Here is a 115,343-nt window from a genome sequence, read left to right as displayed (position 1 = left end):
TGTTTTCAAGCATATAATTATATTGTCACTATATAGTGACAATATAATTATTTTATTCTTTAGGAAATTATATCTCAATTATATCAGTGGATAATTATGAGAACAGACTTAAGACATAGTATAAGTTAAAGAATAAAAAAAATAATATGTCGCCTGCCAGAATTTCTTCACATACGTTCAGAAAAGGCAGATGCGCAAAAAAAATTTACTAAAGAAAATCGCTTTAGCGAATTTTTTATTATGTTATAAAATTGAAAATTTCATATGAAAAAATGCAAGCAAATTGGGGGTAGAACATGGGCACGTATAAGTTTGCAATTAAGATGCTAAAGACTGATTTAAGGCAGACTATTTCCTATTTATTATCAATAGCTTTTTCTTCATCAGCGTTATTTTATGCCTATAATTTAATGGATGATAGTAAGAATGTACCGGCTGGAAGTACAATTTGGGAAACATTTCAGATGTTGTTATTCTTTTTGACTCTTCTGTTGATGTTTGTAGTATTTTTTACTAATTCTTATTTTATGACTGAAAAATCTAAGGAACTTGCTATCGCAGAATTAAATGGGGTTTGTTCTTATAAGATGATAGGGTTAATAAGTTTTCAAAATATTTTAATTGGACTAGTTGGTAGTGTACTTGGAATAGCTTTTGGAATAGCTACAATGCCAATCTTGTCAGAAGTGTTATTTAAACTTTTAGGAATGAATGTCAGTTCATATCATTATTCTAAAGATAGTTTGGTACTTACTATAATAATAATTGCGTTCATAGTATGTCCGTACTTAATTATTGGAGATTACGCTTTTGTATTCAATAAAGAGATAAAAGATCTAATTTATGGAAAAAGACAGCTTTATACACCAAAAACGAAGAACTTTGGAAATATCGAGGTTCCAGATAATTTGAAAAATATTTTTGGGGGGGATTCTAAGAAAAGAGAAGGTAAGAGATTTCACCTTACTTCTACAATATTATACTTTATTCCATTAACGGCCATATTCTTAAATTCGAAGGCTTTTCATTCACTGTTATTTTTATATATGTTTATTTCAGTGGCAGGAATACAGAGATTATTGCGTTATTATTTTCCAGAAAAGATTATGGAGCTAAAGAGGAATAAGTATTCCAATGATAAAATTAAAATGATTTCTCTTAGCAATCTTCATTACTCATTAAGAAAAGTAAATTTTTTAATTGTGACTTTAGCGGTTTCTACAGTTGTTCTAATATATATGATAGGGATGAATGAAAAAATATATCAAATAAAAGCTGCAGGAATATTTGTGTATATTTGTGCTTTAGTGTCTTTAGGTGTTAGTATTCTATATAAATTTATAATAGAAGCTTCCTATAGAAAACATATATATAGGCAGTTAGGGTTGATTGGATATTATAAAAAGCTTATAAAAAGGATTATAAAAGAAGAAATAATGATGCTTTATGGTATCGCAATAATAATACCATTAGTACATATAATTGTTTACCTATTTAAGTTCGCAACCTTTGGAATTGTAACTGTTCAGCTTGCTATGATTTTATTAGGTTTATTCTTAGGAATATTTCTTCTGATGACTTTGGTTTCTTATTTAATTTATAAGAAATTAGTAATGTAAATTTAAATAGTAAATTTGGAGGTATTGAGATGAAAGAGATAATCACTGTAAAAGATTTAGTTAAGATTTATGGAGGAGAAAGTCAAGTAAAGGCACTAAATGGAGTTAGCTTAACAGTAAATGAAGGAGATTTTATATGTATAATGGGTCCCTCTGGTTCGGGAAAATCAACCTTCTTAAATATATTAGCTAATATAGATAATCCAACAAAAGGGGCAGTGCTTTTCAATGGAGAAAGCATCTATAAGATGTCTGAAAGAAAAGTTGGCGAGTTTAGAAGAGATAATATAGGATATATTTTTCAGGATTTTAACTTAATCGATACGTTGACAATAAGAGAAAATATAAATGTACCATTGGTTTTAGCAAATAAATCAAAAGCTGAGATAAAGGAAAGAGTTGAAAATATAGCAAAGAAACTTAATATTTTTGAGTTTTTAGACAAGTTCCCTGTAGAATGTTCAGGTGGGCAGAGGCAAAGAGCAGCTGCAGCGAGAGCCTTAGTTTCAGAGCCTAAAATGATAGTTGCAGACGAACCAACAGGAAATTTGGATACTAAGAATTCTCATGATATGCTTAAGCTGTTAAAAGAGCGTAATGTTAATGATGGAATTGCTATTGTTATGGTTACTCATGACTCGATGGTGGCAAGCTATGCAAAAAGACTTTTATTTTTAAGAGATGGAAAAATAGATGATTCTATTGATAGAGGGGAATTGACTCAGAAGGAATTTTTCTATAAAATTGTTGATGTTACATCAAAAGAATCACAAGGTTTATTTGATGTAATAGAAGACTAGTAGAAATCTTTTAAAAAATTATTAGCTGCAAATCTAACTTTATAAAGTAAAACTAGTGAAGGTTGTACTTTAATAGGATATAGTTGATTTTTATTATACAGCTAGCTTTTTCATAAGATTCGCGGAAGGAAGATGTTATGAGTGGTATTAGTATCATTACAATAGAAAATAGAAGGCTTTATCCAGTTAAGGCTTATGATACTGAAGAAAATAACGAAATAACACCAATTATAGATGTTGATAGTGTTTATGATTTATTAAATAAAAGGAAAAAAATATTTTTTATATCAAATCAATATGATCAATATGGACGTGAATTAGATAATTTTTATGGTTATATAGGTACAGAAGATATAAAAGCGTTGTTTTATATAAATGAAGAAGAGCTTAATAATAATCTAAGTGCTGTGATGACCTTATCTGAAGCTGCAAAGAAGTGGGGATTTTCTGATGGCTCTACTATTAGAAAAGCTATTGAAAGAGGTAAGTTTGATAAACACGAAATAAAACAAGCTGGAGATATATGGATTACTACCTATGATGCCATGGAAAGAGTATTTGGAAAGATTAAAAATGAAGAAAATGAATTAATCATTTATGATGATTTTGAAAGTAATTTATATAGACTTTTTCTTAAGGATGTGCAAAGAGATTATATAAGAGAAAAGGTACGAGAAAGACATTTGAAAGAAAACGAGCTTTTATACAATGATATTAAAGCAATTTTAAAAAGCGCTTTAGTTACCATAAGAAAAGGCAACAAAGTAATAATAAAGAACAAGCGTAGTAATAAAACCAAGCAAGTCATAAATACGGAAAGAGAGCTTTTTGTATTTATTGAATTGTTCAGTCGAAGAAATTTTATGACAGAACAGCGAAATAATCGGCTTTTAGAAGAGCTTAGGAAAGTATAATATTTAATATTTGAGAAAGGTAGATAATTTAATTATCTACCTTTTTTTTGACTATTAAATGTATCTTACTTGATTTATAGATCATATTTAAATGGTATATCTATAACTCTAGATGAACAACTGTATATGTAAATTTGTATTTTTAAACTCTCCTTTTAATGTTTAACAGGATAAATACAAAATTTTTTAATGGAGTATGTTTATAATAAGTTTTGTAATATAATGGATATATTGAAAAACAACAAGAAATTAAATGATACTTTTATTATCTATTAATTAAATAATACGGGTACAAGGGGTATTAAAATGAAAGGAAATGAGAGCAGAAAAAAATCAAAAAAGAAATACATAATTTTATTATTAGTTATATTAATTCTAGTACTTTCTCCATTTGTACCTAAGATAACTTATAGTATAGATTCAAGGTTAGTTTCTATGGATATGAGACCTATATTTGCAATTAGTAAAGGCGTGGTTAAAGATGGTGGAACCACTGAATATAGAGGACTTGGATATCAAGTTATTAGGTGGAATAGATATGTGGCAGAAGGAACTGAGTATGGGTATGAAATATATAAAGCACCTAATTACAGGGATTTAAATGACGGACCATCTAAAAAGTTGACTATTATTAAAGAAGTAAATAGATGATAGGTTATTTTGTTATCTTTTTTAATGGCGCTCCCAGGTAGTATAATATTCCGTGCTGACAGTGCCATCTGAGTTAGTAATATTACGAATATGTTGACTTCCCCAATAAGAATATACTTTATCGCCATAGGTCATTCTTATAAATACTTGTTCATTAGCTTTAGATAGTTGATTCTTTATATCTTCATCTGTTGTGATAAATTCATTAGTTGAATTAAAAATGTCGCTTAGCTCTTCAGGTTTTGGAGAGCTTTTTAGTTTATAATCAATATTTAGACTGGCGTTTTGATTGTAAATATCAACTTTTTTTATAATAGTATTAGATACTTTAATTTGATCCTTGAACTCAACTGTACTTTTATTATTGATATGGTCTGGTCTATTTGACAATAAACCTATGAATATAAAAGTACATGAAAAGAAGGCAAAAATCAGGCATAATATTATTACAACTAGCAATGATTTTTCAAAAACAAACCAAGTATATTTTCCTAGTTTATTCATTTGAACCTCCTAAGAAATTGTTATTCAAATTTCTAAAACTTGATATAAATATGAAACATTTCAATTTAAAAACTATTCTAGTTACTGTGAGAAGAATTTGAAAATTATTAACAGTAAGCGGGCTATTTGTAAGATATTGTATTTATAGGATATATCATAAAGTAGTGTATATCAAGTTATATGGCGAAAGAAAAAGTTTACAAAAATTATTTATAATCCTTGTTTTTTATTTTTTTATGTACTATAATTAAGTTAACAAAATAAAGAACGGGACATGTGACTGGTAATGCAGGCAGGATCCATAAAGATGATAGCTTTTTTGTCGTCTTTAGGGGTCTTTTTTTGTTAGTTATTGTTTTGGCCAAAATGTAAACTATTAAAAATTTTAGAGAAGGAGAATTTAAAATGGATTACAAACAAACAGCAACTGACATTTTAAAACTTGTTGGTGGTGAGAATAATGTGTCTCACTTAGAGCATTGCTCAACAAGATTACGTTTTACACTTGCAGACGACAGTAAGGTAAATACAGAAGAACTTAATAAGGTTCGTGGAGTTTTAGGAGTAGTAATGGCTGCTCAGTGCCAAGTAATTATAGGAAATAATGTTATTGAGGTTTATGATGAATTAGTTAAGCTTGGCAAGTTCGGAGGGCAGGGTAGCAGTATAGTACCAAAAGGTAAGAAAAAAATTGGAGCTGTAGTTTTAGATTTTATAGTTAGTGTATTTCAGCCACTAATACCGGCAATAGCAGGTGCTGGTATATTAAAATCCTTATTGCTTTTATTAAATATGTTTAAGCTTATAGATAAAACAGGGCAGACTTACCTTATTTTAAGTTATATCGGAGATGCAGTATTTTACTTCTTGCCAATAATGGTTGCAATAACTACAGCAACAAAATTAAATGTGAATAAATTAGTTGCTGTTGCAGCAATGGGAACTTTATTATTTCCAAATATGACTACACTTTTAGGTAAGGGAGCATCATTTTTATCTTTGCCTATAACTAATGTTGCATATGCATCACAGGTATTCCCAGCAATACTTGGTATCTTGTTCTATGCCTATATGGAAAGGTTGTTTACCAAGATTTCACCAAAACCTATTCGTATTTTCTTTGTACCAATGATGTCTCTGCTTTTAACAGTTCCGATGACCTTATTACTTTTAGGACCAATTGGATTTAAGGTTGGAACAGTTTTAACAGCTGTTATCTTATTCATATTTAACAAATTTGGTTGGATTGCTGTAGGGCTTGTTGCAGCTATACTTCCATTCATGATTGCAACTGGCATGCATAAAGCTTTAGTTCCATATGCAATATCTTCTATAACAGGAATGGGAAAAGAACTATTATACTTACCAGCATCTTTAGCTCACAATATTTCTGAAAGCGGAGCTAGTTTTGCAGTAGCAATTCGTACTAAGGACAGTGAGCTTAAATCCACTGCTGTATCTGCAGGTATATCTGCTTTGTTTGGTATCACAGAACCAGCGCTTTACGGTGTGACGCTTCAAAGAAAACGTGTACTAGCAAGTGTAGTAATCTCAAGTTTAATAGGTGGTTTATTTGTAGGTATATTTGGAGTTGCTGCATTTGTAGCTGTAGGTCCTGGACTTGCAAGTATGCCAATGTATATTGATGAAAATAATAGCAAGAATCTTATATTTGCAATTGCTGGTTTTGCAGTTTCTTTCGTATCATCTTTTGTGATAACGTTTATTTCATGGAAGGAAGACAAAAACGAAGCTGATGATTCTAACGTTTCAGAAGTGAAGGTTGATAATAAAAGAACATTTCAAAATGCTAACTCAAACGAAAATATAAGTAGTACAATTAATATAAAACAACCAATCATGGGAGAGGTTGTATCTCTTACAGAAGTTAAAGACGACGTTTTTTCTAAGAAGATTTTAGGTGAGGGTATTGCAATTGACCCTACAGAAGGAAACTTATATGCTCCTTGTGATGGGGAAGTTGTAATGCTATTTGACACAAAGCACACCTTGGCTTTAAGAGCTGATAATGGTGCAGAGGTTCTTCTCCATATTGGAATTGATACAGTTCAACTTAATGGTAAGTTTTTTGAACCAAAAGTTAAAGTTGGAGATAGAGTAAGCACAGGCGATTTGCTAATGAAGTTCGAACTTAAAGAAATAAAGTCAGCAGGATATGACACTGTAATTCCAGTTATTATAACTAACAGTGATAAGTATCTAGTGGATAAAGATTTAGATTCAAAAGAAAAGAATGAAAATACTATTTTGAAAGTATCAAAATTGGAGGTATAGACATGAGAGATTTATTTCCTAAGGATTTTTACTGGGGGGGGGCCGTGGCAGCAAATCAATGTGAAGGTGCGTATTTAGAAGATGGTAAAGGTGAAAGTACTCAAGATCATGTAAGCGCAGCGGCTTTTAATAAAACAAGACAGGTATACAAGAATATTGAAAAGGGTGTATATTTTCCTTCTCATGAAGGCATAGATTTTTATCATAATTATAAGGAAGATATTAAACTGTTCGCTGAAATGGGCTTTAAGATGTTTCGTTTCTCTATAGCTTGGTCAAGGATATTTCCAACAGGCATAGAAGATAGTCCTAATGAAGCAGGTTTAAAGTTTTACGATGATGTATTTGCGGAATTAAAGAAATATAATATTGAACCACTTGTAACAATTTCTCACTATGAATCCCCATTCTATTTAACTAAGAAGTATAATGGATGGTATGGAAGAGAAGTGATTGAGCATTTCGTAAGATATTGTGAAGTTCTATTTAATAGATATAAGAATGATGTTAAGTATTGGATTACCTTTAATGAAATCAATTGTTTAACCTTGGATATAAAAGCTTTCCAAGGTGGCGCAATACTATACAATGAAAAAGGTGAAGATGTACAACCAAAGGAAATTCCTGAATATATGAGATACCAAGCTCTTCATCATCAATTTGTAGCTAGTGCTAAGGTTGTAAAACTGGCTCATGAAATAAACCCAGATTTTAAAGTAGGTTGTATGCTTGCATATATATGCCAATATCCATTGACTTGTAAGCCAGAAGATATGATGCTTGCAAATGAAGCAATGCAGCTAAGAAATTACTTATGTGGAGATGTACATGTAAGAGGATATTATCCATCCTTCGCTAAAGCTTATTATAAAAAACATGGTATTAATATAAGTATGGAAGAGGGCGACGAGAAAGTTCTAAGAGAAGGAACAGTGGATTTTTGTGCCTTCAGTTATTACCAAAGCATTTGCGTAAGTACAAATCCAGATGAAGAAAGAATTCAAGGAAATATCTTAGATGGGATAAAGAATCCGTATGTTGAAGCTAGTGATTGGGGATGGCAAATTGACCCAGTAGGATTAAGATGGAGCTTGCATCAGTTATATGATAGATATCAAATACCACTAATAATCGCGGAAAATGGACTAGGTGCAAATGATATTTTAGAAGAAGACGGCACAATAAAAGATCCATATCGTATAGATTATTTACGTTCTCATATCAAAGAAATGGGAAAAGCAATCTCTGAAGGTGTTGATATAATAGCCTACACTTGGTGGGGACCTATAGATGTAGTTTCTCTAGGTACTGGTGAGATGAAAAAGCGTTATGGATTTATATATGTAGATCGTGACAATGAGGGAAAGGGAACTTTAAAGAGATATAAGAAACAATCCTTTGAATGGTACAAAAAAGTCATTGCAAGTAACGGAAATGATTTAGATTAAAAAGTATTGGGGGAGTTGCGTTGTATACAATCGAGAAAGTATTAAATTCAAGTATAGTTCTTGCACAGGATGAGAAAGGTAAAAACTTTATTCTGCTTGGAAAAGGTATAGGTTACGGCAAAAAAACTGGAATGATAATTGAAAAGCAGAACGTTGAGCAGATTTTTATACCTGTGGACAACAATGAACTGGAGAAAGTCAGCTACTTGATGAACGCAGTTCCTCCAGAACTTATAGAAGTAACACAGGACATAATAACTTACGCTAAGAATGTATTAAATGTTAAATTCAAAGACAGCCTTTACTTTATATTAGCAGATCATTTGAATTTTTCTATAAAAAGATTCATTGAAAATATAAACATAACAAACAGAGTATTTTGGGAAATTAAAAACTTCTATTCTAAGGAGTTTGCAGTGGGACTTTATGCTGTTAAGCTTATGAATACAAAGTTTGGAATATCTCTTGCAGAAGAAGAGGCTGCAAATATAGCTTTTCACCTTGTGAATGCTCAAGATGAAAAGGATGAATCCATGGACACCATGAAAGCGGCTAAATTAGTTGGAATTATAGTTAATATAGTGAGATATTCAATTAAAGGTGAATTTGATACAGAAAGTATTCATTATTCAAGATTTATCACTCATATCAAATACTTTGTTGAGAGATATTTTGCAAATAGACTTCTAAATGAAACAGATGATATCTTATATAATCAAGTAAGCAGCAAATATAAAGAAGCCTTTGAGTGTTCACTTAAGATTGATGATTATTTTTATGAAAAATATCAAACTCATCTTCCTCATGAAGAATTGGCTTACTTAATTGTTCATATTCAGAGGCTTATAATGAAAGCTTAAAAGGCAGTAGAATTCAACTTAAAAAAGATATGGATTAAATATAGATCACACATAAATATGTATTATAAAATGTTATTGATTAAGTGGCGTTTTATAAATACCTATATATGTGTGATTTTTTTACGTATAAAAAAATAAGGTTATTTTCGAGTCTGCTAGGATTATTTTTAAACTTTTTGTTAATTCACATTCTTTTGAAAAGGTTCAGGTAATTATGGGTATAATTTGAAATAGTGAAGATTATTTTGTATAATGATTTTGAAAATAGATTGATAAAAAATTAGGCTATATGTATATCGAAAAAGATAGCATTGTTTTAATATACAAAATCATGGAGATATATAATCATAACCCTTAAAGAACTGGAATGCAAAAGGAGAATGAAATGAGAAAAAAAGTAATTTTAATAAGTGGAACTTTAATACTTCTAATTAGTATTTTTGTAGGATACAGGTTAGTTAAATACTATTCCACTGATAACTATACAATTTCAGAGGATGGCAATACCATAATCAGTAAGAGTGGGCAGAAATATGTACACGATAATAGCGAGTTATGGCTAGAGGCTATAGCAACGGACAAACAGATAGGTAAAGTAAATGATTCAGGATCAGTATATTCACTAAAAGATCAGCCTAATTTAGATTGGATTGCAGTGAACATAACCGATGAAATGTCAATAACTCAGATTTATCATAAGAAAGAGATTAATGATTTTTCTATAGGTAATAAGAATATTAAGCAGATTAGATTAATTGAAAATAAAGGCTTAAAGCAAGCGATTGGAAGATCAGTAGCTACCACAGAAGATAAAAATATACTTCAGGAACTTAGTGACAGCTTCAGCAAAGCTAAAACTAAACAACAGATTACTTCTAAGAATATAATGTCTCTGCAACTGCTTTTTGATGATTATAAAGGAATCTCCTATGATATAAATGTAGCAATTTCTGATGATAAGCAGGTGTATTTATCAGATATAAATGAAGACAATGTGGTTAAAGCAGGTCCTTTAGTGACTAATTGGGTTTTAGAGAAATCCTCTAATTAAGTTTTTTATGTGATAGAATTCATTAAAACCTGAATTTTAGGCGTAACTTTTTAAATTGTTATAAATTTTTCTAGTTAAAATTATCTATATATGAATTAAATTTTTTACTTGCAAGATTTTCTTAGTGTACATTAAGAAAGGATGATATGTAAAATATTGCCAATAGGATCGCTTAGGCGATTTTTTTTTTCTTATAAAACTAAAACCGTTTTGCCGATTTTATAGTCTAATTGATGTAAAATATAAATTACGCGTAGTTTAAGATTTAAGGAGCATAAATATGATTACAGAAGAACAGGTCAAATCAGCAATAAATGGCAATGAGAAAGCCTTTGAAGACCTTATGAATTTATGTAAGGAAAGTCTCTATAGGACATCCTTTGCATATACAAAAAATGAGCATGATGCATTAGATGTACTTCAAGATACTGTATACAAGGCTTATATATCTATAGATAAATTAAAAAATCCTAAATATTTTAAGACTTGGATTACAAAGATACTTATAAATAATGCTATTGATTTTATAAATAAAGAAAAGAAAATCATATCCATAGTTGATAATATTAAAGTTAGTTCAAGTAATAGTGAAGCTAATAGAATAGATGAAAAGTTAGATATTTTAAGTTCAATAGACAGGCTTGAAGAGAAGCATAAAAGAGTAATAATATTAAAATATTTTCAGGACCTAACCATAACTGAAATTGCAGAGGTTATGAGCTGTCCTGTAGGTACTGTAAAGACTTATCTAAATAAAGCCCTAGGAAAACTTAGAATATCTATGGGGAAGGAGATAATATAGTATGGAAAACTTAGATGATATAAAAGATTATATTGACATTCCAAAAGATATAGATTTAGCTATTAAAAAAGGTATTGAAATAGGAAGAGAAGAAAAGAAGAAAAATGGTAGTAAGATAAATTTAAATAAGGATAGAAAGAAATTTAAGAAAACAGCGATAATTGCAGCGGCAGGGATAATTGGGATTATCTCAGTAGTGGGGGTAATTAACCCAAATGTAGTAAAAGCAATACCAGGGGTTCAGTCAATTTTTAAACTTATAGATTATAATCAAAATGGAGAAACGCTGAGTAAATATGAAAAATTTTCAACTAGTGTAAATAAGACTGTAGAGAAAAATGGGATCAAGGTAACTATAAATGAAATTACTATAGATGATAATTCTTTAGCTATAACTTCAACAGTTGATGGCAAGAATCTTAGTGAGAATACAACAGAAATGGGAGAAATAAATTTAAATGGACAAATGGTTAAAAGCTGGGGAAGCAAGAATAAGAAGATAAATGAGAATCAGATAGCGGTTGTAACTTACGCCAATGTATCCGATATTAATTTGTCTGATAGCATTGAGGTAGAAATGAATACCGTATGGATTTCAGATGTAAAAGGTCCTTGGAATTTTAAGTTTACTGTTCCTAAGGCTGATAAACAAAGTAATTCGAAGATTATAACTCTAGATAAAAACATTAAAATACCTAATAGTACTTTAAAGCTTGATAAACTTGTGATAAGTCCACTGGGAAATACAATAAATTATTCAGGTATTTACGATAAAGAAAATCCAAGTATGCGTGATGGAATATATAGTTTTTTAGTTTTGGACGATAAGGGAAGGACTCTTCAGTCTAAAAGCTCAGGTTCCAGTTCTAATAAGATTAAATACGAAGGTAAAATACAAATAGATGATGATTTATATAACGTTAAATCAATAACTGTAGTACCAATATTCAAATACTGGGGCACTAACTATAAGAAAATTGAAGATTTGAATTGTGAAATACTTCAAACTACAATAAATAGCGAAAACTTTGATCTGCCTCAAGAAGAAGTAACAAAGACTAGGCCTGTAACTGCAGAAGAAAAATCAAAAGGCTATGCTTTAGATGATGTAATTCATACCTATAATATGGACAAAGCAAGAGGGTTTGTATATTTAGATAAATTAATTAATCAAAAAATAAAAGTTGGGAAAAATATCACAGCTACTATTAAAAATATTGAAGCTACAGATAAATATACAAAGCTTACCTTTAAGTTTGATGGTAATGGATTATATAGTCCTCAAAACATCGATATGGCAGTGATTTTAGATGAGAACTATAATGATATTGAGAGAGCAGAAGATGGTGAATTAGCTGTGCAGGAAGATATAAAGGATAGAATTGTATCTATAAAGCTTCATCCTATTGATAAAACTAAGAAATATAAGATAGCTCTTCCTACAGTTAATGAACCTGAAATTCTGGATCAGTATAAAATTAAAATTGATTTGGCAAATTAGCTTGATTATTTATAGGGGATATTTTTAGTTTAAGGAATTTAAATGATTTAAAATAGCTAATTGAAAGTAAGGTGGAAATTTTCTGCCTTATTGAAAAACCTTAAAATAGAAACAAAGCAAAGAGCCGCCACAAATTAAACTAAGTTTCAGTTGTGCAATTAAATCATAGTAGGATTTGAATTAATTAGAAAAAAGTAATTTATAAAAGTGAAAACCCAGTGAGGAGGGTACTCCTTCACTGGGTTTTCGTTTTTGTTGAGAGATTTATATTAAAAAATTTGGGGCTTTTAAATAGTACATAACTTTCTTAAAGATTGTAGTCATGTATATATAGGAAACATTTCATATTTAAACATTCTATTGTAATTAAAAACTATTTAGTAGTTTTTATCTTAGTTTCTACAGACATTCCAGGGATAACAGTTTTTCCGTTAGAATCTAAAGAAATTTTTACTGGAACTCTTTGGCTAACCTTTGTAAAGTTACCTGATGCATTTTCAGTGCTGAAAAGGCTAAATGTAGAAGAAGTTGCTAGACCAGTTTCTTTAACAGTACCAGTAAATGTAACTCCTGGGTAAGCATCAACTGTCATAGTTACTTTTTCATTAGCGCTTATACGTTCTAAATCACTTTCTAATACATTAGCAGTAACTTGAAGTTTTCCTAAATCAACTACTGATATTGCAGCTTGACCAGCAGCTATCATATCACCTTCATGGATATTAACTTGAACAACTGTACCGTCTTGTGCAGCTTTAACTTCAGAATTTTCGAAGTTTAATTTAGCTAAATCATAGGAAGCTTGTGCAGCTCTAACTTGAGCTTCAACTATAGCAACATCTTTATCAGAAGCCCCTGAGTTTGTAAGGCTTAACTTACTGTTTGCACCTTCTAGTCCTGCTTTAGCAGCAGAAATTTGAGCATCTATAGCTTTAATTTGTCCTTGAAGCTGGCTTATTTGATTTTCAAGTTGAGTTTTGCTTGAGAATAATTGTTCAACTGCTTGAGCTTTTACTGTGTATTGAGCTTCAGTTAATGTGTTCTTTGCTCTTGCGGCATCTAATTGCTTCATTGCATATCCTGCATCGTAAGCTCCAGTAGATGGATCTTTGAAGCTATCCATTTGAGATACTAACTTATTGTACTCTGATTGAAGAGTATTTAATGTACTTTGTAAGTTTGACTTTGATGTATTAGCTCCATTTAATGATGCAGAAGCTTGGTCAACCATTGATTGAGCACCAGCAACTTCTTGAGCTCTTGCTCCACTTTCAACCTTTGTAAGTTGTGCCTTTGCGACATCAAGAGCAGCTTGAGCTTGATTTAATTGATATTGAAGTTGATCAGCTTCAATTGTAAATAATACATCACCTTTTTTAACAGTAGCTCCAACTGAGGTATTTATCTTTAATACTTTACCAGGAAGTTTTGAACCTACATTTAGTATATCTCCAGTTATTTTAGCATCGTCTGTGCTAACATAGTTCTTTTGGTCAACATAATATTTTACTCCGAAACCGCCAAGTGCAACTACAAGTACTGCTCCAACTGCTATGATTATTTTACCTTTAGATTTATTTGATTTTACTGACTTTTCCATAGTTATCCTCCTTATAATTAAGTACTACATTTCCATGCTTAATTGTTGTTCATTTATAGTGTCTTTTTTAGGACTTTTCTTTTTTATTAAAAATGCAATTAATACTCCAACTACACATATTGAAGTTGCTACAATAAATGTATCGTTCATTGCAGTTACAGTGGCGGATTTTACAACGCTACCGTATATCTGCATGAATAATAAACCTTGTCCAGCAGTAGGACTGATACCTTTTACTGTAACAGCGCCTTGAATTAAAGCTTGAGCTTTAGTAAATGCAGGAGAGCTTGTATTTAGTGACTGTGCAAATATACCATTGTGGAATGCCTGTCTGCTTTGCAATATTGTAGTTAAGATAGCAATACCAAGAGAACCAGACACCTGACGAAGAGTTGTGTTAAGCGCTGTAGCTCTTGCTGTCATATGCTGAGGTACTGAATTCATACCTTCAGTTTGCATTGGCATCATTGCAAGTCCATTACCAAAACCTCTTACTGCCATAATTAGCATTACAGTATTATATGGAGTATCTAAGGTTAATCTACTAAGCATAAAGGTGCAACCTGTTACAATGGTTAAACCAATTATAGTAAGCCACTTTGCACCGTATCTATCAAATAACTTACCACTAACTGGCATCATTATACCGGTTATAATAGCCTGTGGAAGCATCATCATACCACTTTGCATCGCACTATAACCCCTTAAGCTTTGCATGTAAATAGGCATTAAGAAGATTGCTCCAAACATAGCTATAGTTGTTACAGTATTAATTATTAAACTTAAAGTAAAAGGAAAGTTTTTTGTTACCCTTAAGTCTAATAAAGGTTCAGGGTGATTAAGTTCTATAAACACAAAGGCAGTTAATGAAAATAAAGCTATTGCCAAAAGTGTAATAGTATAAGGTGACATCCATCCATTTTCAGAAACTTTATCTAGCCCTAATAGTAAAGTATAAAGTCCTAAAGCAGAAGTAATTGCTCCCCCTATATCGAATTTTTTACCGTAGTGCTTTGGAGAATCCTTTAAAAGTAAAATAGCTAAAGTAACACCGATGATTCCTACGGGGATGTTAATTGTAAAAATCAATCTCCAATCCATATATTGAACTATGTAACCACTTAAAGTAGGGCCAATTGCTGGTGCTGCCATTGCAGCGATACCCCAGAAACCTAAAGCTACACCACGTTTTTCAAGTGGCACTGTTTGAAATAACATAGTCATACCAACGGGCATTATCATACCTCCGCCAATTGCTTGAACTACTCTTGCTGCAATCATGGTGTTTGTACTTGTAGCAAGACCGCAAAGGGCAGATCCAATAGTAAATACAACTAATGCAAAGACATAAATATTTTTACCACCAAACCTATCAGTCAAATACCCTGTAAGTGGTATAACAATACTCATTGTTAGCATGTAGCCAGTGAGAACCCATTGTATTTGTGTTTCTGCCGCACCGAAAATAGTCATCATCTTAGGAATTGCAACATTAACTATACTGGAGTCAAGTATAGCCATGAAAGTTCCAACTACTATTACCGATAAGCAAAGCCACATATAACGTTCATCATGTTTATCCATTTCGCACTTCCTTTCTAAGTTGATTATTTAAAGATGTATCGTTCTAAACTAAAGTCATTTTCAAAGCTCTTGTTAAATTACAATGAGAGAATTTGAAAATAACTTCAAATGTAGAGAAGAACATCTAAAATGGCATAACTAACTATTTAGTTAATTAAAATTAAAAATTTTTATCCTGTAAAGGATGATTAAAATACATTGCTAAATTAATATACTTTTATTTCATTAAGATTATTACTTATACATGTATAAGTAACTATTTATTAGCAAAAAAATTATAATATCAATTCTTTAGGAAATTGTTATGCTAAAACATATAAAAATATAAATTTTAGATACAAGATACTATTTATTTTTTTTTGCATAACTAACTATTTAGTTAACAAGTGACAAAAAATAAAAAGCTCAAATATGCTCTCTTAATAGTAACATTATAATACTTTAGAATTAAAAGTCACTAACAAAATATTTCCATTTAATTAATAACTAACTATTTGGTTAACATAATGTAAAATATAAAGCAAATATATATTAATATTTGCTATGTACATTCATATGGCTTGTTTTGAACAAATTCTTTTCTAATACGTTTATAGCTTTCTAAAAACTTCTTCTTTACATCATCTTCATTAAATCCATAAAAATCGCCCCATTTTTCCCCCATAACTATAAAAGCTGCGGCTGGTACCATCATATAGAAAAACGAGTTGATCATAAGAGTTACAGGATCTTCTACCGCTACACCCTTATTTTTTAGATTTGATACTTTAATTTCTAAGGATGGTAGAGCAGAACTAAAAATAGTCTCAGTACTTGAAGTTGCTTTAATTGATTCAATCATCATGACTCTAAGTACATCTTTCTTTTTTACCATAAAGTTATATAGTAGTTGGAATAGAGATTCTATCTTACTATCATCATCGATATCAACATTATCAATGAAGCTATCCTTTATTTCTTTAAAGTCCTTTTTATATTGAAGGATTATTTCTTCAAATAGTTTTTCTTTACTACTGAAATAATAGTAGAGCATTGCCTTATTTACTTTCGCTCTACCTGCAATTTCATCTACTCTGGCGCCATCGAATCCTTTTTCAGAAAAAACCTCGATAGCAGAATCTAAAAGCTTTTGTTTAGTATCTTGCGATTTATTCTTTTCCAAATTGACACCGCCTCTCATAAAGCTGTTGTTAAAAATAATATTTTACTTCAATTAATAACTTATATAAATTGTCTAGTAAGAAATAGAGCGGTAAAACAATTTTTATAAGTTATTTACAGTTAAAGAAAAAATCATAACTAACTACTTAGTTAATATAGCATAATTAAAATTTAAATTCAAGTTAGGCAGTCCTCATTTATTGTAAAAGGAAACAAGTCGTAAAATTTTCATTGTAGCATTTTTCCAAGTACTATAATAAGTTGTTGTATTGCGTGGTAATATGGGGGAGATAGGTAAGAATTAATGTTTATAAATACATTTCCATAGTGGATTTAAAAGGTATATAATATAGACAATAATAAAGGCTTAACATGAATGTAAGCTTGATTAATAAATTACCAAAAAGATAGGAGTAGATTGTTTTGTTAAATGAGATTTTAAGTCGTAGAAGTATTAGGAAATATAAAAATGAAATAGTAGAAGATGAAAAGATAATTGAGATTATAGAAAGTGGAAGGCTTGCGCCATCTGGCAGCAACACGCAACCATGGCATTTTATAGTTATAAAATCACAGGAAATGAGAGAAAAACTTGCATACACGTCTCATAACCAAAAATGGATGATGACGGCTCCGGTTTTTATAGCCTGTGTTGCAGATATAAGATCAAGAATTGATGATTCTGTAGAAATAAAAATAGATGAAGAAAGCTCTCAAGAAGAGGTTAAACAGATTATTAGAGATACCTCTATTTCAGTTGGTCATATGCTTCTTCAAGCTAAAAATCTAGGACTAGGCACATGTTGGGTAGCTTGGTTTACACAAAAAGAAATAAGACCAATACTTAATTTACCTGAAGATAAATATTTATTAGGAATAATCACTTTAGGATATGCTGATGAAGAACCAAAACCGCGTCCAAGAAAAAATATAGAAGAAATAATCCATTATGAAAGTTGGTAAAAGGTGAAGAATTTTAGAAGTTTGTAATTAGATTACAAATAAGGTGGTTTATATGATTACATATGTAGCTTTATTAAGAGGGATTAATGTTGGTACAAAAAATAGGATAAAGATGGCGGATTTGAAACAGTTTTTTGAGTCATTGGCTTATGTTGATGTTAAGACATATATTCAAAGTGGAAATGTGATTTTTAAAACAGATGAAGATAAAGAGGAAGCAATAATAAATAAAATTGAAGCTGCCTTTGAAGAGCAATTTGGATTTAACAGTGATATAATTTTGAGATCAGGGGAAGAACTGAGGGCTATAATAAGAAACTGCCCATTTTTAGAAGATGAAATAGCAGAAGCGAAAGCAACGGCTGAAGGGGAGTGTTTCTATGTATCTCTCATGAAGACCGTACCTTTAGAGAATAAAATTATGCTTCTAGATAATTATAAAGATGAGGCTAACAAATATAAAATCATTGGTAGAGATGTATATTTACTATTTAGTAAAAGCATAAGAAATTCTAAACTCGCTAACAATCTTGGTAAATTAGAGGTATCCAGTACAGTTAGAAATTGGAATACAATAAATAAGCTAGTATCAATGTTTGATGAGAAATAAGTTAATTCTAATAGCTGGCTCATATAGCATCTCCTTTATAAACACTTAATTTCAAAAATACTCTTAAACACAGCCTATAATTAAAGTTTATTGAAATCTGTTGATAAGCTAAATAGCAAAATAAATAATATAAATAAATAAAGCTAGAACGAAGGTATTTCGTTCTAGCTTTATTTTTGTTAAAAGTTGAAATACCTGTAAATTAGTATTGAAAAAAATGGATATCTGCACTATAATGCAATTAAGTAAACCAATAGTTTACTTAATTGCATTTAGATTTTTTATACTTATTAAACTTAAAGATTTGGAGAATTGGAATTATGGGAGCAGAAGAACGTAAAGAAAAGGAAAAAGAATTGAGGAGAAAAGATATTATAGATGCTGCAGAAAGAGTATTTTTTTCTAAGGGCTATGACATGGCAACTATGGACGATGTAGCAAGAACTGCAGAATTCAGTAAGAGGACAGTATATGTATATTTTAATAGCAAGGAACAGATTTATTTTGAAATAATGATTAGAGGCTATAAGATCCTAATAAAAATGATAGAGGATTATGACAAAAAAGTAAGTGATGATACTGGAATATACAAGATAAGAAAACTTGGACTAATTCTATTTGAATTCAGCAAACAATATGCTGAATATTTTAGTGCAATAATGAATTATGAAAATGGTGAGATGGATTTTTCAAATGGGGTAACAGATAGTGCTAAACAAGAATGTTATGAACTTGGAGAAAAGATATTTGATTATCTTACTTGTTCATTAAAACAGGGAATTGAAGATGGAACTATTGATAGCAGTATAGACATTACAAACACTGCTTTAGTATTATGGTCGTGCACCTTAGGAATATTTAATACTTTAAGGACAAAGAAGCGTTATATTATGGAGTATCACAAGAAAAATCCTGAGGAGCTTTTGGAAGAGGCTTTTGAAATGCTTACAAAAGCTATTAGGAAATGATGGCATAAAATAGTTCATTTCATATCAGAAAAAGTTTAATTTTGGATTCTTAGGATTAATGAAGAAAAGCTATTGAAACTCTTTATATAAGTGATATCTATAATAATGTTTAAAAAACAGATAATAAAAAGGGGGAGCTGTAATGAAACATTTGAGTATGAAAAATCTTAAAAAGGTATTGTTAGGAATGTTTTTAGTATTAATTACGTTATTATTAGTAGTATTTACTGCTGGTGGGGCATTTGTAAAAGAGAAATATTTGGAGCCATGGGATAAGAGTTATTCAGATAAATTTGAAGATAAAAGAATAAAACTGATATCAAATGGTATTTTAGCTGCAAGCGGACATAATATGCAGCCATGGATTATAAAGTTAGACCCAAATAAAGATATTTTTTATTTGTATGCAAACAGTGATTTACTAACCAAAGAAGTAGATCCTTTTGCAAGGCAAACGATGATTACACAAGGAACATTTTTAGAATATATTGTAGTTTCAGGAGAGCATTTTGGGTATAAGGTAAACATAGATTTTTTCCCAAAAGGTCAGTATGATGAACAAAACTTAGCTAGCAGTATGAAAGAAAAACCAGTGGCTAAAGTAAGTATTTCAGAGGATAAAAATGAAGATAGTAAGTTATATGATTTTATGTTTTTACCTGACACAAATAGAGAGAGTTACGAAAAAGCAAGCTTAACAAAAGAGCAGCTAGATACTTTGCTAAACTTAAGTAATGAAGATGTCAAAATAAAAACATTTGATGATAAAAATAGCTTGAAACAGTTAGGTGCATATGCAATGAAGGGTGCTGAAATTGAAGCAAATATCCATAGAATGAATGAAGAATCAGCCAAGGTATTTCGTGTAAATGAATATGAGAAAAATAAATATAGATATGGGTATTCTTTTGAAGGGCAAAACATTACAGGTTTGAAAAAGTACTTGATGCAAGGGCTTATAACTCTTATTCCTTCAATAAATAGTGAAAAAGCTTCAAGTGATATATATATTAATTCTACTAAAACAGCAGTAGAAAATACCCCTGCATACGGTATGGTTATCACAAAGAATAACAGCCGAATTGAACAAGTAAAAAGCGGCATGGTATATAGCAGTTTAGTGCTAAATGGGCATGCTTTAGGAATAGCTATGCAACCTTTAAGTCAGGTATTAGAAGAATATACTGAGATGAAAGAGCAATATGAGAATTTTCATAAAGATTACGCTGACAAAGGCGATACAATTCAAATGTTTTTTAGAGTTGGGAAGCCAACAAAAGAGGTTCCTGTAAGTATGAGAAGAGATGTTATGGATTTTATAAATAAGTGATTTATCAAGAAAACACCACCAGTAGTCGCAACGGTTATTGGAGTATTTTTAAGTCAAATAAATTGGATAACTTTATAATTTTGAAAGCAAAATAAAAGAGAGTTAAGTTAGAGAGCTTGGCTCAAGAGATAAAATAGTTTTAAGTTTAATAATCAAAAGGAATGATGACATGAAAAACTTAATTATAACTACATTAACTACTTCAATTTTAATTGCAGGGAATACAAATATTGAACATAAAATAGTTTATGATATTGATCAATTTAGTAGAATAGGAGAATTTTTATATAATATCGACGGTTTAAATAGTGAAATTGATGGGAAAATGATTTTTATAAATAAATTAGAAGAGGTATTAAATAATAAAACTATGACGCTAGAAAAAGCTATAAATAGTGGTTATATTGTTGAGGTTCCAGATCAAGATTTTAATGTAAATATTAATGATAATCACCTACTTATATACAACATCAATAGATTAGATGTTTTTATGGATAATATAAAGCATAAAATTAGTGATAGAGTTCGTATTGTGAAATATGCAAGAGAAAACAAAAAGATATGGGTCAATAAGCTATATGATTTAGAATATAACGGTGAAGTAATTAAACTTGAAGTATATGATACTTATAGTGATCCAATTAAATTTATAAAATCACCAGCTTCTTACGAAGACAAAATAGTTAAGCGAGATTATAAGGACTATTTATGGTATGGCATATGTTCTAATAATAGTGAAAATGATGACTGTGCAACATTAATAAGTTTAAAGAAAGTTGAGATTGTTAAGTGAATTCATATAAAGTTTAATAATAGCTAAATTAAATGATGTCCTTTATAAAAAAGTCTATAGTGCACTATACTACATATATTGTAAGCTTATTAGCATAAAAAACCATGCATATTTGTTAAGAAACCTCCTTATGCACGGTTTTCGTTAATACTAAGTATTTATTTGCTCTTTATTAAGGAGCTTTTTTTAATTCCTACGAGATTTCTAAGTTTATATTTTATTATGGTAGTTGGAATATTTTCATTTTCTTTATGAGCTGAAGTTTTAGTCCAAAAGTAAAAATCCCTAGGACTTACTTCTAATTTTGCAATTGGTTTTACTGGTGTTTCACAAATCCACTCATCAAATTGTATTGAGCCATTACTGACTTTATGAAAGCTGTCAGATGGAAGCAGATATATCATTCCAGATGTCCAAGGCTTCTTTCTTAAATCATCTTTAGAAAGAGAAAAAAAGTAAAATTTAGGGCCAGTTCTTATTTGGACACATCCATTTCTTATACTATGTTCAAGCTTAGTTCTATCCAATACTGCATAAAACACTGGCCATATCCCATCCTTAGAGGCAAATACAGCTTCAGTGATTTTTCCATTAAAAAGTGTTTGTATCCTAGGTTCAAATTCATCAATGTTTTTATTGTTAGTACCGTGAAGTATGAAATTCTCTTTCAAAGAAAGATAGTGAATAAATCGATATTTAGGGAATCTACTATTATATCTTATAAGAAAGCTCTTAGGTTCAGAAATAATACTTTCATACTCTTTTATCTCTTCTTCTGAGAAGTCTATATTAGGTTTTGAATAAAGGACTAGTTTTAGAAATAATTTAGAAAAATAATCTACTAACAATTAAGATTCTCCTTATCAAATGTATTGAATTCTTTTCAAAAGCTTCTATTAATTATATATCCTTTTATAAGTATGGTATTTTACAAGTAGATGTATTCAAGAATATATGAAAATCAATGAAAAAAGTATATAGATAAACTACCTCGCAATAAAACGTATACCTTTAAATAGCTTATTTTTACACATAATGGCAGCTGATGGTATAATAAATGATGGAATGCTTATCATAGCTAAATTAAGAAGTGAATAAAAAAAACATATAAAGAAAGTGAATCTTTATGATAACTAATAAATTTAGAAGATGAGGGGGAAGTGGATTATGAATATAAGAAAATACTTATTGATATTAGTATCAGTAATAGTACTTTCAGTTATAGCTGCAACTGGAGGGATTGGGCAAGCTTTTATAGTTGGTGGATTATTAAGTATTATACATGAAGTCCTTATGCTTAAAAGTAAAAAATACGAGCATTTAGTATATAGTAAATTAGGTAAACCAGTTGAATTAGGATTTTCAGACAAAGAAAAGTTTTATAAAGATCAAGGTGTTAACATCAATAGTAAAATTAATAAATATTTTAATACCCAAGTGCTTTTTGGGCTTATTATTATAATACAGGCTGTTATAAATTATAAATCACTTGGAATAAAATTATCGGCTTTAAATGCAACATTAGTTGGGGCAGGACTATTTTCCTTGGCTATTTTCATTGATGTTATAAATCATGCATTAGCAAAAAAAAGTAAAGACTATTCAGATTTTTATTTGAAGGTTGTATGTGTTTCTATTTTTATTACGATTCCAGTCATGTTTTTCGGATTAATATGGGTGTTGGGAAAACAATATTAAAAAATATACTAAATTATAGATAAATGAAATACTGATATTTTAAAGTCATGTCATCATGAATTATTATAGTTTTGCATCAAACTTGTGTATTTTTAGAGAAAAATAATTAATAATTGGGTGTATAAGAGTTATATAAATAACGATAATAAAAGAGAGGTTAGAAATTTATGGTTGAAAGAAGCTTATATGAAAGGTTGACTAAACTATTTGAAAATGAACCAAATTTAATACTTTCTAAATCCATTGTTGGTACAACAGATGCTTTGAGTTTAACAGAGTTTGTGGATGAGTTTTGTAAGACTTATCTTAAAAGTGAAGTTGATGAATGCTTATATGCAGGTCTTAGTGTAGGAGTGTCCTTTGGCTTAAAATTGAAGAATGGACGAGAAATATTTCTAAAGATTAATAAGCCAAATAATGATGATTCCATAGCACAATGCTCTTTTGAGGGAATGAAGGCTATTTCTAAAGTACAGGAGAAGTTATCAGAATTCAAATTTCCGTGTCCTAAAGTTATTATGCCGCCTGTTGAATATAGAGATGTTATTGTAACTGTTAATAGCTATGAAGATATTGGAGTACAAAAAGATGCCCATAATCCAAGTATCAGAAAAGCTATAGCAGAACAGTATGCAATGTTAATTAAAGCTACAGATGCATACAAAAGCATGGATGGATTTGAATACTTTAATTTCTATAAAAATGAAAAGCTTTTTCCAGCTCCTCATAATGCGTTATTTGATTTTAACAAGGCAGGAACAGCTGCTACCTGGATTGATGAGCTTGCTGCAAAATCAAAGAAAATCATAAATTCAATTCCAGATAATTTAGTATTAGGACACTGTGATTGGTCTTTGAAGCATTTTCGCTTTGTTAATGATGAAATAGTAATGATTTATGATTGGGATAGTTTGTGTCTACAGGACGAATTTCATTTACTTGGTATAGCTGCAAGTACTTTTACTACTACTTGGGATATTCCAGTTAAGATAACTCCATCACAACATGAAGCTTATGAATTTGTAAGAGAATATGAAAAATCCCGTGGTAAAAAGTTTACTAAAGAGGAGCTTATGAAAATATCTGCATGTTCAACTTATATAATTTCATATACAGCTCGTTGTGAACTTGCTGTAGATCCAGATAATAAGAGCTTTGAGGGCTCGTTTAGGCAAGCACTAAGCGAAATGTCAGGAGACAATTATCTTGGGATTTAGTTTTTGGATAGATTCTATAAATAGATCAGTTCCAAATAAAATGCATTAATTAAACTAATTACACAGAAAAAGAAGGCAGGAGAGCATATGAAGAAAATTATTTATGTAATGGTTATTTTATCACTATTTTTAGTTGGTTGTAAGAGTAAAGAAAGTATGGTGAGCAACACTATAATCAACTATGAAGGGAAAAGCCAGAATTGGGAAGTAACTTACAAGATAGAAGGAAACGAAAAGAAACATGATAGTTATTATACATTTAAATATATTGGAACAGATGCAAAACCAAAAGATGAAGTTCAATATTTAATTGATGGACCTAAAGAAGGAGAAAGCAATCAATTTATACTTAAAGATAGCAATGAGTACAGTGACAAAATGAAAAATACTGGTGGAATGCCTAGTGATACTGATAGAGGCATAAATGTCAAAGTTGAATGGGATGGGAAAACGGAACTTTTGGTGTTAAGTAAATTAAAATAAATTCATATCTAAAAGATTATATATTTGTAATTTTATATTTTCTTAAAGCTAAAAAGCACTTCTGAATGGCAGAAGTGCTTTTTTTTGAATATTTTTATATCTCAATAAGTAAAAATTAAACTATTACGGTATTAAGTATAGCTTGTGAAAATATATCTATGGGATTTATAACTTTAATAAGCTAAGCTTTTTTATTCTTTTTAAACATAAGAGCGAATGTATCAACTATAGATATACCAGCTGATATGGCAACTGCTTTAATTGCATTTATTTGAAGCCATGGAATAAAATTACCTAATAAGAAAAGTACAATGAAAACAAGTATGAATTTTATTATAATTTCTTTTAATGATGAACTCATGTCACTACCTCCAATGATTATATGTATTGATTATATAATATTATGTAAAGATTTTATCATGTAAAAAAGAAACATAGGTTACAGTGGGGTTTCATTATTTTTACATAAACAGAAAATTAATGATATAATTTAAAGTGGATATTCCAATAGATATGAAATGGAGGGTGGTTAGTGCTTTAAGGTGAAATTTTAAGTTAAGCATTAAGTAAGTTTATGAATAGATTAGAAAAAGTTCATGATGCAGTAGATAGTATTTTAATAAAGCAGTCTAATGCAGAAGTAAGGCGTCATGGGTATGTTCACTTATATGGAGTATCTTCTTACTGTAGCATTCTTTCATTAAGAAGGGGAGCAAACGCAGAGTTAAGTGCGATTTCAGGAATATTGCATGATATTTATACTTATAAAACAGGAGATAGCTATGAACACGCAAAATTAGGGTCTATAGAGGCAAGGAAAATTTTAAATGAACTTAAGTTGTTTACTGAAGAAGAAATAAATATTATTTGCAAAGCTATTTATAACCATAGCAATAAAAATGATGTAGGCGGTATCTATGAGGAAATTCTTAAGGATGCTGATGTGCTGCAACATTTTTCATATAATATAGGATTTTCTGTGATTGAACATGAAAAAGAAAGATTAGCTAAACTATTTAAGGAATTAGATATTGATAAGGAACATTAGAAAAGGAGTGTTATTATGAACTATGAATGGTTAGATGAATATTGCCTTTCAAAACAAGGCGCTATAAAAGACTTTAAGGAAGAGTGGAATGCAACTAGATACTTAATTGGAGAAAAGATTTTTCTTATGATAGGAGGGGATAAGTATGATAAGCCTATTATTACAATTAAGTGTGAGCCATTCTTTGGACAGATGCTGAGAGATGAATATGAACATATAATTCCAGGTTATCACATGAATAAACTACATTGGAATTCAGTATATTTTGATGGAAATGTACCTGACAACGTGGTAAAGCAGATGATAGATATGTCATATAGAATAGTACTTAACTCTTTAAGCAAGAAGCTTCAAAAAGAAATTCTTGAAGATGCACAAGGCTAATAGATTTGCACTAAAAAGCAGGATTAGCTACCAGTGAATAAACGAATATAAGATAAGTATAGATAACAAATTCTTAGTAGAGATTATTGCGATGCTGCTACAAGTAAGCTGGGTTATAATTATCTAAATTAATAGAATATTATGGTGATGAATAAAACATTAATTGTTTAGTTAATAGGAGGACTATTTTGAGATATAGATATGTGATATTTACAGTATTATTTACTATGTTATATGTAATTTCCATTACTAGTAGCAGTTTTAGTACTATATTTTATAATGCAACATCGAAATCTGAAGAAGGTGTATTTCTTTTTAAAACTGGGAAGTACTACGCAAAAACGAAATTTGTAGGAAACGGTGGTAAACGTGATACTAGCTGGGATATCTCAATATCTGATAAGCAAACAAGGAAGAATATCATCGAAAACGAAGAAAATAGTGGAAGACTTCAAAACTTTAAAGATATGATTGTGGCACTAAGAAAGATGAAAAGTGAAGTTTTCAATTTAATAATTAGTGTATGTTTATTCTTGGCTTTTTCTATAATGTCCTTATTGGATAAAAGTATTAAAATTAATATAATTTTTAAAATATTGTTAGTATTACCTCTTTTATTCATAAGTTTTTTCCTTATCTCAGGTATGAATGAAAGTTTAAGTAATTTGAAGAGTTTAGACAAAAGCATAAGCGAGGTTTATAGCTTAATACCTTAGAAGTGGGGGAAGTGATTAATAATAAAGTCTTTTAACTAAATTATACCTATCTAAATAAACTCAAATGTTAATATAAATCTGAGAAGGTGATGATAGAATGAATGATTCTAATAATGAAGAAGAAAATAACCTTAACTTAAGAGTAGAGGCAGAGCATTTTACAGTCTATTTTAGAGAAAATGATAGAAAGTGTATAGGTAAAGTTATAGATGTGCTAGAAGATAATTATAGTAGAATAACAATTAATTTAGAGCAGAAGTTAGATAGTAAACTTATTTTAGAAATTTATTCTAACCTTAAATCACTTCATTTAGCTTTAGGGCTACAAGATGCTCCTGATTGGATAAGAGGAGGGCTTGGTGCTGGCAAGATTATAATAGCATCACCTCTAAATCCGCCACCAGGATCTAATTTTGATAATGTACTAAATACTGCAATTCATGAATTTGTACATATTTTAATTAATAAAATAAATAGTAATACTCCAAGGTGGTTAAATGAAGGGATTGCTTGCTATGAAGCCAAGGATAATAGTGAAAAATGGATAAGAGAAACTATTATTGAAGGGCTTAGTAATGGAAATATTCCTACTTTCAAAGACTTAGACACTGGAGAAGATTTTGAGAAATTTTTTGCTCTCAATGGCTATCAATACTCATATACTATGGTTGAAGCTATAGTGAATTTGTTTGGCTATGATAAACTAAGAAAGTTAATAAAGGCACCGAATAAATTTGATGAGGTTCTTAATGTAAGTGAGACTGCTCTTTATAATAAATATGTTGATTTCATAAAAGCAAATTATAGAGGTATCACTTCTTAATAAACCTTAGATTTTAATAGAGAGGAGAAAGTTTTATGGATTTCAAGGAAGTAAAAATTGAAATATATATTCCAGAAGAATATGTGGTGACTTTGAGAAATGAGCTAAATAAGGTTAACGCATGCACTGTGGGGAATTATGATAACGTTATGTCTTTAACTGATGTAAGAGGGTACTGGAGACCTTTAGAAGGCTCCAATCCTTTTAACGGTGAGTTAGGAAAGATTTGCAAAGGCGAAGAATGTAAGATGGAGCTTAGATGTAAGAGGGAATACGTAAAGGATGCTTTAAAAATTATAAGAAAAATTCATCCATACGAAGAGCCATTGATTAATGTAATTCCGGTAGTGAATGATTTGTTTGAATAAAGAAAACTATAAAATCATATGAATATAAAAATTAGAAAAGTTTACTTGTGGGGAATTATTATGAGAATTTTAATTGGACAACCAATACATGAAAAACAAATTGAACATATGAAAAATGCTATAAAAGCTAACAATAAAATTGATTTAGTACTATATCCTGAAGGATATTTATCAGATGAAAAAGTATTAGAAGAAGCATGTAAAGTAGCTAAAGACTATAAAGTTACAATAGTATCTTCTTACCGAAAGGATAACAAAGATAGAGCTGTAATAATAAGCAGTGAGGGTAAGCAGATCTTAGAAAGACCTAAAACTATACCGGATGAAAATGTAGAATTATACGATCCCTTAACTGTTGCTTATAATAATAATACAATTGGATACATATTATGTATGGAAATCCTAAAGGCTAATAGAGATTTAAAAAGAGTAGAAGAAAAAATTGATTTTATTGCACATCCAATTGGAGTAGGTATGTTTAGTGAGGAACAGTTTGAGCAATGGGTGGGGGAGGCAAAGGCTATTGCAAAAACTTATAAAACCATAGTTATTGGAACAAGTCACGCAGATGGGTCTTATAGAAATTGCGGGGTATCAATTCCTATTTCATATTGTATTGATAGTAATGGAGAGCCAATATTCATTTCAAAGTCAGATCCTAGAGCTAGAATTGTAGATTTAAATACAAGAAAGGTTGAGATAATTGAATAGCTTACCTAACTACCTTTATCATTATTATGAAGATGAAGTTGGTCCTTTTAAAACTTTATCTGATTTATCAGAGGAACAGTCTGAAAAGGAATTAGAAAAGATACGTAGAAATGAAGAAACCTTTGCTAGTAAGAGATCGAAAGATTACATGACTATTAGAAGGGAATTAGAGCAAATGGTTAGAACGCTTTTTATTGAAAAAGGTGGTAAGCCATTAAGAGAGACACCTATTTCTATGACTTTAGGTCCATGCCAATGGATTAAAGAATGGTATAAAGATGGACAAGAACTCAAAATTCCAATAGAATTTTTTGATCATAATACTATAAGTTTTACTTATGGAGATATTTTTCCAGCTATGAGATATAATGATCAAAAACCTTATCGTAAAAAGGTTTATACCTTAGAAGAGATAAAAGAAGTTGTATCAATATATGGACTTCCTCAAGAATGGAACAAAAATGGTGAAAAGGGACCAGATAGATATATAGAGGTTCAAGTTTGGTGTGATGTAGATATTAATAATAGTTCTATATTTAAATAAAGCATTACTATAATAGAAATTAGTATATTAGATTATTAGGAGGAGTATGATGAAGCAAAGAATAATAAGTTCAGTCATCGGCTTGCCAATTTTAATCGGAATACTGGTTAGCAAAAATTCAATACTTTTAAATGTTACTCTTCTTATAATTATAATGATTGGACTTAATGAATTTTATAAATCATTTAAAAATTTTAATGCCAATTATTCAATGATAGGAATAGGTTTTTCTTTTTTATATTACGTATTTGTATTACCTAATCTCAGTTCAAATCTAGGATTGTTCATCATTTTATTCTCTATTTTTTTAGTGTTTTACTCAGTGTTTTTTTATAGTAAACAAAACGCAAAAAACATATCTATAACATTTATAGGATTTTTCTATATTACTTTCATGTTTTCATTTGTACGTCAAATAATTAGCATGAATGCCTATGGAAGCATATTTGTTTGGTTTGTATTTATAATAGCCTGGAGTGCTGATACCTTTGCATATGCAGTTGGTAAGACCTTTGGTAAGAATAAATTAACTCCAGAGTTAAGCCCAAATAAATCTATTGAGGGATTTGTAGGTGGAGTAATTGGCGCAACATTGATGGCTTTTTTATATGGAATAATAATTTTAAATTTCTCAGAATTTCATGCAAATAACTTCTTGTATTTTTCCTTAATTATGGGAGTTATAGGGGCAGTGATATCACAATGTGGTGATTTAGTAGCTTCCTTAATAAAAAGATTCAATGGAATTAAGGATTTTGGAAATATAATTCCTGGACATGGGGGAATCTTAGATAGATTTGATAGTATCCTATTAGCAGCGCCGTTTGTTTATTATTTCATAAAAATTATGTTAAAGATATAGAGCTAAGTCCTGTTTGATTTAGCTTTACAATTATTGAAGCTAAATATATAAATCCTCAAAGTGTTATAAGGTTATAGTAATATCATAAAATATTACATGCTAAGAAGGTAATAAATACAATTTTAGGAGCGAGAGCAATGAAATTCAAGAAAAAAGCTAAAAATATAATGTGTATTTCTGCAATTCCAATATTTATTATAGGGCTAATAGTTCCTTTTATAATGGAATCATCTAAAAATTTCAAAATAGTATTTTTAGGGCATATTATTGGTATTAGTTTTTTTACAATATTAATATTTGGAGTAGGTATTTCTAATTTAATTATTTTTAAAGATAAACAAGAAAATCCTAGTGTAAAAATAAAAGCAAAAGTTCTCGGCACATTTTTGATAATATTATCAATCGTTTTTGCATCTATGGCAGCTCCTTATTATAAAGATTTACCTAACATGATTAACTCACAATATGAAGCCTATGATGGACAATTAAAAGACTTTAAGGTAATAAAAGGTAGAACAACTATCACAAAACTTACAGTAGGAGATAAAGACTTTGAGTTTAATGGACAATATTCTAAAAGCTTCCTTACAAAGGGGAAGAAATATCATGTAGAGGTTCTACCTAATACTAACTATGTAGTAAGCGTTTATAGATATTAGAAGCTTAAATTATAGATAAAAGTTGCACTGTTCCATATTTGAAAATATACTCAATAATATACTACCTAACTATTACTAATAACTCTTTTGGATTTTTTAAAATATAAGCTGCGTTTATACCATCTTGAGATTTACAGCCCCAAGATGCTAAGGCAAAATCTATATGAGAGTCCTGTGCACATCTAAAATCATATATTGTATCTCCTACATATATTGCGTTTGATGTATCTGAGCCTGAAAGCTCGATGAATTTTAGGATTGGTTCAGGATCAGGTTTATGCTTTTCGGTGTCATCTGCACAAACAACTATATTAAAGAAATTAGATAGTCCAAAGGGTATAAAGTCAGCGTCATATTCTATTTTTGTTTTAGAGGTAACTATCCCAATAGAAATGTTCATTTCATGAAGTTTTGATAAAGTTTCTTCCATATCATCAAAAACTTTTACATGATGAAAATAATCCCTTAAGTATTCATTCCACTTGACGCAGCCTTTCTTAGGATCTTTTATTCCAAGCTGTGTAAGCGCAGCTTCACCTGTGATTCCAAAAGAGAAGATTAAATCTTCAAAGCTTAGTCTTTTGTCAGTTTCTTCATATACTAATTTCTGTAGAGAAGAAAGTACTGCAAATTCTGTATCTAAAATAGTTCCATCAATATCAAAAATAACAGTGTTATACATAAGTAAACCTCCAATGGTTATTAGGTTATCATAACATTAAAAAATAGGTATTCAAATTTAGTGTATGTAATATATGTGAAAATAACATGAAGTGAAACTTTAAATTTGCAATTTGCTTAAAAAATATTTAATTGAAGGAAGCGAAGTATGAAAATAAAAAGCTTTATTATTGGTCTTATTATAATTGTTTTTGCAATCCTTATTTTAGACTACTATTATATGCATTATATAGCTAAGAATGTATCAATACAATTAACAGAAGTAGATTCATCTAAAAGCATATTTGAAAATGAGGACTTAGAAGGTCTAGTTAAAGATGAAACATTGAAGCCAGGTGTGAATTTACTAAGATCAAGTAACACAAAGATTTTATATCTTTGCTTTAATGGAATTGGAAATGAATACGAAGATCTAAAACTTCAAGTTAGAGGATATAAAATAATAGCTAGTTTTACTAAGACTCCAAGAGAAAATACTTATCAATGCAGAAAAATATATAGGCTTGATTATGATGGGAAAATGGAAGATTTTAAACTGATAGAAAATGGCAATGAGATAGGGTTTGTAGAAAAATTCTTAAGCAATAAGTTTTAATATATAAATCTAAAATTCAATATTTAGTTGAGATTTGAAAGGAGAAAGATGTTAGTGAAAAAACTATTAAAGTTTGCTAAAGTTATTGTAAAAAAGGCAATGCCTTTTGCGTTAATTATTGCAATTTTATATATTATAACTGTAAATGATCTAAGGAAGCAGGATCAAAAGGAGATCGATGATTCATTTACAAATCAGTTAGTTTTAGCTAACGGCATGCTAAATAGTGATTACAATAAGAACGATGATGAAGGAAAAGCTTATTTAAGAACGACAGCTGCTGGAAGTTTATATTCGAGTTTAAATTTAATGAGGTATAGTTCTTATAACAATAATGAAAATAGGAACGATTTGTTTGATGCGATAAATAATCTTTATTTATGTATGAAATTTTAAATACAAAACTAATTTGTAAAGGCAATAAATATTTATTACAATAGAATAGTAGCTATTTGTAGTTTTAGCATAAAGTAGAGTAAATGAAAATTAGTTAATAAGTTAGTTGGTAATTTAATTTGATAACTAATCTAATAAAGCTGTTTTTATAATTAGATAACAAAAGAAACATAATATATTAATTTGGAGGAAAGCATGAAGATAGATAGCATTATTTTTGATTTAGATGGAACACTATGGGATTCAACACAAGGAGTAACAGATTCTTTTAATGAAATCATAAGTAATACAAAGATTACAAGTGCAATAACAGTAGAAGATATAAAAGCAGTAATGGGATTATCGGTACTTGAAATACCATTAAGATTATTTCCACATCTAGAAGATGAACAGAGAACAACCTTAATAACTGCATGCTGGGCTAATGAGTGTAAGTACTTAGAAGAACATGGTGGTAGTTTGTTTGATAAATTAGAAGATACCATTAAGAAATTAGCTCGAAAGTACAAATTGTTTATAGTAAGTAACTGCCAAATTGGTTATATTGAAGCTTTTCTTAAAGCGCATAATCTAAGTGAGTACTTTATTGATTATGAAAATGCAGAAAGAACAGGACTTACTAAAGGGGAAAATATAAAGCTTGTAGTAGAAAGAAATAACTTGAAAAGTCCAGTGTACGTAGGAGATACTCAGTGGGATATGGAAGCAACAAGATTTGCTGGCATTCCTTTTGTATTTGCAAGTTATGGCTTTGGACAAGTAGATGATTTTGATTATAAAATTGATACCATAGATCAGTTAATAGATTTAGATAATAACTAGAAAACTGATATATATAGTTTTGAGGTATATAAAGATATATATTATTTTTATATACCTTTTTCTATATTATGTAATCAAGCTGATAGTAAGTTTATCAATTAATAATACATCAAAATAAAATTGTATAATAAAAATTAGCTATGAAATATTATATTTTTAATATAATATTAGGATATAATTGTAAATGGATTCTATTATTTAAATAACAAAAATAAGTGGCCATGTAATGAGAAGATTTTATAAATGTATAGGAGAGATGTTGTATGCAAAATAATCGGACTATTCAATGTATTGATAAAAGCTTTTTTGACGTGTTTCCAGATTTAGAATCACAAAGATTGATATTTAGAAAAATAAAAGCCAGTGATGTTGAGGAGATTTTTGCTATATTTAGTGACCCGGAAGTAGCTAAATATGATTTTTTTAATCCTATAAATACAAAAGAAAAGGCTTTGTCAATAATAGATAATTATCAAAATGAATTTATATCTAAGGAAGAAATAACATGGGGAATTGTTAGAAAAGATGATTACAAATTAATTGGATATTTTAGTTTGGGAAACCTTGATGAAGAAGCTAATAAATGTGAAATCGGATATGGTCTAAATAGGACGTTTTGGAATAGAGGTTATGGTACTGAAGCTATAAAAACTTTAATAAAGTTTTCTTTTGAAAAGGTTAAAGTTAATAGAATAGAAGCTACGGTAACCTTTGGTAATGATGCTTCAGTGAAGGCTTTAATAAAGTCAGGATTTTTACAAGAAGGGATTTTAAGAGAAAGAACCCTGATTAAAGGTGTGTTAGTTGATGACGTAATACTTGCATTATTAAGAAGAGATTACATAAATTGATTGTAATATTTTAATTTATAAGATATACATTCGTATATAGAATAGTAGGGGGAATGAGGAGGGTTTTATAAAGGAACTAGAGAAAGGTAAAGTTAATTGCAACTAGGATATTATAGTAGTATGTGACGAGTTAGAATTAATGTATAAATAAATCATATTCTGTGCCTAAATAAGATAATATAAAAGTTCGTTGTTTCTAGCAAAGGTTCTAAGCGAGGTGACAATTTTCTTTTTTAGTTATTGGTCACAAAGAAAATTTGTTTTTGCAAGGTAAATTGTAATAAAGCATATAATCTTAAGTATTGAAGTATCTTTAATTTATTGGAAAAGTAATATATAAAATCTTAAGTTATAAAATCAGAGATTTAAAAAGATTAATTTCATATAAATTATTATGCACGATTAAATTTAAAACTCAGCTTAGTTTTTATGAAAGAGAAATAACTCTAGAATTAAGTATTATATTTTACAAAAAAAATTTGGTTAAGAATATGAGCAAATAGTACTTTAATTGTTAATAATAAACAAAAATAAGCAGTTATACTTAAGTATAACTGCTTTTTGGTTGCGGGGGCAGGACTTGAACCTACGACCTTCGGGTTATGAGCCCGACGAGCTGCCAACTGCTCCACCCCGCGATATTGTGTTTGTAACTTGCCTACTTGATAACTATACACTAATTAATATAGAATGTAAAGGAAATAATAAATTTAATTTTAGAAAACAGAAAATATGTGATTAATAATAGCTTAAGTTAATGGAGTATAGCTTTTATAATTAAGAGTAAGCCAACAATATAGTTAGTATTAAAATAGTAATTTGCATATATGATAATTTTGATAAATTAAAAACAAAAGATAAATAAGAAATAAGCAGCTATACTTTAAGTATAACTGCTCTTTGGTTGCGGGGGCAGGACTTGAACCTACGACCTTCGGGTTATGAGCCCGACGAGCTGCCAACTGCTCCACCCCGCGATATTATGTTTTAAACTTGCCTACTCAAACAATATACAGTAAAGGAATTATAAAGTCAAGAAGTTTTGAGAAAAAGTTTAGAAAAATTATATTGGATTTCAAAAAAACTTACAAAAAAAGCAAATAGCTGGTATTAAAAAATTAAATGGTATATTTATGTGAAATTATGTTTACAAATCATGCTAAAGAGAATATGATATAAAAGGTAATAAAATTAAATATCTCGTTAGGTGAGGTTCCTACAAGGATACACGCTACTGCCCAGAAATGTCGAGAGACGCCAATGGGTCAGCAGGTACTGCCGAATTAAGGTTTTACTTAATGTAGCTGACAACATTCATAAATATGAATGCTTATGCTCAAAGCCTTGTAGTGCTAAAGCTCAACGGATGGAGAAAATAAGTGTTTTTTTGTCGAGCATATAACTCTTCATTCGTTGGAATGAAGAGTTTTTTACTGTATAAAAAAATATAAAATTTTTATGTCGGTTAAACCTATATTTTTTAATGATTTTAGAAGTTTTTATGGCTATACAGTAAAAAAATAAAACTTATTCGCCTGCCAAATTTTCCTCATATGCATTCGGAAAGGCAGATGCGTTAAAAAAGTTCACTGAAGAAGGTCACTTCAGCGACTTTTTTACTTATTTTCTACGTGAATCTTAAAATAGGAGGTGGTTACTTATGGAAGACGACCCTGAGGATAAGACGAATACAATTAAATATAGAATTTGGATCGTTATTTACACGGGTAACTGCCGTTTGAGTGACGATGACTTTGGAGGTTATTGTTATGAAACTAAAAACAGGTATTCACGGTTTTAATGTAAATTATCTAACGAACTCCTCTAATAATTAAAAACTTTATTTTTGCATGTATTGCAATTTAAAACATTGTAAGAATAAGTTATGAGCATCATGAAATATTTGTGATGCCGTAAATAGAAGGGGTGAAACAAATGGATAAAGCAACTAGTTTTTTCTTTAGCAAGATCTTAAAGAAAGAAATTCACAATAAATCAGGGCAATTAATCGGTAAACTTAGCGATTTCGTACTTGATTTTAGTCAGGAAAAACCTACAGCAACTTATGTTCAAATTAAAAATGGACCAAAGTCTTTCTATGTTTCATTAGAAAAGCTTGATATTTTTAAAGATAGCAAAGAAAGATATTATATAGAAATAAATACGAAGAGTTTATTAATAAGTTTGCCAGATGGCAAGGGTATATATTTAGCAAAAGATTTTTTAGATAAGCAAATAGTAGATACTAACGGAAAAAGAGTAGAGAGAGTAAATGATGTAAGACTAGGAAATATAAATGGAAAATGGCAGCTTATTGCAGTTGATATAGGAACTAGAGGTCTTTTAAGGCGTCTAGGAGTAGAATATCCATTTATATTATTGACAGGGGCTCTTAATTTTCAGCTAAGAAACAAACTTATTATTTGGGATAATGTACAGCCACTATCAACTGGTAGCAATAATTTGCAGCTTTATTCGCCAGCCAATAAGATTGAGACTCTCCATGCAGCTGAAATAGCAGATATAATTGAGGAACTTGATAATAAAAGTCGTCACATTCTTTTTAATAGTCTTAATAACCAAAAAGCTGCTGAAGTTCTTGAAGAGATAGAGACAGAGGTTCAGGTTAATCTGCTTAATTCTATGTCTGATAAGAAGGCTTCTGATATTTTTGAGATAATGCCATCAGATGAAGTAGCTGATATCCTCGAAGAAATAGAAGATGATAGAGTTGAAAAACTTCTTACTCAAATGGATGAAGAAAGTCAAGAAGAAATCAGAGAACTTATGGAATATGAAAGAGATACAGTTGGAAGTATTATGTCTAAAGACTTTATTACTTTTCTTCCAGATATAACTGTTTCAGAAGTGGCAGAGTGGATGAAAATAAATGTTCCTGATGAAGAGGAAACTTACTATATATACGTTATAAATAATAAAAGTAATCTTCTTGGAGTTATTCCAATACTTAGGCTTATAACTTCAGATAGGGACACAAAGCTTTATAATATTATGACAACACAGCCAAAGATATTGAGGGATGAAGATACGATTGAAGAAGCAATAGAAACAATGGAAAAATACAGCGTAATTTCTTTACCAGTTATAGATGAAACTAATGAGTTAGTAGGGATTATATCATTAAATGACAGTGTTAAAGAGTATGCTCCAATGAGGAGGGTGGCACTATGAGTGAAGTTAAGACTAGCCGATTCAAAAAAATACTCTTTATAATGACAATTATTGGTCCAGGACTCATAACAGTAAATGCAGGAAATGATGCAGGTGGAATAGCAACGTACGCTTCTGTAGGAGCAACTTATGGTTATAAAATGCTTTGGGGACTTCTTCTCATTACTTTCAGTTTAGCCGTAATTCAGGAAATGAATGCACGTATGGCTATAGTAACAGGAAAAGGACTAGCAGATTTAATAAGAGAAAAGTTTGGTGTAAAGCTTGCGCTTTTTGCAATGCTTACCCTATTTATAGCTAACTTTGGTGTATGTATTGGTGATTTTGCGGGGATTGCAGCAAGTATGGAGTTGTTTGGCGTGACTAAATATATATCAGTGCCTGTAATGGCTTTTGCAGTTTGGTTTTTAATTACGAAAGGGTCGTATTCAAAAACAGAGAAGTTATTTTTAGCTTTCACTTTTGTTTTCTTTTCGTATATAATAACTTGCTTTATAGTAAAGCCAAACTGGCATGAAGTTTTAACAGCAACAGTTACACCTACGCTTAAATTTGATAAAGCCTTTATATTGACCTTTATAGGTATGATAGGAACTACAATTACTCCATATATGCAATTTTATCTTCAGTCTTCTGTAGTTGACAAAGGGATAAAGCTGAAAGATTACAAGTATGAAAAATTAGATGTTTATTTAGGAGCTATCTGGGGCGATTTAGTATCCTTCTTTATTATAGTGTGTACTGCTGTTACTTTATATAAAGCTGGAATACAAATAGATAGTGCAGAGCAGGCTGCTTCAGCTCTTAAGCCTTTAGCTGGAAATTATGCTTCAATTCTATTTGGAGCAGGACTTTTTGGAGCATCGGTTCTTGCAACAATGATAATTCCACTCTCAACATCTTATGCTATTTGTGAGTCCTTTGGCTTTGAAAGTGGATTAAATCATAAATACAAGGAAGCACCTACTTTTTATGGTATATTTACTTTTATGATAATATTCAGTTCAGCACTAGTACTGATACCACATATATCTTTGGTGGGAATTATGCTTGCAACACAAGAGATAGCAGGTATGTTAAGCCCAGTTATATTAATATTTATGGTAGTGCTAGTCAACAAGAAGGAGCTTATGGGTGAGTATGTAAATAACAAAGTACAAAATATAGTAATTTGGATTACAGTAATATTTATAGTAATTCTTTCAATAATACTTTTTGTTTCACCTTTAATAGACCTTATTTTTAAATAACAAAGAAGAATATAAATGAATTTTTTATAGAAATTAAGTTGTGTATGTTCGAAAATATTCGCTTTTGAAAATTTTCGTAGCATGCATAACTTTTTTATTTTATAGAAATTTATAGTATAGATAAAATTAATCATTACAAGGCTCAAGAGTAATTAATTGAAATGGGATTTATATTTTATAGATTTAGACTAGCTTTTATTGTATAGTTAAGATATGGTTTGCATAATAATATTTTTATGGGTATGTTAAGAAAAATAAAAGGGATGATATTATGAGTGAAAATGGAGAGGATCAAAGAAATACCTGCTATATCAAAGTGATTAACGGAAATAAAGGACCTAATGAATTAATTAAGATAAAAAAGAATCGTTTCTTTATTTATTATCCAAGTAAAGTTGAAAAATGGATTGAAGAGATGGAAGAAAAGGGATTTCTCTTAAATGAAATAAATAGAAGGGGAAATATTTTTTCTTTCACAAGAGGCGAAAAGAGAAAAGCAAAATGTTTTGTTGATTTGCCTGATATAATTGATAAAGATTATTTTAGAACCTATATAAAGCTTGGGTGGAAACCCATTTATAACACAAGAATGCTAGGTGGTAAAATGGTTTTATGGATGAAATCAGAAAACCAAGGTGATGTTTGTAGTGAAGTAGACTTTTTAAATAGCAATAAAAGACTTACTAAAAATATGTTAAAGGTTATAACTTCTAACCTAGTAAACTTCTTGATTGCACTTTACTTTTTTGTAAATATGTTAGCTACGGTTTGTAAAAGTCCATATCTTGTTGATATGTTTTATATAGGGCTTAACACTTTTAGTGCATTACTTGCGTTTTCAGCTTTTTGTTTTTTACATGGATCAATTGCGTATTTTGTAAAGCTAAAAAGTTTATAAAAATTTAAAGACAAAAAAATTCTAAGTAAGCTATTTTTAATACTTGTACAAGTTTAGCGTTAAAGGCTACCATTTAAATAATGATAGAGTTGTAGTGTTAATGTTTATACTTTAAATAAATTAAGACCGTACATATAAAGGATATCGTTCTCTTTTATGCACGGTCTTTAAATTTATGTAATTTTTTCATTGATTTTACAACTTTTTTTTGAAATATTTTTGATTTTCAAAAAAAGAAAATCAGGAAAAATTAACTTTAAATGACATGATAATTATTTTAAATGTACATATTTACAGTATTTCTGATAAATTGTACTTTTAATGGCCATAAAATGGCAATTCATAAAATGTTCGTTACTTTGTTTTAGTTTGGTACAACTAAATTTAACTTAAAGGAGATATACAAGTTTGAATGATAAATTAAGCTCAAGTATGAAATTAGTGTACTATAATTTCCTTTTCATTAAGGAACATATTTGGTATTTAAAGGATAAAACTAAGCCGATATACTATAAATGTAGAGATTATCTGAATCTAATTTAGGAGGTATTGTGAGTGACTATTTTAACATCAAGACAGATTGAATTCGTACGATTGTTGATGCTGGAGAACGAATATAGGCCTATAAGATATTTTACAACTCCATTAAAGACATCAGACAAGACCTTGCAGAAAGATTTGAAAATAATTGAAAAGTATCTTGAAAAATTTGAAATAGAGCTTGATGCTAAGCCAGGCAGCGGTATCTTACTAAATAAATCTACAAAAAATCATAGACTTCTATTAAATGATTTGCAGTTTAAAGAAAGTGATGTTAAAAAATTCTCTATAAATGAGCGCAGATTTGAAATTATAAAGATTTTGCTCAGTGTTTCTAATATGGAGACATCAATTCAAAAACTTTCAGACAAGTATTATGTAAGCAAAGCAAGTATTGCAAACGATTTGAAATATGTAGAAGACTGGATAAATAAATTTGAGCTAACTTTGTGTAAAACCATATCTGGTACAAAGGTTGTAGGACAAGAAGTGAATATTAGAAAAGCAATTGCAGCATTGGTTCAAGACTATAGTAATACTGAAGATAAGAAAATCCAAATGCAGAAATTATCTTTCCGGCTGGACATTTCAACACTTAAGGGATTACAGGAATTATTTGATAATGAAAAAATTTTATATGTAAGTTCACTAATTGAGAACTTAGAAAAACAATATTCTTATCAGATGGGAGATCCATATTATATTAATTTGCTGTCGCATATTCTGATATCTCTAAAAAGAGGGGCAGAAGGTAAATTAATTGAAAATTTTACAATTGATAATTACCAACTAATTAAATCAGATAAATCCTACGAGGCAGCTCGATGGTTAGTTAGCCAGATAAATCAGTTTTATAACATCGAATTGCCAGAATCAGAAGTTTATTACGTATATCAATATTTTATAACCTCTGGATTTCAAGAGAAATTAGCAGAGTTTCAAATAGTAGATAAAGGCTTGTATAACAATAGCGCTAGTGATATTACCAAAAGCTTAATAAGCTATATGTGTTCGATTATAAATAAAGATTTGCTTATAGATGAAACAATTCTTGATGGATTAGTTCTTCATATAAGGCCGATGCTCAATCGCTTAAATTATAACATACAGATACGCAATCCACTTCTTTCAGAAATAATTGAACAATATAATGAATCTTTAAATATTTGTAAGGCAGCTGTGTTATTACTAGTCAATGAACGTAAGCTTAAGAATATAAGTTTAGACGAGATTGGGTATCTAACAATGTACTTTCAAGCAGCATTAGAGAGGACAACTCTAAAAAGAAGAATTATAGTTGTATGTCAAAGCGGATATGGAACATCTCAACTTCTTGTAACCAAGTTGAAAAAGGCCTTTCCTCAATGGGAAATTGTAGACGTGCTGTCAGCTCGAAAGCTAAAAGAAAGAGATATGAAAGATATAGACCTTGTTATATCTACTGTTCACTTAGATATCAGCGAAAAACCATATATATTAGTATCAGCATTCTTAAGTGAGAAGGATATAGATAATATCTCAAGGCTAATGAAAGAGGATACATTTATCAAAACTAACGATGATATAAGAATACATTTTATAAATGATATTCTCCAGGAAGGCTGTATTTTCTTTAATTATTCATCACAGAAAGTAATGAGTAGTTTATCAGATGGCAATACAACAAATTATAAATTTGAAGAGATTTGTTTTGGAGCTAATGTAAAGGTTTATATATGTTTTTGCTCTAATGAGAAAAGCATGATTCTATCATTGAATGATAAGGAAGATAACAAAAGGGAAATTTCCTTCTATCTGACTATGAATGATTCAAATCTCATACTAAATATTTTAACTGAAATCTATCATCTATACCAAAATGAACACAGTATGTATTATTTAAAAAGATGCAATAAAGTGCGAGATGTGAAAAATTATTTTGCTCTTAATAAAGGAGAAAGGGACGTGAAGACAATGGATTTAGCAGCAGTTATTAGAAGTGAGACTATTAAACTTGAGATGAATGCAAGAAACAAGGATGAAGCCATACGTGAACTAACTCAAATGTTATATGATGCTGATAAAATAGCAAACATGGAGGACTTCATTGAAGATGTTTATTATAGAGAAAAAATAGGGGTAACAGGCATTGGTAATGGATTTGCTATACCACATGGTAAATCAAAATTTGTAAAGAAAACTTGTTTAGCTATCGGCAGAACAAAATGTCCAATAGAATGGGATTCTCTTGATGACCAGCCAGTAAATTTCATTATTTTGTTCGCAGTGACTGATGAAGATAAAACTAGTAATCATATTAGATTACTTTCGCAGGTAGCAACAAAATTAGGTGACGATGAGATTTGCGAAAGATTAAAATTAGCTAATACATCAAATGAAATATACAATATTTTCGCAGGTAATGGCAATTAAAAGTTAACAAATTGAAATTAATTGGTTAATCATCTAACGCTTTAATGAGCTTACGCAAAGAATTAAAAATATAAATTTGGTATGGCTAAATAGAAAGGAGAAAAAATATGAAAATTGTTGGAATTGCAGCTTGTACTTCAGGAATAGCACACACATATATAGCAAAAGAAAAACTAGTTCGTGCAGCAACTGAGCTAGGACATAAGGCTCATATTGAAACACAAGGAACAATAGGAACAGAAGATGAATTAACTGAGGCCGAAATAAAAGAGGCTGATGTGGTGATAATAGCAGCCGACATAAAAGTCAGTGGTAGAGAAAGATTTGCTGGTAAAAAAATATATGATGTGCCTACTACTGTAGTAATTAAATCACCAAAGGGATTAATTAATAAAATTCAAAAAGACCTAGGACTGTAAATATTATTCAAATAAAACGTAATTCTATAATATTTTGTTAGGGGGAAAATCAATATGTTAAAGAATCTTCAACTAAAAAAACATGCATTAACTGGTATTTCTTTTATGCTTCCTTTAGTTGTGGCATCAGGTCTTTTAATCGCAATTGGTAACTTGGCTGGTGGAAATCCTTCTGTTATTTCCGATTACTCAGCATCCTACAGTGTTTGGCAGGCAGCAGTAAGCCTTGGTGTGTTTGGTATGCAGCTTCTACCTGGTGTTATGGGTGCTGCAATAGCTTATTCAATAGCTGACAGGCCTGGTATTGCACCTGGTTTATTGATGGGTATGATCGCTAACGCTATGCATGCTGGTTTCTTAGGTGGTATGCTAGGAGGTTATCTTGCAGGTTATTTTGTAAGTTATCTAAAGAAAAACCTTAAAGTGCCTAAATGGGCGCAAGGCCTTATGCCTATGATGATAATTCCTTTACTTTCTTCAATTGTTATTGGTCTAATAATGTTTTTCGTAATCGGTGCACCAATAGCTTCAGCTTCAAGAGCACTTGAAAGTTTACTTGTAAATATGAGTGGTGGATCAAAGGTTGTATTCGGAATGGTTATGGGTGCAATGGCAGCCTTTGACTTCGGAGGTCCAGTAAACAAAGTTGCATCATTATTTGCTGATGGCTTACTTGTAAATAAAATATATGGACCAGAAGCTATAAAGGTATGTGCTTCTATGATACCTCCATTTGGAGTAACATTATCATGGCTTATAAAGAGATCAAGATATAATAAGAGTGAATCTGACAATATAAAGATAGCTTTCCCAATGGGAATATGTATGATAACTGAGGGGGTAATTCCAATCGCAGCAGTTGATCCAATAAGAGTAATAGCTTCATGTTCTATAGGGGCAGCAGTTGGTGGAGCACTTATAATGTTGTTAAATGTAGGATCGCCTGTACCTTCTGGAGGAATGTTCATAGTACCTGCAATGCAAAATCCAATTGGTTTTCTAATAGCACTTGGAGTAGGATCTCTTGTGACAGCATTGTTGCTTGTATTCTTAAAGAAGGATGCAAAAGAAGATGCAATTGTTGTTGAAGAGGAAGAAGAGCTTGATCTAGATAGCATTAAAACTAATTAGGATACTTTGATATTGAACTAAAAGAGGTGAGTTAGCATGTATGTTTCTATGAAAGAAATGTTAGATAAAGCCAATAAAGAAAACTATGCGGTGATGGCGATAAATTGCTTTAATGTTGAGACAGCCAGAACTGTAATAGCAGCAGCAGAACTCGAGCAAGCACCAATTATAGTTAATCTTTATCAGGAGCATTTGATTAATCATTGCGATAGTGAGTTAATAACACCAATAGTAAAGACTTTAGCGGATAGAGCAAGTGTGAATGTTGCTTTAAATTTTGATCATGGTCAAGAGAAAGAATATTTAATAAAGGCACTGAATGATGGTTTTTCATCTGTAATGGTAGATGCTTCTAGATTTGATTTAGAAGGAAATATAAAAATGACCAAAGAAATAGCAGATTATGCGCATGCATTAGGCGCTAGTGTTGAAGGTGAGATAGGGTGTCTAGGTGCTACAGAAGGTGGAGAATTCTCTTCAGATGATATGTATACAAATCCACTTGAAGCAAAGAGATTTGTGGAAGAGACAGGGATAGATGCTTTAGCTATATCTGTAGGTACTTCCCATGGAAATTATCCTGACGGGATGGTTCCAAAATTTGATTTTGATAGATTGAAAACAATAAAGAAACTAACTAATATGCCACTTGTACTTCATGGTGGATCAGGTTCTGGTGAAGAAAATATAAAAGGTGCTGTAAAATACGGAATTAACAAGATAAATGTAGGTTGCGATTTTATGAATGCATGCCGTGATAGTGTAAAGTCGCAGCTAGAAGCAAATCCTGATATAAACTTTTATTCTTTAATTCACAGCATAGAAAAGGATAGCGTAAATCTAGTTAGGTATTATATAAGGTTAGCAGGATCTACAGGTAAAAATAAATAAAGGTGTACAAGTCTCATAAATAGAGATTTTTTTAACTATTAGGTAAAGCAAAAAAATTTCAAAATATAAAAGTTATTTAAAGGAGAGTATCAGTATGTTAATGAATATGAAAGAATTATTAGTAGTAGCACAAGAAAATGGTTTTGCTGTTCCAGCATTTAATACAAGCAGTTGCATGATTTTAAAGGGTGTAATGGAAGCATGTCATGAAAAGCAAGCACCTGTTATAATAGCGATACATCCAGATGAGTTATCTTTTGTAGAAGATAGTTTTGTTGCTAGTGTTGTTGAAGAAGCGAACAAGGCTGATTTCCCAGTAGTAATTCATCTTGATCACGGTGCAACCTTCGAGCAAGTAATGAGAGCTATAAGATGTGGTTTTACATCAGTAATGATTGATGCATCCCATATGTCTTTTGAAGAAAATATTGCAATCACAAGGAAAGTAATAGAAGCAGCACATCCAGTAAATGTATCTGTAGAAGCTGAACTTGGTACTATAGGTACTACTGGAAATGGAGGAGAGTATGGAGCTAGTAAGATAATATATACAGATCCAGAAATGGCAAAGGAGTTTGTTCAGAGGACTGGGGTTGATACTCTTGCAATAGCCATCGGAACAGCACATGGAATCTATCCTAAGAATATGAAACCAGAACTTAAATTAGATTTATTAAAGGTTTTAAGAGATACAGTAAATATACCACTAGTACTACATGGGGGATCATCAAACCCAGATGAAGAAATAGCTCAGTCTGTAAAGCTTGGGGTATCCAAGATAAATATATCAAGTGATATAAAAGAAGCATTTTATAGAAAATGCAGAGAAGTTTTAGAGGATGAAGGTATTCGTGAGCCAAATGCAATATATCCACCATGCATTGCTGCAATGAAGGAAGTTATTTATCATAAGATTGATTTGTTTAATGATGTAGATAAGGTTAGATGTTATCAATAACATAATATAATACTGTGTATGCTGGCGCCATCTGAATTAATATGAACCACTTAATACTTAAATTTATATTTTCAAAAACTCCTCTCAGAACCCAGAGGAGTTTTGAAAATAGATTTTGGATTGAAGTGGTTCATTGTTATATTGATGTACCACTTCGTAATAAAACTTATTATTTTTAAATTCTCTCACCAGAAGCCGTGAGAGTTTTAAAAATAAATTTCGGTTAGAAGTGATACATCTATACATATACTACGTCTTGTTTATAGCTACATGCTCAAATGAAATAGAAATAAAATCTTTTAAAGCATCAGAACTTTTTTTATTACTATCTACTATAAACTTAATATTAACTTTATCGAAGCCCTCTTCAAGATTATATACATGAAAGTTATGGGTATCTGGAAGAGAACTTTGGGGTAAAAGGCTTACTCCTAGTCCAGAAGATACTCCTCTAAGAATAGCTTCTAAGGTATCAAATGCAATAATGCTTGAAGGTTTTGCATGGTTATGTACAAACCACTTTATTAGAAGCTTATGATAGGGACAGAAGTTATCAGTATTTACTATTATTGGAGTTCTTATATTTTTAATGTCATCAATAGCAGAAGCAGATATTAGAACTATTTCTTCTGTAAAGTTAACTATTTCTTTAACTTGCTTAATTACACAGTTATCATATATAAATATGCCCTCAATATCCCCTTTTGTTAGCATATCTAAAAGAACCTCTTGCCTTTCTGTCTTTAAAGATAAAGCTACTGTAGGATTTTTTTTATGAAATAAATAAAACAAATTTGGTATTAAAAATGAAGAAATGGTCTGAGTAGCTCCAATGGTAAGCTTAGTATTTAAATTATTAGGCTTCTTAAAATCTTCGGTAGCTTCATCCACTAAATTAAGAATTTTATCAGCATACCGAAGAAGCTTCTCACCATCTAAAGTAAGAAGTGTGCCTTTATTGTTTCTTACAAATAATGAAGTATTCAATTCATTTTCAAGTACTTTAATTCTCATTGTAATATTGGATTGTGCGTATCCGAGCTTAAAGGCTGCTTTTGAAATAGATTTTTCGTTGGCGACCATTTGAAATATTCTTAAATCATTAATCTCCATGTTAGTGACCTTTCAAAGTTATCATAATATGTATTTAAATCTCTATATATTATCATTATTTTAAATAAATATAATAAATTTTATATTCATTTTATCATAACATTGATGTTTAATAATGTCATGTTCTAAAGATTATCGCTAAAAAACTGTATATCACTAAAAGTGATATCGGATATTATTAATAAGTATTATACTACTTATAAATCTGGAGTTAAACTAAAAGTGGAATAAGTAACGTATTTAGCTTTAGTCATTCGTTAAAACTAGAAATACTTATTTTAAAATATGGATAAACGATAAGGTGGGACTATAGATGATTGGAATGCAGTATAAGATTATATTACCAAGTGACTATGATATGGACATAATAAAAAATAGAGTAAAGAATAATGGTCATAAAACTGATGGCTTTGAAAGTTTAAAGTTTAAGCTATACCTAATAACAGAAAAAGGCACTAACAATAATTTCAGTAACAGCTATTGTCCGTTGTACCTTTGGAAGGATAGCAAAGGGATGAATAAGTTTTTATTTGACGGCTTTTACGATAATATCATTTCTTCCTTCGGATGGCAGCATGTAAATATTGGAATACCACTAACTGATACAACAAGTGACAATATAAAAGAAATTAAATATTTATTTGAAGTGGAAAGAGAAATAGAGGTTCGAGAAAGCTTGAAAGGTTTAAGCGATATAATAAAAGAAAATATGCCTAAAATTAATGGTGCAGAATACATTGTTATCTATAGTCCTGAAAAATGGAGATACAACATATTTTATTTTATAGATGATTTGAGTAAGGTAGAAGCAATAGATGGAGTAGTTTATAGCATACTTCATGTATCTCAAGGGAAATAAAATATTCATTTTTAAAGGAAGTCGTTTTGACTTCCTTTAATTTGTACTCTATTTAGAAGGTTAAATGTGTCTTAAGATTTTATATAGTTTTCTTAACTCCATTAAATCCATAACCCATAAAAGCAGTTATAATACATCCAATGCCCAATATAAGAATTAACAACCATATCCATTTAGGAGTTTTATTGCTTTTTTGAAACTTATTGTTCTTTAAAAAAGAATAATAATCAGTACAGGCAGCCCATAAACCATTAAAAACACACCATATGCCCAAGATTATTCGAGCAACTATACCAACATAATATACATCAGTAATTCTATCAATTACGGAAAGTGGTGCAATTAATATTATAGAAAATAGCAGTATCATAGGAATATTAATAAGAAGATATAATTTTCTAAACTTTGATTGTTCCATTACAAACCCTCCACCCATTTTAAATTATATGACATGTTAATAGTTATTATAATATTATTTCAATGTACGCTATAGAGCTAATCAAATATGTACCTTTAATAATATTTATAAGGTTAAATTATAAGATCATGTTTTAGAATATTGTTGAAATTAATTGGTTATGCAGGAGATGCTATATGAGCGAGCAACTAGAATTAAATGATTTTTTCAGATGGAATGGCGTTAAAAAACTGTACTGTTCGAACATAGTGAGTTTACAGTTTTAGCCATGAAATATGAAAAAATCATATTAATTCTTTGCGTAAGCTCATTTAAGCATCGGATGAATAACCAATTAATTTCAACACGGTTCTTTAACAGTACCAGTTTAATTATAATAAACCTTGGTTGTGGAATATACAGGTAAATGTTATAATTATTTGGATTATATATAAGGAGTGATACTATGATAATTTGGGGATGGGGTAAGGTAACCAGAAAGTTTATTGGTGGCGTTTTTGAACGTACCTGCAATTATTGTAACCAGACCAACGTTTGGAGACTATGCATTGCAACAACATGGTTTACCTTGTTTTTTATACCTATAATACCATATAAGAAAAAATATCAAATTGCTTGTCCGAGTTGTGGAAGTTATGTGGAGCTAACAAGAGAGCAATTTGAAAAATTAAAGGTTGAAATGCAGGATGCTGTTAGTGGTAAAGCTGCAATTGAGACCATTGATGAAGGTTTAAAATATTCAGGTAAAACTGAAACTCAGATAAATTACCTAAAGCAAATGGAAGAATACAATAAGATGAAAACTGATAGTGAGTAATTTTTGTGGCTGTCATACAGTGAATTAGTTTAATTCATGTATGACAGCTACTTTAAGTTTTCTACTAGATACATAAAATTCATTTATTAATAACCTTATGCTTTATGATAATAGAAATTAGGGTGTTTCTACAGTAGACACTATATGAGTGAGCTATTAGAATTAAATGATTTTTTGAAATGGAGTAGCATTTAAAAATCACTAATGCGTTCCTCATTAGTGATTTTTTGTGCATCTGCCTTTTCTGAACGTATGTGAAGAAATTCTGGCAGGCAATATAATTTTTCACTCTTTACTCTTTGAATCGACACAATATTAGATTGCTTTTATTTAAATTAAGATATAAAAAATTTATTAAAAGTATAATAACTAAAGAGTAAAACTGTATTGTCCGAACGTAGTGAGTTATACAGTTTTAGCTATGTAATTGAAGAAAATCATATTAATTCTTTGCGAAACTCATTGAAGTGTCGGATGGAGAGACACCCTAATTTTTACACGTACTAAATACATCTATTAATAATTATTAATATTTAATATATTTTTATTTTATATTTACCAATTATTATAAATATATAGGCTGCAGATAATAGAGTACCGATAAGTAGGTGGTGTATTCATATGTCTGCTAAATAGTATGAAATAAAAAAGGGGATAGAGAGTATGTGGATCAAAAACTTTAGACATAAAAAGCTGCAGGCATCACTTATGTTTCTGATAATGATGTTATGTTCTTTGCTAATGAGTGCTTCAATTAGCATACTAATATCATTAAATACACCCTTTAAGGAGTTTGCAAAAGAGTGTAATTCTGCCACGGCTATAGTGTATCCATATTCTAAAACGGATAAGGAAGTCACTGCTTTAGGAGAACAATTTACTAAGCTTTCAAAGCTTGAAAGAGTTGAATATTCCAGAGTTCATTATATTACTGAGGAGTTAACTTTTAACGATAAAAAGATAGAAGGTTTTTTAAAACTTACTGAGTATAAGGAGTCAGTTTTTGGAAATGTTCACTTCCTTCAAGGAGATAAAAACACAGTAAGTGAGTTAAAGGATGATGAATGTATAATTCCAGCCTGTGTAAGTAATCAAGATAATATCAAGGTTGGGGATAAGATAAAAATAAAGCTTCCTACTGGAGATGTTTTTTATAAGGTAAAGGGGATATACTCAGAAATCTATGAAATGTTAACCTCCTATGATAGTGATATATTGATCAAAAAATTGCCGGAAGGAATGAACAATTATCTGAACCTTAAGCTTTATGGAAGAGCTGGAGTTACTGGAGCAGAACTTGAAGAGGAGTATAGGGATAAAAATGATGGGCAAATGAGTGGAATGATGGTAACTTTAGAAGACACTATTAATAATAATCAAATAGCAGGTAATGTAATTGGAGCAGTTTTTCTTGCAATAGGTGTTATCATGCTAGTTGTTAGTTGTATAATTATTAATTTTATGATACAAAATCTGATGATTACGGACGCTAAAGTAATTGCTATATATAAGACTATGGGGTATAACTCTAGCGATATTTTGAGTATGTATCTAAAGTTTTATTTTTTAATAACTTCTGTAGCTTGTATATTAGGAGGTGTAGCTTCTGCTAGCATATCAAATATTATCTTAAGTTCAGTATTTAAGAATATGGGAAAAGTGGTCACTAATAGTGTAGTTATCCCTGGAGCTATTTGTTATGCAATAATAGTAACTCTAGTAATAAGTATAATATATAGAATCTTAAGCAAGACAAAGAAGGTTAAGCCGGTTTATGCCTTAAATGGGATGACAAATTCCAGTACAAAAAAGAAAAAATCTTATAAAGGCAATTTAAAACTTCAGTTCTCAGCTATAGGAATTGCCTTACGAGGGGTAATAAGAAATAGAAAAAACGCCATTGTAATACTAATAACTTCTATTGTGACAATATTTGGTATAAATTTTGGAGTAATATCTCTGGATGTGGCAAATACCATGAAGGATAACAATGACTATTGGCTTGGTGTAGACAAATGCGATGTTATGATTAACATAACAGATAGTAGTAATAATGGAAAAGTTGAAGATATTATAAAAAATGATTCAAGAGTAGACTATTATTTAAATAGCAATATTGCTACTGAGGTAACTATGAAATGGAGGAAGGGAATGAAGTCTACAGCTATGAAAACCTTTGTTTATGATGATTATTCACAAACAAAGTTACCTGTAATAGAAGGACGAAATCCTGAAACTTCAGAAGAGATTGCTATTGGAAGCAAAGTAGCAAAAGATCTTAATAAGACTGTAGGAGATTATATTGAGATATTTTTAGGTGGAGAAAAAAGAGTAAATTTACTTATAACAGGGATATTTCAAACTTATTATGGTATGGGAGATAGCTGTAGAGTAACCACATCACTATATAAGGACAATATGTATGATTTCCATTACAACTACTTTTCAATCTATTTAAAGGATAAAAAGCAAAGGGACTATTTTATAGAGGATATGAAGAAGAAGGTAGGCGGAAATGGAAATATAACTGCTAGGACAGAAGCCTTCAGTAGTATTATGGACATGATTGTAACTCCTCAACAGGGAGCTATTCCTCCTGTAGTTGCGCTGGTGCTTTTAGTAGGTGGTATTAATATTTTTAGCATAGTAATTTTAAGAAATACAAGTAATGAAAAAACAAATGGTATTTACAAGTGCATTGGATATTCAACTTGGCATCTAATATGCTCAAATCTATTTTATGTGGGGATGCTTGCGATAATTTCTATAATAATTGCAGTGCCTATGATTATTATCCTTTATCCAAATATTATGAAACTATGTTTGTCTATGTTTGGCTTTATAAAATATCCTGTAACCTATAACTATTTTCATATAGCCTTGGCAAATATAGCAGTGCTTATAGCTTTTATAATAAGTACACTTATATCTTCACGTTCTCTTAAAAAGGTAAACGTCAGGGATTTGGTACAGGAGTAAAGGTGGTAATCAATTTTAGATATGATCAATAACTTGGTTTAAATTAAGTGGTTGTACCGGAGATACTAAACACTTAATTTAAACACAATACTTGAACTAGTAAAGGAGTTGTGAGTTTATGAAAGATGTTATTATAAAAACAGAGCTATTGTGTAAGAGTTTTATAAGTGATGGTGAAGTAAATAACGTAATTAAAAATTTGGATTTAGAGATTTATGAAGGTGATTTTACTGTAATTATGGGAAGCTCTGGTTCAGGAAAATCTACGCTACTTTATAATTTGAGTGGAATGGATGACGTGACCACTGGGAAGGTTTATTTTGAAGGAACAGATATTACAAGAATGAAAGAAAAAGAAATCTCAAAGCTTCGAAAAGAGAGATTAGGTTTTGTATTTCAAGGAATTAATTTAATTCCTAATCTTAATGTATACGAAAATATTTTAAGTCCAACCTATAAGACAAAAGCTGAACGTAGAGAAATAGAGGGGAAGATAGATTCCTTATTAGAAAAAATGGAACTTACTTCTCATCGAAAGAAATTTCCAAATCAGATGTCTGGTGGACAAAAACAAAGAGCGGCTATATGTAGAGCTTTGATTAATAATCCTAAAATACTTTTTGCAGATGAACCAACTGGAGCTCTTAATTCTTCTCAGGGAGAAAATGTTCTAGATATATTTACAAATATTAACAATGAAGGGCAGTCTGTAGTAATGGTGACTCACGATCTAAAGGCTGCTTTAAGAGGCAATCGTATTATTTATCTTAAGGATGGGCGTATAGATGGTGAACTAAACTTAGAACAGTATGATAAAAGGGCAACTTCAGAAAGAGAAGAGGTATTATATAAGTTCCTGAAAGAAAAAGGCTGGTAGAACTTGTAAGAGTAGTTAATCTAAGATATAATTTTCGTAGACATAGCAATACAGATTAAAATTTATATAGTTTTAAATTCTTATGATTTTATAATTTAATATTTATATAAATATATAGTGATAATGCGGATTTAAAAGAAGCTGTATATTGTTAAGTTAATTTAGATTATCAAGTTTAGTTCGTTAATATACTGTAATCACATAAATTATTGTTTTAAAATGGGGTGCAAAATGGGGCATAAGATACTGATAGTAGAGGATGAAAAAGAATTAGCTGATATTTTAGGTGCATATTTGGAAGTGGAAGGCTTTGAACCTGTAGTGACTCATGATGGACAAGAGGGGTTAAAAGAATTTTATGAAAAAATGCCAAGCCTCGTACTTTTAGATATAATGCTGCCAAAGGTAGATGGAATAAGTGTATGTAAAGAGATAAGAGAAAAATCAGAAGTGCCTATTATAATGATTTCTGCTAAAAGTGGAGAAATGGATAAAGTAATAGCCCTTGGAATTGGCGCTGACGACTATGTAACAAAGCCTTTTAGTCCATTGGAGTTAGTAGCAAGAGTAAAGGCACAGCTTAGAAGATATGAGAAAATAAAAGTTGTTCACCCTATTCATAATAATGAAGTGAGGATAGGGGAATTAATACTCAATAAATCCTCTTATTCAGCAATGGTTAAAGGAGAACAATTGAATCTAACAACTAAAGAATTTGATATGCTATTCTTTTTTGCTAAAAACCCCAATCAGGTTTTTTCAAAGGAGCAAATATATGAAGGAGTATGGGGCTATAACGGTATTTGTGATGATAATAGTATAACCGTATATGTAAATAGAATTAGAGAGAAATTAGGAAAATATGATTTAGAATATATAAAAACAGTATGGGGAGCAGGATATAAATTCATTGCATAAAAGATAGGCTCAGTTAAAGTACTGTGTTGAAACTTAGCAAGGGGAGTTTTCTATGAATAATATTCTTTATAAAAGAAATATCATAACGACTGCTATTATAGTAGTCGTTCTTTTTGCATCACTTATCTTAAGCATCTATAGATTTTTAAATATGGATTTTAAGATATATGATAATGATATAAGGATGACAGTTTCAAAGCAGAAAAGTGAAATAGAAAAAGAAATATACAATAATGGTAGTTATCCGTATATTGTTTTTGGACTAGATGGAAGGGTGCTATATAATGGTGGTGCTTTTGAATATAAGGTTGGAGAACTGCTAAATACTCAAGAGATGCTTCAAACTGATAAGAGCTTTAGTATTAAAAATAAACATGAGATAAAAGAAAGTTTTGTACTAGAGCAGCAGGGAAAAGTAAATGGATTTGTAGTTTTCTTAATACCTGAAAATGATGTTTTAATCGAATCAAATTTAGCTAGAGTAATAAATGTATTTCTTCCAGTTATCCTTGGTATTTTTATAAGCACTGCAATAGTAGTAGTTAGGAGTTTGTACTTTAGTAGAAGAATTTTAACTCCCTTAAAAGAAATTAGTAGTTCTACTAAAGGAATCATTGCTGGTAATTATGATTTAGAAGTTATTAGAACCTATGAAAAGCAAATAGGAGAAAATGAAGTAGGCGATCTTACCTATTCTTTTGAACTTATGAGAGATGAATTAAAAGCAAAACAGATAAGGGAAGAAGTTCTTAAGAAATCCCAACAAGAGCTTATCTCCTGTATTTCTCATGATCTTAAGACTCCAATATCTACAATTAAAGCTTACAGCGAAGGATTAAGGGATGGTATAGCTAGAACCCCTAAGGCTCAAGAGGATTATGTAAATATAATCATAGGTAAGACGGATTTACTTATTGAAATGATAAATGAGCTACTAGAGTACTCAAATGCTGAGCTCAATCAGCTTGACATAAACATGAAAGAGGTTTATTTCTATGACTATTTCATTCCTGTAATGAAAGAGTTTGAGATTTACGTAAAGCAGAAGAATATTGATTTTTCCTTCGAAGTAAACATTATGGACATGTTAGTAAGTATCGATAAGAGACGGATTACAGAGGTTCTATATAATCTAGTGGAAAACAGTATAAAGTATATGAGAGATGGTAGTGGAAGCATCGTTATTGAGGCAGAGAGACAGAATGAAAAAGTGCTTATAAAGGTGAAGGATAACGGTATTGGCATAAGTCCGGATGATATACCTTATGTTTTTGATAAATTTTATAGAGCGGAAAAATCAAGGAGCTCAAGTATACCAGGTTCAGGTCTAGGGTTATCTATATGCAAATACATAATTGAGGAGCATGGTGGTGAGATATATTGTATAAGTAGGCATAACAAAGGATGCGAAATAGGATTTACACTAAAATGAAGATGTGCATTTATAAAATCTAAAGTGAATTAATAATAAAGTTATACAGATAATAGACTATATAAATAATATTTGTTGGAGTAAAAGGAGTATAAATTAACATGGAATACTTATTAGATACAAATGTTATAATAGGACTTTGGAAGCAGTATCCTTTTGTTATTGATAAACTCATAGAGGAAAAAAAGCTTAGAATCTCAAGAGAAGTAAGTGAGGAACTTGTTGTAAAAGAGATGCGTTTATATAAAGGTCAACAGGTATTATCAGATAGATTTTGCAAACTAATATTTTTTATTATAGAAACAGATATTACTGAGATTAATAAATTCTACTCAACCTTAGACATAAAGAATACTAAGAAGGGTAATACCTATGTTGATAATAAAAACAAATTATCACAAAATGATCTATCACTATTATATACCTGTTATTTAAATAGTAATTTGATCTTAGTAACTGAGGATAAGTATTTGTTCAATGCCGCAATAGGAATTATAGGAGAAGATAGAGTGATTACATTAAATAAATTAGTTGAACAAATTGCTATCGTTTTGTAATTGAAAAATTTTCCTGGAAGTGTTATGGTAATATTGACATATTTCCAACAAAAGGAGAATTATTATGAATGATAATATTACAGTTGAACTAAAAAACCTTTGTATGAGCTATGGCTACAAAGAGGTTTTAAAAGGAATAAATTTAGAGGTACATAAGGGTGAGATTATAGGTTATATAGGAACCAATGGAGCTGGAAAGAGTACTACAATAAAAATAATCTTAGGCATCGTTGAAGGTTATACAGGAGAGGTAAAAGTATTAGGACAAGATATTTCAAAAGATAGGCTTGAATATAAAAGAAAAATAGGGTATGTTCCTGAAATAGCTGAAATATATGACAATCTTACCGCAAGAGAGTATCTTACTTTTATCGGGGAGTTATACGGAATGTCCTATGAAAAGGCTGATAGTAAAGCTGAAAGATTGATGGACATATTTGGTATAAGAGATTCTTATGATTCTAGAGTGAACTCTTATTCTAAAGGAATGAAGCAGAAGGTGTTACTGATTTCAAGTATGCTTCACAATCCAGAAATATTATTTTTAGACGAGCCACTTAGTGGTTTAGATGCAAACAGTGTGATGGTTGTGAAGGAAATTCTATCTCATCTTGCAAAGCAAGGAAAAACTATCTTTTATTCTTCTCATATAATGGATGTTGTTGAGAAGATAAGTAATAGAATAATACTTCTTAATAATGGTCAGATTGTTGCTGATGGTAGCTTTGAACAGCTAAAGGAAAATTCTAAAGAGGGTTCCTTAGAACAAATCTTTAATCAGATTACTGGGTTCAATGGTTATGAGGCTATTGCAGAAGAATTTGTATCAATAGTTGAAGAGGTGTAGTCCTATGAAAGATTTTAAATTTTTAAAGTTTTTGGATAGATTTAAAGCTTTATTTGAGAAATTAGGCGTAGATTATAAAGCTATGAGGAAAATTCTACAGATCAAATTGATAATGGATGGAAGAAGAGTGCCTACTGTTTTTTCGAATAATAATAAGAAAGATGATGAAACTAGCAGTAATAAATTCTTTAAATCTTTAGGAATTTATCTTTTAATGGGACTCATACTGATACCTTTTGTAATAATGGACACTAATTACATCTATCAAATGAGTTTTGTATTTGTCATAATTACCTTCTTTATAATGACTTCTTTGATTTCTGATTTTTCTTCAGTGCTTTTGGATATTAAAGATAAGAGCATAGTGGGCACAAAGCCTGTTAATCTTAAAACCTTAAGGTTAGCAAAAACCATTCATGTTTCACTTTATATGTTCTATATAACTGCTGCTTTGGTTGGACCGGCGCTTTTAATTAGCTTATATAAACAGGGAATTATATTCTTTCTTATATTCTTAAGTTTAATAATTCTAATTGATATGCTCATAATTGTTTTGACTTCTTTGGTTTATTTCTTAGTTTTAAGGTTTTTTGACGGAGAAAAATTAAAAGATATAATAAACTATATCCAAATAGCCTTAACCATGGTGCTTATGATAGGCTATCAACTGCTTGGAAGATTATTTAGTATAGTGGATTTGAAGATTCAATTTGTGCCAAAGTGGTGGCAATATTTTATAATACCAATTTGGTTCTCAGCGCCTTTTCAGATGCTGAAAAAATCAGAAATAAATAACACATTTATAATATTTACTATTATGGCAATAGTAATTCCAATCATTGCTATGGCAATATATATAATGACTATGCCTGCTTTTGAAAAGAACCTTCAAAAACTAAATAATAATTCTGAGAATGGTAAAAGAAAGAATAAAAAACAACATCAGCTACTTTCGCTACTTCTTTGTAGAAGTAAAGAAGAGAGGGTATTTTTTAGATTTGCTTCTGATATGATGAAAAATGAAAGAGAATTTAAGCTAAAAGTATATCCTACTTTAGGATTCTCTATAATATTTCCATTCATATTCTTATTCCAACAGATAGGTTTTTCAAGCTTTAAGGAAGTGGCGGAAGGAAGATCTTATTTTTATATATACTTTTGTGGAATGATGCTTCCAACTGTGATGATGATGATAAAGTATTCTGAAAGATATAAAGGAGCGTGGATTTATAAAGCCGTGCCTATAAATAGTTTTGTACCGGTATTTAAAGGGGCAATAAAGGCATATATAGCAAAATTATTTTTACCTTTATTCTTGCTGGATACTATAATTTTTGTGCTTATTTTTGGAATAAGAATATTGCCTGATATGCTCATAGTGCTTTTAAATACAATGATTTTTAACATATTATGCTTTGCTGCAAATAAAAAGACACTGCCTTTTTCTGAAGCTTTTGGAAGTACTAAAGAAAATGGTATGTTAAATTTAGTGTTAGCTTTAGGATTGGCAGTTTTAGCAGGAATTCATTTTCTGAGTACCAATATAAATTACGGTGTGTATGTATATATTGTTTTGGCAGCTATAGCTAACTTATTACTTTGGAAATATGCTTTTAAGATCGCACCTGATAAAATTAACCAAAACTAAAGGCATTCTAATCTGATACAATCAAAACCCCAAAGAAAAATAACTCTATAGCATAAGAGAAAATTCTTTGGGGTTTTTAGGGAAATAAATAATTAGATTAGATAACTTAAATAGAACTGAGTATGAATATAATCAGAAATAAAGCCATATACATAGAGTTGGTAAAAGACTTGCTGATATTACTGAAGCTTTTGCATTAAGCAGTCTATGTCTTACATTAAAATTATATAAAATAATGGAGGAAGAGATAGAAAATGTTTAAATTGATGATAGCAGATGATGAGGCAAGAATAAGAAGAGGAATTAGAAAGGCAATTGCATGGGAACAACTTGATATAGAAGTTGTTGGAGAGGCAGAAGATGGAGAAATGGCTTTAAGTTTAGCACAAAAGATATGTCCAGATATAATCCTTTTAGATATATGCATGCCTTTCTTAAATGGTTTAGAGCTCATTACTAAATTAAAAGCTTCTGATAAAGAATGTATGATTATAATTATTACAGGACATGATGAGTTTGAGTATATGCAGAAGGCTATAAAGCTTAAGATCTTTGATTATATTTTGAAACCTGTAAATAAAGAAAGTCTTAAAGATGCTATCATTAGAGCAATTGAAGAGTTAAATAAAGTAAGAGATAAGAAAAATTATTTAGACTGGGTTAACAAACAGTTTGATAGCAATATAAATGCTTTAAGACATAGCTTTGTAAATAGCTGGTTAAGTGGAAATATGCCCTTCGAAGCTGTAGTTAATGAATTGAAATTTCTTAAGATAAATATAGATAATAATGTTGGAATAGTGATAATAAAGGTTTTGGATAGATTTAATACTGAAATAGTATCAAAAAAGTGGGATAATAGACTTCTGAGCTTTGCAATATTAAATATATGCTATGAGATTCTAGGAGATTTTGAACCTATATTTAATTATGTTGATAATGCTGACAATATTATGATAGTTTTCAAAATAGACAATCCTTACGAATGGGTAAGCATTGGTACAATCATAGAAGAAAAAATATTAAAGTACCTTAAGGTTAATATTCTTCTGGAACAGAGGAAGATTTCAAACGGTATTGTTGGAATTAAACAAGCCTATAAATCTGTAGTAAACGTTGTCAACGAAAAGGCAATGCTTAAGCCTGTAGTGCTTTTAGCTATAAAATATATAGAAGGTAATTATTTTTCTAATGATCTAAGTCTGGAAGTTGTTGCAGAGCAATTTAATGCAAATCCATCCTATTTAAGCAGAATTATAAAACAAGAAACTGGGGCTTCATTCATTGATTATTTAACCAATTTAAGAATCAAAAAAGCAATATTTATAATGGATGACCCAACTATAAAGATTTATCAAGTAGCTGAGATGGTAGGCTATAGTAATCAGCATTATTTTTGCAAAGCTTTTAAGAAGGTAATGGGAATCTCTCCAACTGAATATAGGGGAGGAAGTGGAATTGGAATTGGATAGAAAAATAGTAATACCTAAAAAAATAATCATGATATTAATTTTTATAATTATATTATGTTTTATTTCTGTTTTAGTAGGAAGAACAAAGAAATCTGAAGGGGTAGAGTTTGTAATAGGGATGTCTCAAGCAAATTTAACTGAACCTTGGAGAATATCAATGAATGAGGAAATAATAAATGAAGCTAAAAAATACAGTAATTTAAAGATAATTTATAAGGATGCTGGAGGCGATTCAGAAAGACAGAAAAAAGATATAAAAGAGCTTTCAGATTATGGGGTTGATTTATTAATAGTTGCAATAGATGATTCAAAAAAGCTTACACCTTTAGTATCAGAAACTTACAAACGAATCCCTGTTATTGTTTTAGATAGGCCTTTGGAGAGTGCAGACTATACTTTATATATTGGACCAGACAATGAATCAATAGGTATACAAGCTGGTAAACTTGTTGCAGATCTAATTGGTAATAAACAAGGTAAAGTTATAGAGGTACAAGGTATGCTTAATTCACCTCCTGTGATTGAAAGAAATAAGGGGTTCAAAGAAGTATTAAAAGATCATAAAAATATAGAAATTTCCAGGACTGTAATAGGTGAATGGCAAAGAGATGAAACTGAAGATAAGGTTTCTGAAATACTTTCAGAAGAAAAAGATATTGATGTTATATTTGCTCACAATGATTACATGGCACTTGGTGCGTATAGAGCAGCTTATAAATTAGGGCTTAAAAATATTAAAGTTATCGGTGTAGATGGACTGCTAGGGGCCAATGGTGGTCTTGACTTAGTGGATAAAGGGATCCTTCAGGGTACCTTTACTTGTGAGACTGGAGGTAAAGATGCTGTAAAATACGCTATTGAGATATTGAACAAAAAACAAAATATCCCCAAAGAAATTATACTCGGCAGTGATAAGATAACAAAAGAAAACTTAGATAAATATCTTAGTAATATGGAGTTTTTGAATTAAGAAAGCACTAAGTCCCATCTGAAAAAATCATTTAATTCTAATAGCTCGCTCATATAGCATCTCCTGCATAACCACTTAATTTCAATAATATTTTAAACATGATTATATCATAAAGACCAAGCATTTATGAGAAAAGTTCTCTATTTATGCAGGGTCTTTGATTTTATGGAGTTTTTTACTTCTTAATAAAATATATGATTTCAAAGTAGGCTAAATCTAGATATTTCAATTACTTCGCTAGATTTTTATGCTTACAGCAATAACAAACTTGTTCACCAGTAAGCTTCCTCATATGCATACAGAAAGTCAGATGCGTAAAAAATTCACTAAAGAAAGTCGCTACATAAACTTCTTTATTCAGTACAAATAGTATACAAAATTACTGATTAATGCAAATACAAAAAATGGGAGACGTTATATAATTAGCTTGTAAATGATTACAAAGTAATGGGGGAATAGTTATGAAATTAAAAAAATTAGTAGCACTAGCATTAACTTTAGCTTTGACAGCAACAGTAGCAATTGGTTGTGGAAGCTCAAGTACAAATAATTCAGGTGGAGACAAAAGTGCAAATACAACTAGCAAAAAATTAGTTTTGGGATTTTCACAAATAGGTGCAGAAAGTGGATGGAGAACTGCTGAAACCAATTCAATAAAGGAAATACCTAATCTTGACTCAAATGTTGAACTTAAATTTTCAGATGCTCAGCAAAAGCAAGAGAACCAGATAAAGGCTTTAAGATCCTTTATAGCTCAAAAAGTTGACGTAATTGCTTTAGCACCAGTAGTTGAAACAGGTTGGGATACTGTTTTTAAAGAAGCAAAAGATGCAAAGATTCCAATTATATTGGTTGATAGAGGTGTTAAGGTTAGTGATGATTCCTTATATTCAACTTTTATAGGTTCAGACTTCATTACAGAAGGTAAGAGTGCAGGTAAAATATTGACTGACAAGTATGGTAAGGATGCAAAGTTAAATATAGTTGAGCTTCAAGGAACTGTAGGAGCAAGTGCTGCAAATGACAGACAAAAAGGTTTTGCAGATTACATTAAGGACTACCCAGGATATAAGGTTATAAAATCTCAATCTGGTGATTTTAGCCGTGCTAAAGGTAAAGAAGTAATGGAAGCTTTCTTAAAGTCAGAAGGTAAAAATATTCAAGCTGTTTATGCACACAATGATGATATGGCAATGGGAGCTATTCAAGCTATAGAAGAATATGGACTTAAACCAGGCGTAGACATTGCAATAGTTTCTATAGATGGTATTAAGGATGCTTTCCAAGCAGTAGCAGATGGAAAGAGTACAGGAGTTGTTGAGTGTAATCCGCTTCTAGGGCCTCAAATATTACAAGCTGCAAAAGACTTAGCTGCAGGTAAGACAGTAGATAAATGGATAAAATCCAATGAAGGTGTTTTTGTAGGCGATCAAGCAAAGAAAGAACTTCCAAATAGAAAGTATTAAGTAAGAAGTAGATAAAAATGCCCCCCTTGAAATTGAGGGTAGTTCCAGAGGATACTTTGGTGAATTAAGAGGAATTAACAATATTTACAGCAATTTAAAGTGTAGTTAATTCTAATTGATAAGCTGGCTAGTATTGTGATGTGAACACCTCAATTTCAATAATATATAGATAATTACAGCGTTTTGTATAAGTGGACTGATATACTTTGAAAAATTGTAAGTTAATAAATTTAATTTTATATCCTGGTATCTTTCGTAGATATATGAAAAAGATTCTATATTAACTATTTTAAAGGAGGGGAGACATATGGCAGAAGATGGTGTAGTTCTAAGTATGAAGGGAATAAGTAAATCCTTTCCTGGAGTTAAAGCTCTTTCAGAGGTTGATTTTCAGCTTAGGAAGGGCGAGATTCATGCACTGATGGGTGAAAATGGTGCTGGTAAATCTACACTAATTAAGGTTCTTACAGGAGTTTATGAGATAGATGAAGGAAGTATAAATTTAAATGGTAATGATATTAAGATTACATCAACTTATGATGCACAGCAGCAGGGAATAAGTACTGTTTATCAGGAAATCAATCTCTGTCCTAATCTAACTGTAGAAGAAAATATTTATATTGGTAGGCAGCCTATGAAGGCAGGTAGTATTAATTGGAAGGAAATAAATAAAAATGCAGAAAAGTTGTTAAGCGAAAGACTTAACCTAAATATAGATGTTAAAAGAATACTCTCATCTTATTCGGTGGCAGTTCAACAAATGATTGCAATAGCCAGGGCGGTGGATATATCAAGGGGAATTCTTATACTTGATGAACCTACCTCGAGCCTTGACAACAGTGAAGTTGAGAGACTATTTAGTATTATGAGAAAGTTAAAGAATGAAGGAATGTCTATTATATTTGTTACACATTTTTTAGACCAGGTATATGGTATATCAGATAGAATAACTGTACTTAGAAACGGTCACATGGTGGGAAGTTATGATGCGGATAAGCTTTCTAGACTTGAGCTTGTATCTAAAATGATCGGCAAAAATATAGATGAAGTTAAGGCGCTGAATAGTTCAAATAGAAAGGAAGAGAAAAAGTTTGCTGATGGTAATTTAATTAGTACCTCTGCCTTTGGACGTGTTGGAAGCATAGAACCTTTTAATATTGAGATTAAAAGGGGAGAAGTTCTAGGACTTGCTGGACTTTTAGGAGCAGGTAGAAGTGAATGTGCAAGGTTAATATTTGGAATAGACAAGGCTGATCATGGAAACATAAAAATAAGAGGAAAGGACTATTCCTATATATATCCTCAAAGAGCTATTGAAGAAGGTTTTGGTTTTTGTCCAGAGGACAGAAAGGTTGAAGGAATAGTTGCTCAGCTCACTATACGGGAAAATATAATTTTAGCCCTTCAATCAAAACGTGGAGTTTTCAAATACATTCCAATGAAACAGCAGCAGGAAATTGCACAGAAATATATTGACATGTTAGGCATAAAGACACCAAGTATGGAACAAAGGATTGATAATCTTAGTGGCGGAAATCAGCAAAAGGTTATTTTAGCTAGGTGGCTTGCAACAAATCCAGAGTTATTAATACTAGATGAACCAACAAGAGGAATTGATGTTGGTGCTAAGAGTGAAATAATGAAGCTTGTGCTTGATTTAGCTAATGAGGGAGTAACTATAATATTTATATCTTCAGAGCTTTCTGAAATAATAAAATGCTGTGATAGAATATTGATTTTAAGAGACAGAAATATTATAGGGGAACTAAAAGGAGAAGAATTAGAAGAAGCCAATATAATGACAACCATAGCAAGAGGAGGAATAAGCGGTGGAGAAGTTTAAATATAGTATTCTATTGAAAAAGATCTATCATTCTTCTATTTTTTGGCCATTAGTATGCCTTATAGGAATTCTTCTTTTTAATTTAATAATGAGACCTGGATTTCTTGGCTTAGAAGTAAAAGATGGACATCTGTTTGGAAGTCTTGTTGATATATTGAATAGAGCTACACCATTAATTCTCTTGTCTCTTGGAATGACAATAGTTATTGCAACACAAGGCATAGACATCTCTGTAGGATCTATAATTGCAATAAGCGGAGCAGTTGCAGCTACAATAATAGTTTATAGTGGCAATACTTTTCTTGCTATTGTAGTAGGAATTGCCGCTGGTTTAATTTGCGGAATGTGGAATGGATTACTTGTTTCCTATATAGGGGTTCAGCCAATGGTAGGTACCCTTATACTATATATCGTAGGAAGAGGTATTGCTCAATTAATAACTAAGGGACAGATACTAACCTTTACGAACAAGTCTTTTACTTTTATAGGTACAGGGTATTTGTTCATTCCCGTGTCAGTTTATATTACCATAGCAGTGATTTTAATTATATATCTGCTTATGAGAAGAACTGCCTTAGGTCTATTTGTAGAAGCTGTAGGTGTTAATAGCACCTCTAGCAGGTATTCAGGTATAAATGCTAAAAAAGTAAAGTTTATTCTTTATGTAATCACAGGAGTACTAGCAGGTCTTGCAGGGATAATTATATGTTCAAATATAAAGAGTGCTGATGCCAATAATGCAGGACTTTGGATGGAACTTGACGCTATATTAGCTACGGTTATTGGAGGCACTTCAATGAATGGTGGAAGATTTTATCTAGGTGGAACTGTAGTTGGAGCACTTTTTATACAGACTTTGACTACTACAATCTACAGTATGGGAGTGCCACCTGAAACAACTCTTGTTGTGAAGGCAATAGTAGTTATAGTAGTATGTCTTATTCAAAATGAAGAGTTTAGAAAGCTAATTTTGAAATTTACTGGCAGTAAGGGAAGGAGGCTAAAGACATATGAAAATGAAAGCTGTTAATTTAGCAAGGTTAAAACCAAACCAAGGAAATGCCCCTATTTATGCAACCATAGCATTGTTTATCTTGCTTTTTGTAGTTGGTGGTATAAAGTATGATAATTTCTTTAGTGTCCAAGTATTTTCAAATCTTTTGATTGATAATTCATATTTAATTGCACTAACCATTGGAGAGACCTTTACAATCTTGACAGGAGGAATAGATCTTTCTGTAGGTGCAATGGTTGCCTTTGTAAGCATGATCACTGGGTCTCTGCTTCAAAAGGGAGTTAATCCAATTATAGTAATGATATTTGTCTTATTTGTTGGAATAGTTATAGGAACTACTCAAGGATATTTAATTCAGAGGTTTAAGCTTCATCCTTGGATCATAACTTTAGCTGGTATGTTCTTTGCCAGAGGTGCAGCTTATCTAATAAGTGTAGATTCAATAAGCATAAACAATCCTATGTTTTCTAATATCGCTTCATTTAGAATACATCTTGGACAAAATGCTTTCGTTTCTATAAATGTTATTGTGAGTTTACTTTTGGTGGTTGCTGCAATATATATATTAAAGTACACCAAGTTTGGAAGAAATATATATGCTATAGGAGGAAGTGAAAATTCTGCTATTCTTATGGGACTTCCTGTAGCTAAAACAAAGATTCTAGTATACACTTTCTCAGGTTTTTGCTCGGCTCTTGGTGGTTTATTGTATACTATTTACACTTCTTCAGGCTATGGACTCAATTGCAATGGAACTGAGATGGATGCAATTGCTGCCAGTGTTATTGGAGGTGTAATCTTAACTGGAGGCTTTGGTTCTGCCATAGGTCCACTGTTTGGGGTTTTGACCACTGGAGTAATTCAAAATCTTATAATTTTTGATGGTACCTTAAATTCTTGGTGGACTAAAATAGCTGTTGGAATGCTGCTATTCATATTTATAGCACTTCAAAGGTTTATAGTGTTAAGGAACGAGAAAAGAAAAACAGTTGTTACGTGAAAATAGTAATCGGGCTTATTTTAAAGAGTAGGCCTGATTTTTTTGGTTATAGATAAGCATAGGATTTTAAAACTAGGGTTGTTAATGCACTATGTTGAAATTAAATGGTTAGTCATATGATGCTTTAATGAGCTTACGCAAAGAATTAATATGATATCTAAAATATTATGATAAAAGTATTTCTTGGGAAATATTGTAAGTGAATAGAAAATTAGATATGATTATAGTAGACCTGAACAATTGTTGTTAATTTGAAAATGAGATTCATATTATTTTGAATTGGGTGATTTATGTTGAAAAATTCGTTATCTACATTTTTTAATAGCAGCATAAGAAATAAGCTTATGCTTTATTTTCTTTTAGTTATTTTATTGCCAGTTATAACAATAACTACTGTAAGTAATTTGATATATAATAACTCAATAAGTGATGTTCAAAATGTTAATACTGATCAGATGCTTCAGCAAATAAGCACCAACGTAGATTTCTATATGAAAAACATGGAAAATATCATCAATACTTTATCTTTAGACCCGAGAGTAGTAAGTTTTTTAAATAGTAAGGAATTAAGTAATGGTAAAAATACTGAAGCAATGGAATATGATGTAACAAAGGCAATAATGGGATTTACACCTTTTCACCCTGAAATCGTAGGTATTATAGTCGTAAATAAAAATGATCTTTATGTAAGTGACATAATGTACAGAATATCTAGAGACCCACTTATAAATGAAAGGTGGTATATAGAAGCAGCAGATCATCCAAATAAAATTCAACTTTTCAGCAAGCCCATAGGAAGAAATGTAAATAATGTATTTCAGTATTGTGCTGATGATGTAGTATCTATGAGCAAAGCCATTATTGATGATAAAACAGGGAAATGTCTAGGTGTTATATTAATTGATATTAAGCTTGATATAATCAAAAGTGTAATTGAAAGTGTTAAACCTGGTAAAACAGGTTTTGTATATATAGTAGATTCTAATAATGAGATAGTATATACGCCAGTTAACGAAGTTGTATATAGAATAAAGGATCAATGGGTAAGAAATTTAAAAAATAGTGTGATTGTCAAGAACATAAATAATAAAGACTATAAGATTATGTGCAAGGGATCTGAATACACTGAGTGGAAGACTGTAGGAGTATTTCCCTTAGATGAGAGCACAAAAACCTTAAGGTATATTAAATATTATTCTTTAGCAGTGGCTATACTCACCATTGTATTTGCGGCAATACTTGCAATGATATTTACTCGTTCTATAGTTAATCCTATTAATAAATTAAGAAGACTTATGAAAAGGACAGAAGAGGGGGACCTTAATGTATTTTTTAGAAGTAAATACGGTGATGAAATAGGTGAACTTGGAAATTCTTTTAATAATATGATTGATGAGATAAAGAATTTAATACACTTGGTGCAAGCAGAAGAAAAGAGTAAAAGAAAAGCTGAAATAAGCATACTCCAAGCCCAGATAAAACCACATTTCTTATATAATACTTTAGATACAATTCAATGGATGGCAGAGGAACATGATGCTCAGGATATTATAGATGTAGTAAATGCTCTTACTACGCTTTTAAGAATAGGTCTTAGTAAGGGAAATGAAATTGTTACAGTTAGGGATGAAATAATGCACATAGAAAGTTACCTTATTATACAGAAGGTTAGATATGAGGATAAACTAGACTATGAAATAAAAATACAAGAAGAGATGATGAATTTCGAAGTAACCAAGCTTATATTACAGCCAATAGTAGAAAATGCAATATATCATGGTATAAAAGAAAAAAGGGGAAAGGGAAAAATAATAATTGAAGGTGAGATTGTTGACAAAAAGCTTTGTTTCACTATAACTGATAATGGAGCAGGCATGAGCGAGGAGAGATTAAAAAAGCTGAATAAAGTACTTCACGGTAAAAATCCTGGAGAAATTAAACTAGGCTTTGGAGTTTATAATGTTAACGAAAGAATAAGATTATCATATGGAGAGGAATTTGGACTTGAGTTTCAAAGCACTGAGAATGTTGGAACTATAGTGAAGGTATGGCATCCTCTAATAGAAGGCATATAAATTTTTTGAAGAATTCATGGTGAAATTCTATTGACTTATAGTGTACTCTATGGAGTATAGTTTTTATATGGATGTAAAGCTTTAGATCTTTTACTGTATAAGGAAAATATAAAATTTTTAAATATATAAATTAGTAAGGTGTTGGAGGTTGTCAATTTATGATTAAGAGGAAGTTTGGTAATACAGGTTTTGAAATTACCCCAGTTATATACGGTGGTATAGTGTCGATGAGAGATGGGCAAGAAGCTTCTGATAATTATGTATCATGGGCTATAGATAGAGGAATTAACTATTTTGATGTAGCTCCATCCTATGAGGATGCACAAGAAAAGCTGGGTAAATCCCTTATACCATATCGTAAAAATATATATCTTGCTTGTAAAACCACATGCAGAATGAAAGTAGATGCGCAAAAAGAATTTGAAGAATCTTTTCGTATGCTACACACAGACTATCTTGATGTTTATCAAATGCATGCTTTAAGTAAGGAAGAGGATGTGGAAAAAGCATTTGGAGCTCATGGAGTTATGGAAATGATGGTGAAGGCCAAGGAACAAGGGTTGGTTAGAAAATTAGGCATAACCTGTCATAATGAAGCTGTTGCTTTAAAAGCCATGTCACTTTATGATTTTGATACAATATTATTTCCTTTGAACTGGCATATGAACCTAGGACACAGTATGGGAACAAAGTTATGCAAGACAGCGAAAGAAAAAGGGATGGGACTAATTGGTATGAAGCAGCTAATAGAACGGGCATGGTTTAATGGGGATGAAAGAGAAAAATCACCTTTTCAAAAGTCTTGGTGCAAACCAATAGACCTTGAAGACAAAAAACTACGACTTGCTGCAATGAAATATACACTTTCACTTGGAGTTGATGCCTTAGTTCCACCAGGAGATTTTGTGAATTTTTCATTTGTGGTTGAAAATATTGATGAATGTTTAAAAAATCCTTTAACGGATGAGGATTTAGAATTCTTAAGACAAAATTATGAAAAGGTACAGGATTATCCATTTTTTAAGGTACAAATTTAAAATTATGATATGTTAAAGCTCAGTGTTGAAATTAAGTAATTGATCAACCGATATAAGATATATAATTTGAATAAAAAAGTCTCTGAAGTCAAAAAAGGGGACCTCGATATGAAAAATCGAGGTCCGCTTATATTTATTCCCAAGTTTTATAACAGCATACCTAATATATATCTATGTTTTCCAATCAGTAAATCATTTTTAAGCTTCATATAAATGAAAATAACTTAATTATTTTTTTCCACCATAGCTTTGATAAGTTGCATAAACTGCATTTGCATATTGGTCTGCCAAGATTGGACGACCATAAGAATCTGTTGCACCTGGATACCAGTTTGGTCCTCCATTATAATGTAATAAACCACTATATACACTACCAAATTGAACTATATTAGCATTTAAGATTAATGCTCCTAAGTATACTTGATCTTGGTAACTGCCATGATTGTAAGCATGGCCAAATTTTGCTTGGAATTGGGATGCATATGCGTTTCTAGTGTTAGGCTCTACTTGCATTAAGCCGTCACCAGCAGATGGACTTCCACCTAAGCCAGCTCCAAAAGCACTCTCCTTTTTAATAACAGCACATAGTAATAAAGCAAAATCGCCAGTATTACCATATACTTTGTCAGCATTAATTGTGTATGTCCATATGTCACTTGGAACTTCACCTGGTTTTGTTACAGTTGGAGAAGTGCCGCCTCCAACTTGAACTATATTCCATTTTTGAGCTGCAGTTCCGTTGTCTGTAAAGATATCAACATTAGTGTAATCAGCAGTTCCAGCAGCATAAACATCAAGAGCCTTATTGCTATTAGCATTGATTATTTTGTAAGAACCATCACTGTTTGATACAAGTCTCCACTTTTGAGCTGCAGTACCATTGTCATCATAGATATCTACATTGGTATAATCTGCTGTGCCAGCAGCATAAACATCAAGTGCTTTCCAACTATTGTTGTTAATTATCTTATATGTTCCATCTGAATTAGCTACGATGTTCCATTGTTGAGCTGCGGTTCCATTATCAGAGTAAATATCAACATTAGTATAATTAGCAGTTCCAGCAGCATAAACATCAAGCGCCTTACCGCTACCAACATTAATAATTTTATATGTTTGTCCAGAAACAACTGCAGCTGATGCTTTTAATGGCTGAGCTACTGCTAGAGTAGTAACAGTTACTGCAGCCATAGCTATGAAGGTTGCAGCCTTTTTTATAAAGGTTTTTTTAATCATTTTTAACACATCCTTATTATTTTATTAATATTAGATTTGTGAATCATTTTCTTAACTAAGGGTAGGTAATGCCTGATTTTTAAAAATGGATTTTACTGAAGAGAAAATATTCATAGATATTAGGTAATGTTATAAATATTGGAATGTAAACTATAGAATTGAAACTGCTACTTTTTTATATATGCTTATTTATATGGAACAAAATAAATTAATGATTATATTATCAACTTATTATTAGTTGATAAAAAGTTAAGATGTATTTTAGTGGAACTAGCTTTAGATGGATTTTATTATTGAAATATATAAGTAGTTAAGAGAAAACGATTTATATAATAGCTAAGAATATGAAATAAGATTTGCAACTTAAGTGATTTATTTAAGCTAAATCCTTTTAATGAAATGTTTTTGAAGAATTTAATACTTTTCCAAATTAACTAAGTACTTTCTTCTAAGTTGTTATAGGGTTTAAATTATTGATTATATGCATTATTGTAACAAAAGTATTAATATATGTCAATTTATTTAATATTAAACAATGTTAAAATATCATTTTTATATATTATTATGTATACAAAATAAAGTACTGATGTACTCATAGGTAAACTATTGGTGTTAATATTATTAATATCAACTTGCTATAGTTTAAGTGCGGTAAAGCAATAACTTATAATAACTATAGAGAATAACTGTGTAGAAAAGGAGAGTTATACATGGCTGTATGAAATGTATTGAAGAAATATATTAACGAATATAAATAGTTAATTAGCATAAAAAATATATGATATAATGTTAGGATAAGGAAATTAAGGTTATTAATAGTTTTATAATAATGAAGAAAATTTCGTTATGTTGAAATTAAGCGGTTATCCATCCAATGCTCTTAAGATGGACAACTCTAAATTAAACTTATATTTTAAGGATTAGAGTTGTTGATCTTTAATGAGCTTAGGCAAAGAATAAATATAAAAGGGTGATGTTATGGAAAAGGTTGCTTTATTAAAATGTACTGAATATAATGTTGACACAATTGAAAAGAAACTAAGAGAAGGCTTTGAATTTTTAGGTGGAAGTTCTTTTTTGAGAAAGTTAATACCTAAAAACAGCAAGGTTTTATTGAAACCTAATTTTCTAAGTGTGGTTGAAAAAGGTTCTATTGTAATAACTCATTATGCCATGTTTGAGGCGGTTATAAGAATTGTTAAGGAATATAGTGATGATATAAGTTTTGGAGATTCACCAGCTTCTGATAATACTAGGAAGGCTGCTGAGCAATCTGGACTTATGGAAGTTGCTGAAAGATATGGGGTTAAGTTTGTTGATTTTAGTGATGAAGTTCATGTAGAACTTAGTAATCCTATAATGTATAAGTTTTGGAACATTGCTAGGGCACCTTATGAGGCTGATGTAGTTATAACTCTTCCAAAACTAAAGACTCATGCTATGATGTATTATACAGGAGCTGTAAAAAATCAATTTGGCTGTGTTCCTGGTTCTAAGAAGGCTCAATGGCATACAAAATCACCTGATGCTATTAATTTTAGTAAAATGCTTTTAGATTTAAATTCCGTTGTAAAGACAAGCTTTGCTATACTTGATGGTATAGTTGCAATGGAAGGCAATGGCCCTAGAAATGGAACTGCTAAAAAGATGGACACAATTATAATGGGGAAATGTCTAACAGCAGTTGATTCAACAGCTGTTAGGCTGATTGGTTATGATAATGTACTAGCTGTGCCGTTTTTAAAGGTTGCCCATGAGACAAAGTGGGGGGCTGTACTTCCAGAAGAAATAGAGGTTTTTGGAGAAAAAATAGAGGATATGAAGTGTAAAGACTTTAAACTATCACGTAGTGCAAAAGTAGTTAATTTTATTACTCCATCTGTAAATAAATTAGCTGTATCTTTAGCAGCTCCTGATCCAGTTGTAGTTGCAGACAAATGTGTAGGTTGTAAAAAATGTGCTGAGGTTTGTCCTGAAAAACCAAATGTTATAACTTTTAAAAAGCATAATGATAAATTAATTCCAAAGTGGAACTATAGTAAATGTATTCGCTGCTTCTGTTGTCAAGAACTATGTCCAATGGGAGCAATTGAAACAAGAGAAAAGCAATTAAGTAAGATGTTAGGGTTGAGATAGTTAGTAGTATAAATTAAGGTGTCCATACATCCGATACTCCAATGAACTTCGCAAAGAATTAATATGATTTTCGAAGATTACATAGCTAAAACTGTATAACTCACTACGTTCGGACAATACAGTTTTTTACGCTATTCCATCTCCAAAAATCATTTAATTCTAGTAGCTAGTTCATATAGTATCTATTGTATTGACACCTTAATTTTATAAAATTATAAAAATGAAGAAATCCTACGCAAACTTATATTATATAATAGTATCTTTTACAAAAACTCCTATTATAAGATAGCTAATAGTGTTACACTTAATTAGTTTTCACAGTACTTAATACGTTTTTTTTATCTTTACAACACTGATTTCTTATAAACAAAATAGGATATAGGAATCATGATAACAAAAATAACTATAAAAATAGATAAAAGAATTAAAGACAACTGTAGGGTTATAATACCTAAGTTTATGAACTTTGCAAGATAAATTACAATGTGAACTAAAGGTATTAGTATAGCTACACCATATAGTAATATTATTTCTTGCTTTATAATTTTTTTAATTTGCTTAGTGTGATACCCTAGTAATTGCAACTGCATGAATATATGCTTTCTGTAGGAAGCTTCTATTATAAACTTATACAAAATGCTAATTCCAAGTGATACAATAGCACAAATATATACGAAAATCCCCATAACCTTAACTTGATAGGATTCACCATAGGATCCAATTATAAAGACAAGAGAAACTGTAGATATTGCTAAGGTTACAATAAGAAAATTCATCTTTCTTAAAGAGTAGTGAAGATTGCTTAGTGAAATTAATTTAATTTCATCACCAGCAAATACATTCTTTTTAAGACTTAATATTTTATCTGGAAAATTAACTGTTAATAATTTGTGTATTCCTATAACTGAAAAAAGCAAATAAAAAACCATTAAACCATAAAAGTTTTTTGAATTTAAAAAAAGTACAGTTAAAGGAAGAAAATAAAGTATTATTGATAATATATTCTGTGGTGATATTGATTTTGTTTTGCGAGGTGTTTCTGATTTAGATTTTTCCAAAAAGGGGAATAATTTTTTTATATTTTCGATTTCTGGAATTCTGATTTTTTTTGGATGGGGTGAATAAAGTTGTCTTTGTCCATAAATCAAATCTTTTATTTCTCGATGAAAAAGATACCCATAGTCGCCACCAATTATATAAGGGCACATTATAAGCATAACTATTATAAGAGTAAGTATTATACTATCTGACGTAGTTGAGTATACATTTTGCTGTGCACCTAATAATTTATACATAACAGCAGATACTACAGGCAATGAAACCATTCCTAGTAATATACCAAATATGCTTCCAACAATTCCAAGTAAAAAAGTTTGAAAACTTAAAAGTCCCATGAGTTTAGTAGAGCATACTCCATTTAACTCTGCAATTGCAAACTCTTTTGTCTTTCCAGTAATAAAGTAGGAGTTAGCGAAGAACACCATGAATAGTAAAAGTATAGTTAGACCAAATAAAAGCACTTGGCAAAGCTCAGATGTGCTCCCCTTAAGTGAAGTGTAATTATTATCATCCATCATAGCGTAGCCAATAAATAAAGTGGCTACTGAAAAGATTACAAATAAAAGATAAAGTAAGGTTTGTTTTAAATCGGTTTTAAGCATCTTTAAAGCGAGTTTGTAAGTTCCCATATTACCCTCCTGCAATAATTTAATTAATTATAAGGTTTGTTTACGTATACATTTAGCTGAAAGCCATAGGGCAATACTTTTAGAAAAAAGCTACAGCTAAAACTTTAACCATGTAATAAGCAATGTACAAAATATAATTGTCACTATATAGTGACAATATAATTATACATCTAAGTAGAAGTAGATACAAATATGGAATTTACTGAATATTTGACTTGTTATCCATTTTGTAGCTGTTTTTCTTCTTTTTATTCTTGGGATTTGAAATAATTTAGATAAAATTTTTTTATTATCCTATAGTTTAGTTATACGCAGATTAAGCCGGGAAATAGATTTGATTTCTTAAATGTATATCCATTAAAAGCTTGTAAAGCTATCTCAATATTTAAGGGTAGACACACTAAAATTTTATATGTACCTACAAAGTAAAAAACTCTCCCACTAGATAGGAGAGTTCTATGTTGTGACATCATATTAGAAAGTAAAGTTATGCAAATAAATATCTTTTATACCAAGAGGGTATATTTTTGCAACCTTATCTAACTTCCACTCCAATTAATGCAGCAAGAGTTATTGTTTGAGCTGTTGATACAATCATTCCTTCTAAATCTGGAATTCTAGCTGCAATGCCATCAATTTCTGAACTTCTAAAATCCATTCCTTTTAGTTTAGTGTTGAAAAATTGGCTTTCAGTAAGATCTGAATCTTTAAAGTCTAATTTAGTAAACTTACTTTCTTGGAAGTCGGAGTAGCGTAAGTGACAATGATCAAATATCACTGAATTACAATCTACAAATCTGAAAAGAGAATATTGTCCATTACATTCTTTGAAAAACACATTTTTTAAAGTTGATTCAGTAAAATTAATGCCCACCACTTTACAATTTATAAACTCAACTCTATGAAAAGAGGATTCTGAAAAATCTACATTACATAAATCACAATTTTCGAATCTAACATCCACTAAATCAGATTTTTGGAATGAAACATTGTTAATAGTAGTATTTTCAAACACAACTTCATTAAATGAAACTTTATTTGCTTCGTGATATTTTAAGGAACATTCTTTTATGTATGATTCTGATATTGAATCATAGTCAGTTATAGTATCCTCAGAAAGCTCGAAAGGTGATAAAGCATTAGGTAATTTAGGTTTTATTATTTTTATTAAGTTTTTTTTATCCATAATAAATTCATCCTTATCTTCTATATTTGTATATTTAAATTTTAGGCTAAGTTTAAGAATATTGTTGAAATTAATTTTAACACAGTGCTTTAACAGCGACGAATTTTAAAGAGATTTTAAAAAAGTATTCTTAGATAGCTCTTTTAATTCAGTCCTATCTAGGATATAAACAGTTTTATTATCTAATCTTATAATATTTTTCGCTTCTAATTCTTTAAAGGTTCTCCCTAAATGTCTAGTGGTGGTTCCTAAAAATTGAGCAATTTCTTTAAAGCTTGAATCTAAAAGTATATTATCCTCATCTATTAAATGTTCTACCAAATAACTAGCTAATCTATTGCCAAGAGGATATACAAAATTATAAGAGCTATTATTAATTGTCGAGTCAAGTTTTTCACTTAAAGAATCTATAAGATAATGAAGAAACTTAGTATTATTTATATAATGTTTTCTAATTATATTGGCTGGCACTGCAATAAGATAAGTATCTTCAACTGCCTCCACATTGCAGCGAATTGGTTTGTTTTTCAAGATTTCTATATCACCTATAAAGATAAAATCCTTATAAAATTTTAAAAGCATTGATTTCCCGTTTTCAAAAAGATAAAAAATTTTTAATTTCCCATCCACAAGCATATATAAATATTCTAATTCTGATTCTGAATGTAATACAAATTCATCTTTTTTGTAAAAGTGCAGCTCGCAGTGGTCTACTATGTCTTTATCAAATATATCATCAATATGATTTTTAGTAAAAAAATCATTTAATAGCTCTTTATTTAAGACTCTTTTCATAAATCCTCCTATGCAGGACAAATGTCCTGTTTGAATTTATATAAATGTTATAAATTATTTATAAAGCATTTATGAAGTATTGTAAAGTTTAGGGGGATATAGTTATGTATAAAAATTTAGCACTTATTAATGGTATTTTGCTGGCTATTATGGTGTTCTTTAATGGGATGGTCACTAAGGAAACAGGGCCGTTTATGAGCACCTTGATATTTCATACAATCGGTTTAATAACCATTGTTCTCATAGCCATTGTTAGAAAAAATAAATTTCCGAAGCTTGTAGGAATGAAGTTGATATTTCTATTGCCTGGAGTTCTTGGTGTTATAACCATACTTTTAAATAATTTATGTATACCAGTGATAGGTGTAACCTTGACAAGTAGTATAAGCTTATATGGACAACTTGTAATGTCAATCATAGTTGAACACTTTGGGCTTTTTGGAATGCCAGTAAATAAGTTCAGAAAAGAGAAACTACTTGGGTTTTCAATAATTTCTCTTGGAGCAATTGTTATGATTGTTATATAAAGATATTTTATTTAGTCTATTATTAAAAATATTGTTGAAATTAAAAATAGTAACTTTATTATATATTGGAGGATTAAAATGATTTTATATATTTTCTTAGCTTTTTTTATAGGTGTAAATATAGTTGTTAATATGATGATCAATGGAAAGCTTTCGCAAAAAGAAGGGATGATTAATGGGGTTATTATAAATTATTTAATGGCAACCTTGTCTTCAGTTATTCTCTGTGCAGCTATGATAAATTCAATTCCTTCATATGAGATAATACGATCAGTTCCATTACCATATTTTATAGGTGGTTTTATAGGAGTTTTGACAACTTATATTTTTAACGTTTTAGTTCCCAAAGTGCCAGCGGTTTATGTTGTTATACTTCGGTTTATAGGGCAGATGTTTGCAAGTGCCATCATTGATTATATATATTTAGATGTCTTTTCAAAAGGAAAAGTAATTGGTGGGGTATTGTTTCTTATAGGCTTGATTTTAAATGCAAGAGCGGATAATAAACTAAAGAAGCAACTAGAAGGCTTAAACGAAGATATTACTACTAATGTTAGATAGGTTAAAAAAAGAGAGACGATATTTTCTAAATTATATGTTATATTGGGATTAATAGTATAAAGATATAGTAGTTCAATTTCAAATATACTTAGAAACTCTCACTGTCATTGGTGCTGAAATTTAAAAATAGACTATAGGAAAGTTTATTATAATAATTATTATTAATAAAAGAAGGAGAATGAGATATGTTTATAGATAATACACTAAAAATCACTCCAAAAATGGTCATAGATGCACAGGTAAATGAAAAGAAAGCCTTAGTAGAGGGGGATTAATATGAAATACGAAGTTATAATTTTTGATGCAGATGAAACTCTTTTTGATTTTAGAAAATCTGAAAGAGAAGCTTTTAAAAACGCTATGGTTGAATTTGATATTGAATATGATGAAAACCATCATTTAAAAATATATAGTGAGATAAATACAGCTATATGGAAAGAGTTTGAAGAAGGTCTTATTACTCAAGAAAAATTAAAGGTAGAAAGATTTAAAAGATTAGCAGATAAACTAGAAGTAGTCTTTGATGAAGTTGAATTTGCGAAGACGTATATGAAACATCTAGCTAATGCTTCCTTCTTATTTGAAGATAGTGAGGCACTTGTAGAAAGTTTATATAAAGATTATAAATTGACAATAGTGACAAATGGACTAACAGATGTTCAGAATGGAAGAATAAAAAAATCTACCATAGCAAAATATTTTCAAGATGTGGTAATATCAGAAGAAGTTAAGGTAGCTAAACCAGATCCAAGGATATTTGAGATGGCTTTAAATAATCTAAAGCATACTGATAAAAGCAAGGTTCTTATGGTTGGAGATAGTTTAAGTTCTGATATAAAGGGTGGTGCAAATGCTGGAATCGATACTTGTTGGTATAATCCAAGTAAAACTCTGAATACGTCAGATATAAAGCCAACATATGAAATAAGTAGTCTAAACGAGCTTAGAGATATAATAAACGGATAGAGTGAAGATAACAAGAAAATTGTAAATTTCTTGTTATCTTTATTTTTTTGTAATAATTATTACCTAACTATAAATATATTATACAGATGCTGAATTACAATATATTGGAAGTTTTGATCTGTATACTTATCTGGGCACTTTGTATACAGGGAGCTAGTAGTGCAACCGGCCAATCTTTTAAAATTGGTCGGTTTTATTTTTTTGGCAAATTTACAAAAAAGGAGTGGAAAAATGAAAAAAAGAAAATTACCGACCATTGCACTGATGCTTGTATTCTTTATAGTGCAAATTTTTTCTCAGGCGCTACAAACAAAAGTGGTTAAGGCAGAGGAGGTAGCAGACTTTCCTTTTATAACAGGGGTAAGTTTAACTGACTTAAAGGATCAACCACTAAAGGATGGTATTGATAAAAGTTCTGAGGTACGTGTAAAGTATACTTTTGCTATTCCTAATACTGGCGATGTTAAGGCAGGAGATACTTATAAAATGAAGATGCCTAAACAAATTTCCATTCAATATCCTTTTTCTTTAGATATTAAGGATAGTAAAAATGGAGTTCTAGGAAAGGTTTCTTTCAGTACAAATGGAGACATAATCATAACTTTTTCAGACTATGCTAGTACTCATTCAAATGTAAGTGGATATTTCTATGTAGATACTGTATTTGATAAGAGTAATATAGGAACTACCAATCCTCAGAAGATAGTGTTTGATCTTGGGGGAAATTCAGTCCCTGTAACTGTAAATATAAACTTTGAACAGCCAGTAGCTGTTCCAACTTCAATTGAGAAGAGTGGAAGTTACGATCCAAGTACAAATCAGATTACTTGGACAGTTAAAGTTAATAAAGAGAAGGTTACAGTCAAAAATGGCCAGGTCATAGATAACATTCCTATAGGTCAAGAATATGTAAAGAATTCAGCAGCTATAGACAATGGCGGCGATTCAAGTAAATTCAGCTATCAACCAGCAGAACCAGGTGACAATGCAAAGACAGGAACCTTAAAGTACACTTTTCCAGAAACAATAAATGATGTGTACAAAATAACCTTTAACACAAAGGTAACAGATCCAAAGGTTTTTGAAAAGGAAGGGGCTAGTACTAAGGAATATAACACAGTTGTACTTAATCATGATGGTACAACCATTTCTAATACTGCATCAGTAACTGTTACTACAAATTATATTGATAAGAGTGGAAAGTATGTAGAGTTAACTAGTCAGAGTGGAAGTATTGCAGGCAGAATTGACTGGACGATAAAGGTTAACAATAATGCTCAGGTTTTGACTAATGCAAAAATTACAGATAATATTCCTGAAGGCTTAACCTTGACCACAGGCAGCTTTAAGGTCAATGGTAGTGTGGAAACAGGCTATACTTACAAAAACAATACTTTAGAATATACCTTCCAAGGAACTATAGATAAGCCTCAAATCATAACTTTCTCAACAGATGTGACTGACCCCAATGTTTATAATTCAAATGCAGGCAAAACTTACACTAATACAGTTACATTAAGTGGTGAAGGAGTTAATGGGACGCCGACAGCAACCAGTAATGGAGTAGGAGTACCATCAAATGTTATTAGAAAAACAGGAGTATCCTATGATCCTTCGACTCATTATATTACTTGGAAGATCATAGTTAATAACAACAAGATAAACATCGATAAAGCAGTGGTTACAGATAATATTCCAATAGGACAAAAGTATGTTGAAGATTCGGCAACTATTGATCAAGGTGCTGATATAAAAGACTTTGAATATGTGGCGGCTTCAGGTAACGACACTTCTAAGACTGGAACCTTAACTTATAAATTTGCTGGAACCATTAACAAAACTTATACTATAACCTTTAAGACTGAGATTATGGATAATAACGTTTTTGGTGTTAATAAGACTACTACGATGTATAATACCGCAGTATTAACAGGAGAAAATATACCACAATCTTCTTCAACGGGTAGTATAAATGTCACAAGTGAAGTTATTAATAAATCTAATATAGGCTATGATTACACTACAAGAGAATTAACTTGGAAGGTTGTAGTTAATAAAAACGCTATGCCTATAAAGAATGGAGTAGTAACTGATAACATTTCTTTAGGACAAGAATATGTTGAAAACTCTGCAACTATTGATAATGGTGGGGATGTAAGCAAATTTTCGTATGTAAAAGCAGCAAGTGATGATAAAGAGAAAACTGGAACTTTAACTTATACCTTCCCTGATACTATAGATAAAACTTATACTATAACCTTTAAAACTAAAATCATTGATCTAACTATTTTCAAGGAAAATGGGGATAAGACCTTAAAAAATAAAGCAACTTTAACAGGAGATGTAATTCCTCAAGGTGTAAGTAGTGAAGGGTCTAAGACTATTGGCAATACTGTCATAGCAAAATCTGCTGATTATAAACAAGGGAATAACTATATAGATTGGAATATAATAGTTAATTCTAATGCAATACCTCTTGATAATGCAACTATTGAAGATAACTTACAGGAGGGGTTAGCACTTGATACAATTTCGGTAACCTTATACAAAGAAACCTTGAACCATGATGGGACTTTAACAAAAGGTGATGTTGTGCAGTTAAATGAAAATAGTGTTAAGTATGATATGACAACAAGGAAATTTACATTCACCTTCCCAGAGGCTCTAAACGGACCTTATCTATTAAGTTTTAGAACTAATGTTACTGATAAGAGTAAAGCTACATTTAAGAATTCTGCTTCCTTTAAGGGAAGTAAAACTGAAGAGGAGTCTACTTCTGGTAATGTAAATGTAGTCTATCAAGGTGGAGGCAGTGGTGGTACTGGTGAAACAGGGAGTATCACTGTAATAAAAGTAGACAGTAAGGATAATACAAAGAAACTGAAAGGTGCAACATTCAATCTTATAGATAGATATAAAAATGTAATAAAATCTGGAACAACTGATAGTGATGGAACTTTAAAATTTGACGGAATAAGGTACGATATTCCTTACTATGTTCAAGAAGTAACTCCTCCAACTGGCTATAATTTAACTAATCCAAAAGATTCTCAAGATGGTCTATATAGTTTTACTATTGATAGCAACAATGAAGTAAAGAATATCAGTTATACTTGGAAGGATGAAAAGATCACTGGTGGCATACGCATTTCTAAGACTGATATATCAACTTCTGAACCATTAACAGGAGCTACTATATCAATATATAGAAGTGATGACACCTTTGTTGACAGCAAGGGAACTGAGATGGGTATGGTACAATTTTATAACCTTGAATACGGAGACTATTACTTTTTAGAAACTGATGCACCAGAAGGTTATATACTAAATACTGATAAACATCCATTCAGTATTAGAGAAAATGGAGTTATCATAAGAGACAGTTTAACTAATACAAAGATAACTGGAGGTATTCAGATTTCTAAAACTGATATATCAACCTCAGATGCAATACCTGGGGCTACAATCTCAGTCTATACAGAAAATGATGAATTGGTAGATAGTAAAGTTACTAATTCTGATGGAATAGTGCTATTTGATAATTTAGTATATGGAAAGTACTATTTCACAGAAACAAATGCACCAGAAGGATATCAGCTAAACAAAGAAAAGCATCTTTTTGAAATTAAAGAAAATGGAGTTATCTTAACAGATAAACTTACCAATACAAAAATAGTTGGTGGAATAAAAATATCAAAGACTGATATATCAACTTCTGCCCCAGTTCCAAAAGCAACTATTTCAATATACACTGTAGACAATATATTGGTGGCTAGTAAAGAAACAGCAATTGATGGTACTGCTTTATTTGATAACTTAACTTATGGAGATTATTATTTCCTGGAAACAAAGGCACCAGAAGGATATTTGTTGAATCCTGATAAGCATACTTTTAGAATTAGAGATAATGGAGTTATTTTGAAGGATACTTTAACAAATACAAAAATTACTGGAGGAATAAAGATTTCTAAAACAGATATTTCAACCTCAGCACCAGTGCCTGGAGCAACTATATCAATTTATAGTAGTGACGATAAGCTTGTGCTTAGTAAGGTTACTGGGATTGAAGGAACTGTACAGTTTGATAATCTTCCTTATGGTAATTACTATTTCTTAGAAACAAAAGCACCAGCTGGATATACATTAAATTCTGAAAAACATTCTTTTAGTATCAAGGAAAATGGTGTTATCTTAAAAGATACCTTAACAAATACAAAGATTTTTGGAGGAATAAAGATTTCCAAGACTGATACATCAACCTCAGCACCAGTACCTGGAGCTACAATATCCTTATATAGCAGTGATGATAAGCTTATAGCAAGTAAGGTGACAGCAGCTGATGGTACAGTAGAGTTTGATAAACTAGTTTATGGAAGTTATTATTTCTTAGAAACAAAGGCACCAGAAGGATATTTGTTAAACCCTGAAAAACATCCATTTAGTATTAAAGATGATGGAGTGATTTTGAAGGATACCTTAACTAACACAAAAATCACTGGAGGAATAAGCATAACAAAGAGTGATTTTTCATCTTCAGCACCAATACAAGGAGCAACAATAGCTATATATACTAGTGATGATAAGTTAGTAATTAGCAAGGTGACAGGAATAGACGGAAAGGTAGAGTTTGATAAATTAGACTATGGAAAATACTATTTCTTGGAAACTAACGCTCCAAAAGGATATTTGCTAAATGCTGAAAAACATACATTTAGTATCAAAGACGATGGAGTAATCTTGAAGGATGCTTTAACAAATACAATAATAACAGGTATAATCCAGCTTAAGAAAATTGATGAAGCTGGTAATAATCTACCTGGTGCAGAACTAACTTTATTTGACCTAAATGGAAAGGAAGTAAAGAAATCAGTAACCGATGAAAAAGGTATTGTTAGCTTTACAGATATTAATTATGGAGAATATATGATAAAAGAAACAAAAGCACCGGAAGGATATAATCTTTCTGATAAAGTTGTTAAGGTGAAGGTAGATGGAAATGAAAGTGGCAAAGTATATGAAGTTGAGGCTATCATAGATTCAAAGATAAAGGCTGACATCACGATAAAGAAGGTAGATGAAAGCGGCAATCCTCTTTTAGGAGCTGAATTCACTTTATATGACTCAGAAGGAAAAGTTGTTAATAGCGCGGTATCAGGCAACGATGGTACTTTAATATTTAAAGCTGTAGTTTATGGAAATTATACTATAAAAGAGACAAAAGCACCTAATGGATATAGTGTTAACAGCCAAATATTAAATGTTCAAGTAAAATCTACAGATGAACAGAGCTTTACCATTAATGATAAAAAAATTGTTTCTGTTATACCGCAAACTGGAAGTGTCATTGATAGTTCAATTTTACTGATATTAGGTATGTTAGCATTGCTTTCAGGATCTGTATTTATGATAAGAAGATTAGACAAAAATGATAATGCTTCTTAGAATAATCAAGCTGAATTAGATGATGCATATTTGCAGAAAATGGCCTGACTTAGTATATTGATTTCTATCAATAAAACAATGAAATACTAACAAGAAAATTTTAGAGTGCCTCTTTCAGAGGTGCTCTTAATTTTAATGTATAAGAAAAAAGGAACGAAAGTGTTTTAAAACGAATATCATGATACTGAAGAAAGGAAGGTGTAAAAATGCTTTTAGAAAACGATTATTACAGAGATATGCAGTCACTACATGTTGAATGCAAGAAGTATATGTATTATCATACTGTTTTGACAATGAGAGATGGAAGTGTACTTGATGGTATCATTGAAAATGTAGATATGGATGAAGTTACAGTATTAGTTGGTGAGGATGTTATGGAACAAGAAAATGACAACCTATATGACCAGCAACGTCAATATTATGGTTATGGTCATCCAAGAAGAAGATTTAGAAGATTTAGGCGCAGAAAATTCCCGATTAATACACTAGTAGGCCTAGCCTTATTAAACTATCCTTATATTGCACCGCCTTATCCATATAACTACTAATTAATATTTATAGTACTTAAGATTAGAGAAAGCAATATTTTTGTACATGTTATTATAATTTGTTTTCAACAAAGAAGTGAAAAGCGATTATCTCAGTAGGAGTAATCGCTTTTTAATTTATACCATATAAAATTATAAAATGAAAATTTTTGTAACACATAATATGTAAAATTAAGCTTGTATATTATGGCAAATTTTGTGATATAATTAGTAATCATGGATAGAAGTTGGGAAAATGAGATTGAAAAAAATGTAAGCTAGATGATATTAACGCAGGAGAGATGTTAAGTAAGAATACTGTGAAATTAGATGCAAAGGACTTTACTGTAGATACAGGAAAAAGCTATGGAAAAATTGAACTTTCTATTTGGAACTTTGTTGATAAAGAGGATGGAGATTATGTTCAGGTTTTTGTAGATGGATCACCTCAAGGGGAAGCTTTCTCAATAAGGCATAAACCAGTTAAAGTTTCAGTGCCTGATAAGGCTGTAATTCAAGTAAGAGGAATTAGAGATGGCAGTAATAACGGAATAACCTACGGAGTAACCTTTAGTAAAACGGGAGAAACTTACCTTAATACAGTGCCTTTAAATGCTGAAAATACTTATACAATAAAGAGTGCTGAATAGCACTAAAATATAAATAAACTATTGAATATATTAAGATAGTCATTGCGTGTTACTTAGCTGTTTATATTGGTTTAACTTTTATAAAGAATAAAATAAAGAAATAAAAGGATTTTTAACATGGTAGATAAAAATAAAAAATTACTAAAGAAAAAAATATTTATAGCGGGCTTAGCTTTGCTAATATTATCAGTAGGCATGCCATCTATAACCAAAAGTATTTGGGAGATTGTTATAAAAGGGATATCGATTTTTATTTCGGCTGTAGTAATTTCATTTGCAGTAGTTAAAAAGGATTTTGATGAGAGATGAAATATTCTTAATAACTGATTTATGTACTTCGTATAACAAAATCAGATTGAGATCATTAAAAAACAATAAAAACTATATGACAATAGTATAAAAAGATTATCTATAAACATTGACTTAGAAAGACAACTAAAGGCATACCGAAAATTCTAGTATGCCTTTAGTTGTGTCATAAAATTTTAGAATGTAATTGTATCTGGATCTTTAGAAAATCCACAAACACCTTTTAAATCTGTAATAAGCAGTACATCTTCTTGTGAAAGCTCAAAATCGAAAACATCTACATTCTCAACTATACGTGATGTTGTTACAGATTTAGGAAGTGGTAAGAATCCCATTTGTAAACTCCAACGTATGCATATTTGTGCAATTGATTTTTCATATTTTTCTGCTAGAGCTTTCATTTCTTTTGATTCAAAAATCAAACCAGTTCCTAATGGGCTGTATGCTTCTAATAGAATATTATTTGACTTGCAGTATTCTACAAGTTCATCTTGTGTATCTCCAGGGCAAAGTCTTATCTGATTAACCATAGGAGCAATAGTTGCTGTTTTAAGTAAGGCTTTAATATGATGAGAATGGAAGTTACTTACTCCAATCGAACGGATACGCCCAGCTGTATAAAGCTCTTCGAATGCCTTCCATGAACCAGCATTTGCTTCTTCCCAACAGTCTCTATATTTTATAGGATTTGGCCAATGAATTAGATAAAGATCAAGATAATCAGTGTCAAGTTTCTTTAAGGTATCTTCAAAAGCTTTCATGGTGTTTTCGTAACCGTGCTCATTATTGTGAAGTTTACTAGTAATGAAGATATCTTCTCTTGGAATTCCACTTTCCTTTACTGCTATACCAACACTTTCTTCATTTTTATATCCTGCAGCAGTGTCAATATGGCGATATCCAGCTGAGAGAGCATCTCTTACAGAAGATATAGCAATTTTACCATTTTCTGCTTGCCATGTACCTAGTCCTACGCATGGAATTTCAACCCCGTTAGATAACTTATAACAATCTTTCAAAGAATTCATTTTTAATATACACTCCAATCTTTATATAGTATTTTTAAACACTCTGATTTAATTTTATATTTTTATTAATTTATAATACGCGAAAAGAATATACATAAATTGTACACCTTATAGTTTACTGTAAGTCAATAAAATTTTAAAAACCATAACGTAAAAAGAAAAGTTAGCTAAATTGAATTTACATTGTTTATACAATATAAAAATTTTACTGTAAGTGTAACAATTTATTAAAATCTAAATTTTTATTTAGGGGAGAATTATAAATGGTAACGTGTAAAAATATTTATGAGAATAAAAATATTGAGGTTATTGAGGAAAGAGGAGATGTAAAAGTACTTGAGTACAAAAAGGACCTAAGTGTAAACGCTGCTACTGCAATGGCTGCTTACTTTGCTTCTGAAATGAATATTAGAAAGCGACAAGTTCTGATTGAACTAAAAGGTAATGCATATACAATAAGTTCTGGAGCAATGCAATGGACATCTGGAGCTGTAACTATGGCTGCTGATGTTAAGGGGCTTGGAGATTTATTTGGTAAGGCTTTGTCTTCTAAGGTAACAAAAGAATCTGCAATTAAGCCTAAATATCAAGGTAATGGTTTATTAATGCTGGAACCAACCTATAAACATATACTACTTGAAGAGGTGTCAGATTGGGGTGGGATTGTGTTGGATGATGGGTTATTCCTTGCTTGTGAATCAAGAGTTCAGCAAAAAGTAGTAGCAAGAACAAATCTGTCTTCAGCGATGCTCGGAAAAGAAGGGTTATTTAATTTATGTCTAAGAGGTCAAGGAGTTGCTGTACTAGAGAGCCCTGTACCAAGAGCTGAACTTATAGAGTTTGTTCTTGAAAATGATGAAGTTAGAATTGATGGAAACTATGCAATTGCATGGTCAGATACATTAGATTTTCGAGTTGAAAAGTCAAGTAAAAGCTTGATTGGTTCTGCAGTTTCTGGCGAGGGATTAGTAAATGTATATCGTGGAACAGGTAGGATGCTTATGGCGCCTATTCAATAATTGGTGGAAGTTTTAAAACAGTCTGTTAATAGAATAAGCATAACTTAAATTGAATAATATAATAGATATTTATATCATTAAAAACATATGCATAGGTAGATGTTGCTTTCTAAACTCTATGCATATGTTTTGTTTTATATAAAATAAGGCTATGTTCAACACGGTGCTTTAACAGTGCCAAATACAAATATAAATTGAACTGAAATCATATATATTGAATATAAAATAGAGTGCTGTAAAATAATATTATATACTTCAAATAAATCCATAAGTTTAATGTGAAATAAGTATATTTATACATATAGTTAATGATAAAGTTTAATAAATATTCTATAATTATCTTGACAAAAATATTAAGATTTTATATATTAAGAAAATAAAGGCAGTGAAGAGAAGAGTAATTATTTTTGAAACTTACAGAGAGTTCCTTTTGCTGAGACGGAACAGTGGAAATTTTAATGAAACAAGGCTTGGAGCTTCATACGGATCTTATTCAGAGGAATAGGTGATACTATGACGTTTGTTCACGTTACAGAACTAGAGTATGAGTTAGTACTTGATAAGATTGGCATGGTAACATGTTAATGAAGCAGGGTGGTACCGCGATTGATTCGCCCCTACAGATTATTGTAGGAGGTGTTTTTTTATACCCTTTTTTACTGTCTAAGAAATTATATAATTTTTTAAAAGCTAAACCTAGTAATATTAATGGGGTAAAGCAGCTATCTAGACTAAACAGTAAAAAAACAAATCGTATTCGCCTGTAAGTTTCCCCATATACATTCGGAAAGGCAGATGCGGAAAAAAACCACTGAAGAAGGTCGCTTCAGCGACTTTTTTAAGGGCTTAAAATAAAAAAAGTTAGTTTTGGATAACTTAAGTAATATATTATTTTGAAATTAGTATCAGTTGGTTGGATGATGATAAACTTAAAATTGATTATGTAGTGAAATTTGGGCTCATATATACTATATAATAGTAATTTAATTATTGACTTTTATTTTGATAGATTTAAATAGATTATTAAGCAGATATTATTACATTTAAGGAGTGTACAAAATGGAAGAAAGAAAGATAGAAAAAAGAAAAATAGAACGTCCGGTATTTCCTAAGAAAGCCGTTATAACTTCAGGTATGCCTTATGGAAATAAAGAGCTACACTTTGGACACGTTGGTGGAGTGTTTGTTCATGCAGATACCTTTGCAAGATTTTTAAGAGATAGAATTGGGAAAGAAAATGTTATTTTTGTATCAGGAACAGATTGCTATGGATCACCTATTTCTGCAAGTTATAGAAAAATGGTAGATGAAAACAATTATAAAGGAACCATTGAAGATTATGTTCGTGAGAATCATGAAAAGCAAAAAGAAGTGCTTAACAAATATGAAATGGAATTAAATCTTTATGCTGCATCAGCGCTGGATAGAGCTGGAGAAATACACAAAGAAGTTTCTGCTAGTGTATTTAATAGATTATATGAAGGTGGATATTTAAAAAAATTATCATCTCCACAGTTTTATGATCCAGATAAGAAAGTGCTTTTAAATGGTCGTCAAGTAATAGGTAAATGTCCAATTGAAGGATGTACATCTGAAAAAGCTTATGCTGATGAGTGTGATTTAGGACATCAATTTATGCCAATTGAGCTAATTGATCCTAAAAGTACTTTGTCAGGAAAAACGCCAGAATTAAGGGATGTTACAAATTGGTATTTTAAATTAGATGAATATAATAAGCTTCTTAGCGAAGATGTAGAGCATTTAAGAAAAAGTTCTAATTGGCGTAAGTATTTATTAAATACTATTGAAGAATTTTTAAAACCACCAATTATTTATGTTAAGCGTAAGCAATTAGAAGAAGTAACAGATCTAGAAGCAAAATTACCAAAACACACAATTATAGACGAACCAAAGAAGCCATCTGTTTCTTTCGTATTTGAAAATCTAGATGATAGAGATAAAGCGAGAGAAGTTTTTGATAAGATGGGTATCCGTTTTAGAACTGGTAAGACTTTAGTGCCTTTTAGATTGTCAGGTAATGTTGAGTGGGGAATAGAAGTTCCTGAAAAAGAAGAGCTTAAGGATTTAACTTTCTGGGTTTGGCCTGAATCTCTTTGGGCTCCAGTATCTTTTACTAAAGCTTATTTAGAAAACATCGGTAAAGATTCAGAAGCATGGAAAGAATTTTGGACTGGGAAAGATTCGAAAGTATATCAATTTATCGGTGAAGATAATATTTATTTCTATGGAGTTGCAGAGATGGCAATGTTTATGGCACTATTAGGAATAGATAAAGATGATAAAGTAGACTGGGAAAATGTTAACCTTCCTCATCTAATCGCCAATAATCATTTACTTTTCATGGATAAAAAAGCTAGCAGCAGTGGCTCTATAAAACCACCAATGGCAAGGGAACTATTAGAATACTATACTGCCGAGCAATTACGTATGCATTTTTTGAGTCTTGGTTTAGTTAAAAAGAGTGTAAGCTTTGCACCACAAGCCTTTATGGACGAGAAGGATAAACAAGGACCAGACACTGTCTTGAAAGACGGTAATCTGCTTACAAATGTGTTTAATAGACTTGTTCGTTCTTGTTTCTATACAGCACAAAAGTATTTTGATGGAACTATACCAGTAGGAGAAATAAGTAAGGAAATTCTAGATGAATCAAACGAAGCTATTTTAACTTATGAGAAGCACATGTACAATCACGAGTTTCATATTGTAACTTATGTTTTGGATAGCTATATTAGAAATATGAATAAATATTGGGTAAATAATATGAAGCAAGCTGAAAGTAAAGAAGATAATGAATTAAGGAGACAAGTGCTTATAGATTCATTCCATGCTGTAAGAACAGTAATAACCTTAATACATCCTATTGCGCCAAATGGCTGTGAGATGGTAAGAGACTATTTAAATGTAGATGAAAAGCTTTGGAGTTGGGATTATATTTTTAAACCAATTTATGATCTTTTAGGTGATCAATCTAATCATAAATTAAAATACTTGGAACCAAGAATAGATTTCTTTGCAAAACATGAAAGTCAAATCTCTGGTTAACATTACTAAATAATTAGAACTAAGCTGAAATTGAAAAAAGTATTGATTTAAATAATATTTTAGAAAGAACCCTATTTTGGGGTTCTTTTTTTACCGTATAAGGAAAATATAAAATTTTAATGTTAGCTAAAATTAGCGATTTCAAATGATTAGAATAACTTTTTATGTAGTTTTAGTTGAAGTCTCTAAAGTTTATAAACTATAGGTTTAAATATAAACGTAACTATTAAGATTTTAATTAATTATATTATATAGTTATTGACAAATGGTGGTAATAAGAATATTCTTAATTCAAGAAATGAATTTGAATTCAGTTTTTCAAATGTGGTGAATTGTAAAAATTTAATGCTAGCTGAACTGAACAATTTTTCATAGAGGAGATTTTATTATGGTATACAAAAAATCAGATAAAACAGAATTACGTAAAGATGAGAAAAGAAATTTAATTTTTGAAACTGCAGCTAAAGTCTTTGCGGAAAAAGGATATAACAATACTTCAATAAAAGATATAGCAAATACAGCTGAAGTTTCTGTAGGAACCTTTTATTTGTATTTTAGAAACAAGGAAGAATTATTTGAAGAACTATACACTCAAATGGAGCAAATAATAAGTAATATAAAAAATTATGCTATGAAAAAGGAAGTTTCAGTAGCTGCTGAGAGGTTTGCTAATGTAGTAGCAGCCAGTATGTGGACCTATCAAAAGTATAGGCAACTTGCAAAAATTTTGCTTGTAGAAGCTTTGAGAATAAATTCTCGATTTGAACAAAGATATCAAGAACTTGTGATGAAATCTTGTGAAGAAATGGAGGAAATCTTAAAGCATTTGAAAGCTAAAGGAATAATTGATGTTCCAGATGTTAAGGTAGCTGCTATAGTACATGAAGGTTCTTTTAACTATGCTATTAGCTATTGGTTAAGAACTGATGATAAAACTGATTTTAAAGAATATGGGTATCCTTTAGCGGTTTCTTCTCTTCAGTCTTTAAAGATTGAATTCTCTAAGGAAGATATAAAAAGAACCATTGGAAGTATGTTTTTAGAATTGGATAAGGTGGCTGACGAGATAATTAGGTTTAGATAATAAATATATTGGAGGTGAATTTTTAGTAGGTATATTCAGTTGTACTTATTAAATCTTATTATGATAGAGTTGAATGAAATTAAGTTGCTCGCTCAAGGTGGGCAAGCAGAGATTTATGAACTAGATAATGATAAAGTTATAAGAGTATTACGAAATGTGGAAGATGAGGAATATCTTAAAGCTGAAATGGAAACTATGCAAGCGTTGAAAAAGAAAAATAAGGCTGTACCTACAGTATATGAATATACAAAAATAAATGGAAGACCGTCAATAATTATGGAGAGGCTTAAAGGAGATACAATGCTGGATCACATAAAGAAAAATCCTCTTCAGCTTTTCAAGTATGCTGAAAAGTTAGCTAATCTTCATGTAGACATAACAAGTTCTGTTGAAGGATTGGGACTTATTCTAATAAATGATAGAGCATCATACCTAATACCAAAAGCAGAAATGTTGGAGGACGATGTGAAGAAATTTGTGCTTGATATTTTGGCTGATTTACCAAAAGGAAATGATGTTTGTCATGGAGATTTTCATCCAGGAAATATTATGATTGTAGATAACAAATATTATATAATTGACTGGTTTGGCGCGACTTATGGTAGAAAGCTTTCAGATATAGCTCATACTTATCTAATTTTAAGAAATACACCTAAAATTCCGGGAATAAGTAAATTTCAGAATTATCTTATGGGTATTTCAGGAAGTATTATTTCAGGTAAATATATATCTGCTTTAGAAAAAATTCAAGCAATAGATTATAGTGAATTCTCAAAATGGCTGGTCATAAGAGCTGCAGAGAGAGTTTATTATGGAATGCCTTTGGAAAAAGATGCACTTGTTAATTTTATTAAAAGATGCATGAGAGCTCAAAGTGATGGAGTAAATCCAGATGGATGGTGGAAGTTTATATAAAATCTTATATTAATTATTTAAAAGTTTAACTTGTATTTTACAACGCTATAAGCTATATTTAATAATTCTTTAGTATCTTTAGGATATAAAAAAAAATTCTAAAGGATAGGTGAAGGAATGTATACTAAAAACTTACTAGCTTATAGTTGCAATTCAAGGGCCGAAATGAAATTTAATAAAAAGATTAATTTGATGAAAGTACTAATTCTATTGTTATTATTTATTATTTGCGGTGTATTCATTAGAAATCTTACTAAGTCATTGGAATATAGGAACAATAGCAGTTTTTTTGTTGCAGATTTTAAAAACGATATTACTATGCTCAGTGAAGCTGCTAATGTAATAGAAACAGAGAGAACATATAATAAATATCTAGATGTAAATCAATTTGGTACCGATGGAAAGTTAATAAATTCTAAAGAAATCACAAAGGATTTATCAGCAACCTTGATTAAAATTGCAGATATGAATAATAATCATATGATAGATGCTGAAGAAATTTCAGAGCTAGGAATAATGAGATTTAGAACAGATATTTATCAAAAAGAACTTAAAACTCTTCAATTCAGTTTGAAATCACAAGATCATAATTTGAAGAATTTTATAGTTATAACAAAAGGGAAATATGCAGGAACAATCCTCTATAACGGCAATTTTAAGTTTATTGATAATGATAATAAAAGATATTTTGGTTTGGAGATATATGTTTAATTTAATGATAAAATATAACTTATAATGTTAAATAAACTTATGTACTACTTTGTAATAGGATTTGTATTTTTGAATTATGAGCTTAGAATTAGAAGAAGTTTTGAAAATAGATTTTAGATCTCAGTGGTACAACTTTAGATTGGTATGAAGGAGTTAATATGGATTATAAAGTTGATTTTCATACACATACAATTTTTTCTGATGGAGGAAGTACTCCAAAAGAGCTGATTGATGATGCTGTGGCAGGAGAGGTAAAAGCAATAGCTCTTACAGATCATGATAATATAGAAGGAATTTATGAGGTTTCGAGGCTGACTAAGGAAAATAATATAGAATTTCTAAATGGCATAGAGATAAGTGCACTATATAAAGATGGAAGAATTATTCATATTTTAGGGATAGGAATTGATTTAGATAATGCACAATTCTTGAAGGCTTATAATGAAATGAAAGAAGCTAGACATGAAAGTGTAGGTGCTATTTTATCAATAATAAAAGAACAAGGAATAGATATTGATATAAATCAATTAAAAGAGAAGTCGTTTAGAAAGTATTTAGATAGATATGATATATATAAGTACTTTGTTGAAAACAAAATATGTGAAACTGCTCAAGGAATTTGGGATAAGTATTTAGATCCAATTCCATACGGTGAAAAAGAATTATTTAAAGTGGAAGATGCTATTAGAGTGATAAAAGAAGCTGGGGGCTTATCTTTCTTAGCACATTATAATAAACATATGGGCTTTGCAGGACTCTATAATGAACAGATAGAAGAAGAAATAAGTTACTTAGTTAGTTTGGGACTAGATGGGCTCGAAAGATACTATCCTTCCCACGGTGAAGAAGATTATAAATTTTTAGATTACCTAATTAATAAATATAATTTAATGATTTCTGGTGGTACAGATTATCACGGTAAAAATAGACCTGATATAAAAATCGGAAGTGGGAAAGATAATAACCTAACTATTCCATATGAAGTGTATACAAATATAATAAATAAACTAGGTAAAGGAATTTTCAATAGGGTCACTTAGATGGAATTCTTGCAGTACAAAAGGCTTTAGATGAAAGATCTTTTAGCATAAAAACTAAAAAGTAGTATAAATAATAACACAAAAAAACAGCAATAATATTCTCATATATTATTGCTGTTTTTCTGTATATTAGACTAAAATAGATGTTTATAAATAAAATATTTCTGCAAACACCATTGGTGTTAGTTGAGAAAGTTCAGTTTTGTAACTATCTCTATCTTCTTAAGGTATTAATTCTTTTTGCTACTAAAGCAGCAACTACAGCTTTTATTAAATCACCGATAATGAAAGGAAGTGCTCCTAATATAAATGCTCTATATACACCAATTCCTGTAATATGAGATAGCCATAACACTCCTAAAATATAAACCACAATAATGCCGCCAATAATGTTGGCTGCTATCATTGAAATAATAGAACTGTTTTTTTTCTTTATTAAACTAATAACTATAGAACCAATAAGAAATCCCATCAGATATCCTCCGTTAGATCCTACAATAATACCTATACCTGAAGCACCTCCAGAAAATACAGGAAGGCCAATTATACCCATAAATATAAAAGTGACTAAGCTTAATCCTGCCTGAAGTGGAGTTAATACACAGCCAACAAGCATTATCATCAGGGTTTGTCCTGTTAATGGAACAGGGCTAAAAGGTAGTGGAATTGAGATATAGCCAAAAACAGAAATTAAGGTGGCAAAAAGTGCTGCATAGATCATATCGTTTATTCTAATTTTCTTCTTCATGTAAAGTCCTCCGATGTATTAATTGTGATTTTTTAAATTTCATTTCTTAAGCAATTTGTCTAATTTAGTATAAAATACTAATGGTTTATTGTCAACTTATAAAGTAGAAATGGTTGACAATAAAATGTTTAAAAATCTTAATTCTTAGCAACAATGATTATATATTAGTATAATGAAAATTAAGTTTAATAAGATTAAATTTAATCGATGAAAAGTTGCCATGTACATGATATAATTAGACAGAATGTCTCAAAATAGAATATATAATAAATATTAAGAAGCAATTGGATGCATATGTCGAATATTTTGAATTATAATCGCAAAGTTGTTTCTATTTGTCATGGATTGTGGTAGAAGAATTTAAGATATAAGCGTTATTTGAGAGTTATGAGTCTATAACTAAGGAGAAGTGTTTTTAATGAGAGTAAAGTATAAACTTATAATCAGTTATTTGGTCTTAATAGTGTTTGCCGTAAGTGTTTTAGGTTTTCTAATTGGTAAAAAATCAAATGATGCAGTGTTTAAAGAGGTAGATGAGAAAAGTCAGCGTTTAACTGAATCAATTATTACGACACTTAGTGTAAGGAATGATCTTTTGACGGAAAAATCCTATGGAGATTTAAATTTTGCAAATACTTTACTAAATAATTTTTCTGATTTAAGAGTGGAATATAATGAAGTAGAGAAGATTGGTCAGTTTAATTTACCTGTTTTATATGCAGGAAATCAAAGGTTATCACTAGATAATACTGTTGTAGATAAACTTCAACAGTCTACAGGCACTGTGGCAACAATATTTTTATTGCATGATAATAAACTGATAAGAGTTTCAAGTACGATTTTTAAAAATAATGAGAGGATATTAGGCACATATATATCAAATGATTCTGTTGCTTATAATAGAATCATTAGTAATCAAGAATATATTGGTGATATTTTAATAGAAGGCGTTGGATATGTTACAAGAATGAAGCCTTTATTGGACAAAGATAATAAAGTTATTGGGGCAATTGGAATAGGGAATAAGATTATTAATAATTATTTAGAAGAAACCATAAGTAATATTAAGTTAGGAAAGACTGGTTATGCATATATACTAGATTCTAATGGAAATGTAGTTACTCATCCAACCGAAAAAGGTAAGAATGTAAGCAATTATGATTTTGTTCAGAAAATGCATTTAAAAAGTGGGGGAAGAATTGAATATACCTATAATGGAGTTAAAAAAGTGGGGTATTATCAATTTTTTGAGGCTTGGCATTTATATGTAGTAACTACAGCAAATTACGATGAACTAAACTCTTCGGCGAAAGCAATTTTGACTACTACAGTTGCTATTGGTTCTATAATAATTATCTTAAGTGGAATTATAGGATTAATTTTAGCAAATACTTTAGTAAAACCTTTAGATAAATTGAAATCATGTATGGAGATAGCAGGAAAAGGTGATTTAACTGTTCATTGTGATATAGAGAGCAAGGATGAGATAGGAATATTAGCTAATAGTTTCAATCATATGTTGGATGAGAATAGAAGATTGGTTGAAGAGACCTTGGAATACGATAAATTAAAAACTGAGTTTATTGCTAATATGTCCCATGAATTAAGAACTCCTTTAAATATTATTTTTTCAACAGCACAGCTATTCAATGTTCTAATAAGCAAAGGTGAAGATCTTAATACTGATAAAATAAGAAATTATACAAGCAGCATAAGACAAAACTGTTATAGATTATTAAGATTAGTAAATAACTTAATTGATATGACAAAAATAGATTCTGGTTTTATGACACTTGATTTAAGAAATGATAATATAGTGCAAGTAGCAGAGGAAATAACTCAATCAACAGCAGAATATGTAGCTCAAATGGATAGGACGATAATTTTTGACACTGATCAGGAAGAAAAAATTATGGCATTTGATGCTGAAAAGTTAGAAAGAATTCTCCTTAATTTAATTTCAAATGCTACTAAATTTACTGAGCCTGGAGATAAAATTAATGTTACCTTGTTCGATTATGAGGATCATATAGTAATTAGTGTCAGGGATACAGGTAGAGGAATTCCAGAAGATAAAGTTTCACAGCTTTTTCAAAGGTTTAAGCAAGTAGACCCATTACTCAGCAGAAGTCATGAAGGTAGTGGGATAGGATTGTCAATTGTTAAGGCTTTGGTGGAAATGCATGAAGGAACAATAGAAGTAAAGAGTGAATTTGGAAAAGGTACAGAATTTAGAATAACATTGCCTGTGAAAATCATTACGGATAAAGAAGATATGAGGATTAATAGTAATTTTACAAATCAATCTAAAGTCGAAAATATACATATTGAGTTTTCAGATATATATAATTAATATATATTGAAATCTAATTAGATCGTAGGGTATGAATATTTGAAAATTAAAAAATAAGCTAAGGATATGAATAAAACCCTTAGCTTATTTTATTGCATAAGAATTTATAAAATTTTTAAGAAAGCTAAACCTAGACATTTCAATGGGATTAGAGGGTTGTTTCAGCAATTTCTTTATTCTTTAGGGAATAGTTTTTCTTTATAGTAGGCATCGGCCTGATAGACTACCGCTAGAGGATTGTGACAAAGGACTCTATCCTTTACAGCAAATACAGTTACAGGTGCTTCAGAATATTTAATAAATAGAGAATCATGTCCTACGCAAAGACCTAAGATTATATTAAGATCTGTATTTTCTTCATTTAAAAATAAAGCTTGACCAATTGGGTTACACATAGGAACCTTACTGTTTTTTATTTCGATTAAATTCTTTGAGATATGTCCGTTTTTGCAAATCACTGAATTTACTTCAAAACCATTATGTACAAGTATCTTACTTACAATTTTACTTTCGTTAGAGAGACCTATACAAAAAGCTAGTCCGATTTTCTTATAACCACAGCTTCTTGCAAAAGACATTGTTTCTTCTAATCTTGTTTTTTCACCATAACCTTCACTTATAACTAATGCTGAACCTTTTGCAATCTTATAGTTCTCTTCGTCATTATATAATTCTTTTATCTCTTCCATACTTTCACTTATGCATGGACAGTTTTTTGGTGCGTTTTCTAATTCTCCACTACTACATACGTGCTTTGAACATAATGCGCAAGTATACATAAAAACCTCTCCTTTTCATTGAATGAATCCAATTAATAGTACATTAATACATTATATGCCAGTACTTATAGTATAATCTAAATTCATTAAAGAGAAAAGGCATATGATATTCTGAATATCATATGCCTTTTCTCTTTAATTATTCTATTTAGTTCGCATTTATCTAATTTAATGATTCAATAAGGCTGTTAGCAAGATCCTCCAATGAGTCTGAATCATTTTCTTTTATAGCTGAATTTAAGGTCATGCTATTATCTAAGATAGTCATATCTTTCATACTTTCTAGATGCTGACGGATTAACCTTCCAGATTGAGGAGCCCAAGAGCCATTTTCTATAAGGCTGAATGTACGTTTTTGAAGATTTAATGCTTTCATATCCATTAGGTAATTATGCATAGGTGGATAAATATTTAGGTTATAAGTTACACAAGCTAAAACTACATGACTATATTTGAAGGTTTCTGAAATCAAGTACGATACATGAGTGCTTGAAACGTCATACATAACTACATTTTTTAATCCTTTTTTAACTAGTCTGGTTGCAAGATCATTGGCAGCTGCTTCTGTATTACCATACATTGTTCCATATACTATCATTACACCTTTTTCTTCAGGCTCATAACGACTCCATTTGTCGTATTTATCAAGTAAGTACCCAAAGTCATTACGCCATACTAGTCCGTGGAGAGGGCAGATAAGCTTTATATCTAGACCACCGGCTTTTTTTAGTAATGCTTGAACATGTGGCCCGTATTTACCTACGATATTTGTATAGTATCTTCTAGCATCTTCAATCCAATTTCGGTCGTAATTAACCTCATCATTAAACAACTTACCATCTAAAGATCCAAAGGAGCCAAAGGCATCCGCGGAAAATAATGTACCGCTTGTAATGTCATAGGTCACCATTGCCTCTGGCCAATGCACCATTGGAGCAGACACAAATACAACTTCATGTTTTCCAAAAGACATCTTGTGGCCTTCTTTAACTATTATTGTTTTGTCATCTATATGGAATCCGAATTGATGCATAAACAATGAGGCTTTTTCGGTACATATAATTTTGGTTTCAGGATATCTAAGAATAATTTCTTCTATACATGCAGCATGGTCTGGTTCAACATGATTTATTACCATGTAATCTAGAGGTCTTTTTCCTAAAACTGCATTAATATTCTCTAGAAACTGTCTGCAGATTGACCAATCTACAGTGTCAAATAGTACAGTTTTATCATCTAATAGCAGGTAAGAATTATAGGAAACACCACTTGGTATAGGGTGGATATTTTCAAATAGAGCAAGGCGGCGATCGTTGCCACCAACCCAATATAAATCCTCAGTTATTTCTCTAACACAATACATGAATTTAATCCTCCTTTACGTAATGTATTATTACGTCTACTAAATTATATGAATTACACTTCAATGAACATTGTTTTTTCTTCACCACAAGAAGGGCAGGTCCATTCTTCAGGGATATTTTCGAAAAGTGTTCCGGAAGTTATTTCTCCGTCAATATCACCTACAGAAGGATCGTACTCATAACCACATCCATTGCAGACATAATGTTTCCAGGTAGGAGTTATTTTCTTTTGAACAGCTTTCTTCATCTTCTTCATTGGAGGTGCATCTTTTTTTGGTTCTCCATTGTCTAAAGCTGCTGCTAATAGTGGAAGAATTTCATTTAAATCCCCAACTATCCCATAATCAGCGTTTTTGAAAATCTTTGCATTAGAATCTATATTTATAGCTACGATAGTAGTAGCGTCTTTTATGCCTTTTAGATGCTGACCAGCACCGGAGATACCACAGGCAATATAAAGGTTGCCATTAAATTTTTGGCCAGACATTCCAACATAGCGATTCAAAGGAACGTATTTAAGGGTTTCAGCTACAGGACGAGAAGAACCTATAGCAGCGCCAACTTGCTCAGCCAAAGCCTCAATTAAGTGCATATTTTCTCTTTTTCCTATTCCCATACCTGCACTTACCACTCTGTCAGCTTTACTTACAGGAGTATCTAAAGGTATCCCTATTGTGAAATCATATCCGTCATCTTTTAAAGCTTTAACAAGAGAAGCAACCTTTTCTTCAGCGGTCCCTTGTTTAAAGATTATTTTCTTTCTATATCCTGTAGCCGGTTCGTGTTGAGGAGTATTACTAACACGTTCGCTTTTAGGCAGCTTACCGATGATATGAGAGGAGATAACCAATCTCTGAATTTCGTTAGTACCTTCATAAATAGTGCAAATCTTGGCATCTCTGTAAGCCCGTTCGACCTCCATGCCTTTGAGATAACCGCTACCACCAAAAATTTGAAGAGCATCATTTACAATTTCAAGGCAAACATCGGAGGCATATTGCTTTGCCATAGCTGCTTCCATGCTATAATGCTCATGATTTTCCTTAAGTTCTGCCGCGCTATAAATAAGTAATCTAGCAGCTCTTAGCTTTGTTGCCATATCTGATAACTTAAAGGCTATAATTTGTTGCTGGCAGATAGGTTTACCAAATTGAATTCTTTCTTTGGAATATTCAAGGGCATTTTCATAAGCTCCCTGAGCGATTCCGAGAGCTTGAGCTGCTATACCAATACGACCACCATCTAATGTAGCCATAGCTATTTTGAAGCCTTCGCCTTCTTTGCCAAGTAGATTTTCTTTAGGAACCTTTACATCGTTGAAGATAAGTTCGGCAGTAGCAGAAGAGCGAATTCCCATTTTGTCATAATGTTTTCCGAAACTAAAGCCTTCGCAGCCTTTTTCAACAATGAAAGAGCTGATCCCTTTTGTACCTATATTCGGTGTAGTGACAGCGAAAACAACGTATATATCTGCCTGTCCAGCGTTGGTTATAAAAATCTTTGAACCATTTAAAATATAATAATCACCTTCCAGCACAGCTGTGGTCTCCGTACCACCAGCATCACTTCCGGCATTTTCTTCAGTTAGGCCGAAGGCACCAAGTTTTTCTCCCTTGGCGAGTGGAACTAAATACTTTTGTTTTTGATCTTCAGTGCCATAAGCGGCTATCGGATATGAGCCTAAAGATGTATGTGCAGAAAGAATAACTCCAGTACCTCCATCAACTCTTGATAATTCTTCTACAGCTATGGCGTAACTAATTACATCTAAACCTGCTCCACCATATTCTTTTGGATAAGGGATACCAAGCATATCCATCTCAGCTAATTTATGAACTGCTTCAGATGGAAATTTATTTTCTTGATCTAGCATGAATGCGATAGGTTTCACTTCTTCTTCAGCAAACTCTCTGATTTTTTTTCTCAAAGTTTCATGTTGTTCTGTGGTTTTGAAAAACATAGATTTCCCTCCCTCAAATCAATATTTTAATGAACGGAGGTATAGGTTCCTGTGCCAAAAGTTAATTTATACTTGCTCAAAAATCACACACTTATATTCTGGTGGCATGTATAAATTAATAGTTGAGATAGGAATCCTGTAATTAATACATATATTACATAATATACCTTATCAAAAGTATACCTATTTAATGTATATATTAACCTCCCATACTAAATATATAGACTAAAGGTTTACAATAGAACATTTTAAATTTTATATTGTATTTATAAAATTATGTCCAAGATGAAATAATTAAATCTGAAATCTATTTTCAAAATCCCTGTGGATTCAGAGAGGAGAAATTGAAAATATAAATTAAGATATGAAGAAATCTATTCATATCTTAATTTTGAGTGTAATTTTATGTAAAAATAAGCTATAATTACTTATTATAAACATTACAAATACATTTGCGGTTTTAATCATTCAAAATTATTTGGAGGGAAAAATATGGACGCTAGCTTTATGTGGATAATTATTGGAGCTACGTTGCTGTCTGTTATATTATCTAGCATTAATCAATTACAAAATGATGTTAGAAGAACAAATGAACTTTTAACAAAGATTGCAAAACATATTGGAGTGCCTGAGACATCTATTGATGATGAAATACAAAGCCTCATCGTAGAAGGCAAAAAAATTAAAGCAATTAAAATATATAGACAAGCTACTGGAGCAGGTTTAAAAGAAGCCAAGGAACATATCGATTTATTGTATGAAAAAATTAATAGCTAAGAAGTGTTAAATTTCTGAAAAGTTGATAAGGCAAGTCGTAATGACTTGCCTTAAAGTTTGTTCGACTTTTAAAATTAACTAAAGTGTTAGCACAGTCTTGGAAAAGATTTAATGGAATATGGTATATATAGATGTAGGTATCTATAAACTAGCCTTATAATACTGTTTTGGTGATAATTGAAATTCTTTTTTAAAAGCTCTTACGAAACTAGAATAATCTATAAATCCACATAGTGAACAGACCTCTCCAGCCTGCATACCGGTTCTCAAAAGATCAGCAGCTCTTTTAGTTCTTTTCTTTTGTACATATCCATAAAGGGTATAGCCTGTTTCTTTCTTAAATAAGTGCATGAGATAATATTTATTAAGAAAAAAAGTATTTGATAGCAGCTCTATTGAAAGATCCTTCTCTAAATTGGAATTGATAAAGCTTAAGATAGCCTCTATTCTTGGATCGTATTTAATATCCTCCATGTTTTTATCTGTATTCATATCTAAGAAAAATCTGTTAATTTTAACCATGAACTGTATAAATAAGGCGTTTTTCAGTATAGTGCTTCCAAAGGATTTGTCTTGCATTTCTTCTTTAAGCTCTTGTAAATTTTTCTTTAGTAGCTCTATTTGTTTTATATTCAATCTAATAAGGTTAAGTTTTCTTTCAGAAGCTATTTGAAAGCAATTCAAAAGATCACAGCAATCTATATTATGCTTTTCTAGGAATAATGGATTTAACCAAAGTATCATTCTTTCATATGGTTCAGTTTGGCTTATTATCGGTAGATGAAGGTCATTTTTGCCAACTAATAATACGTCCCAAGGTCTAAGCTTATAAGACTTTCCTTCAATGATATATGTGACCTCTCCTGAAATAAAAATGATTATTTTATCAAAGTCATGGTAATGGACTTCGAAGTCGTTTTTTTTCTGATCTTTAAGATTGAAGAAAAGGAAATCATCATTAAGATAACCTCTCTTTATTTTTTCTATATAAATATTTTCACCCATTTATAAACACCTCAGACTTCATTATAGCTTTTCGCATTTTATTAAATTATAGCACTTTATGCAATATAATAAGCATTTAATTCAAGAAAATCCGCAAAAGTTGAGAATATAATATTAATAAAGCAAGAGAAAGGGTATTTAAGTAGCATCTAAAATGTTGATGATAAACATTGCTGAAATGAATTGGAGGAACTGTTATGAAATTATATGAAGTTTTAAAAGGAATAGACTATGAGATATTAAACGGTAGAGATGATTTAGAAATTGAGAGTTTGAATTGGGATTCTAGGGAGCTAGGTGAAAATTCAATTTTTATCGCTGTAAAAAATAGAAATGTAGATAGACATGATTTTGCATTAGATGCGGCAAGCAGCGGTGCTACAGCCTTGATTGTAGAACGTGAGATTAGAGGGCTGCAAAAGAATGTGACAGTTATAAAAGTTAAAGATTCTAGAAAGTCAATGTCCTTAGTAGCACAGAATTTTTATCATAGTCCAATAAGTAAGTTAAAGATCGTTGGTATCACGGGTACAAATGGAAAAACTTCTGTGAGCTATTTTATTTCAAAGATACTTGAAGTATTAGAGCTAAAATGTGGAGTAATTGGCACGATACAAAACACTATTGGTATACAAAAAATGAATACGAAAAAGTTAAATCCAACTACTCCAGATGCAATAGAACTTCAAGGAACCTTTGCGGAAATGTTAGAGTTTGGTGCAACTCATGCAGCGGTAGAAGTCACGTCTTCAGCTTTATCTCAAGATAGAGTCTATGGATGTGAATTTGATGTTGCTGTGTTCACTAATCTAACTCAAGATCATTTAGAAGAACACGGTACTATGGATAATTATAAAAAGGCTAAATTGAAACTATTTAATATGTGCAAGAAAGCAGTTATAAATATAGATGATTCATTTTCCAAGGATATATTAGCTACTGCAAATTGCAAAACCATAACTTATGGCATTGATAAGGATTGTGATTTTAGAGCCACAGATATAGAATATACAAATTCTAGTGTGAGGTTTAATCTTCAATTTAATTGTGAAAAAAGAAAGGTAAAGCTTAATATACCAGGAAGGTTTAGTGTTTATAATGCGTTGGCATCAATTGCAAGTTGTTATTGCTTAAATCTTAGCATTGATGACATTGTAAATGCTGTTAAAGAAATAAGAGGGGTTCCAGGAAGGTTTCAAGCTATTGAAAATAGTAAAGGTATTTTAGCTGTAGTAGATTATGCACATTCTCCAGATGCTATTGAAAACATACTAACTTCAGTTAAAGAAATAACTAAAGGTAAAATAATTACGGTGTTTGGTTGTGGTGGTGACAGAGATGCTACTAAAAGACCGTTGATGGGAGAAACTGCAGGTAGGCTAAGTGACTACTGCATAATTACTTCTGACAATCCTAGAAGTGAAGAACCAGCTTTAATAATTAATGATATTGAGAAAGGAATTGTTAAGACTGGATGCATGTATGAAAAGATAGAAGACAGAACCCAAGCAATCTTCAAAGCACTTAATGTTGCAGAACCTAATGATTCAGTAATAATTGCTGGCAAAGGCCATGAAAACTACCAGATATTAAAGAATGAAACCATTCATTTTAGTGATGAAGAAGTGGTGAAAAAATATTTTTTAATATAGAGTAAATTAAAAGGAGTTATAGATTATGAGAAATCTTTTTAAGAATTATAAGATGTCTTTAATGCTTATATTATCCATAGTATTAGGAGGTGCCATAGGAGCACTACTAGGACCAAAAGCTAAAGTTTTAGAACCCTTCGGACAGATATTTCTAAATTTAATGTTCACTATAATCGTTCCTTTAGTATTTTTCAGTGTAGCATCAGCTATAGCAAATATGAGTGGTGTAAATAGACTAGGAAAAATAATGATAACTATAATCTTAGTGTTTATTACTACAGCAGTTATATCAGGTATATTGGCTATAATAGGCTCTCTTCTTTATAATCCAACTAAAGGATTAGACTCTGGCACAATTAAAAATATATTGGCTCAAGGAACCACTGACATAGATAAAGGTACTGAGAACATTTTCTTATCACAGCAGCTTGTAAAAACATTTACAGTTAGTGAATTCTCAGAATTGTTTTCAAAAAATAATATGCTTCAAGTTATAATTTTTTCTGTACTATTTGGAGTAGCCACTGCCTTAGCTGGAGAAAAAGGGGAAGTAGTAAAAAAGTTTATTGATGCAGTAACAGCTATAATCATGAAGATAGTTAATATTATTATGTACTATGCTCCGATTGGGCTTGCATGCTATTTTGCCTCTGTGGTAGGGCAATTAGGAACACAAATCTTACAAGGGTATTTGAAAGTGTTTTTATTATATTTAGTTTTAACAATAATAAACTATTTTATGTTTTTTAGTATATATTCGTATATTTCATCTGGAAAAGAAGGCTTTAAAACTTTCTGGAAAAATGTAATAGCACCAACAGTAACTGCGCTAGCTACTTGTTCAAGTGCTGCATCTATACCAGTTAATCTTGAGGCTACAAAGAAGATAGGTGTATCTAAAGATATAGCGGATACTGTAATACCTCTTGGAGTCAACACTCATAAAGATGGATCTGTTATTGGTGGTGTTTTGAAAATAGTATTTCTATTTGGATTGTTTGGGAAAGACATTAATAGCTTGCCAATATTATTATCTATATTAGCAGTTGGCTTTTTGGTAGGTGCGGTTATGGGTGCAATACCGGGTGGTGGGATGATTGGAGAAATGCTTATAATAAGTATTTATGGATTTCCTATTGAAGCCCTCCCTATAATAGCAGTTATAAGTACAATTATTGATGCCCCAGCTACAGTATTAAATTCAACAGGAAATACTGTATGTGCTATGTTGGTTTCAAGATTTGTTGATGGCAAAAAGTGGCTAAGTAAGGGTTCATTGTAATGATTAATTTATTTAGGTAAATGTAAAGTATAGTATGTCGCAAAAGTACAAGTATAGACTTTAAAACTATGAGTTTTTTAATAATCATCTGCTGCAAATAGCATATAGCTGCAGCAGATGATTATTTTTTTGTTTGCTTGCTTATATTAAGGTTGCAATTTTACTAGGTTATATGGGAAAAATATTAAAAAGGATGTTTTTTTGCTATATAAATACTAAGACTAAAATACAAAAATTCATAATGAAATATTCTCATAGAAATTAAAACAAAACTTCTGCTGTGGTTTTGTTTGTTTTAATAAAATTTAAATTAAAGGATGTTAATTCTTCTAAGTATGATATATAATGATTTTATAGCATATTGTTTTAAATAAATATAAAATATTTTAATTTTTAGCATATTAACTAGGGGGAATGAACTGATGGTCACAAATTGTTTTGTAAAACCTTTAATTGAGCAGAGGGCAGATCCTTATGTATACAAACATACAAATGGATATTACTATTTTACTGCTTCTGTACCGACTTATGATTGTATTGAGCTTAGAAGAGCGAAAACTATAGATGGACTAGTTTTGGCAGAAACAAAAAAGATTTGGCAGAAACACGAAAATGGAGTTATGAGTGAGCATATATGGGCACCAGAACTTCATTATATAGATGAAAAATGGTATGTGTATTTTGCAGCAGGAGAAAAAGAAGACGTGTGGAAGATACGTCCTTTCGTTTTAGAATGCACCGGAGATGATCCTATGAAGGATTCTTGGATTGAAAGAGGAATGATGCAGAAGGCAGATGAAGATCCATATTCATTTACTGACTTTTCTTTAGATGGTACAGTGTTTGAACATAATAATAGAAAGTATTTTGTGTGGGCTCAAAAAGTAGGAGGAGAGGGGGGTATATCTAATTTGTATATAGCAGAAATGGAATCTCCAATAGAATTAAAAACTGTACAAGTACTTTTAACTACTCCAGACTATGATTGGGAAAGAGTGGATTATTGGGTCAATGAAGGTCCAGCAGTAATCAAAAGAAATGGAAAGATATTTATAACCTTTTCAGCAAGCTCTACTGGAGCTGCGTACTGTATGGGTATATTAGAAGCTTCAGATACCTCAGATTTACTAGATCCACAGTCTTGGAGCAAGTCAAGATATCCGGTTTTTGCAACTTGCCCAGAAAAAAATATATATGGTCCAGGTCACAATAGCTTTACAGTTTCAGAAGATGGAGAGGATTTAGTTATTTATCATGCTCGTCCATATGAAAAAATTGTAGGAAATCCTTTATACGATTACAATCGTCATGCCATGGTGATGAAACTTAAATGGGATGCAGTAGGGAGACCAGTTTTTGAATTAGAATAATTAATAAATAGAAGTTCTCGATGATTGTCGGGAGCTTTTTTATTTAAACAACATTAAAATAATGCGCTGTTAAGGCACCGTGCTGAAATTAAGTTAAAGCGACGGTAGTTTTATTACAAGTGTCTGTAAAAATGTTATAATTATGTAAAATGAGGATGGAATATGTGCTCACAGGAAATTAATAATTTTACTTAATATTTACAGGAGGATTCAGATTATGCTTACACAAGCTGAACAAAAAGTTTACGATATTTTAGATTTACTAGAGATTAAATATGATAGATATGAGCATGCTGCTGTGTACACTATTGAAGAAGCAAATAATTTAGATATACATATATCAGGACAACTTTGCAAAAATCTATTTATTAGAAATAGAAAAGGTGATACTCATTATCTTGTTGTACTTGATGAAACTAAACAAGTAGATTTAAAATCCTTAGCAAAGCAGATTGGAAGTAGTAGCTTATCTTTTGCTTCAGAGGAAAGATTATTTAAATATTTAGGACTTAAGCCTGGATCTGTAAGCCCTTTTGGAATAATAAATGATACTGAAGGTGAAGTTGTAGTTTTAATAGATAGAGATATAACTAATGCTGAGGTGGTGTCTTTTCATCCCAATATTAACACCGTTACTATAGGAATTTCATACCTAGATTTTGAGAAGTTCATCAAGTGGAAGAAGAATCACATACTTTATGTAGATATAGATTAGAAAAATCGCTTACAGTTTTTTTTCATAAGAGTATGAAAGTTTGTTGAGAAATTATTGATTCTTTGTATAACAATATTATATTTAGAGTGGTAAGGAGTATAAATGATTTTCTTTGATTTGGATGGTACATTACTAGATCATAAGGGTTCGGAATTGTTAGCAGTAAAAGCATTTTATGAACAATATAAAAGGGCACTAAGACTAGAAGAAGAGAGCTTCTATAAGATATGGGGGCAGGCTTCTGATAAATATTTTAATATATATTTAAAAGGTGAAATGACCTTTAAAGAGCAACGGATTGAGAGAATAAAATATATATTTTCATTTTCTAAAATAATAGTAACTGATGAAGAAGCTAAAGAAATTTTTGAGGTTTATCTAAAAATGTATGAAGAAAATTGGAAATCCTTTGAGGATGTTATCTCATGCCTACAGGGATTAAGAAAATATAGATTGGGGATTATCACTAATGGTGATCTTGAGCAGCAATGTTTAAAACTAGATAAGCTTAAAATTAAGGATTATTTTGATATTATAATTACTGCAGGGGAAGTTGGTGTTGCAAAACCCGATTCTAAGATTTTTCAAATTGCTTGTAATAGAGCAAAAGTAAATCATGAAAATTGCGTTTACGTAGGCGATGATTTGAATGTTGATATAATACCTTGTATGGAAGCAGGTCTTCATGGAATTTGGTTAAATAGGAAAGGCGAACATAACACTCAAGATATAACTATGATCAAATCTTTAGGAGTTTTGAAAAGCGTATTATAAAAAATAATAAATTTTAGTTGTTGTTTAAGCACAGTGTTGAAATTAAGTGTTTAGCCATTTTATGAGTTAGTGAGCTTGCGAGAGGAGGGTGAAAAATGTTAACACACAAGGGGACTCAGTCTTTAGAGGCTGAGAGGCTTTTGCTACGTAGATTTAAAACAAGTGATGCGGAATGTATGTTTAAAAACTGGGCAACCGATAGTGAAGTGTGTAAATTCTTAAGTTGGAATCCGCATAAAGATTTAAGTGAAACAAAGCAGATAGTAGAAAGCTGGGTAAATGAATATAGTAATGATTATTATAATTGGGCAATTGAGTTAAAGTCCACTAGTGAGATAATTGGTCAAATATCTTTGATGAATTTGGATGAGAAATATCTTTCCTGTACTACTGGATATAATATTGGAAGATTATTTTGGGGAAAAGGATATATGACAGAAGCATTAAATGTGGTTATTGACTATTTGTTTAAAGAAATAGGCATGAATAGAATAGAAGCGAGATATAATACAATTAATATTGCATCAGGTATAGTAATGCAAAAAGCTGGAATGAAGTTTGAAGGAATATTAAGACAGGCTAAAGTTAATAAATATGGACAATTTTATGATCTAGCAATATATTCAATACTGAGGTCTGATCTAAAGCTTTGATGGTTCGATAGAATAGATAAATTATTATTTAGTACACAATAATAAAAAAAGGCCTATAAAATCAGGTCTTTTTATTTTCATAAAAATATACCTGTTTTATTTGTAGATTAATATTTTACTAGTTGCTTTTAATTAAATATAGCAGAAAATCTGAAAGGTTAATAGTATACCAGTAAGATATATAGTATAATTGTTTTGGCTAAAACTCAATTTAAACAATATTATTATATATAGATTTAAACAACTTAAAAATCGTGCAAAAGAGAGGTTATTTTATGAAGCTAATATCCTATGATACAAGAGATGATGAAAGAAATGATTTTGAAGCAATATCAAAAAAGCTTAATGTAGAAATCACTTTAGTAGAGGAGAAATTAAATGAGAAAACTGTAGAACTAGCTAAGGGATTTGACGGTGTGACTATCTTAGGACACAGCCATGTAACTCCAGCAGTTTTAGATAAATTAGATGAATTAAATATCAAGTATCTCGCAACAAGAACTGTTGGATATAATAATATCGATGTTGAATATGCAAAAAGTAAAAGCATAAGAGTAAGTAATGCATATTATGCTCCAAGTGGTGTAGCTGATTATACTATAATGCTTATACTTATGTGCATAAGACATTATAAACAAGCTATGTTTAGAGGGAATGTCAATGATTACTCCTTAGTGGGACTTCAAGGAAAAGAAATGAAGGATTTGACTATTGGAGTTATAGGTACAGGAAAAATTGGAGCAACAGTAATTGATGGCCTAAAGGGATTTGGTTCTAGAATATTAGCTTATGATAAATTTGAAAATAATAAGGTAAAAGAAAAAGCTACTTATGTTGATTTAGATACCTTGTACAAGGAATGTGATGTTATAACTCTTCATACACCTTTATTAGAAAGTACATACCACATGATAAACGATGAGTCTATAAAGAAGATGAAAGATAATGTGGTTCTAATTAACTGTGCAAGAGGGGAATTAATGAATATTCCAGCGTTGATTAATGGAATAGAGACTAGAAAAATAGGTGCACTAGGGCTAGATGTTTTTGAAAACGAAGAAGGTATATATCATATCGATAGACGTACAGATATTATAAGTAATAGAGATATGGCTTATTTAAGACAATTTCCAAACGTTATAATGACACAGCACATGGCTTTTTATACTGATGCAGCAGTAAGAAGCATGGTAAATAGTGCAATTACTAGCTTAGTCTCCTTTATTAATACTGGTGAAAGTGATTACGAGATTAGATAAGGCTTGCTAAATAGTGCAGAAAATGCAAGGTAATATATGTTATATCTTGTTATGATAGAAAAGGAAAGGGGAGATGGATATGGATTGGCTAGAAAAAATGAATGGTGCTATTAAGTATATTGAAGAAAACTTGACTAACAATATTGCTTATAGTGACGTCGCTAAAATAGCATGCTGTTCAGAATATCATTTTCAAAGAATGTTCTCATTTATAACTGAAGTGACTTTAGCAGAATATATAAGGAGAAGAAGACTTACCTTAGCTGCTTTGGAGTTTCAGGGGTCAAGTATAAAAGTAATTGATATTGCATTGAAGTATGGATATGAATCTCCAGAAGCCTTTACAAGAGCTTTTAGAAATTTACATGGAGTTTCACCAACCTTTGCTAGAGAAAAGGGAACACAGCTAAAAGCATATCCACCTATTTCTTTCAGTATATCAATAAAAGGAGATGTTGAGATGAATTATAAAATAGTTGAAAAGGATTCATTTAAATTTTTTGGAGTAGAGGAGGTAATGGATACAACTAATGGGAATAACCTAGTTAGGATACCTCAGTTGTGGCAAGAATGTTTTAAAGATGGTACAATAGAACGCTTAGTAAAGGCTCAGCCAAAAGAATTAGTGGAAGATGGCTTTGTTACTGATGTAAATGGAATTATGTGTTATAGAGAGACTGGTGAGGAGACTTTCCCATACATGATAGGTGTATTTGATATGGATGGTAATGCTAAGGTACCAGATGAATTTTCGGTTATCTCTGTACCAGCATTAACATGGGTTATTTTTAGAACTGATGAACACAAAAAATCAGAGGTTGTAGAAAAAATACAGGCAATATGGGAAAGAATTTTTTCAGAGTGGTTCCCAAGTTCAGGATATGAACATGCAGAAGGACCAGAGCTTGAAGTATACTATAGTGCAGAAGGTGACAGAAACTACTCTGAGGTATGGATACCGGTAGTAAAGAAAGATTAATTTTGGGTTAGAAATTTAATATAGTGTAAGGTTTTAATAGAAGATGCTAGGTCATCTTCTATTTTTATTTACATCCTTTCCAGAGATATGACTGACCGTAATTAAGTCTTTCTAATATTATTTTAAAACTCTCACTAAAGGCATTGGGAGTTAAAAAAGATTAGGAATCTAAGGAATATATCTTTATATGCATTCTGAATTATTAAGCGTATATAAAGCTTACAATTAAGCGAATAATAATTAAAAAAAGAGCACTATGCTATATAGTGGACATGAGTCATGATTTATATATTGTGTTGCAAATATAGATGAAATTTTTTTTATTAAAATCGCGAGAGGAGTAAATAAATACAGCTTTTTAGCTTATTTATTATGTAAAGATATGTTTAAGCCTAAAAGAATAATATTTGAGAAAGATTCACTAGAATACGAAATGGGGAAACAAATTCTTGATGAATTTAAACACAATACCCATGTGGAAATTATAAATTTGACATCTAACAAGGTAAAACAGCATATACCAGGTGAAGATATTTCATCCCAATATACTGAAGGTAAAAGAACTTTGGTTATAGGAACTAAGAAAAGCTTAAAGTTCCAATCTTGTAAACCTTCAGCTCATTATCAGCTTCCCTTGGTGTCTGGATGCATGGGCCAATGTGAATATTGCTATTTAAATACAAAGCTTGGCGATAAACCTTTTGTAAAGGTTCATGCAAATATTGATGAGATTTTAAATCAAGCTCAGAAATACATCGATGAAAGATTACCTGAAATCACTTTATTTGAAGGTTCGGCAACCTCTGACCCAGTTGCTGTAGAGCCATACACCCATTCTTTAGAAAAGGCCATAACCTACTTTGGGAAAAGTGAAAATGCGAGATTTAGATTTGTAACAAAATACAATGATGTAGATTCTCTGCTTAATTTAGAACACAATGGACATACAGAGATAAGGTTTAGCATTAATACAAACACCATCATTAATAAATTTGAGCATATGACAGCCTCTAGAGATAAGAGAATAGAAGCTAGTATGAAGGTGGCTGAAGCAGGATATCCAACAGGTTTCTTGATTGCACCAGTCTTCATATATGAAAATTGGAAAGAAGAATACCATGATCTATTGGTAGAATTAAAAAGTAAGCTTCCAGAAGATCTAAAATATCCAGTAACATTTGAGGTCATATCACATCGTTACACAACTACAGCTAAGAATATAATACTGCAAGTGTTTCCAAACAGTGAACTTCCTATGAAAAATGAAGATAGAAGTTTTAAATACGGACAATTTGGTTATGGTAAGTATGTTTACCCTAAAGAAAGTCTAAGTGAGATAAAAGAGTTTTTTAAGAAAGAAATTGAAGAGTTATTTACTAATAAGGAAGTTAAGTATATTATATAATCTATATAAGACTAATAGAGATATATTTATCTATATGAGTATTTACTTGTAAATTATAAAATTAGATGTGAAATTTTTATTTCTATATAAATTATTGTAGCGAAAGGTGAGAAAATGGAAGAAAACAAAAAATCTATAGAATCAATTGATGAATATATTTCAAGTTGTCCGCCTGAGGTTCAAGAAGTTCTTGAAACCTTAAGGAAAGTAATAAAAGAAGCAGCACCAGAAGCAACTGAAAAAATAAGTTATCAAATGCCTACTTTTTATCTTTATGGCAATTTGGTTCATTTTGCAAACTTTAAAAATCATATCGGATTTTATCCCACTCCTAGCGGAACCGAAACTTTTAAACAGGAGTTGTCTAAATATAAAACTTCAAAAGGGGCAATACAGTTTCAAAAAAACGAACCAATTCCTTATGAATTAATTAGTAGAATGGTTAAATATAGAGTAGTTGAGAACATAAAAAAAGCTGAAGAAAAAGCAACTAAGAAAAAGAAGTAATTAATGAAAGTGTTTAGAAAATTGCAGGTAAATAAGTTTTAATTTTTTACTGTATAATAATAAAAAACTTCTAAAACTACTGAAATTTATAGATTAAGCTAGTTTGAAAATTTTATAACTTCCTGCACAAAAAAAGAGATTAATATAGTAATCTCTTTTTTTTTGTATAGGAAAATATAAAGTCTTTAGGGTAAAAAGACTTAAAAATTTCGTTTGTGTTGTTAGCTGTTATATGTTGAAAAAATAATTTTACTCATCTTTATTAAAATCTTTAAGCAGGTCAACAAAGTGTGCAAGTTTAGAATCATCCCAGTTAGAGATACGTTCGTAAAAAGCAGATTCCTTTTCTTTTAGAGCGGTTATAGTTTTTTGTCTTCCAAGTTCACTTAAAGATAACAATACCCCTCTGCGATCTTCTGGAGAGGCTTCACTGATTACATATCCTAATTTTTTTAATTGATTAACAAGACGACTCACGGAGCTACGGTCCATGGCAGTCGATTCTGCTAGGACGGTAGCGCTAGTTGGACCATATGTGAACAACCATCTTATAAGAAGAAAAGCTGCAGGCTGCAAGGAGTTATCAAAACATGCTGCAGTTCTCACATTAAGTGCATGAGAGGCACTTAGTAGCATATTTAATTGTTTACCTAATTTTGATTCCAAATCAAGTCGTTGTCCATTTTGTGCTGTAATGTTTTTATCCATAATTCACCTCATATAAATTAATAAAATTAGTTGACATATGTCAATTAAAAATATATAGTTGACATATATCAAATATAATTCTTAAAATCCTATAAGTCAAGTGAATAAGGCTTTAATTTTTAAGCTAAGGAGAATATGGAGGAGTTTATTATGAAAAAACAATCTATAGTAGTATTAACTGGCGCTACAAGTGGTCTTGGACAACTGGTTGCAGCTGAATTAGCAAAGAGAGGAGTTCACCTTGTTTTAACTGCTAGGAGTAAAAGTAAAGCGGAAGAAACCATGAGTATGTTAAAAAGTATCAATCCAGAAGCAAAGGTTGATTTCTTTTATGGAGACTTATCATCAATGAAAGATGTAAAAAGAATAGGAGATGAGATAAATAGTACATATCCAAATATTGATGTACTTATAAATAATGCTGGATTGCATGCCTTTGAGCAAAGAATAACTGAAGATGGTTTTTCAGAGATGATAGCAGTTAATTACCTAGCTCCTTGGCTACTTACTTACATATTACAAGAGACGTTGATAAAATCAGGAGAGGCTACCGTGGTAAATGTAGCTTCAGAGGCGTCACGTAATCATGGAATACTTAAGTTGCCTGAGGATTTAACTGATACATCTACCTTCACAGCGAGAGAATCCTCTAAACTTTATGGGAAAACTAAACTACTTAATATTATGTTTACAGGAGAACTTGCACGTTTATTTGTAGGAACTGGGGTTACAGTCAATGCACTTAATCCAGGTTTTAATGTTACAGGACTAGGTAGAGAGCTTGCGTTTGCTTCAGTACTTGAACGTATTTTGAATCTACT

The 115,343-nt window shown here is 30.6% G+C and carries 103 protein-coding genes, 2 tRNA genes, 2 riboswitches and 1 other annotated feature (1 of these 108 cut by a window edge); of the genes, 83 read left to right on the top strand and 22 right to left on the bottom strand.

What is annotated here, in order from left to right; all coding sequences use genetic code 11:
- The first annotated feature begins 296 nt into the window (after positions 1 to 296).
- From J3477_RS02395 to J3477_RS02380, 4 genes are all read left to right on the top strand, one after another.
- Entirely contained in the window at positions 297 to 1,619 is a 1,323-nt protein-coding gene (locus J3477_RS02395) for an FtsX-like permease family protein (protein WP_206867954.1), read from the top strand.
- A 29-nt stretch (positions 1,620 to 1,648) separates the two neighbouring features.
- Positions 1,649 to 2,419, top strand: coding sequence for an ABC transporter ATP-binding protein (locus J3477_RS02390; protein ID WP_206867953.1), 771 nt, complete (start codon positions 1,649 to 1,651; stop codon positions 2,417 to 2,419).
- 137 nt (positions 2,420 to 2,556) lie between these two features.
- Positions 2,557 to 3,333, top strand: coding sequence for a helix-turn-helix domain-containing protein (locus tag J3477_RS02385; protein ID WP_206867952.1), 777 nt, complete (start codon positions 2,557 to 2,559; stop codon positions 3,331 to 3,333).
- Between the two features lie 306 nt (positions 3,334 to 3,639).
- Positions 3,640 to 3,984, top strand: a complete 345-nt coding sequence (locus J3477_RS02380) for a hypothetical protein (protein WP_206867951.1) — start codon at positions 3,640 to 3,642, stop codon at positions 3,982 to 3,984.
- A gap of 21 nt (positions 3,985 to 4,005) precedes the next feature.
- Here J3477_RS02380 and J3477_RS02375 read toward each other — a convergent pair whose 3' ends face one another.
- Positions 4,006 to 4,488: a hypothetical protein gene (locus J3477_RS02375; protein WP_206867950.1), complete on the bottom strand. Its 483-nt coding sequence runs from the start codon at positions 4,486 to 4,488 to the stop codon at positions 4,006 to 4,008.
- Between the two features lie 405 nt (positions 4,489 to 4,893).
- Between J3477_RS02375 and J3477_RS02370 the strand changes: the two genes are divergently transcribed.
- The 6 genes from J3477_RS02370 (at position 4,894) to J3477_RS02345 (ending at position 12,445) form a co-directional block, all read left to right on the top strand.
- Positions 4,894 to 6,783 (top strand): beta-glucoside-specific PTS transporter subunit IIABC, encoded by a 1,890-nt coding sequence (locus tag J3477_RS02370; RefSeq protein ID WP_206867949.1) that lies wholly within the window; start codon positions 4,894 to 4,896, stop codon positions 6,781 to 6,783.
- A 2-nt stretch (positions 6,784 to 6,785) separates the two neighbouring features.
- Positions 6,786 to 8,231, top strand: coding sequence for a glycoside hydrolase family 1 protein (locus tag J3477_RS02365; protein WP_206867948.1), 1,446 nt, complete (start codon positions 6,786 to 6,788; stop codon positions 8,229 to 8,231).
- Positions 8,232 to 8,251: 20 nt separating this feature from the next.
- Complete coding sequence (locus J3477_RS02360) at positions 8,252 to 9,091, top strand: PRD domain-containing protein (protein WP_228731187.1); 840 nt, start codon at positions 8,252 to 8,254, stop codon at positions 9,089 to 9,091.
- A gap of 385 nt (positions 9,092 to 9,476) precedes the next feature.
- The gene (locus J3477_RS02355) at positions 9,477 to 10,142 is read left to right on the top strand and encodes a hypothetical protein (RefSeq protein ID WP_206867947.1); all 666 of its coding nucleotides are present in this window, start codon (positions 9,477 to 9,479) and stop codon (positions 10,140 to 10,142) included.
- A 280-nt stretch (positions 10,143 to 10,422) separates the two neighbouring features.
- Complete coding sequence (locus J3477_RS02350) at positions 10,423 to 10,944, top strand: sigma-70 family RNA polymerase sigma factor (protein WP_206867946.1); 522 nt, start codon at positions 10,423 to 10,425, stop codon at positions 10,942 to 10,944.
- A 1-nt stretch (position 10,945) separates the two neighbouring features.
- Positions 10,946 to 12,445 carry a DUF4179 domain-containing protein gene (locus tag J3477_RS02345; RefSeq protein ID WP_206867945.1) on the top strand — a complete coding sequence of 500 codons (1,500 nt, stop codon included), beginning with the start codon at positions 10,946 to 10,948 and terminating at the stop codon, positions 12,443 to 12,445.
- 373 nt (positions 12,446 to 12,818) lie between these two features.
- Here the strand turns inward: J3477_RS02345 and J3477_RS02340 are convergent, their stop codons facing one another.
- The 3 genes from J3477_RS02340 to J3477_RS02330 all read right to left on the bottom strand — a co-directional run bounded on the left by J3477_RS02340 (position 12,819) and on the right by J3477_RS02330 (position 16,791).
- Entirely contained in the window at positions 12,819 to 14,045 is a 1,227-nt protein-coding gene (locus tag J3477_RS02340; protein WP_206867944.1) for an HlyD family secretion protein, read from the bottom strand.
- 24 nt (positions 14,046 to 14,069) lie between these two features.
- On the bottom strand, positions 14,070 to 15,629 hold the full coding sequence (locus J3477_RS02335) for a DHA2 family efflux MFS transporter permease subunit (protein ID WP_206867943.1): 1,560 nt from the start codon (positions 15,627 to 15,629) through the stop codon (positions 14,070 to 14,072).
- Positions 15,630 to 16,170: 541 nt separating this feature from the next.
- Positions 16,171 to 16,791, bottom strand: coding sequence for a TetR/AcrR family transcriptional regulator (locus J3477_RS02330; RefSeq protein ID WP_206867942.1), 621 nt, complete (start codon positions 16,789 to 16,791; stop codon positions 16,171 to 16,173).
- Positions 16,792 to 17,213: 422 nt separating this feature from the next.
- On the opposite strand from J3477_RS02330, the gene J3477_RS02325 reads away from it, so the two are divergent.
- The 5 genes from J3477_RS02325 to J3477_RS02305 all read left to right on the top strand — a co-directional run bounded on the left by J3477_RS02325 (position 17,214) and on the right by J3477_RS02305 (position 21,454).
- Positions 17,214 to 17,753 (top strand): nitroreductase family protein, encoded by a 540-nt coding sequence (locus J3477_RS02325; protein WP_206867941.1) that lies wholly within the window; start codon positions 17,214 to 17,216, stop codon positions 17,751 to 17,753.
- A gap of 52 nt (positions 17,754 to 17,805) precedes the next feature.
- Positions 17,806 to 18,363, top strand: a complete 558-nt coding sequence (locus tag J3477_RS02320; RefSeq protein WP_206867940.1) for a DUF1697 domain-containing protein — start codon at positions 17,806 to 17,808, stop codon at positions 18,361 to 18,363.
- A 320-nt stretch (positions 18,364 to 18,683) separates the two neighbouring features.
- Entirely contained in the window at positions 18,684 to 19,331 is a 648-nt protein-coding gene (locus J3477_RS02315) for a TetR/AcrR family transcriptional regulator (protein ID WP_206867939.1), read from the top strand.
- A 142-nt stretch (positions 19,332 to 19,473) separates the two neighbouring features.
- Positions 19,474 to 20,661, top strand: a complete 1,188-nt coding sequence (locus J3477_RS02310) for a hypothetical protein (RefSeq protein WP_228731186.1) — start codon at positions 19,474 to 19,476, stop codon at positions 20,659 to 20,661.
- Between the two features lie 169 nt (positions 20,662 to 20,830).
- Positions 20,831 to 21,454, top strand: a complete 624-nt coding sequence (locus tag J3477_RS02305) for a DUF4362 domain-containing protein (RefSeq protein ID WP_206867938.1) — start codon at positions 20,831 to 20,833, stop codon at positions 21,452 to 21,454.
- Between the two features lie 158 nt (positions 21,455 to 21,612).
- Here J3477_RS02305 and J3477_RS02300 read toward each other — a convergent pair whose 3' ends face one another.
- Positions 21,613 to 22,302, bottom strand: coding sequence for a hypothetical protein (locus tag J3477_RS02300; RefSeq protein WP_206867937.1), 690 nt, complete (start codon positions 22,300 to 22,302; stop codon positions 21,613 to 21,615).
- Positions 22,303 to 22,621: 319 nt separating this feature from the next.
- Here J3477_RS02300 and J3477_RS02295 point away from each other — a divergent pair, with 319 nt between their 5' ends.
- The 3 genes from J3477_RS02295 to J3477_RS02285 all read left to right on the top strand — a co-directional run bounded on the left by J3477_RS02295 (position 22,622) and on the right by J3477_RS02285 (position 24,852).
- Positions 22,622 to 23,152: a hypothetical protein gene (locus J3477_RS02295; RefSeq protein WP_206867936.1), complete on the top strand. Its 531-nt coding sequence runs from the start codon at positions 22,622 to 22,624 to the stop codon at positions 23,150 to 23,152.
- 167 nt (positions 23,153 to 23,319) lie between these two features.
- Positions 23,320 to 24,369, top strand: coding sequence for a hypothetical protein (locus tag J3477_RS02290; protein WP_206867935.1), 1,050 nt, complete (start codon positions 23,320 to 23,322; stop codon positions 24,367 to 24,369).
- Positions 24,370 to 24,456: 87 nt separating this feature from the next.
- Positions 24,457 to 24,852, top strand: a complete 396-nt coding sequence (locus J3477_RS02285) for a hypothetical protein (protein ID WP_206867934.1) — start codon at positions 24,457 to 24,459, stop codon at positions 24,850 to 24,852.
- Positions 24,853 to 25,033: 181 nt separating this feature from the next.
- On the opposite strand, the gene J3477_RS02280 is transcribed toward J3477_RS02285, so the two are convergent.
- Positions 25,034 to 25,213 carry a hypothetical protein gene (locus J3477_RS02280; protein ID WP_206867933.1) on the bottom strand — a complete coding sequence of 60 codons (180 nt, stop codon included), beginning with the start codon at positions 25,211 to 25,213 and terminating at the stop codon, positions 25,034 to 25,036.
- A gap of 213 nt (positions 25,214 to 25,426) precedes the next feature.
- Between J3477_RS02280 and J3477_RS02275 the strand changes: the two genes are divergently transcribed.
- The 9 genes from J3477_RS02275 to J3477_RS02235 all read left to right on the top strand — a co-directional run bounded on the left by J3477_RS02275 (position 25,427) and on the right by J3477_RS02235 (position 30,967).
- The gene (locus J3477_RS02275; RefSeq protein WP_206867932.1) at positions 25,427 to 25,900 is read left to right on the top strand and encodes an HD domain-containing protein; all 474 of its coding nucleotides are present in this window, start codon (positions 25,427 to 25,429) and stop codon (positions 25,898 to 25,900) included.
- 15 nt (positions 25,901 to 25,915) lie between these two features.
- Positions 25,916 to 26,284 carry an MmcQ/YjbR family DNA-binding protein gene (locus tag J3477_RS02270; protein ID WP_206867931.1) on the top strand — a complete coding sequence of 123 codons (369 nt, stop codon included), beginning with the start codon at positions 25,916 to 25,918 and terminating at the stop codon, positions 26,282 to 26,284.
- A 188-nt stretch (positions 26,285 to 26,472) separates the two neighbouring features.
- Entirely contained in the window at positions 26,473 to 27,000 is a 528-nt protein-coding gene (locus tag J3477_RS02265; RefSeq protein WP_206867930.1) for a hypothetical protein, read from the top strand.
- Positions 27,001 to 27,097: 97 nt separating this feature from the next.
- The gene (locus J3477_RS02260; RefSeq protein WP_206867929.1) at positions 27,098 to 27,823 is read left to right on the top strand and encodes a gluzincin family metallopeptidase; all 726 of its coding nucleotides are present in this window, start codon (positions 27,098 to 27,100) and stop codon (positions 27,821 to 27,823) included.
- Between the two features lie 35 nt (positions 27,824 to 27,858).
- Positions 27,859 to 28,191, top strand: coding sequence for a divalent cation tolerance protein CutA (gene cutA, locus J3477_RS02255; protein ID WP_206867928.1), 333 nt, complete (start codon positions 27,859 to 27,861; stop codon positions 28,189 to 28,191).
- Positions 28,192 to 28,251: 60 nt separating this feature from the next.
- On the top strand, positions 28,252 to 28,902 hold the full coding sequence (locus J3477_RS02250) for a hypothetical protein (protein ID WP_206867927.1): 651 nt from the start codon (positions 28,252 to 28,254) through the stop codon (positions 28,900 to 28,902).
- Positions 28,895 to 29,446, top strand: a complete 552-nt coding sequence (locus J3477_RS02245; RefSeq protein ID WP_206867926.1) for a hypothetical protein — start codon at positions 28,895 to 28,897, stop codon at positions 29,444 to 29,446. Before J3477_RS02250 ends, J3477_RS02245 begins: the two co-directional genes overlap by 8 nt.
- A gap of 49 nt (positions 29,447 to 29,495) precedes the next feature.
- Positions 29,496 to 30,308 carry a phosphatidate cytidylyltransferase gene (locus J3477_RS02240; protein WP_206867925.1) on the top strand — a complete coding sequence of 271 codons (813 nt, stop codon included), beginning with the start codon at positions 29,496 to 29,498 and terminating at the stop codon, positions 30,306 to 30,308.
- A gap of 137 nt (positions 30,309 to 30,445) precedes the next feature.
- A complete protein-coding gene (locus J3477_RS02235; RefSeq protein ID WP_206867924.1) occupies positions 30,446 to 30,967 on the top strand; it encodes a hypothetical protein in 522 nt (173 codons plus the stop codon).
- 61 nt (positions 30,968 to 31,028) lie between these two features.
- Here the strand turns inward: J3477_RS02235 and J3477_RS02230 are convergent, their stop codons facing one another.
- Positions 31,029 to 31,649, bottom strand: a complete 621-nt coding sequence (locus J3477_RS02230; protein WP_206867923.1) for an HAD family hydrolase — start codon at positions 31,647 to 31,649, stop codon at positions 31,029 to 31,031.
- Positions 31,650 to 31,796: 147 nt separating this feature from the next.
- Here J3477_RS02230 and J3477_RS02225 point away from each other — a divergent pair, with 147 nt between their 5' ends.
- The 4 genes from J3477_RS02225 to J3477_RS02210 all read left to right on the top strand — a co-directional run bounded on the left by J3477_RS02225 (position 31,797) and on the right by J3477_RS02210 (position 34,312).
- On the top strand, positions 31,797 to 32,243 hold the full coding sequence (locus J3477_RS02225) for a hypothetical protein (RefSeq protein ID WP_206867922.1): 447 nt from the start codon (positions 31,797 to 31,799) through the stop codon (positions 32,241 to 32,243).
- Positions 32,244 to 32,297: 54 nt separating this feature from the next.
- Positions 32,298 to 32,639, top strand: a complete 342-nt coding sequence (locus tag J3477_RS02220; protein WP_206867921.1) for a hypothetical protein — start codon at positions 32,298 to 32,300, stop codon at positions 32,637 to 32,639.
- Positions 32,640 to 32,834: 195 nt separating this feature from the next.
- Complete coding sequence (locus tag J3477_RS02215; protein ID WP_206867920.1) at positions 32,835 to 33,461, top strand: HAD family hydrolase; 627 nt, start codon at positions 32,835 to 32,837, stop codon at positions 33,459 to 33,461.
- A gap of 263 nt (positions 33,462 to 33,724) precedes the next feature.
- Positions 33,725 to 34,312 carry a GNAT family N-acetyltransferase gene (locus J3477_RS02210; protein ID WP_206867919.1) on the top strand — a complete coding sequence of 196 codons (588 nt, stop codon included), beginning with the start codon at positions 33,725 to 33,727 and terminating at the stop codon, positions 34,310 to 34,312.
- Between the two features lie 562 nt (positions 34,313 to 34,874).
- On the opposite strand, the gene J3477_RS02205 is transcribed toward J3477_RS02210, so the two are convergent.
- Positions 34,875 to 34,950, bottom strand: a tRNA-Met gene (locus J3477_RS02205).
- 263 nt (positions 34,951 to 35,213) lie between these two features.
- Positions 35,214 to 35,289, bottom strand: a tRNA-Met gene (locus J3477_RS02200).
- Positions 35,290 to 35,504: 215 nt separating this feature from the next.
- A riboswitch (M-box (ykoK) riboswitch) is annotated at positions 35,505 to 35,691 on the top strand.
- 556 nt (positions 35,692 to 36,247) lie between these two features.
- On the opposite strand from J3477_RS02200, the gene J3477_RS02195 reads away from it, so the two are divergent.
- The 8 genes from J3477_RS02195 (at position 36,248) to J3477_RS02160 (ending at position 46,003) form a co-directional block, all read left to right on the top strand.
- On the top strand, positions 36,248 to 37,504 hold the full coding sequence (locus J3477_RS02195) for a magnesium transporter (protein ID WP_206867918.1): 1,257 nt from the start codon (positions 36,248 to 36,250) through the stop codon (positions 37,502 to 37,504).
- The gene (locus J3477_RS02190) at positions 37,501 to 38,754 is read left to right on the top strand and encodes an Nramp family divalent metal transporter (protein WP_206867917.1); all 1,254 of its coding nucleotides are present in this window, start codon (positions 37,501 to 37,503) and stop codon (positions 38,752 to 38,754) included. The genes J3477_RS02195 and J3477_RS02190 overlap by 4 nt, the downstream gene beginning before the upstream one ends.
- Before the next feature lie 271 nt (positions 38,755 to 39,025).
- Positions 39,026 to 39,652, top strand: a complete 627-nt coding sequence (locus J3477_RS02185; RefSeq protein WP_206867916.1) for a DUF2812 domain-containing protein — start codon at positions 39,026 to 39,028, stop codon at positions 39,650 to 39,652.
- Positions 39,653 to 40,207: 555 nt separating this feature from the next.
- Positions 40,208 to 42,604, top strand: a complete 2,397-nt coding sequence (locus J3477_RS02180) for a BglG family transcription antiterminator (RefSeq protein WP_206867915.1) — start codon at positions 40,208 to 40,210, stop codon at positions 42,602 to 42,604.
- Between the two features lie 107 nt (positions 42,605 to 42,711).
- Positions 42,712 to 43,023 (top strand): PTS fructose transporter subunit IIB, encoded by a 312-nt coding sequence (locus J3477_RS02175; protein WP_206867914.1) that lies wholly within the window; start codon positions 42,712 to 42,714, stop codon positions 43,021 to 43,023.
- 54 nt (positions 43,024 to 43,077) lie between these two features.
- The gene (locus J3477_RS02170; protein ID WP_206867913.1) at positions 43,078 to 44,154 is read left to right on the top strand and encodes a PTS fructose transporter subunit IIC; all 1,077 of its coding nucleotides are present in this window, start codon (positions 43,078 to 43,080) and stop codon (positions 44,152 to 44,154) included.
- A gap of 36 nt (positions 44,155 to 44,190) precedes the next feature.
- A complete protein-coding gene (locus tag J3477_RS02165; RefSeq protein WP_206867912.1) occupies positions 44,191 to 45,045 on the top strand; it encodes a class II fructose-bisphosphate aldolase in 855 nt (284 codons plus the stop codon).
- A 94-nt stretch (positions 45,046 to 45,139) separates the two neighbouring features.
- On the top strand, positions 45,140 to 46,003 hold the full coding sequence (locus J3477_RS02160; protein ID WP_206867911.1) for a ketose-bisphosphate aldolase: 864 nt from the start codon (positions 45,140 to 45,142) through the stop codon (positions 46,001 to 46,003).
- A gap of 249 nt (positions 46,004 to 46,252) precedes the next feature.
- On the opposite strand, the gene J3477_RS02155 is transcribed toward J3477_RS02160, so the two are convergent.
- Entirely contained in the window at positions 46,253 to 47,116 is an 864-nt protein-coding gene (locus J3477_RS02155) for a LysR family transcriptional regulator (RefSeq protein WP_206867910.1), read from the bottom strand.
- Positions 47,117 to 47,429: 313 nt separating this feature from the next.
- Between J3477_RS02155 and J3477_RS02150 the strand changes: the two genes are divergently transcribed.
- Positions 47,430 to 47,975, top strand: a complete 546-nt coding sequence (locus tag J3477_RS02150) for a DUF4865 family protein (protein WP_206867909.1) — start codon at positions 47,430 to 47,432, stop codon at positions 47,973 to 47,975.
- 79 nt (positions 47,976 to 48,054) lie between these two features.
- On the opposite strand, the gene J3477_RS02145 is transcribed toward J3477_RS02150, so the two are convergent.
- Positions 48,055 to 48,393 (bottom strand): hypothetical protein, encoded by a 339-nt coding sequence (locus tag J3477_RS02145; RefSeq protein WP_206867908.1) that lies wholly within the window; start codon positions 48,391 to 48,393, stop codon positions 48,055 to 48,057.
- A gap of 445 nt (positions 48,394 to 48,838) precedes the next feature.
- On the opposite strand from J3477_RS02145, the gene J3477_RS02140 reads away from it, so the two are divergent.
- The 16 genes from J3477_RS02140 (at position 48,839) to J3477_RS02065 (ending at position 69,346) form a co-directional block, all read left to right on the top strand.
- Positions 48,839 to 49,210, top strand: a complete 372-nt coding sequence (locus J3477_RS02140) for a zinc-ribbon domain-containing protein (RefSeq protein ID WP_206867907.1) — start codon at positions 48,839 to 48,841, stop codon at positions 49,208 to 49,210.
- A gap of 663 nt (positions 49,211 to 49,873) precedes the next feature.
- On the top strand, positions 49,874 to 52,189 hold the full coding sequence (locus J3477_RS02135) for an ABC transporter permease (RefSeq protein WP_206867906.1): 2,316 nt from the start codon (positions 49,874 to 49,876) through the stop codon (positions 52,187 to 52,189).
- Positions 52,190 to 52,307: 118 nt separating this feature from the next.
- Positions 52,308 to 53,066: an ABC transporter ATP-binding protein gene (locus J3477_RS02130; RefSeq protein ID WP_206867905.1), complete on the top strand. Its 759-nt coding sequence runs from the start codon at positions 52,308 to 52,310 to the stop codon at positions 53,064 to 53,066.
- Positions 53,067 to 53,297: 231 nt separating this feature from the next.
- Positions 53,298 to 53,984 (top strand): response regulator transcription factor, encoded by a 687-nt coding sequence (locus J3477_RS02125; RefSeq protein WP_206867904.1) that lies wholly within the window; start codon positions 53,298 to 53,300, stop codon positions 53,982 to 53,984.
- A 52-nt stretch (positions 53,985 to 54,036) separates the two neighbouring features.
- Positions 54,037 to 55,416 carry a sensor histidine kinase gene (locus tag J3477_RS02120; RefSeq protein ID WP_206867903.1) on the top strand — a complete coding sequence of 460 codons (1,380 nt, stop codon included), beginning with the start codon at positions 54,037 to 54,039 and terminating at the stop codon, positions 55,414 to 55,416.
- Between the two features lie 101 nt (positions 55,417 to 55,517).
- Complete coding sequence (locus J3477_RS02115) at positions 55,518 to 55,973, top strand: PIN domain-containing protein (protein WP_206867902.1); 456 nt, start codon at positions 55,518 to 55,520, stop codon at positions 55,971 to 55,973.
- A 64-nt stretch (positions 55,974 to 56,037) separates the two neighbouring features.
- A complete protein-coding gene (locus J3477_RS02110) occupies positions 56,038 to 56,820 on the top strand; it encodes an ABC transporter ATP-binding protein (protein WP_261851992.1) in 783 nt (260 codons plus the stop codon).
- 4 nt (positions 56,821 to 56,824) lie between these two features.
- Positions 56,825 to 58,468, top strand: coding sequence for a hypothetical protein (locus tag J3477_RS02105; RefSeq protein WP_206867901.1), 1,644 nt, complete (start codon positions 56,825 to 56,827; stop codon positions 58,466 to 58,468).
- Between the two features lie 254 nt (positions 58,469 to 58,722).
- Positions 58,723 to 59,940, top strand: coding sequence for a response regulator transcription factor (locus J3477_RS02100; protein ID WP_206867900.1), 1,218 nt, complete (start codon positions 58,723 to 58,725; stop codon positions 59,938 to 59,940).
- Positions 59,927 to 60,910 (top strand): substrate-binding domain-containing protein, encoded by a 984-nt coding sequence (locus J3477_RS02095; protein ID WP_371876561.1) that lies wholly within the window; start codon positions 59,927 to 59,929, stop codon positions 60,908 to 60,910. Before J3477_RS02100 ends, J3477_RS02095 begins: the two co-directional genes overlap by 14 nt.
- 461 nt (positions 60,911 to 61,371) lie before the next feature.
- Entirely contained in the window at positions 61,372 to 62,376 is a 1,005-nt protein-coding gene (locus tag J3477_RS02090) for an ABC transporter substrate-binding protein (protein WP_206867899.1), read from the top strand.
- 307 nt (positions 62,377 to 62,683) lie between these two features.
- Positions 62,684 to 64,219, top strand: a complete 1,536-nt coding sequence (locus J3477_RS02085; protein ID WP_206867898.1) for a sugar ABC transporter ATP-binding protein — start codon at positions 62,684 to 62,686, stop codon at positions 64,217 to 64,219.
- Positions 64,206 to 65,249, top strand: coding sequence for an ABC transporter permease (locus J3477_RS02080; protein WP_228731184.1), 1,044 nt, complete (start codon positions 64,206 to 64,208; stop codon positions 65,247 to 65,249). Before J3477_RS02085 ends, J3477_RS02080 begins: the two co-directional genes overlap by 14 nt.
- On the top strand, positions 65,230 to 66,234 hold the full coding sequence (gene yjfF / locus J3477_RS02075) for a galactofuranose ABC transporter, permease protein YjfF (RefSeq protein ID WP_206867897.1): 1,005 nt from the start codon (positions 65,230 to 65,232) through the stop codon (positions 66,232 to 66,234). Before J3477_RS02080 ends, yjfF begins: the two co-directional genes overlap by 20 nt.
- A 290-nt stretch (positions 66,235 to 66,524) precedes the next feature.
- A complete protein-coding gene (locus J3477_RS02070) occupies positions 66,525 to 68,309 on the top strand; it encodes a cache domain-containing sensor histidine kinase (protein WP_206867896.1) in 1,785 nt (594 codons plus the stop codon).
- Between the two features lie 158 nt (positions 68,310 to 68,467).
- Positions 68,468 to 69,346, top strand: coding sequence for an aldo/keto reductase (locus J3477_RS02065; protein WP_206867895.1), 879 nt, complete (start codon positions 68,468 to 68,470; stop codon positions 69,344 to 69,346).
- A 228-nt stretch (positions 69,347 to 69,574) separates the two neighbouring features.
- Here the strand turns inward: J3477_RS02065 and J3477_RS02060 are convergent, their stop codons facing one another.
- Positions 69,575 to 70,582: an RICIN domain-containing protein gene (locus J3477_RS02060; protein ID WP_206867894.1), complete on the bottom strand. Its 1,008-nt coding sequence runs from the start codon at positions 70,580 to 70,582 to the stop codon at positions 69,575 to 69,577.
- Between the two features lie 978 nt (positions 70,583 to 71,560).
- Here J3477_RS02060 and J3477_RS02055 point away from each other — a divergent pair.
- Complete coding sequence (locus J3477_RS02055) at positions 71,561 to 72,718, top strand: DUF362 domain-containing protein (protein WP_206867893.1); 1,158 nt, start codon at positions 71,561 to 71,563, stop codon at positions 72,716 to 72,718.
- Positions 72,719 to 73,062: 344 nt separating this feature from the next.
- On the opposite strand, the gene J3477_RS02050 is transcribed toward J3477_RS02055, so the two are convergent.
- The 3 genes from J3477_RS02050 to J3477_RS02040 form a co-directional block, all read right to left on the bottom strand.
- Entirely contained in the window at positions 73,063 to 74,406 is a 1,344-nt protein-coding gene (locus tag J3477_RS02050) for an FtsX-like permease family protein (protein ID WP_206867892.1), read from the bottom strand.
- Positions 74,407 to 74,941: 535 nt separating this feature from the next.
- On the bottom strand, positions 74,942 to 75,592 hold the full coding sequence (locus tag J3477_RS02045; protein ID WP_228731183.1) for a pentapeptide repeat-containing protein: 651 nt from the start codon (positions 75,590 to 75,592) through the stop codon (positions 74,942 to 74,944).
- A gap of 105 nt (positions 75,593 to 75,697) precedes the next feature.
- Positions 75,698 to 76,387 (bottom strand): Crp/Fnr family transcriptional regulator, encoded by a 690-nt coding sequence (locus J3477_RS02040; protein WP_206867891.1) that lies wholly within the window; start codon positions 76,385 to 76,387, stop codon positions 75,698 to 75,700.
- A gap of 104 nt (positions 76,388 to 76,491) precedes the next feature.
- Here J3477_RS02040 and J3477_RS02035 point away from each other — a divergent pair, with 104 nt between their 5' ends.
- From J3477_RS02035 to J3477_RS02005, 7 genes are all read left to right on the top strand, one after another.
- Complete coding sequence (locus J3477_RS02035) at positions 76,492 to 76,914, top strand: DMT family transporter (protein ID WP_228731182.1); 423 nt, start codon at positions 76,492 to 76,494, stop codon at positions 76,912 to 76,914.
- 78 nt (positions 76,915 to 76,992) lie between these two features.
- Complete coding sequence (locus J3477_RS02030) at positions 76,993 to 77,475, top strand: DMT family transporter (RefSeq protein WP_206867890.1); 483 nt, start codon at positions 76,993 to 76,995, stop codon at positions 77,473 to 77,475.
- 276 nt (positions 77,476 to 77,751) lie between these two features.
- On the top strand, positions 77,752 to 78,441 hold the full coding sequence (locus J3477_RS02025; RefSeq protein ID WP_206867889.1) for a YjjG family noncanonical pyrimidine nucleotidase: 690 nt from the start codon (positions 77,752 to 77,754) through the stop codon (positions 78,439 to 78,441).
- Between the two features lie 97 nt (positions 78,442 to 78,538).
- Positions 78,539 to 78,621: riboswitch (cyclic di-GMP riboswitch) on the top strand.
- 51 nt (positions 78,622 to 78,672) lie between these two features.
- Positions 78,673 to 83,883: a SpaA isopeptide-forming pilin-related protein gene (locus J3477_RS02020; protein ID WP_206867888.1), complete on the top strand. Its 5,211-nt coding sequence runs from the start codon at positions 78,673 to 78,675 to the stop codon at positions 83,881 to 83,883.
- A gap of 206 nt (positions 83,884 to 84,089) precedes the next feature.
- Complete coding sequence (locus J3477_RS02015) at positions 84,090 to 84,431, top strand: hypothetical protein (RefSeq protein ID WP_206867887.1); 342 nt, start codon at positions 84,090 to 84,092, stop codon at positions 84,429 to 84,431.
- A gap of 281 nt (positions 84,432 to 84,712) precedes the next feature.
- On the top strand, positions 84,713 to 85,060 hold the full coding sequence (locus J3477_RS02010; RefSeq protein ID WP_206867886.1) for a hypothetical protein: 348 nt from the start codon (positions 84,713 to 84,715) through the stop codon (positions 85,058 to 85,060).
- Positions 85,061 to 85,177: 117 nt separating this feature from the next.
- A complete protein-coding gene (locus J3477_RS02005; protein WP_206867885.1) occupies positions 85,178 to 85,369 on the top strand; it encodes a hypothetical protein in 192 nt (63 codons plus the stop codon).
- A gap of 176 nt (positions 85,370 to 85,545) precedes the next feature.
- On the opposite strand, the gene J3477_RS02000 is transcribed toward J3477_RS02005, so the two are convergent.
- Positions 85,546 to 86,397, bottom strand: a complete 852-nt coding sequence (locus tag J3477_RS02000; protein ID WP_206867884.1) for an aldo/keto reductase — start codon at positions 86,395 to 86,397, stop codon at positions 85,546 to 85,548.
- A gap of 263 nt (positions 86,398 to 86,660) precedes the next feature.
- On the opposite strand from J3477_RS02000, the gene J3477_RS01995 reads away from it, so the two are divergent.
- The 6 genes from J3477_RS01995 to J3477_RS01970 all read left to right on the top strand — a co-directional run bounded on the left by J3477_RS01995 (position 86,661) and on the right by J3477_RS01970 (position 94,232).
- Entirely contained in the window at positions 86,661 to 87,416 is a 756-nt protein-coding gene (locus J3477_RS01995) for an AIM24 family protein (RefSeq protein WP_206867883.1), read from the top strand.
- Positions 87,417 to 87,792: 376 nt separating this feature from the next.
- Positions 87,793 to 88,038 (top strand) — a binding site (T-box leader).
- Positions 88,039 to 88,475: 437 nt separating this feature from the next.
- Positions 88,476 to 90,482: a methionine--tRNA ligase gene (locus tag J3477_RS01990; protein WP_206867882.1), complete on the top strand. Its 2,007-nt coding sequence runs from the start codon at positions 88,476 to 88,478 to the stop codon at positions 90,480 to 90,482.
- Between the two features lie 388 nt (positions 90,483 to 90,870).
- Positions 90,871 to 91,566: a TetR/AcrR family transcriptional regulator gene (locus tag J3477_RS01985; RefSeq protein ID WP_206867881.1), complete on the top strand. Its 696-nt coding sequence runs from the start codon at positions 90,871 to 90,873 to the stop codon at positions 91,564 to 91,566.
- A 39-nt stretch (positions 91,567 to 91,605) separates the two neighbouring features.
- A complete protein-coding gene (locus J3477_RS01980) occupies positions 91,606 to 92,481 on the top strand; it encodes a phosphotransferase (RefSeq protein WP_206867880.1) in 876 nt (291 codons plus the stop codon).
- 117 nt (positions 92,482 to 92,598) lie between these two features.
- Positions 92,599 to 93,192 (top strand): hypothetical protein, encoded by a 594-nt coding sequence (locus J3477_RS01975; protein WP_206867879.1) that lies wholly within the window; start codon positions 92,599 to 92,601, stop codon positions 93,190 to 93,192.
- Positions 93,193 to 93,350: 158 nt separating this feature from the next.
- Positions 93,351 to 94,232 (top strand): PHP domain-containing protein, encoded by an 882-nt coding sequence (locus J3477_RS01970; protein WP_206867878.1) that lies wholly within the window; start codon positions 93,351 to 93,353, stop codon positions 94,230 to 94,232.
- Between the two features lie 214 nt (positions 94,233 to 94,446).
- Here J3477_RS01970 and J3477_RS01965 read toward each other — a convergent pair whose 3' ends face one another.
- Positions 94,447 to 94,980 (bottom strand): biotin transporter BioY, encoded by a 534-nt coding sequence (locus J3477_RS01965; protein WP_206867877.1) that lies wholly within the window; start codon positions 94,978 to 94,980, stop codon positions 94,447 to 94,449.
- Between the two features lie 418 nt (positions 94,981 to 95,398).
- Between J3477_RS01965 and J3477_RS01960 the strand changes: the two genes are divergently transcribed.
- Entirely contained in the window at positions 95,399 to 97,333 is a 1,935-nt protein-coding gene (locus J3477_RS01960) for a Cache 3/Cache 2 fusion domain-containing protein (RefSeq protein WP_206867876.1), read from the top strand.
- A 173-nt stretch (positions 97,334 to 97,506) separates the two neighbouring features.
- On the opposite strand, the gene J3477_RS01955 is transcribed toward J3477_RS01960, so the two are convergent.
- From J3477_RS01955 to J3477_RS01945, 3 genes are all read right to left on the bottom strand, one after another.
- A complete protein-coding gene (locus tag J3477_RS01955; RefSeq protein ID WP_206867875.1) occupies positions 97,507 to 98,112 on the bottom strand; it encodes a DUF1847 domain-containing protein in 606 nt (201 codons plus the stop codon).
- Between the two features lie 163 nt (positions 98,113 to 98,275).
- On the bottom strand, positions 98,276 to 99,475 hold the full coding sequence (locus J3477_RS01950) for an FprA family A-type flavoprotein (protein ID WP_206867874.1): 1,200 nt from the start codon (positions 99,473 to 99,475) through the stop codon (positions 98,276 to 98,278).
- A gap of 53 nt (positions 99,476 to 99,528) precedes the next feature.
- Positions 99,529 to 101,436, bottom strand: coding sequence for an acyl-CoA dehydrogenase family protein (locus tag J3477_RS01945; RefSeq protein WP_206867873.1), 1,908 nt, complete (start codon positions 101,434 to 101,436; stop codon positions 99,529 to 99,531).
- 492 nt (positions 101,437 to 101,928) lie between these two features.
- On the opposite strand from J3477_RS01945, the gene J3477_RS01940 reads away from it, so the two are divergent.
- Positions 101,929 to 102,213 (top strand): ribosomal protein L7/L12, encoded by a 285-nt coding sequence (locus J3477_RS01940; RefSeq protein WP_206867872.1) that lies wholly within the window; start codon positions 101,929 to 101,931, stop codon positions 102,211 to 102,213.
- Between the two features lie 141 nt (positions 102,214 to 102,354).
- Here J3477_RS01940 and J3477_RS01935 read toward each other — a convergent pair whose 3' ends face one another.
- A complete protein-coding gene (locus J3477_RS01935) occupies positions 102,355 to 103,218 on the bottom strand; it encodes an AraC family transcriptional regulator (protein ID WP_206867871.1) in 864 nt (287 codons plus the stop codon).
- A gap of 197 nt (positions 103,219 to 103,415) precedes the next feature.
- Here J3477_RS01935 and J3477_RS01930 point away from each other — a divergent pair, with 197 nt between their 5' ends.
- The 10 genes from J3477_RS01930 to J3477_RS01885 all read left to right on the top strand — a co-directional run bounded on the left by J3477_RS01930 (position 103,416) and on the right by J3477_RS01885 (position 113,814).
- Positions 103,416 to 104,870 (top strand): UDP-N-acetylmuramoyl-L-alanyl-D-glutamate--2,6-diaminopimelate ligase, encoded by a 1,455-nt coding sequence (locus J3477_RS01930; protein ID WP_206867870.1) that lies wholly within the window; start codon positions 103,416 to 103,418, stop codon positions 104,868 to 104,870.
- 25 nt (positions 104,871 to 104,895) lie between these two features.
- On the top strand, positions 104,896 to 106,152 hold the full coding sequence (locus J3477_RS01925) for a dicarboxylate/amino acid:cation symporter (RefSeq protein WP_206867869.1): 1,257 nt from the start codon (positions 104,896 to 104,898) through the stop codon (positions 106,150 to 106,152).
- A 422-nt stretch (positions 106,153 to 106,574) separates the two neighbouring features.
- Positions 106,575 to 107,522 carry a glycoside hydrolase family 43 protein gene (locus J3477_RS01920; RefSeq protein ID WP_206867868.1) on the top strand — a complete coding sequence of 316 codons (948 nt, stop codon included), beginning with the start codon at positions 106,575 to 106,577 and terminating at the stop codon, positions 107,520 to 107,522.
- 217 nt (positions 107,523 to 107,739) lie between these two features.
- Positions 107,740 to 108,237, top strand: a complete 498-nt coding sequence (locus J3477_RS01915; protein WP_206867867.1) for a prolyl-tRNA synthetase associated domain-containing protein — start codon at positions 107,740 to 107,742, stop codon at positions 108,235 to 108,237.
- A gap of 102 nt (positions 108,238 to 108,339) precedes the next feature.
- Complete coding sequence (locus J3477_RS01910; protein WP_206867866.1) at positions 108,340 to 109,011, top strand: HAD family hydrolase; 672 nt, start codon at positions 108,340 to 108,342, stop codon at positions 109,009 to 109,011.
- A 95-nt stretch (positions 109,012 to 109,106) separates the two neighbouring features.
- Entirely contained in the window at positions 109,107 to 109,664 is a 558-nt protein-coding gene (locus tag J3477_RS01905; RefSeq protein ID WP_206867865.1) for a GNAT family N-acetyltransferase, read from the top strand.
- 275 nt (positions 109,665 to 109,939) lie between these two features.
- Positions 109,940 to 110,923, top strand: a complete 984-nt coding sequence (locus tag J3477_RS01900) for a D-isomer specific 2-hydroxyacid dehydrogenase family protein (RefSeq protein ID WP_206867864.1) — start codon at positions 109,940 to 109,942, stop codon at positions 110,921 to 110,923.
- Between the two features lie 79 nt (positions 110,924 to 111,002).
- On the top strand, positions 111,003 to 111,902 hold the full coding sequence (locus J3477_RS01895; protein WP_206867863.1) for an AraC family transcriptional regulator: 900 nt from the start codon (positions 111,003 to 111,005) through the stop codon (positions 111,900 to 111,902).
- Between the two features lie 382 nt (positions 111,903 to 112,284).
- Positions 112,285 to 113,307: a spore photoproduct lyase gene (gene splB / locus J3477_RS01890; RefSeq protein WP_206867862.1), complete on the top strand. Its 1,023-nt coding sequence runs from the start codon at positions 112,285 to 112,287 to the stop codon at positions 113,305 to 113,307.
- A 114-nt stretch (positions 113,308 to 113,421) separates the two neighbouring features.
- Positions 113,422 to 113,814, top strand: a complete 393-nt coding sequence (locus tag J3477_RS01885) for an iron chaperone (RefSeq protein WP_206867861.1) — start codon at positions 113,422 to 113,424, stop codon at positions 113,812 to 113,814.
- 249 nt (positions 113,815 to 114,063) lie between these two features.
- Here J3477_RS01885 and J3477_RS01880 read toward each other — a convergent pair whose 3' ends face one another.
- Positions 114,064 to 114,522, bottom strand: coding sequence for a MarR family winged helix-turn-helix transcriptional regulator (locus J3477_RS01880; protein ID WP_206867860.1), 459 nt, complete (start codon positions 114,520 to 114,522; stop codon positions 114,064 to 114,066).
- Between the two features lie 150 nt (positions 114,523 to 114,672).
- On the opposite strand from J3477_RS01880, the gene J3477_RS01875 reads away from it, so the two are divergent.
- On the top strand, positions 114,673 to 115,343 hold the 5' portion of the coding sequence (locus J3477_RS01875; RefSeq protein WP_206867859.1) for an SDR family NAD(P)-dependent oxidoreductase. 208 nt of this gene lie beyond the right edge of the window; only the first 671 of its 879 coding nucleotides appear in the window; it begins with the start codon at positions 114,673 to 114,675; its stop codon lies off the right edge, out of view.

Origin of the sequence: Clostridium zeae, assembly GCF_017312485.1 — a bacterium.
Classification (GTDB): Bacteria; Bacillota; Clostridia; order Clostridiales; family Clostridiaceae; genus Clostridium_AR; species Clostridium_AR zeae.
This window is presented reverse-complemented; position numbering and strand designations above follow the sequence as displayed.

Bases quoted from the DNA above. Each gene is read 5' to 3' on its own strand.
- J3477_RS02395 (WP_206867954.1), top strand. From the start codon at position 297: ATGGGCACGTATAAGTTTGCAATTAAGATGCTAAAGACTGATTTAAGG.
- J3477_RS02390 (WP_206867953.1), top strand. From the start codon at position 1,649: ATGAAAGAGATAATCACTGTAAAAGATTTAGTTAAGATTTATGGAGGA.
- J3477_RS02385 (WP_206867952.1), top strand. From the start codon at position 2,557: ATGAGTGGTATTAGTATCATTACAATAGAAAATAGAAGGCTTTATCCA.
- J3477_RS02380 (WP_206867951.1), top strand. From the start codon at position 3,640: ATGAAAGGAAATGAGAGCAGAAAAAAATCAAAAAAGAAATACATAATT.
- J3477_RS02375 (WP_206867950.1), bottom strand. From the start codon at position 4,488: ATGAATAAACTAGGAAAATATACTTGGTTTGTTTTTGAAAAATCATTG.
- J3477_RS02370 (WP_206867949.1), top strand. From the start codon at position 4,894: ATGGATTACAAACAAACAGCAACTGACATTTTAAAACTTGTTGGTGGT.
- J3477_RS02365 (WP_206867948.1), top strand. From the start codon at position 6,786: ATGAGAGATTTATTTCCTAAGGATTTTTACTGGGGGGGGGCCGTGGCA.
- J3477_RS02355 (WP_206867947.1), top strand. From the start codon at position 9,477: ATGAGAAAAAAAGTAATTTTAATAAGTGGAACTTTAATACTTCTAATT.
- J3477_RS02350 (WP_206867946.1), top strand. From the start codon at position 10,423: ATGATTACAGAAGAACAGGTCAAATCAGCAATAAATGGCAATGAGAAA.
- J3477_RS02345 (WP_206867945.1), top strand. From the start codon at position 10,946: ATGGAAAACTTAGATGATATAAAAGATTATATTGACATTCCAAAAGAT.
- J3477_RS02340 (WP_206867944.1), bottom strand. From the start codon at position 14,045: ATGGAAAAGTCAGTAAAATCAAATAAATCTAAAGGTAAAATAATCATA.
- J3477_RS02335 (WP_206867943.1), bottom strand. From the start codon at position 15,629: ATGGATAAACATGATGAACGTTATATGTGGCTTTGCTTATCGGTAATA.
- J3477_RS02320 (WP_206867940.1), top strand. From the start codon at position 17,806: ATGATTACATATGTAGCTTTATTAAGAGGGATTAATGTTGGTACAAAA.
- J3477_RS02315 (WP_206867939.1), top strand. From the start codon at position 18,684: ATGGGAGCAGAAGAACGTAAAGAAAAGGAAAAAGAATTGAGGAGAAAA.
- J3477_RS02310 (WP_228731186.1), top strand. From the start codon at position 19,474: ATGAAACATTTGAGTATGAAAAATCTTAAAAAGGTATTGTTAGGAATG.
- J3477_RS02305 (WP_206867938.1), top strand. From the start codon at position 20,831: ATGAAAAACTTAATTATAACTACATTAACTACTTCAATTTTAATTGCA.
- J3477_RS02295 (WP_206867936.1), top strand. From the start codon at position 22,622: ATGAATATAAGAAAATACTTATTGATATTAGTATCAGTAATAGTACTT.
- J3477_RS02290 (WP_206867935.1), top strand. From the start codon at position 23,320: ATGGTTGAAAGAAGCTTATATGAAAGGTTGACTAAACTATTTGAAAAT.
- J3477_RS02285 (WP_206867934.1), top strand. From the start codon at position 24,457: ATGAAGAAAATTATTTATGTAATGGTTATTTTATCACTATTTTTAGTT.
- J3477_RS02280 (WP_206867933.1), bottom strand. From the start codon at position 25,213: ATGAGTTCATCATTAAAAGAAATTATAATAAAATTCATACTTGTTTTC.
- J3477_RS02275 (WP_206867932.1), top strand. From the start codon at position 25,427: ATGAATAGATTAGAAAAAGTTCATGATGCAGTAGATAGTATTTTAATA.
- J3477_RS02270 (WP_206867931.1), top strand. From the start codon at position 25,916: ATGAACTATGAATGGTTAGATGAATATTGCCTTTCAAAACAAGGCGCT.
- J3477_RS02260 (WP_206867929.1), top strand. From the start codon at position 27,098: ATGAATGATTCTAATAATGAAGAAGAAAATAACCTTAACTTAAGAGTA.
- cutA (WP_206867928.1), top strand. From the start codon at position 27,859: ATGGATTTCAAGGAAGTAAAAATTGAAATATATATTCCAGAAGAATAT.
- J3477_RS02250 (WP_206867927.1), top strand. From the start codon at position 28,252: ATGAGAATTTTAATTGGACAACCAATACATGAAAAACAAATTGAACAT.
- J3477_RS02240 (WP_206867925.1), top strand. From the start codon at position 29,496: ATGAAGCAAAGAATAATAAGTTCAGTCATCGGCTTGCCAATTTTAATC.
- J3477_RS02235 (WP_206867924.1), top strand. From the start codon at position 30,446: ATGAAATTCAAGAAAAAAGCTAAAAATATAATGTGTATTTCTGCAATT.
- J3477_RS02230 (WP_206867923.1), bottom strand. From the start codon at position 31,649: ATGTATAACACTGTTATTTTTGATATTGATGGAACTATTTTAGATACA.
- J3477_RS02225 (WP_206867922.1), top strand. From the start codon at position 31,797: ATGAAAATAAAAAGCTTTATTATTGGTCTTATTATAATTGTTTTTGCA.
- J3477_RS02215 (WP_206867920.1), top strand. From the start codon at position 32,835: ATGAAGATAGATAGCATTATTTTTGATTTAGATGGAACACTATGGGAT.
- J3477_RS02210 (WP_206867919.1), top strand. From the start codon at position 33,725: ATGCAAAATAATCGGACTATTCAATGTATTGATAAAAGCTTTTTTGAC.
- J3477_RS02195 (WP_206867918.1), top strand. From the start codon at position 36,248: ATGGATAAAGCAACTAGTTTTTTCTTTAGCAAGATCTTAAAGAAAGAA.
- J3477_RS02190 (WP_206867917.1), top strand. From the start codon at position 37,501: ATGAGTGAAGTTAAGACTAGCCGATTCAAAAAAATACTCTTTATAATG.
- J3477_RS02185 (WP_206867916.1), top strand. From the start codon at position 39,026: ATGAGTGAAAATGGAGAGGATCAAAGAAATACCTGCTATATCAAAGTG.
- J3477_RS02175 (WP_206867914.1), top strand. From the start codon at position 42,712: ATGAAAATTGTTGGAATTGCAGCTTGTACTTCAGGAATAGCACACACA.
- J3477_RS02170 (WP_206867913.1), top strand. From the start codon at position 43,078: ATGTTAAAGAATCTTCAACTAAAAAAACATGCATTAACTGGTATTTCT.
- J3477_RS02165 (WP_206867912.1), top strand. From the start codon at position 44,191: ATGTATGTTTCTATGAAAGAAATGTTAGATAAAGCCAATAAAGAAAAC.
- J3477_RS02160 (WP_206867911.1), top strand. From the start codon at position 45,140: ATGTTAATGAATATGAAAGAATTATTAGTAGTAGCACAAGAAAATGGT.
- J3477_RS02155 (WP_206867910.1), bottom strand. From the start codon at position 47,116: ATGGAGATTAATGATTTAAGAATATTTCAAATGGTCGCCAACGAAAAA.
- J3477_RS02150 (WP_206867909.1), top strand. From the start codon at position 47,430: ATGATTGGAATGCAGTATAAGATTATATTACCAAGTGACTATGATATG.
- J3477_RS02145 (WP_206867908.1), bottom strand. From the start codon at position 48,393: ATGGAACAATCAAAGTTTAGAAAATTATATCTTCTTATTAATATTCCT.
- J3477_RS02140 (WP_206867907.1), top strand. From the start codon at position 48,839: ATGATAATTTGGGGATGGGGTAAGGTAACCAGAAAGTTTATTGGTGGC.
- J3477_RS02135 (WP_206867906.1), top strand. From the start codon at position 49,874: ATGTGGATCAAAAACTTTAGACATAAAAAGCTGCAGGCATCACTTATG.
- J3477_RS02130 (WP_206867905.1), top strand. From the start codon at position 52,308: ATGAAAGATGTTATTATAAAAACAGAGCTATTGTGTAAGAGTTTTATA.
- J3477_RS02125 (WP_206867904.1), top strand. From the start codon at position 53,298: ATGGGGCATAAGATACTGATAGTAGAGGATGAAAAAGAATTAGCTGAT.
- J3477_RS02120 (WP_206867903.1), top strand. From the start codon at position 54,037: ATGAATAATATTCTTTATAAAAGAAATATCATAACGACTGCTATTATA.
- J3477_RS02115 (WP_206867902.1), top strand. From the start codon at position 55,518: ATGGAATACTTATTAGATACAAATGTTATAATAGGACTTTGGAAGCAG.
- J3477_RS02110 (WP_261851992.1), top strand. From the start codon at position 56,038: ATGAATGATAATATTACAGTTGAACTAAAAAACCTTTGTATGAGCTAT.
- J3477_RS02105 (WP_206867901.1), top strand. From the start codon at position 56,825: ATGAAAGATTTTAAATTTTTAAAGTTTTTGGATAGATTTAAAGCTTTA.
- J3477_RS02100 (WP_206867900.1), top strand. From the start codon at position 58,723: ATGTTTAAATTGATGATAGCAGATGATGAGGCAAGAATAAGAAGAGGA.
- J3477_RS02090 (WP_206867899.1), top strand. From the start codon at position 61,372: ATGAAATTAAAAAAATTAGTAGCACTAGCATTAACTTTAGCTTTGACA.
- J3477_RS02085 (WP_206867898.1), top strand. From the start codon at position 62,684: ATGGCAGAAGATGGTGTAGTTCTAAGTATGAAGGGAATAAGTAAATCC.
- yjfF (WP_206867897.1), top strand. From the start codon at position 65,230: ATGAAAATGAAAGCTGTTAATTTAGCAAGGTTAAAACCAAACCAAGGA.
- J3477_RS02070 (WP_206867896.1), top strand. From the start codon at position 66,525: ATGTTGAAAAATTCGTTATCTACATTTTTTAATAGCAGCATAAGAAAT.
- J3477_RS02065 (WP_206867895.1), top strand. From the start codon at position 68,468: ATGATTAAGAGGAAGTTTGGTAATACAGGTTTTGAAATTACCCCAGTT.
- J3477_RS02060 (WP_206867894.1), bottom strand. From the start codon at position 70,582: ATGATTAAAAAAACCTTTATAAAAAAGGCTGCAACCTTCATAGCTATG.
- J3477_RS02055 (WP_206867893.1), top strand. From the start codon at position 71,561: ATGGAAAAGGTTGCTTTATTAAAATGTACTGAATATAATGTTGACACA.
- J3477_RS02050 (WP_206867892.1), bottom strand. From the start codon at position 74,406: ATGGGAACTTACAAACTCGCTTTAAAGATGCTTAAAACCGATTTAAAA.
- J3477_RS02045 (WP_228731183.1), bottom strand. From the start codon at position 75,592: ATGGATAAAAAAAACTTAATAAAAATAATAAAACCTAAATTACCTAAT.
- J3477_RS02040 (WP_206867891.1), bottom strand. From the start codon at position 76,387: ATGAAAAGAGTCTTAAATAAAGAGCTATTAAATGATTTTTTTACTAAA.
- J3477_RS02035 (WP_228731182.1), top strand. From the start codon at position 76,492: ATGTATAAAAATTTAGCACTTATTAATGGTATTTTGCTGGCTATTATG.
- J3477_RS02030 (WP_206867890.1), top strand. From the start codon at position 76,993: ATGATTTTATATATTTTCTTAGCTTTTTTTATAGGTGTAAATATAGTT.
- J3477_RS02025 (WP_206867889.1), top strand. From the start codon at position 77,752: ATGAAATACGAAGTTATAATTTTTGATGCAGATGAAACTCTTTTTGAT.
- J3477_RS02020 (WP_206867888.1), top strand. From the start codon at position 78,673: ATGAAAAAAAGAAAATTACCGACCATTGCACTGATGCTTGTATTCTTT.
- J3477_RS02015 (WP_206867887.1), top strand. From the start codon at position 84,090: ATGCTTTTAGAAAACGATTATTACAGAGATATGCAGTCACTACATGTT.
- J3477_RS02010 (WP_206867886.1), top strand. From the start codon at position 84,713: ATGTTAAGTAAGAATACTGTGAAATTAGATGCAAAGGACTTTACTGTA.
- J3477_RS02005 (WP_206867885.1), top strand. From the start codon at position 85,178: ATGGTAGATAAAAATAAAAAATTACTAAAGAAAAAAATATTTATAGCG.
- J3477_RS02000 (WP_206867884.1), bottom strand. From the start codon at position 86,397: ATGAATTCTTTGAAAGATTGTTATAAGTTATCTAACGGGGTTGAAATT.
- J3477_RS01995 (WP_206867883.1), top strand. From the start codon at position 86,661: ATGGTAACGTGTAAAAATATTTATGAGAATAAAAATATTGAGGTTATT.
- J3477_RS01990 (WP_206867882.1), top strand. From the start codon at position 88,476: ATGGAAGAAAGAAAGATAGAAAAAAGAAAAATAGAACGTCCGGTATTT.
- J3477_RS01985 (WP_206867881.1), top strand. From the start codon at position 90,871: ATGGTATACAAAAAATCAGATAAAACAGAATTACGTAAAGATGAGAAA.
- J3477_RS01975 (WP_206867879.1), top strand. From the start codon at position 92,599: ATGTATACTAAAAACTTACTAGCTTATAGTTGCAATTCAAGGGCCGAA.
- J3477_RS01970 (WP_206867878.1), top strand. From the start codon at position 93,351: ATGGATTATAAAGTTGATTTTCATACACATACAATTTTTTCTGATGGA.
- J3477_RS01965 (WP_206867877.1), bottom strand. From the start codon at position 94,980: ATGAAGAAGAAAATTAGAATAAACGATATGATCTATGCAGCACTTTTT.
- J3477_RS01960 (WP_206867876.1), top strand. From the start codon at position 95,399: ATGAGAGTAAAGTATAAACTTATAATCAGTTATTTGGTCTTAATAGTG.
- J3477_RS01955 (WP_206867875.1), bottom strand. From the start codon at position 98,112: ATGTATACTTGCGCATTATGTTCAAAGCACGTATGTAGTAGTGGAGAA.
- J3477_RS01950 (WP_206867874.1), bottom strand. From the start codon at position 99,475: ATGTATTGTGTTAGAGAAATAACTGAGGATTTATATTGGGTTGGTGGC.
- J3477_RS01945 (WP_206867873.1), bottom strand. From the start codon at position 101,436: ATGTTTTTCAAAACCACAGAACAACATGAAACTTTGAGAAAAAAAATC.
- J3477_RS01940 (WP_206867872.1), top strand. From the start codon at position 101,929: ATGGACGCTAGCTTTATGTGGATAATTATTGGAGCTACGTTGCTGTCT.
- J3477_RS01935 (WP_206867871.1), bottom strand. From the start codon at position 103,218: ATGGGTGAAAATATTTATATAGAAAAAATAAAGAGAGGTTATCTTAAT.
- J3477_RS01930 (WP_206867870.1), top strand. From the start codon at position 103,416: ATGAAATTATATGAAGTTTTAAAAGGAATAGACTATGAGATATTAAAC.
- J3477_RS01925 (WP_206867869.1), top strand. From the start codon at position 104,896: ATGAGAAATCTTTTTAAGAATTATAAGATGTCTTTAATGCTTATATTA.
- J3477_RS01920 (WP_206867868.1), top strand. From the start codon at position 106,575: ATGGTCACAAATTGTTTTGTAAAACCTTTAATTGAGCAGAGGGCAGAT.
- J3477_RS01915 (WP_206867867.1), top strand. From the start codon at position 107,740: ATGCTTACACAAGCTGAACAAAAAGTTTACGATATTTTAGATTTACTA.
- J3477_RS01910 (WP_206867866.1), top strand. From the start codon at position 108,340: ATGATTTTCTTTGATTTGGATGGTACATTACTAGATCATAAGGGTTCG.
- J3477_RS01905 (WP_206867865.1), top strand. From the start codon at position 109,107: ATGTTAACACACAAGGGGACTCAGTCTTTAGAGGCTGAGAGGCTTTTG.
- J3477_RS01900 (WP_206867864.1), top strand. From the start codon at position 109,940: ATGAAGCTAATATCCTATGATACAAGAGATGATGAAAGAAATGATTTT.
- J3477_RS01895 (WP_206867863.1), top strand. From the start codon at position 111,003: ATGGATTGGCTAGAAAAAATGAATGGTGCTATTAAGTATATTGAAGAA.
- splB (WP_206867862.1), top strand. From the start codon at position 112,285: ATGTTTAAGCCTAAAAGAATAATATTTGAGAAAGATTCACTAGAATAC.
- J3477_RS01885 (WP_206867861.1), top strand. From the start codon at position 113,422: ATGGAAGAAAACAAAAAATCTATAGAATCAATTGATGAATATATTTCA.
- J3477_RS01880 (WP_206867860.1), bottom strand. From the start codon at position 114,522: ATGGATAAAAACATTACAGCACAAAATGGACAACGACTTGATTTGGAA.